100 protein-coding genes and 1 other RNA gene (2 of these 101 only partly in view) are annotated in these 115343 nt (G+C 65.6%); 28 read left to right on the top strand and 73 right to left on the bottom strand.

Annotation, left to right across the window (positions count from 1 at the left end; genetic code table 11):
• On the bottom strand, window positions 1–347 hold the start of the coding sequence (locus KP010_RS13205; protein WP_216280944.1) for a SpoIIE family protein phosphatase. It extends 601 nt beyond the left edge of the window; only the first 347 of its 948 coding nucleotides appear in the window; it begins with the start codon at window positions 345–347; its stop codon lies beyond the left edge, outside the window.
• Window positions 348–788: 441 nt separating this feature from the next.
• On the opposite strand from KP010_RS13205, the gene KP010_RS13200 reads away from it, so the two are divergent.
• A complete protein-coding gene (locus tag KP010_RS13200) occupies window positions 789–3566 on the top strand; it encodes an SIR2 family protein (RefSeq protein WP_216280943.1) in 2778 nt (925 codons plus the stop codon).
• A gap of 619 nt (window positions 3567–4185) precedes the next feature.
• On the opposite strand, the gene KP010_RS13195 is transcribed toward KP010_RS13200, so the two are convergent.
• From KP010_RS13195 to KP010_RS13175, 5 genes are read right to left on the bottom strand one after another with little or no spacing between them, the layout of a single operon-like run.
• Window positions 4186–4986: a phosphate ABC transporter ATP-binding protein gene (locus KP010_RS13195; protein WP_216280942.1), complete on the bottom strand. Its 801-nt coding sequence runs from the start codon at window positions 4984–4986 to the stop codon at window positions 4186–4188.
• 26 nt (window positions 4987–5012) lie between these two features.
• Window positions 5013–5900, bottom strand: coding sequence for a phosphate ABC transporter permease PstA (gene pstA / locus KP010_RS13190; RefSeq protein WP_216280941.1), 888 nt, complete (start codon window positions 5898–5900; stop codon window positions 5013–5015).
• A complete protein-coding gene (pstC, locus tag KP010_RS13185; protein WP_216280940.1) occupies window positions 5890–6786 on the bottom strand; it encodes a phosphate ABC transporter permease subunit PstC in 897 nt (298 codons plus the stop codon). The genes pstA and pstC overlap by 11 nt, the downstream gene beginning before the upstream one ends.
• Window positions 6787–6791: 5 nt before the next feature.
• A complete protein-coding gene (locus KP010_RS13180) occupies window positions 6792–7703 on the bottom strand; it encodes a phosphate ABC transporter substrate-binding protein (RefSeq protein ID WP_216280939.1) in 912 nt (303 codons plus the stop codon).
• A 39-nt stretch (window positions 7704–7742) separates the two neighbouring features.
• Entirely contained in the window at window positions 7743–8930 is a 1188-nt protein-coding gene (locus KP010_RS13175) for an alkaline phosphatase family protein (RefSeq protein WP_216280938.1), read from the bottom strand.
• An 86-nt stretch (window positions 8931–9016) separates the two neighbouring features.
• Here KP010_RS13175 and phnF point away from each other — a divergent pair, with 86 nt between their 5' ends.
• Window positions 9017–9763 (top strand): phosphonate metabolism transcriptional regulator PhnF, encoded by a 747-nt coding sequence (phnF, locus tag KP010_RS13170; RefSeq protein WP_216280937.1) that lies wholly within the window; start codon window positions 9017–9019, stop codon window positions 9761–9763.
• A 202-nt stretch (window positions 9764–9965) separates the two neighbouring features.
• On the opposite strand, the gene KP010_RS23320 is transcribed toward phnF, so the two are convergent.
• Complete coding sequence (locus KP010_RS23320; RefSeq protein ID WP_216280936.1) at window positions 9966–10328, bottom strand: transposase; 363 nt, start codon at window positions 10326–10328, stop codon at window positions 9966–9968.
• A gap of 147 nt (window positions 10329–10475) precedes the next feature.
• Complete coding sequence (locus tag KP010_RS13160; protein ID WP_142861458.1) at window positions 10476–11819, bottom strand: hypothetical protein; 1344 nt, start codon at window positions 11817–11819, stop codon at window positions 10476–10478.
• Window positions 11820–12566: 747 nt separating this feature from the next.
• Between KP010_RS13160 and KP010_RS13155 the strand changes: the two genes are divergently transcribed.
• From KP010_RS13155 to KP010_RS23310, 5 genes are all read left to right on the top strand, one after another.
• The gene (locus KP010_RS13155; RefSeq protein ID WP_142861459.1) at window positions 12567–14072 is read left to right on the top strand and encodes a UbiA family prenyltransferase; all 1506 of its coding nucleotides are present in this window, start codon (window positions 12567–12569) and stop codon (window positions 14070–14072) included.
• The gene (locus tag KP010_RS13150; protein WP_246659669.1) at window positions 14069–15400 is read left to right on the top strand and encodes an FAD-binding oxidoreductase; all 1332 of its coding nucleotides are present in this window, start codon (window positions 14069–14071) and stop codon (window positions 15398–15400) included. The genes KP010_RS13155 and KP010_RS13150 overlap by 4 nt, the downstream gene beginning before the upstream one ends.
• Window positions 15397–16146: an SDR family NAD(P)-dependent oxidoreductase gene (locus KP010_RS13145; RefSeq protein ID WP_142861460.1), complete on the top strand. Its 750-nt coding sequence runs from the start codon at window positions 15397–15399 to the stop codon at window positions 16144–16146. Before KP010_RS13150 ends, KP010_RS13145 begins: the two co-directional genes overlap by 4 nt.
• 11 nt (window positions 16147–16157) lie before the next feature.
• A complete protein-coding gene (locus tag KP010_RS23315; protein WP_142861461.1) occupies window positions 16158–16595 on the top strand; it encodes a GtrA family protein in 438 nt (145 codons plus the stop codon).
• Between the two features lie 280 nt (window positions 16596–16875).
• Entirely contained in the window at window positions 16876–18006 is a 1131-nt protein-coding gene (locus tag KP010_RS23310; RefSeq protein WP_343219780.1) for a TonB-dependent receptor plug domain-containing protein, read from the top strand.
• Window positions 18007–18323: 317 nt separating this feature from the next.
• On the opposite strand, the gene dctA is transcribed toward KP010_RS23310, so the two are convergent.
• The 4 genes from dctA to mtnC form a co-directional block, all read right to left on the bottom strand.
• Window positions 18324–19640: a C4-dicarboxylate transporter DctA gene (gene dctA, locus KP010_RS13130; RefSeq protein ID WP_142861462.1), complete on the bottom strand. Its 1317-nt coding sequence runs from the start codon at window positions 19638–19640 to the stop codon at window positions 18324–18326.
• 84 nt (window positions 19641–19724) lie between these two features.
• Complete coding sequence (locus tag KP010_RS13125) at window positions 19725–20672, bottom strand: aldo/keto reductase (RefSeq protein ID WP_142861463.1); 948 nt, start codon at window positions 20670–20672, stop codon at window positions 19725–19727.
• Between the two features lie 26 nt (window positions 20673–20698).
• Complete coding sequence (locus KP010_RS13120) at window positions 20699–21028, bottom strand: ferredoxin (protein WP_142861464.1); 330 nt, start codon at window positions 21026–21028, stop codon at window positions 20699–20701.
• Window positions 21029–21030: 2 nt separating this feature from the next.
• The gene (gene mtnC, locus KP010_RS13115; RefSeq protein WP_142861465.1) at window positions 21031–21717 is read right to left on the bottom strand and encodes an acireductone synthase; all 687 of its coding nucleotides are present in this window, start codon (window positions 21715–21717) and stop codon (window positions 21031–21033) included.
• 341 nt (window positions 21718–22058) lie between these two features.
• On the opposite strand from mtnC, the gene uvrA reads away from it, so the two are divergent.
• On the top strand, window positions 22059–25094 hold the full coding sequence (gene uvrA / locus KP010_RS13110) for an excinuclease ABC subunit UvrA (RefSeq protein ID WP_142861466.1): 3036 nt from the start codon (window positions 22059–22061) through the stop codon (window positions 25092–25094).
• 4 nt (window positions 25095–25098) lie between these two features.
• On the opposite strand, the gene KP010_RS13105 is transcribed toward uvrA, so the two are convergent.
• From KP010_RS13105 to clpS, 4 genes are all read right to left on the bottom strand, one after another.
• Window positions 25099–25584: a DUF2059 domain-containing protein gene (locus tag KP010_RS13105; protein ID WP_185966377.1), complete on the bottom strand. Its 486-nt coding sequence runs from the start codon at window positions 25582–25584 to the stop codon at window positions 25099–25101.
• A 114-nt stretch (window positions 25585–25698) separates the two neighbouring features.
• Entirely contained in the window at window positions 25699–26802 is a 1104-nt protein-coding gene (locus KP010_RS13100) for a glycosyltransferase (RefSeq protein ID WP_142861468.1), read from the bottom strand.
• A gap of 137 nt (window positions 26803–26939) precedes the next feature.
• Window positions 26940–29441 carry an ATP-dependent Clp protease ATP-binding subunit ClpA gene (gene clpA, locus KP010_RS13095; protein ID WP_142861469.1) on the bottom strand — a complete coding sequence of 834 codons (2502 nt, stop codon included), beginning with the start codon at window positions 29439–29441 and terminating at the stop codon, window positions 26940–26942.
• 13 nt (window positions 29442–29454) lie between these two features.
• Complete coding sequence (gene clpS, locus KP010_RS13090) at window positions 29455–29883, bottom strand: ATP-dependent Clp protease adapter ClpS (protein ID WP_108917527.1); 429 nt, start codon at window positions 29881–29883, stop codon at window positions 29455–29457.
• A gap of 442 nt (window positions 29884–30325) precedes the next feature.
• Here clpS and KP010_RS13085 point away from each other — a divergent pair, with 442 nt between their 5' ends.
• Both KP010_RS13085 and KP010_RS13080 read left to right on the top strand, forming a co-directional pair.
• On the top strand, window positions 30326–30652 hold the full coding sequence (locus tag KP010_RS13085; protein ID WP_142861470.1) for a hypothetical protein: 327 nt from the start codon (window positions 30326–30328) through the stop codon (window positions 30650–30652).
• 251 nt (window positions 30653–30903) lie between these two features.
• Window positions 30904–32451: a DEAD/DEAH box helicase gene (locus KP010_RS13080; protein ID WP_108917526.1), complete on the top strand. Its 1548-nt coding sequence runs from the start codon at window positions 30904–30906 to the stop codon at window positions 32449–32451.
• A gap of 11 nt (window positions 32452–32462) precedes the next feature.
• On the opposite strand, the gene KP010_RS13075 is transcribed toward KP010_RS13080, so the two are convergent.
• The 4 genes from KP010_RS13075 to KP010_RS13060 all read right to left on the bottom strand — a co-directional run bounded on the left by KP010_RS13075 (window position 32463) and on the right by KP010_RS13060 (window position 35300).
• A complete protein-coding gene (locus tag KP010_RS13075; RefSeq protein ID WP_142861471.1) occupies window positions 32463–32741 on the bottom strand; it encodes a (2Fe-2S) ferredoxin domain-containing protein in 279 nt (92 codons plus the stop codon).
• 95 nt (window positions 32742–32836) lie between these two features.
• Entirely contained in the window at window positions 32837–33316 is a 480-nt protein-coding gene (rlmH, locus tag KP010_RS13070; protein WP_142861472.1) for a 23S rRNA (pseudouridine(1915)-N(3))-methyltransferase RlmH, read from the bottom strand.
• A gap of 69 nt (window positions 33317–33385) precedes the next feature.
• Window positions 33386–33730, bottom strand: coding sequence for a ribosome silencing factor (gene rsfS, locus KP010_RS13065; protein WP_108917559.1), 345 nt, complete (start codon window positions 33728–33730; stop codon window positions 33386–33388).
• A 598-nt stretch (window positions 33731–34328) separates the two neighbouring features.
• Window positions 34329–35300, bottom strand: a complete 972-nt coding sequence (locus KP010_RS13060; RefSeq protein ID WP_142861473.1) for a quinone oxidoreductase — start codon at window positions 35298–35300, stop codon at window positions 34329–34331.
• Window positions 35301–35472: 172 nt separating this feature from the next.
• Here KP010_RS13060 and KP010_RS13055 point away from each other — a divergent pair, with 172 nt between their 5' ends.
• Window positions 35473–36819 carry an FAD-dependent monooxygenase gene (locus tag KP010_RS13055; RefSeq protein ID WP_108917521.1) on the top strand — a complete coding sequence of 449 codons (1347 nt, stop codon included), beginning with the start codon at window positions 35473–35475 and terminating at the stop codon, window positions 36817–36819.
• 34 nt (window positions 36820–36853) lie between these two features.
• Here the strand turns inward: KP010_RS13055 and KP010_RS13050 are convergent, their stop codons facing one another.
• The gene (locus tag KP010_RS13050; RefSeq protein ID WP_142861474.1) at window positions 36854–37969 is read right to left on the bottom strand and encodes an ATP-binding protein; all 1116 of its coding nucleotides are present in this window, start codon (window positions 37967–37969) and stop codon (window positions 36854–36856) included.
• 102 nt (window positions 37970–38071) lie between these two features.
• Here KP010_RS13050 and KP010_RS13045 point away from each other — a divergent pair, with 102 nt between their 5' ends.
• On the top strand, window positions 38072–39040 hold the full coding sequence (locus KP010_RS13045; protein ID WP_246659670.1) for a patatin-like phospholipase family protein: 969 nt from the start codon (window positions 38072–38074) through the stop codon (window positions 39038–39040).
• Between the two features lie 40 nt (window positions 39041–39080).
• On the opposite strand, the gene KP010_RS13040 is transcribed toward KP010_RS13045, so the two are convergent.
• From KP010_RS13040 to rnpB, 27 genes are all read right to left on the bottom strand, one after another.
• On the bottom strand, window positions 39081–40004 hold the full coding sequence (locus KP010_RS13040; protein ID WP_142861476.1) for a prephenate/arogenate dehydrogenase family protein: 924 nt from the start codon (window positions 40002–40004) through the stop codon (window positions 39081–39083).
• Window positions 39997–41118: a histidinol-phosphate transaminase gene (hisC, locus tag KP010_RS13035; RefSeq protein ID WP_142861477.1), complete on the bottom strand. Its 1122-nt coding sequence runs from the start codon at window positions 41116–41118 to the stop codon at window positions 39997–39999. The genes KP010_RS13040 and hisC overlap by 8 nt, the downstream gene beginning before the upstream one ends.
• Window positions 41119–41122: 4 nt before the next feature.
• The gene (locus tag KP010_RS13030; protein ID WP_142861478.1) at window positions 41123–41998 is read right to left on the bottom strand and encodes a chorismate mutase; all 876 of its coding nucleotides are present in this window, start codon (window positions 41996–41998) and stop codon (window positions 41123–41125) included.
• A 213-nt stretch (window positions 41999–42211) separates the two neighbouring features.
• On the bottom strand, window positions 42212–42901 hold the full coding sequence (locus tag KP010_RS13025; protein ID WP_166141280.1) for a lytic transglycosylase domain-containing protein: 690 nt from the start codon (window positions 42899–42901) through the stop codon (window positions 42212–42214).
• Window positions 42902–43002: 101 nt separating this feature from the next.
• A complete protein-coding gene (gene recN / locus KP010_RS13020; RefSeq protein ID WP_142863835.1) occupies window positions 43003–44679 on the bottom strand; it encodes a DNA repair protein RecN in 1677 nt (558 codons plus the stop codon).
• Window positions 44680–44726: 47 nt separating this feature from the next.
• Window positions 44727–45620 (bottom strand): outer membrane protein assembly factor BamD, encoded by an 894-nt coding sequence (locus KP010_RS13015; protein WP_108917512.1) that lies wholly within the window; start codon window positions 45618–45620, stop codon window positions 44727–44729.
• Between the two features lie 196 nt (window positions 45621–45816).
• Complete coding sequence (locus KP010_RS13010) at window positions 45817–46623, bottom strand: sterol desaturase family protein (RefSeq protein ID WP_108917511.1); 807 nt, start codon at window positions 46621–46623, stop codon at window positions 45817–45819.
• A gap of 182 nt (window positions 46624–46805) precedes the next feature.
• On the bottom strand, window positions 46806–47720 hold the full coding sequence (gene lpxC / locus KP010_RS13005) for a UDP-3-O-acyl-N-acetylglucosamine deacetylase (RefSeq protein WP_246659941.1): 915 nt from the start codon (window positions 47718–47720) through the stop codon (window positions 46806–46808).
• Between the two features lie 220 nt (window positions 47721–47940).
• Window positions 47941–49644 (bottom strand): cell division protein FtsZ, encoded by a 1704-nt coding sequence (gene ftsZ / locus KP010_RS13000; protein WP_142863836.1) that lies wholly within the window; start codon window positions 49642–49644, stop codon window positions 47941–47943.
• Window positions 49645–49741: 97 nt separating this feature from the next.
• Entirely contained in the window at window positions 49742–51055 is a 1314-nt protein-coding gene (gene ftsA / locus KP010_RS12995) for a cell division protein FtsA (protein ID WP_142863837.1), read from the bottom strand.
• On the bottom strand, window positions 51052–52047 hold the full coding sequence (locus KP010_RS12990; protein ID WP_142863838.1) for a cell division protein FtsQ/DivIB: 996 nt from the start codon (window positions 52045–52047) through the stop codon (window positions 51052–51054). Before KP010_RS12990 ends, ftsA begins: the two co-directional genes overlap by 4 nt.
• Window positions 52044–52967, bottom strand: a complete 924-nt coding sequence (locus KP010_RS12985) for a D-alanine--D-alanine ligase (RefSeq protein ID WP_216280935.1) — start codon at window positions 52965–52967, stop codon at window positions 52044–52046. The genes KP010_RS12990 and KP010_RS12985 overlap by 4 nt, the downstream gene beginning before the upstream one ends.
• Window positions 52964–53326 (bottom strand): type II toxin-antitoxin system PemK/MazF family toxin, encoded by a 363-nt coding sequence (locus KP010_RS12980; protein ID WP_142861941.1) that lies wholly within the window; start codon window positions 53324–53326, stop codon window positions 52964–52966. Before KP010_RS12980 ends, KP010_RS12985 begins: the two co-directional genes overlap by 4 nt.
• A 99-nt stretch (window positions 53327–53425) precedes the next feature.
• Window positions 53426–53662 carry an AbrB/MazE/SpoVT family DNA-binding domain-containing protein gene (locus KP010_RS12975; RefSeq protein WP_108917504.1) on the bottom strand — a complete coding sequence of 79 codons (237 nt, stop codon included), beginning with the start codon at window positions 53660–53662 and terminating at the stop codon, window positions 53426–53428.
• 62 nt (window positions 53663–53724) lie between these two features.
• A complete protein-coding gene (locus tag KP010_RS12970) occupies window positions 53725–55239 on the bottom strand; it encodes a hypothetical protein (RefSeq protein WP_142861942.1) in 1515 nt (504 codons plus the stop codon).
• A gap of 181 nt (window positions 55240–55420) precedes the next feature.
• Window positions 55421–56341: a UDP-N-acetylmuramate dehydrogenase gene (murB, locus tag KP010_RS12965; RefSeq protein ID WP_142861943.1), complete on the bottom strand. Its 921-nt coding sequence runs from the start codon at window positions 56339–56341 to the stop codon at window positions 55421–55423.
• A gap of 223 nt (window positions 56342–56564) precedes the next feature.
• Window positions 56565–57968, bottom strand: a complete 1404-nt coding sequence (gene murC, locus KP010_RS12960) for a UDP-N-acetylmuramate--L-alanine ligase (RefSeq protein ID WP_142861944.1) — start codon at window positions 57966–57968, stop codon at window positions 56565–56567.
• Window positions 57965–59092, bottom strand: a complete 1128-nt coding sequence (gene murG, locus KP010_RS12955; protein ID WP_142861945.1) for an undecaprenyldiphospho-muramoylpentapeptide beta-N-acetylglucosaminyltransferase — start codon at window positions 59090–59092, stop codon at window positions 57965–57967. Before murG ends, murC begins: the two co-directional genes overlap by 4 nt.
• Entirely contained in the window at window positions 59089–60237 is a 1149-nt protein-coding gene (locus KP010_RS12950; protein WP_108917774.1) for an FtsW/RodA/SpoVE family cell cycle protein, read from the bottom strand. The genes murG and KP010_RS12950 overlap by 4 nt, the downstream gene beginning before the upstream one ends.
• Entirely contained in the window at window positions 60234–61658 is a 1425-nt protein-coding gene (gene murD, locus KP010_RS12945; protein WP_142861946.1) for a UDP-N-acetylmuramoyl-L-alanine--D-glutamate ligase, read from the bottom strand. Before murD ends, KP010_RS12950 begins: the two co-directional genes overlap by 4 nt.
• 4 nt (window positions 61659–61662) lie before the next feature.
• On the bottom strand, window positions 61663–62745 hold the full coding sequence (mraY, locus tag KP010_RS12940; RefSeq protein WP_142861947.1) for a phospho-N-acetylmuramoyl-pentapeptide-transferase: 1083 nt from the start codon (window positions 62743–62745) through the stop codon (window positions 61663–61665).
• A 12-nt stretch (window positions 62746–62757) separates the two neighbouring features.
• On the bottom strand, window positions 62758–64176 hold the full coding sequence (locus tag KP010_RS12935) for a UDP-N-acetylmuramoylalanyl-D-glutamyl-2,6-diaminopimelate--D-alanyl-D-alanine ligase (RefSeq protein ID WP_216280934.1): 1419 nt from the start codon (window positions 64174–64176) through the stop codon (window positions 62758–62760).
• On the bottom strand, window positions 64177–65625 hold the full coding sequence (locus KP010_RS12930) for a UDP-N-acetylmuramoyl-L-alanyl-D-glutamate--2,6-diaminopimelate ligase (RefSeq protein ID WP_142861949.1): 1449 nt from the start codon (window positions 65623–65625) through the stop codon (window positions 64177–64179).
• On the bottom strand, window positions 65625–67394 hold the full coding sequence (locus KP010_RS12925) for a penicillin-binding protein 2 (protein ID WP_142861950.1): 1770 nt from the start codon (window positions 67392–67394) through the stop codon (window positions 65625–65627). The genes KP010_RS12930 and KP010_RS12925 overlap by 1 nt, the downstream gene beginning before the upstream one ends.
• Complete coding sequence (locus KP010_RS12920) at window positions 67391–67777, bottom strand: hypothetical protein (RefSeq protein WP_216280933.1); 387 nt, start codon at window positions 67775–67777, stop codon at window positions 67391–67393. The genes KP010_RS12925 and KP010_RS12920 overlap by 4 nt, the downstream gene beginning before the upstream one ends.
• Complete coding sequence (rsmH, locus tag KP010_RS12915) at window positions 67777–68787, bottom strand: 16S rRNA (cytosine(1402)-N(4))-methyltransferase RsmH (RefSeq protein ID WP_108917767.1); 1011 nt, start codon at window positions 68785–68787, stop codon at window positions 67777–67779. The genes KP010_RS12920 and rsmH overlap by 1 nt, the downstream gene beginning before the upstream one ends.
• A gap of 399 nt (window positions 68788–69186) precedes the next feature.
• Window positions 69187–69579: RNase P RNA component class A (rnpB, locus tag KP010_RS12910), an RNA gene on the bottom strand.
• Window positions 69580–69917: 338 nt separating this feature from the next.
• Between rnpB and KP010_RS12905 the strand changes: the two genes are divergently transcribed.
• On the top strand, window positions 69918–71147 hold the full coding sequence (locus KP010_RS12905) for a beta-ketoacyl synthase (protein ID WP_142861952.1): 1230 nt from the start codon (window positions 69918–69920) through the stop codon (window positions 71145–71147).
• A 4-nt stretch (window positions 71148–71151) separates the two neighbouring features.
• On the opposite strand, the gene KP010_RS12900 is transcribed toward KP010_RS12905, so the two are convergent.
• Window positions 71152–72075, bottom strand: a complete 924-nt coding sequence (locus tag KP010_RS12900) for an alpha/beta fold hydrolase (protein WP_253203621.1) — start codon at window positions 72073–72075, stop codon at window positions 71152–71154.
• Between the two features lie 101 nt (window positions 72076–72176).
• Here KP010_RS12900 and KP010_RS12895 point away from each other — a divergent pair, with 101 nt between their 5' ends.
• Window positions 72177–73076: a LysR family transcriptional regulator gene (locus KP010_RS12895; protein ID WP_142861953.1), complete on the top strand. Its 900-nt coding sequence runs from the start codon at window positions 72177–72179 to the stop codon at window positions 73074–73076.
• Here the strand turns inward: KP010_RS12895 and KP010_RS12890 are convergent.
• Window positions 72986–73411, bottom strand: a complete 426-nt coding sequence (locus KP010_RS12890) for a TfoX/Sxy family protein (protein WP_185966420.1) — start codon at window positions 73409–73411, stop codon at window positions 72986–72988. The genes KP010_RS12895 and KP010_RS12890 overlap by 91 nt on opposite strands.
• An 84-nt stretch (window positions 73412–73495) precedes the next feature.
• Window positions 73496–73987 carry a hypothetical protein gene (locus tag KP010_RS12885; protein WP_246659737.1) on the bottom strand — a complete coding sequence of 164 codons (492 nt, stop codon included), beginning with the start codon at window positions 73985–73987 and terminating at the stop codon, window positions 73496–73498.
• An 84-nt stretch (window positions 73988–74071) separates the two neighbouring features.
• Here KP010_RS12885 and KP010_RS12880 point away from each other — a divergent pair, with 84 nt between their 5' ends.
• Both KP010_RS12880 and KP010_RS12875 read left to right on the top strand, forming a co-directional pair.
• A complete protein-coding gene (locus KP010_RS12880; protein ID WP_142861955.1) occupies window positions 74072–74470 on the top strand; it encodes a carboxymuconolactone decarboxylase family protein in 399 nt (132 codons plus the stop codon).
• A 36-nt stretch (window positions 74471–74506) separates the two neighbouring features.
• Window positions 74507–75043 (top strand): AAA family ATPase, encoded by a 537-nt coding sequence (locus KP010_RS12875; RefSeq protein WP_142861956.1) that lies wholly within the window; start codon window positions 74507–74509, stop codon window positions 75041–75043.
• 279 nt (window positions 75044–75322) lie between these two features.
• Here KP010_RS12875 and KP010_RS12870 read toward each other — a convergent pair whose 3' ends face one another.
• From KP010_RS12870 to KP010_RS12805, 14 genes are all read right to left on the bottom strand, one after another.
• A complete protein-coding gene (locus KP010_RS12870) occupies window positions 75323–75631 on the bottom strand; it encodes a hypothetical protein (protein WP_142861957.1) in 309 nt (102 codons plus the stop codon).
• A 135-nt stretch (window positions 75632–75766) separates the two neighbouring features.
• The gene (locus KP010_RS12865; RefSeq protein WP_185966421.1) at window positions 75767–76030 is read right to left on the bottom strand and encodes a hypothetical protein; all 264 of its coding nucleotides are present in this window, start codon (window positions 76028–76030) and stop codon (window positions 75767–75769) included.
• Window positions 76027–78273: a primosomal protein N' gene (locus tag KP010_RS12860; RefSeq protein WP_142861959.1), complete on the bottom strand. Its 2247-nt coding sequence runs from the start codon at window positions 78271–78273 to the stop codon at window positions 76027–76029. The genes KP010_RS12865 and KP010_RS12860 overlap by 4 nt, the downstream gene beginning before the upstream one ends.
• Before the next feature lie 74 nt (window positions 78274–78347).
• The gene (locus tag KP010_RS12855) at window positions 78348–79040 is read right to left on the bottom strand and encodes a hypothetical protein (RefSeq protein ID WP_142861960.1); all 693 of its coding nucleotides are present in this window, start codon (window positions 79038–79040) and stop codon (window positions 78348–78350) included.
• A 117-nt stretch (window positions 79041–79157) separates the two neighbouring features.
• Entirely contained in the window at window positions 79158–79499 is a 342-nt protein-coding gene (locus tag KP010_RS12850) for a hypothetical protein (RefSeq protein WP_108917756.1), read from the bottom strand.
• Window positions 79500–79743: 244 nt separating this feature from the next.
• On the bottom strand, window positions 79744–80718 hold the full coding sequence (locus KP010_RS12845) for a 2-oxo acid dehydrogenase subunit E2 (RefSeq protein ID WP_185966422.1): 975 nt from the start codon (window positions 80716–80718) through the stop codon (window positions 79744–79746).
• A 2-nt stretch (window positions 80719–80720) separates the two neighbouring features.
• Window positions 80721–81419, bottom strand: coding sequence for a hypothetical protein (locus tag KP010_RS12840; RefSeq protein WP_142861961.1), 699 nt, complete (start codon window positions 81417–81419; stop codon window positions 80721–80723).
• A 20-nt stretch (window positions 81420–81439) separates the two neighbouring features.
• Complete coding sequence (locus KP010_RS12835; RefSeq protein ID WP_142861962.1) at window positions 81440–82879, bottom strand: pyruvate dehydrogenase complex E1 component subunit beta; 1440 nt, start codon at window positions 82877–82879, stop codon at window positions 81440–81442.
• 228 nt (window positions 82880–83107) lie between these two features.
• Complete coding sequence (gene pdhA / locus KP010_RS12830; protein ID WP_142861963.1) at window positions 83108–84145, bottom strand: pyruvate dehydrogenase (acetyl-transferring) E1 component subunit alpha; 1038 nt, start codon at window positions 84143–84145, stop codon at window positions 83108–83110.
• Window positions 84146–84295: 150 nt separating this feature from the next.
• A complete protein-coding gene (locus tag KP010_RS12825) occupies window positions 84296–84649 on the bottom strand; it encodes a septum formation initiator family protein (RefSeq protein ID WP_108917752.1) in 354 nt (117 codons plus the stop codon).
• A 44-nt stretch (window positions 84650–84693) separates the two neighbouring features.
• Window positions 84694–85446, bottom strand: coding sequence for a PopZ family protein (locus tag KP010_RS12820; RefSeq protein WP_142861964.1), 753 nt, complete (start codon window positions 85444–85446; stop codon window positions 84694–84696).
• A 188-nt stretch (window positions 85447–85634) separates the two neighbouring features.
• Window positions 85635–87059 (bottom strand): TolC family outer membrane protein, encoded by a 1425-nt coding sequence (locus KP010_RS12815; RefSeq protein WP_142861965.1) that lies wholly within the window; start codon window positions 87057–87059, stop codon window positions 85635–85637.
• Window positions 87060–87202: 143 nt separating this feature from the next.
• Window positions 87203–87925 (bottom strand): protein-L-isoaspartate O-methyltransferase, encoded by a 723-nt coding sequence (locus tag KP010_RS12810; protein ID WP_142861966.1) that lies wholly within the window; start codon window positions 87923–87925, stop codon window positions 87203–87205.
• Window positions 87926–88169: 244 nt separating this feature from the next.
• Window positions 88170–88631, bottom strand: coding sequence for an Rrf2 family transcriptional regulator (locus KP010_RS12805; protein ID WP_108917748.1), 462 nt, complete (start codon window positions 88629–88631; stop codon window positions 88170–88172).
• A gap of 350 nt (window positions 88632–88981) precedes the next feature.
• On the opposite strand from KP010_RS12805, the gene KP010_RS12800 reads away from it, so the two are divergent.
• Both KP010_RS12800 and cysK read left to right on the top strand, forming a co-directional pair.
• Window positions 88982–89494, top strand: coding sequence for an Lrp/AsnC family transcriptional regulator (locus tag KP010_RS12800; protein WP_108917747.1), 513 nt, complete (start codon window positions 88982–88984; stop codon window positions 89492–89494).
• 47 nt (window positions 89495–89541) lie between these two features.
• Window positions 89542–90531: a cysteine synthase A gene (gene cysK / locus KP010_RS12795; RefSeq protein WP_142861967.1), complete on the top strand. Its 990-nt coding sequence runs from the start codon at window positions 89542–89544 to the stop codon at window positions 90529–90531.
• Window positions 90532–90627: 96 nt separating this feature from the next.
• On the opposite strand, the gene KP010_RS12790 is transcribed toward cysK, so the two are convergent.
• A complete protein-coding gene (locus KP010_RS12790) occupies window positions 90628–91482 on the bottom strand; it encodes a ChbG/HpnK family deacetylase (protein ID WP_142861968.1) in 855 nt (284 codons plus the stop codon).
• Between the two features lie 104 nt (window positions 91483–91586).
• On the opposite strand from KP010_RS12790, the gene KP010_RS12785 reads away from it, so the two are divergent.
• Both KP010_RS12785 and murJ read left to right on the top strand, forming a co-directional pair.
• Window positions 91587–92546, top strand: a complete 960-nt coding sequence (locus KP010_RS12785; RefSeq protein WP_142861969.1) for a glycosyltransferase family 2 protein — start codon at window positions 91587–91589, stop codon at window positions 92544–92546.
• A gap of 313 nt (window positions 92547–92859) precedes the next feature.
• Complete coding sequence (gene murJ, locus KP010_RS12780; RefSeq protein ID WP_216280932.1) at window positions 92860–94398, top strand: murein biosynthesis integral membrane protein MurJ; 1539 nt, start codon at window positions 92860–92862, stop codon at window positions 94396–94398.
• 8 nt (window positions 94399–94406) lie between these two features.
• Here the strand turns inward: murJ and ubiG are convergent, their stop codons facing one another.
• Window positions 94407–95180 (bottom strand): bifunctional 2-polyprenyl-6-hydroxyphenol methylase/3-demethylubiquinol 3-O-methyltransferase UbiG, encoded by a 774-nt coding sequence (gene ubiG / locus KP010_RS12775; protein WP_142861971.1) that lies wholly within the window; start codon window positions 95178–95180, stop codon window positions 94407–94409.
• Between the two features lie 292 nt (window positions 95181–95472).
• Between ubiG and KP010_RS12770 the strand changes: the two genes are divergently transcribed.
• From KP010_RS12770 to KP010_RS12760, 3 genes are all read left to right on the top strand, one after another.
• Complete coding sequence (locus tag KP010_RS12770) at window positions 95473–96705, top strand: aspartate kinase (RefSeq protein WP_142861972.1); 1233 nt, start codon at window positions 95473–95475, stop codon at window positions 96703–96705.
• A 72-nt stretch (window positions 96706–96777) separates the two neighbouring features.
• Window positions 96778–97188 carry a DUF2267 domain-containing protein gene (locus tag KP010_RS12765; RefSeq protein WP_142861973.1) on the top strand — a complete coding sequence of 137 codons (411 nt, stop codon included), beginning with the start codon at window positions 96778–96780 and terminating at the stop codon, window positions 97186–97188.
• A gap of 134 nt (window positions 97189–97322) precedes the next feature.
• On the top strand, window positions 97323–98819 hold the full coding sequence (locus KP010_RS12760) for a methyltransferase domain-containing protein (protein WP_142861974.1): 1497 nt from the start codon (window positions 97323–97325) through the stop codon (window positions 98817–98819).
• A 2-nt stretch (window positions 98820–98821) separates the two neighbouring features.
• Here the strand turns inward: KP010_RS12760 and KP010_RS12755 are convergent, their stop codons facing one another.
• Complete coding sequence (locus KP010_RS12755; RefSeq protein ID WP_142861975.1) at window positions 98822–99241, bottom strand: hypothetical protein; 420 nt, start codon at window positions 99239–99241, stop codon at window positions 98822–98824.
• 125 nt (window positions 99242–99366) lie between these two features.
• On the opposite strand from KP010_RS12755, the gene KP010_RS12750 reads away from it, so the two are divergent.
• Window positions 99367–100221 (top strand): invasion associated locus B family protein, encoded by an 855-nt coding sequence (locus tag KP010_RS12750; protein WP_142861976.1) that lies wholly within the window; start codon window positions 99367–99369, stop codon window positions 100219–100221.
• Between the two features lie 31 nt (window positions 100222–100252).
• Here KP010_RS12750 and KP010_RS12745 read toward each other — a convergent pair whose 3' ends face one another.
• The 3 genes from KP010_RS12745 to KP010_RS12735 all read right to left on the bottom strand — a co-directional run bounded on the left by KP010_RS12745 (window position 100253) and on the right by KP010_RS12735 (window position 106652).
• Complete coding sequence (locus KP010_RS12745) at window positions 100253–101260, bottom strand: methyltransferase (RefSeq protein WP_216280931.1); 1008 nt, start codon at window positions 101258–101260, stop codon at window positions 100253–100255.
• A gap of 138 nt (window positions 101261–101398) precedes the next feature.
• Entirely contained in the window at window positions 101399–103537 is a 2139-nt protein-coding gene (gene ligA, locus KP010_RS12740; RefSeq protein ID WP_142861978.1) for an NAD-dependent DNA ligase LigA, read from the bottom strand.
• A gap of 244 nt (window positions 103538–103781) precedes the next feature.
• Window positions 103782–106652: an EAL domain-containing protein gene (locus tag KP010_RS12735; RefSeq protein ID WP_142861979.1), complete on the bottom strand. Its 2871-nt coding sequence runs from the start codon at window positions 106650–106652 to the stop codon at window positions 103782–103784.
• Window positions 106653–106951: 299 nt separating this feature from the next.
• On the opposite strand from KP010_RS12735, the gene ptsP reads away from it, so the two are divergent.
• The 4 genes from ptsP to KP010_RS12715 all read left to right on the top strand — a co-directional run bounded on the left by ptsP (window position 106952) and on the right by KP010_RS12715 (window position 112689).
• Window positions 106952–109219 (top strand): phosphoenolpyruvate--protein phosphotransferase, encoded by a 2268-nt coding sequence (gene ptsP, locus KP010_RS12730; RefSeq protein ID WP_216280930.1) that lies wholly within the window; start codon window positions 106952–106954, stop codon window positions 109217–109219.
• A 194-nt stretch (window positions 109220–109413) separates the two neighbouring features.
• Window positions 109414–110484 (top strand): peptide chain release factor 1, encoded by a 1071-nt coding sequence (gene prfA / locus KP010_RS12725; protein WP_108917733.1) that lies wholly within the window; start codon window positions 109414–109416, stop codon window positions 110482–110484.
• Between the two features lie 137 nt (window positions 110485–110621).
• Window positions 110622–112274 (top strand): outer membrane protein, encoded by a 1653-nt coding sequence (locus KP010_RS12720; protein WP_142861981.1) that lies wholly within the window; start codon window positions 110622–110624, stop codon window positions 112272–112274.
• Window positions 112275–112419: 145 nt separating this feature from the next.
• Entirely contained in the window at window positions 112420–112689 is a 270-nt protein-coding gene (locus KP010_RS12715) for a hypothetical protein (RefSeq protein WP_216280929.1), read from the top strand.
• 59 nt (window positions 112690–112748) lie between these two features.
• Here KP010_RS12715 and KP010_RS12710 read toward each other — a convergent pair whose 3' ends face one another.
• Complete coding sequence (locus tag KP010_RS12710) at window positions 112749–113870, bottom strand: sigma-54-dependent Fis family transcriptional regulator (RefSeq protein WP_142861983.1); 1122 nt, start codon at window positions 113868–113870, stop codon at window positions 112749–112751.
• A gap of 142 nt (window positions 113871–114012) precedes the next feature.
• Window positions 114013–115343, bottom strand: the 3' portion of a protein-coding gene (locus KP010_RS12705; RefSeq protein WP_253203618.1) for a porin. The gene runs 193 nt beyond the window's last position; the window shows 1331 of its 1524 coding nt (coding positions 194–1524); the start codon falls outside the window, past its right edge; its stop codon occupies window positions 114013–114015.

Here is a 115343-nt window from a genome sequence, read left to right as displayed (position 1 = left end):
GGCGCTTTTGCCAAGCTGTCGAAAATTCTTTGCACAGCCGCGGCGATAAAGACTTTCAAGCCTCCCGCATAGGCGTGGTGCCCGGTCGCATCCCCGACGATGATATAGACATAAGGATCGACCTGCTTGATCAGAAAAAAATCGCCGTCGATTCTCAAATCCGAATGTCGTTCGGCCGAACATTCGTCGCTGGCCGGATCGGTTCTATCGAAGGCGTGAGAAATCCATTCGCTCGTGGCGACGCGACCGTCGAACAGCCGTTCGAACATCGCTCTGTTCAACCAGGAAAGCTGCTCCAGCTCGTCCTTTAGCGCCCGACACGGATTGGGCTGATAGTCTTCACACATCGCAACGAGCGTCCTTCCAATATTAAATCTAACTGAAATCGTCGCTTGCCAATAGCATTCGTTGATGCCAATTTTGTTCGAAATGATGCGTATTTTGCCGGTTTGTGTCAATAGCACGTCTTGCGAGAGTTCATTGCGATGGATGTCGACGGTTACATCGAAACGATCGCGAAGGCGCTGTCCGAACGCGACGGGAGAGGCGGAGGCGGCCGCGCCACGGCCATCATCGGAGCGGGCTTCAGCCTGAACGCCGAGCCTTTGACGAAGACGAGCCGTCGCTTTCCGTTATGGCGCGATATCGTTCGTCCCCTGATCGACGAGCTGGTGCCGCCGTGCGAATGGTGCGGGGCCGCGGATCCCTGCCCAGCGGACCGTCCCCGGCGCTGTCCATTGTGGGAGCGGCGGAGAAGCCTGCATGCGAGCGCCGCCGGCGCGTCCGGCATGATGACGCTCGGAGACAAGTTCGAGGCGCAGAAAGGCGCCGCGCGTTTGCGGGCGGCGCTGGAGCAGGCGGTTCCCGATGAGGATTATCAGCCGGGGCTGGCTCATCAATTGCTCGTACGCCTGCCCTGGGCGGACATTTTCACCACCAATTGGGATTCATTGCTCGAGCGAGCGGTCGACACCTACGATCGCTCATACGACACGGTCGTAACTGTCGATCAAATCGCCTCGACCAGCTCTCCGCGCATCGTCAAGCTGCATGGCTGCGCTCGCTCGGGCACCCGGCTGATTTTCACCGAGGAGGACTTCCGCTCCTATCCGGTCAAATATGCGCCCTTCGTCTCGCTCGTTCAGCAGAGCCTGATGGAGAATGTCGTAGTGCTGTTCGGCTTCTCCGGCGCTGACCCCAATTTTCGCGCTTGGCACGGCTGGGTCAGAGATCATCTCAGAACCAATTTGCAACCGCTCTATCTGGTGACGGTCCGGCCGATCGACCCGATCGACATACATCTCATGTCTGGCCGGCTCATCAACACGATCGATTTGTCGCAGCACGACAAATGGAAGAACAAGAGCGACAGTCAGAAGATCGAGGCGTTTCTCGAGGGCGTCCATCAGCGGCTGCGACACTTCCGTCCCGACATGGATTGGCCATCGTCGAAGCGATTTGGACGCGCCGAGGATGGCGGACGCAAGCCCGCCGGGACGATCGACGATTGGCGCGACCGGCTCGCGTCCTATCCGCGCTGGCTGGTTGCGCCTGCGCGCAATCGAGAGGAGCTGATCGTCAGCTTGAGTGAGGCCGTCGCTCCGGCCTTCGACGCCGACCGCTTCGAGGCGTCGGGGCTGAAAGAGCTGGGAGAGACGCGGCCGCGCGATCCGGCGAAAGCCCGCGACAGGCGTTCGCGCGAGCTCGAGAGCAGAAGCCGGGACTGCGCGATCCTCGTCGCCCAGGCCTTGCTGATCGGCCTCGCGCGACCGAGCGAGGCCTTGTACCGACGGCTCGAGACTCTGCTCGCCGGCCTGCTCGGCGAGCTCTTCTCGGGCGACGCCAGCGCTGCGCGCGATCTCGACGATCTCGCCGCGCATATTTCCGCCGTCTGGACCGACGCCCATCAATCCGCAGCAGGACCGGAAAACGAGTCCGAACGCGCGCGCGCCCTGCTCGCGGCCTCCGATCGCGACCGCTACCTCGGCCGCGATCCGGCGCATACGCGCGCAAAGGTGCGGGACGCGCTCCCTCTCATCGAGCTCGTGGAGAGGGAAGCCCGCCTGCGCAGCGAGAAGGACAAGGCGCGAACATTGCGGGACATTCTCTGGCTCGCCGGCGGCGAAGGCGAAGGCAGGGAGCTCGTCCTGCGCGCCGCGATATGGCGCGCGCTCGGGGATGTCGACACCGTCGCGGTCGACGCATTGCTCCAAAAATGGCCTACCCAGTCGAGCGACGCCAGCGGCAATTTGCGGCGCGCCGCGGTGCACCGCGAGGTCGGACGTCTCAGAGTGGCGGATCACGAGATCTCGGAAGCGGTCGGGCTCCTGCGGACGCTCGGCAGCGCGAGGCAGCGCGAGATGTGGGTGAAATCGCGAGAAGCCTGGGGCTACTTCCTCTATGCGGATCTTATCGATGGCAATTGGGACGAGTTCGCACGCGGATCGGTGGGATCGACCCGCACCAATCTGACGCTGGACGAAAAATTCGACGAGCTTCAGGAACGGCTAGACGAGCTCGAGGCCAAACGATGCGATCCACGCCGGGAGCTTCGCGAGCTCGCCGGCCGCCTCGCCAACGCCATCACGCAAAGCCGCGCGACAGGCGGCGCTCCGCTCGCCGACGACTCCGCGGCGATCGAAGGGGAGCGTGGCGCACAGCGGTTCGTTTTCGCCGATCCGGCGAGCACATTCGTCATCCTGTGCGAAACCACGGGACTGCCCATCGCGTATCGCCAGGGCGCCTTTCGCCTCGCGATCGCCGCGGCCGAGCTCGTCGCTCCGACCAACCGGCGACTGGCGCTCGGACTTTTGCTGCGCAGCAGCGCGCCCGAGGACATTCCGCTCGCAGGCTCGCCGATCTTCGACAGAATTTTCGATCCCGCGCGAGCCTTGGAAGACTTCGACACGCTCGCGACGATTCTCGCGCGCCTCGTCGCATCGCCGGCGATTCATTCCGAGGTCGTCGACGGTCGTTTTCTGGACCGCAAGGTCGTGCTGCTCCAACATCTCGTCGCCGGCTTGATCCTGCGCGCGACAAACGAATCGGCAGGCCGGCTCGCAGAGCAAGGCTTCGCCCTGGCGTGTCGCGTCGCGAAGTCGCCGATTTTTCTCGCCACCGGCTGCGGATGGGATCGGCAATTATTTCTCTTCGAAGCAGCTATTGTTCGCCTTGTCGAAACGACCCACTCCACGCTCGAGGCTCTGATCACTCTCTTCGATCTCCCGGTCCCTAACGAATTCGAATCGTCCCGCGCCTCCGCATGGCCCGATCCCTTCAAGCTGCTGACAGCCGTGTGGATGTCGAAAGAAAACAACGTGAGCTCGCCCGCCACGGAAGTGAAAGCGCGGGAGCTGCTTACCGACATCTTGCCTCTCGGAAAGGAGTTGATAGAAAGCGCCCGACGAGCAATCGTAGAAGATCCGGCGAAACGTGGGAACCTGGAGCAGCTCCGCGACAAGTGGCGAGCGATCGATCGGTCCACGACAGGCCCACTGCTTCGGCCGATCATCAGGCGTCGGCTGGCCGTTCTAGAAAACTTGATAAATATCAGCGATTTGCAATGAACCTGCGCTAGGCCAAGCCTATTTGAGTGCCAGGGGCAGACTTATTTGTCAGCCCTGTCGTTCTTTCCTGTGACCAGGTAGCATTAGCCGACGCGCCGTTCTTCTGTGCCGGGTCATACCATCGCAGTTCCGATCACGAATCGGATGGTTTCACGCTGCATTGATCTCGCAATTTTGTTCAATTCATTTCCCGCAGGATCGGTCCTCAAAATCCACATTGCTTCAGAGCCGCGACATGATCGCTTCACTCGAGAAGATAGCGAAGATGCCCGCGCGTCCTGCGTAAGGACGCGATCCGATGGCCTCATCGACGAGAAGAGAGGTCGATCACTGGCGCATGGCGGCAAAGGCCACAATGGTCGCTTGCAAGCACAGCACAATCTGCACAACATCGCCTACGACGATGGCAATCAAGTATCTGATTTATAAAGCCTTATATGCCCGCACTTCGCCTCTGCCCGGCCCACCGATGAAATCAATCACTTATAAAAGTCGCTCATTTCGCCCCCGCACCGCGAAACCAAAGCCGCCGCTCGACTCGCCCTGTCAGCTGAAGTCCGGCGTAGCTCCCGCTGCCGCCGTGGCGGTCGAGCAGTGGCGTCGCGCCAGTCTCGCCCGGTCAGCCGCAATGTCCAGAAATGAAGGCGCCGGCGAGCCGGCTGCGCGGCGTCTCGAATATCTGGCGGCTCAGTCCTGCTTCGACGAGGCGCCCGTCCACTAGAAACAAGACATGGTCGCTGATGCGGCGCGCCTGGCCGATGTCATGAGTGACGATGACAATCGGATAGGAATCGCGAAGCGCGAGAATCTGCTCCTCTATATGGCGGGTGGAAAACGGGTCGAGCGCCGAACAGGGCTCGTCCATCAGAATCGCGCGCGGCCCATTGGCGAGCGCGCGCGCGAGGCAGAGCCGTTGCAGCTGTCCTCCCGAAAGTCGCGACGCGCGCTCGTGCAGACGATCCTTCACCTCTTCCCAAAGATTGACCTGTTCCAGAAACACGCGCGCGTAGGACTCGCGATCGGCTTTCTTGCAGAGGCCGTGGAAGAGCGCCCCGAACAGGACATTCTCGAGGATCGACATGGGGAAGGCCACCGGCTGCTGATGGATGAGGCCGAGGCTGCGCCGCGCCGCGCGCGGATCGACGCCGGGCGCATAGAGGTCGAGGCCGCCGAATCTCACCGAGCCGGAGAGGCGCGCGCCCGGCGTGAGCTCCAGCGTGCGATTGAGCGCCCGGACCAAGGTCGACTTGCCGCAGCCGGACGGCCCTATGATCGCAGTGACCCGCCGATCCGGAATCGCGCACGAGATGTCGCATAGCGCCGGCCTGCCGCGATAGGCCGTCGTCAGGCGATCGACCTCGAAGGCGGCCGGCGCATTCGGCGCCTGCTCGAGATCGGACGCGAGCTCCAATGCGATCATCGGTGTCTCCTCGATAGGCCGCGCGCTCAGCGCGCGAGCCGCCGTTTCAACGCTCCCGCGCAGAGATTCGCGATCAGCAGCCCGCACACCAGCGCCAGCGCGGTCGCATAGGCCTGCTCGAGATCGCCCCCTTCGCTCACGAGAAAATAGAGATGCGTCGGCAGCGTCATTGCCGGCGCGTCGAGCGTCGGAACGCCGCGGGCGAAAGCCACGGCCGCCGTCAATATGACCGGCGCCGCCGAGCCCGCCGCATGTCCGCCGGCCAGCGCCGCGACCGCCAGAATTCCGGGCCAGGCGCGCGGCAGGACGATGCGCCGCGTCACATGCCAGCGGCTGACGCCCATCGACAAGGCCGCCTCGCGCAGCGACGGCTCGACGGAGCGCAACGCCTCCTCGGCGCCGATGAGGATGATGGGCAGCATCATCAGGCCCAAGGTGAGCGCGCCGGAGAGAAGCGATATGCGAAAGCCGAAGAGAACCACCAGAACTGCATAGCCGAATAGGCCGAAGACGATGGCCGGAGTCGCGGCGAGGCATTCGGCGCCAAAGCGCAGCGCGCGCGCCGCACGCGAATTTGGCGGAGTATATTCCACGAGGCCGATGGCCGCCGCGAGGCCGAGCGGCAGCGCGAAGCATATTGCGAGCGCGACCATCGCCGCCGTGCCGAGGATCGCCGGCGCGATCCCGCCCTCCGCCCCCGGCGCGGAGCCGGCCGGCGCGCGCGTCAGAAAGACCCAGGAGACGCGCGCCGCGCCTTCCCATGCGAGATAGGCCAGAATGCCGAAGGGAAGAAGAAGACCGGCGACGCCAGCGCCCCAAGCCGCAGCGGTGAAGAAGAGATCGCATCCACGCGCGACGCGCGGCAGGGGCGCGAGAGCCGCGATGAATGCGGCGCGCGACGGCTCAGCGGTCATGGCTCAGAGCCCGCGCCTTGAGGCGCCAGATGAGCATATTGGTCGCCACGGCGACGAGAAGCAGCGCAAGGCCCGCAGCATAGAGCGCGTGATACTTCCCAGAGCCCACTCCGGCCTCCGGCAATTCGGTGGCGATCAGCGCTGTCAGCGGCTGGCCGCGATCGAGATAGGACGTCGGCGTCGAGGTCGAATTGCCGGCGAGCAGCAGCACGGCGAGCGTCTCGCCGATCGCGCGGGCGAGCCCCAGCGCCACGGCCGCGAACAGCCCAGGAAGCGCCGCCGGCGCGAGGATGCGGCGCGCGACATGGAAGCGCGTGACCCCCGCGGCATAGGCCGCCTCCACCAGCGCGCGGGGCACGGCCGCGAAGGCCTCGGCGGAAGCGCCCGCCAGGAAGGGGAGCGTCATGACGGCGAGAACGAGCGCCGCGACGAGCAGCGACTCGCCGGTCGCCATGCCGCCATGGCGCTCGAGCCACTGGACGAGCGTGACATAGCCGAGAAAGCCGTAGACGACGGAAGGCACGCCCGCCAAAAGCTCGAGACCAGGCCGCAACAGGCCGCGCATCCATAGTGGCGCGATCTCCGCGGCGAATAGCCCGATTCCGAATCCGATCGGAACGGCCAGCAGCAAGGCGAGCGCGGTCGCCATCAGCGTGGAGATCATCGCATGAGCGAAACCGAAACGCGGAGGATCGGCCGCCGGTGCCCAATCGCCGAAGAGCGCGCGCGGGTCGGAGAGCGCCGGCAGCGCCTCGGACAATATGAGCAGCAGCAGCGCGGCGAGAAAGACGATGACGAGCGCGAGAGCGGCGTAGCAGAAGAGCTGCGCCGCGCGGTCGCCGAAACGGCCGCGGATCGGCTCCAACCGGAACAAATCCGCGGTCATGTCGCTCACCTCGGCAGAGGTGCGGACGCGGCGGCTTGCCGCACCGGCACATAGCCCTGCGCGGCGATCGTCTCCTGCCCCTGCTCCAGAACATAATCGACGAAGCGCTTCGCCGTCAGCGCAGGCGTCGCGCCCTTGACGATCATCAGCAGAGGACGCGCGAGCTTATAGGCGCCGCCGACGACATTGTCGTGGCTCGGCTCGACCCCGTCGAGAGAAAAGGCCGCCAGCTGCTTGCTCTCGCCCGCGAGGCCCGCAGAAATATAGGCGATTGCGTTGCGGTTGGATTCGAGCTTCTTGAGCAGCGCGCCTTGGCTCGGCATCTGCAAGGCGCCGGGCGAGACCTGCGTCTTGCCCATGATCTTGTCTTGCAGAATTTCGGCGGAGCCGGCGCCGGCGTCGCGGACGAGCAGCACGATCTCCTGCGCCGGAAGGCGCGAGTCGATATCGCGATAGGTCTTGTATTCGCCGCTGAAGATGTTGCGCGCCTGCTCGCTCGTGAGATTGCGCCGCGATTTGGCCAAAGGATTATCGGCGCGCGCCGCAATGGCGACTGCGTCCTTGCCGACGACATATTCCTGATGCTCGCCGAGCGCATCCTTCTCGCCGCTCTTCAGATCGCGAGACGCGAGCCCGATATCGACGACTCCGGCGATGACCGATTTGATCCCGAAGCCGGAGCCGCCGCCGGTGACATAGACGATCGGCTGGGCTTTGGGGAGCGAGGGACCCGCCTCCTCCCAGCTCTTGAACCGATCCATGAAAGCGATCGCCGCATTGGTGACGGCGGGCGCCAGAGTCGTCGAGCCTCCGACGCGCAGCACGCCATCTTCCGCATGAGCGGCGAGAGAGGAGAGAAGCGAGCCGGCAATGATGGCGCCGGCCGCGAGACATGAATGAAGACGTATACGGGACATGACTACCTCGTTACGGCGTTTCGATTGTCAGAGTCGCGGTTAAGATCGCTCGTCCGACGAAAGCTCTTCGGTCGCGGCGATCGGAAACAGCCAGCGCGCCAAATCCAGATTGTGTCGGAAATAGCGCGCCTCGGGCGCGCCGCGCGCATTGTGGACGATGAGCGGCACATCGCTCTCATGCAGCGAGCCATGCGTGCGAAACTCAGGCGGCATCCGCTCCATCTCCACGTCGAGATGACCGAACACAGTGTCCTTGTCGCCGAGCGCGACGAGATCGCCGATGCGTTCCGCCATCAGGCCGAAGATTTGCGCCGCCTCCGCCCGCGTCATCACGCGCTCGACGCCTTCGAGGCCGCGCAACGCCGCCGCGACGCGCTCCGCATCCGCCGGCGCCGACAGATGCACAAAGGCCGAGCCGCCCATGCCACGATGATGGCGCAGATATTTGTCGCGTTCCGCCGAAATGGCCGCCACGACCGGCGCGCCGCGCGCGGCGAGCGCCTTCTCGAGGTCCCAGCACCGCGTCTTATAGTTCATGCCGTGATCGGCGCTGACGAGAAAAGCCGCATCGGGGGCCGCGGCCTCGGCTTCCGCCAAAAACCCGTCGAGCGCCAAGAGATGCGCTTTGGATTCGGGCGCCTCCGGCGGCCACATGTGCATCGGATAATCGGTGGTGTGGACATAGAGCACGCCGATCTCGGGCCGGCTCTTCAACACGTCGATCGCCGCGCGCATCAGCCAGTAATTGATCTCGCAGGAATAGATGTTCGGCGCCGCGCCGAGACGCTGGACCCATTCCGCGGACGGCTCCTCGGCGGCGAGCAGCAGATCCGCGCCGCGGCCGAGCAGGCTCGTCGTCTTCTTCTTGCTGGTGAGCAGAGCGGAGCGCACGCCGTAGCGGGCCGCGCGCTCGAAAAGAGTCGGCGCCAGAAGCAGCGCGTCGGTCTCCATATATTCTTCAGCGCCGGTCGAAAGATCGAGGAATGAATTGCCGATGACGCCGTGAACCGACGGCCATGCGCCGCAGCAGATCGACGCATTATTGGCGTTCGTCACCGTGGGCATCACCGCGCGGACCGGCGCGCCGATCCCGCCCTCGACCCAGCGCTTCAGCGTCGGCGTCGGACAGGCCGCGAAATAATCGGAGCCGAGCCCATCGCACATGAGAATGACGATGCGCTGATGAAGCCGATCGATCCCCGAGCCGCCATTCGCATCCGCCTTCATTCCCCCTGCCTTCTCTTGTCGATTGCCATCTCATACAGACGTCTGTATCTCTGAGCGGCAATCGACACGACGCAGGTGACGCCTTGATGACGAACGCCTCCTTCGCTCTTTCGGACGACCCCGAAGCCCCGCTCTGGCGGCGAGCGGAACGCGCCATTTCGGCGGCGATCGAAGCCGGGCGGTTCGGAGCCGGCGATCGATTGCCGCCGGAACATCGATTGGCCGCAGAGCTCGGCGCGCATCGGCACACGGTGCGGCGCGCCGTCGAAAGCCTCGTCGGGCGCGGCCTGCTGGAGATCAGGCGCGGCCGCGGCACCTATGTCGCGAGCGGGCCCATCCCCTATCGCATCGGCCCGCGCTCGCGTTTCACGGAGAATATGGAAAAGGTCGGCCTACGACCGGATGTGAGGGTTCTGCGCTCCGCCACGACGCCTGCGGATCGAGAAGCGGCGCAGCGACTGCGCCTCGAGGTCGGCGCGCCGATCGTCGGTCTCGACCTGCTGCGCAGCGGCGACGACGTTCCGATCGTTCTTGCCCGGCACAGCTTTCCGGCCGATCGCTTCGCCGACTTCGCGGAACGCTTCGCGAAGACGCGTTCCATCACACAGACCTTCGCCAGCTATGGCGTGGTCGGCTACACGCGCAAGGCGACGCGCATCTCCGCCCGGCTGCCGACGTCGCAAGAGGCGCAGGATCTGGCGGCGTCCCCCACCGCTCCGATCCTCGCCTGGACCAGCGTCAACGTCGACACGGATGGGCGTCCGATCGATCTCGACGCCAGCGCCTTCGCGGCGTCGCGCGTCGACATCATTTTCGACGACGAAAGTTCCTGATCGACATCGGCGCTTGCGGGCGCCGCACAAACTGCATAACATCGCCAGCGGAGACGGCAATCAAACATTTGATTTTTAACGATTTATACGCCTGCGCTTCGCCTCCTGCCCGGCCCACCAATGAAATCAAATATATCCAATCAAGCGCAGCGCTCCTTGCGTTTCTTGTCCCCAGTTTTGTCCCCAAATTGGCGGGCGCCGATCATCGCGACCTCGGCGCGCAAATGGTCGGCGCGAGATGGCCATAGTGCCGCTCGACCATCGCTTCGCCCGCCCCGCCGAGTTCTATCTCCACGCGCCGCGTCTTTGCCGCACGCGGCTCCGCCGGCGACTGGCGCTCGATCTTTTCCGCGCGGAGAGAGGCAGCGCGTCGCCATCCAAAAAGTTGCGACGGCGTGATATCCAGCGAACGGGCCAGCGCCGAGATATTCGTGCCGGGCTCCAGCGACGCGGTGATCGCTCGATCCTTGAAGTCCTCCGACCAACGTCGGCGTTCTCCGACCGGCGCTCCTTCGAGACGTTCGGCGCGGACCTCGATGAACTGGTTCGTGTCAGTTCTGCGCATAGGCGTAGACATAGATGTTGCTAAGAATGGCGCCGGGTGAACGCTTACGATGAAAGCGCGATCGACGCCTTCGGGGCGCCGCCCGGCGGTTGGCCGAATGCGCCAATTGGCGGAACGCATTGCCCTTTCGGCTTCGTCCGAGGACGATCAGACATAGCCCGAGGCGATCACTTGGCGCGACGGCGCAACGCCTCGACTGTACCTCAATCGGACGAGATGAGAAAATAAAAACAGGGCGCAGATCGAAGCCAGCATGACGAAAAGCGAGAAATGCCGCTCGTAGCCGAAGCCCAAAACGTAAGGAGCAGCATAGCCCACCGTCAGAAAAAGGCTGGCGATCGCCACGCGTCGCGCCGGCGCGTCGCCGCAGATCAGCAAATACAGGCTGGCGCCCGATCCGAAGAGCTCGAGCGCGCGACCGACCGCGAGCCAACCGCCGCCGATCCATTCCTCGAGCGCGCCTCGCTTCTTCTCCTCGAGCCCCGAGGTCATTGTATGAGGTATGAGGCGTGGCGAAAGCAGCACACTGTATAATTTGACGCCGAAGGCCTGTAGCGCCGCAGCCGGATGCTCGATTATCCAATCCATCGCCCGCTTCTTGTAATCGTCGTTCCATGCCCATTCCGAATCGAAGCCGCTACGCCCCTTTTCGTTCGGCAGGTCGATCGCGCGGCCTTCGCAAACGCGGATCGGCTCGAACAGCATGTCGAGGCTACATCTTGGATAAATGTCCAGAGTATGGGTATTCCAGCCGCGGAACATATTCTCGCCATCATAGCTCGACATCGGCGACAGTCTGTGTCCCGTCGCGTAATTATGCCCAAGCCAAGACGCCGGCGCCGCCAACGCCATAACGATCAGCGCCGACCCCAGCCGCTTCCGTCCAGCTGCGAAAGCGACATAGACGACGATCGCCGTCGTCGCGGCCCAGACGACAATCATCGACGACTTGAATAGATAGGCGGCCGAGACAGCGGCGATCGGCGCAGCATAGCGGTTCCATCCGGCCCTCTCGAGATCGCCGCTCAGTAAGGTCAACGCGCCAACGGCCGCAATGGCGAGTATCTCGAGCAAATAGCCCTCTTCGTAATGCGCCACCGCCGCATGCTTGATCAGATTGGGAGCGAGCAGAATAAAACCCGCGACGGCCACATAGAAGGCGACGTGTAGCCTCGTCGGCGCGACGAGGCTCTTCTCTACCCCACGACATGCGAAAATAACCAGCAGGGTGAGCAGGATCGCCTTGATTACGGCGGCGCTGCGAAGGCTCGACGTAACCGCGGATGTGGCCCAGAGAAAATACGGAAGCCCCGGCATTCTCGAGGAATGGTCGCACGCGCCATAGTCGCACGAAACAAATCCTCTACCTTCGACGAGCGACTGAACATAGGGATCGAATTGGAAGCCCGGCTCGAGGATCGACCACCCGCCGGGCACATAGACGAATATGGCGACGAGTTTCAACAGGCCCATGAACGCGATCAGCGCCATCGGCGCCGGAATTCTCCGCGCGACCTCCACGAAGGTGGACGAATTCCGAGCGGAAGAGACTTTGAGCAAATCGTCGGATCGAATGTTCATAGGGATGTCACGCCGCGCGAGGCGCGCTCCTTGTCGGCGCCGACGCGAAACGGCGGCAGTTGCGAAAAGAAAAGCGGGTCACAGATCGCCACCAGCGTGATGTAGATCGAAAAATGGCATTCGACGCCAAAACTCGTAAGATAGGCGCGGCGAAGGCAAAGGCGATCGACCGGCCTGCCACCGCGACCTGGCGAACCGACGCGCCGCGGGAGAGCAGACACAGGCTCGCGCACCGGCCGGACGATTCGAAAAAATGCCGACGCCGCGGACCACCGCCTCGACGCCACTGTGATCGATGTTCCGTCGGCCAGAAGCCGACGAAAAATCGATCGATAATGTACATCTAACCAATCTTTCATGATCGAGCGCGGACCATGATCCGAATCACGTCAGGCAGCGACACCGCTAGCTGACTACAACCTGTGTCTTAACAGGAAGTGGACTTACGTCTTCTCGGCGCAGCACTGCGTCGACCGTGTTTTCGGCATGGAGGCGCCGTCAACGATAAATTCCAGACCCAGGTAAATTCTTTAAATTTCGACGTCCAAACGTACGTAGAGGAAATCTTATCGTTTCGTTCGATAGAGTCCCGTTCGGCGTGGGCGACATTCGTTTGGCCGAGCGGCTCCACCGCTTCATGGGGTTCGGGAGTTTTCGATGAAAATCGCGTCCTTGCCGAAGTTCGAAGAGGAGACGTCCAACATACAGACGCGCGAAGAGAGCCATCTTCCCCATGACCTCTCTCTCCCACTGGTGATCGATCTCGACCGAACGCTCATCACAACGGACGCGCTCCACGAATCTCTGTTCTTTTTCCTCAAGCGGCGAGCCGCCGCCGCCTGGCGGATCCCGTTCTGGATCTTGTCGGGGCGAGCGATCGTGAAAAGTCGTCTCGCCGTGGCCGTCACCGACGCGGACGTCGACACCTTTCCCGTCAACCCAGATCTGGTCGCTCTCGCGGAGCGCGAAGCGAGACTCGGACGGCGCGTCATCCTGGCGACAGGCGCAGACATTTCTATCGCGCTGAAGATCCAGCGACGCTTTCCTTTCTTCGACGAAATTATCGCTTCGGCCGACGGTCGCAATATGAAAGGCGCAGAGAAAGCCGAAGAAGTGGCGCATCGCCTGCCAGGTGGGTTCATCTACGCCGGCGATTCCTCAGCCGACCTTCATGTCTGGCGCAAGGCGTCCGCTGCGATTTTCGTCGGGCGCTCCAAGTCCATGGAGAAGAAGATCGAAACGTTGACGGACCTCGTCGCGGTCCTTCCGAGCAATGCTTTGAGCTTTCCAACGCTGCGACGCGGATTGCGGCTGCATCAATGGGCCAAAAATGCGCTCGTCTTCGTTCCGCTCATCCTCGGTGGAAAGGCGCACGACGCCTCCGCCTGGCTGCACGCATTCGCCGGCTTCGTCGCACTGAGCCTGCTCGCCTCGGCGACCTATGTTCTCAACGATCTGTGGGATTTGACCGAGGATCGGAGGCATTGGTCGAAAAAGAAACGGCCATTCGCGAGCGGCGATCTGCCAATCGCCACCGGCGTGGCCCTGATCGCCGGCGGAGGAACGATCTCCCTCCTGCTCGCCGTTTGGGCGGGACCGAGCTGCGTTGTGACGCTCGCGCTCTATCTCGCCGTCAGCCTCGCCTATTCGTTCCAGTTGAAGCGGGAGCCTATCGTCGACCTCTTCGTTCTCGCCTCGCTGTTCTCTATGCGGCTGGCGCTTGGCGTCGTCGTCACGGATGTGGTGTTTTCGCCCTGGCTATTCGTCTTCTCGATGTTCATCTTCTTGTCCCTGTCGGCGGCCAAGCGCCAAACCGAGATCACGCGCATGGTCGCGCATGGTCTCGAACATACGCCGGGACGAGGCTATCATGCGAGCGACGCGCCGCTCGTTCTGGCGCTCGGCGTCGGCTCGATGATAGCGACTGTTCTCATACTGGTAATCTATCTCTTCGAGGACGCATTTCCGGCTGGCTATTACAAGCACCCACAACTGCTCTGGAGCTTCCCGCTCGTCATCTTCCTGTGGCTCGGACGCGTGTGGCTGAAGTGTCATCGCGATGAGCTGAACGACGATCCTGTCGCCTTCGCGCTCAAAGACAAGGTCAGCCTGTTCTATGGAGCGACGATGGCGACTTTTTTCTGCGCGGCGGCGTTGCTGTGACGATACCGACGCCTTTCAACGAGCGGCAAGACATTCTTTCCTGGGGCCGCACGACGCGCTCACTCCAGCGAATCGCGCAGCCCGCCTTTCGCGACGAGTTGCGACCTCTTCTCGAAGACACGCTAGCCTCGAGCCGTCTGGCGATCGGGCTACGGCGCTCGTATGGCGACTCCTGCCTCAATAGCGCGGGCGCGCTCGTCGATATGAGCAGGCTCGACCGCTTTCTCTCACTCGATGTCGAAAACGGAGTGCTACGCGCCGAAGCCGGCGTAAGCCTCTCCGACATTCTGCGTCTCGCCGTGCCCAAAGGCTGGTTTTTGCCGACCACTCCAGGGACACGCTTCGTCACGCTCGGCGGCGCCATCGCCAACGACGTGCATGGCAAGAATCATCACCGCACTGGTTCGTTCGGGCGTCATGTACGCGCTATCGGCTTACTACGCAGCGATCTCGGCAGACTGACAGTGACGCCGGAAAGTGATCCGAATCTATTCAACTCGACGATCGGCGGCCTGGGCCTCACCGGCGTCATCGAATGGGTAGAGCTGCGACTTTCGAAAATCGGCGGCAGCTATCTGGATGTCGAAATCATCCCTTATGACGATCTCGACGCCTTTTGGGCTTTGGCGGAAGAAAGCGCAGATCGATTCGAGCATACAGTCGCCTGGATCGACAGCACGGCGCGCGGTCCGCGCTTGGGGCGAGGCATCTTCTCGCGCGCCAATTGGATCGGCGACGGCGCCTATGACTCGCACGATGACGAGAGCTGGAAGCGAGTTCCGATCGAAGCGCCCGAGTTCGTTCTCAATCGATGGACGGTCGGCGCATTCAACGAGCTTTATTATCGCGTCAACCTCGCCGCGCGCGGCGCGAGCCCGCGTCATTACACGAAGTTCTTTTATCCGCTCGATGCGGTGAAGGATTGGAACAAGCTCTATGGCAGACGCGGATTGATGCAATATCAATGCGTCGTGCCGCGCGAGACCCAGCGCGAGGCGATTCCTGCCCTTCTCGACGTCGTGACCCGCTCCGGTCGAGCATCTTTTCTCGCAGTGCTGAAAACTTTCGGGGATCTTGTATCGCCAGGATTGCTGTCATTCCCCCGTCCGGGGGCGACGCTTGCGCTCGACTTTCCTTTTCGCGGGAACGAGACGCTCGCAACGATGGCGCAGCTCGACTCGATCCTGATGGCGGCCGGGGGCGCGCTCTATCCGGCCAAGGACGGTCGCATATCACGCGAGCTGTTCCAGCGGTCTTTCCCGCGGTGGGAGCAGCTCGCGAAGGACCCCGCGATCAATTCGGATTTCTGGAGACGAGTCGCCGAATGAACGACCAAGGGAAACGCATCGTCATTCTCGGAGCGACTTCCGCGATCGCTGAAGCGACCGCACGGATTTGGGCCGCGCGTGGCGTACATCTCGCGTTGGTCGGCCGCAACACGGACCGTCTGCAGGCCATCGCCGCAGATCTCGCCACGCGCGGCGCAGCGCGAGCATTTCCTGTAGAGCTCGATTGCGCGACGGCCGATGCGGCGGCGGAGCTCGCCAAAATGGAAGAGGCGCTCGGCGGCCTCGACATTGTGCTTCTCGCCTATGGCGTTCTCGGCGACCAAGCGCGGTTGGAGAGCGATCCACTAGCCGTCGAGGCGCTGATCGCCGTCAATTTCACCAGCGCTACGGCCTGGTGCTTGGCCGCCTCGGCCATTTTCGAGAAACGGCGCGCCGGCGCTCTGCTGGTCATCGGATCAGTGGCTGGAGATCGCGGTCGGCGCTCGAATTTCGTGTATGGCGCGACGAAAGGCGGTCTCGCTCGCCTCGTCGAAGGAATTGCCCATAAGCTCGCGCCACTCGGCGCTCGCGCTGTGGTGATCAAGCCTGGTTTCGTGGATACGCCAATGACGGCCGGCATCGAAAAAAAGGGCTTTCTGTGGGCCACGCCCGACAAAGTGGCGACAACTATTGCAGATGCGGGCGAGCGCAGGGGACCGGTGGTCTACGCGCCACCGCTATGGGCGCTGATAATGGCGGTCATTCGGCATCTACCGAGCTTCGCTTTTAATAAGCTCAATATTTGAAGGAGCCTCGCATGACCATTGAAGCCGGAACGTACGGCTCCGAAGCCGGTAAGGAAGGAGGTCGTTTCCTCCTCTTCGTGACGCTCGGGGGATGCGCCGCGGCCGTCAATTGGCTATCGCGCTTTCCGTTGGAACATTTCATGCCGTTTTCGGCGGCCGTCGTCGTCGCCTATCTAGCAGGAATGGCAATCGCGTTCACTCTGTTCAGCCGCTACGTTTTTCCACACTCGCCGCGACCGCTCGTCGAACAGGCGAAATTTTTCGCGCTCGTCAATCTCGCCGGCATAACTCAGGTCTGGCTGATCTCGATGGGACTCGCGCATCATCTTTTTCCAGCGCTCGGCTTCAGTGGCCCATTCGCCGAGCCAGTCGCGCATGGCCTAGCCATTGGCGCACCGACCGTCTCGAGCTATTTTGGACATAAATTCTTGACGTTCAAAGGCGCCTGAGCGATCGGAGTCGTGCACGCCTCATCTACACATGACATTTATCAAAATGGCTCGACGCGATCGTGGTCGAGTAGCTCGGCCATTCGGCTTCGCCTGTCGGAGGCGAGGACATTGCATCCGAGCGCCAACATCGGAGCGCTCTATGCTCTCGGCGAAGAACTTCGCCACCACGCCTCTCCGGATTCGATTGCCGAATTCTCGCGACCGATCTGAATTTCGCGTCCGATGAAACAATCGCGCTCGCGCCCTTCGAGCGGATCATCGCGTTTCGGACTATGTAGTGACGCGCCAGACGATGGACGATCGGCAGGCGATCTCCGTCGGCGAGGCGCTGCTCTCCAATGTCAGCGGCGTGACGCAGGGCATCAGCGGCATCGAGCTGTTCACGGTGCGCGGCTTCTATAGCACCGTCGGCAATATCTACAAGAACGGGCTGATGGAATATAGGCTGCGCAATCTCGACACGACCAACCTTCAATCAATCGAAGTGCTGAAAGGTCCGGCGGCCATGCTGTTCGGCAGAGGCGAGCCCGGCGGCATCATCAATCTGGTCGTCAAGCGTCCGCTCGAGACGCCCTATTTTTCATTGCACCAACAGGTGAAATCCTTCGGCGAAACGCGAACGACGCTCGACGCCACCGGGCCGCTGAACGACGAAAAGAGCGTTCTCTACCGTTTCAACGGCGAATTCTACAGCACCGATTCCTATCGCAATTTCGTGACCGATCGGAATCTCTTCATCGCGCCGACGATCACGATTCGTCCGATCGAACAATTCAAGATGAACATCGACTTCGAATATCAGAACAAGACCTCGCACTTTCATCGGCTCTCTGCGCGTGGAGTTCTAGAGTTTACAGCCGAAGCGGACGCCGGTTCGGCGTTGGAAACACGTCAAAACAAATGCCTGGAGTCTTTCCGCATTTCAATGAAACACGGAAAGACTCTAGCCGAGCGCATGTGCCGCCAGCGCATAGGCGATCCAGACAAACCCCACGGACGACACGAGGAAGCTCAGAGCCGTGTAGACCTTCCACAAAGGCTTGCTCCAGAAGCTCGGATCGAAGGCCGCGATGGTGAAGACCGTCGGATTGGAAAATCCGCCGATGGCGACGCACCAGCAAGCGATAAGGGGAAGCTCGACTCCGGAGCCGTAGAATCCGACGCCGAACAGCGCCATCAACGCATAGTCGACATGCGCTCTGATCATCGTCTTATAATCGATGACGAAGCTGTCGACGGCCTTTATCGGGAACCATTTCGCGAATGTCATCAGCCACGCTGTCGTAATGAGAGCGATGATACAGGCCGCGGAGCTGACAAGCAGGATTTTCATCGGCGTTTCCTTGTAATTTTTCAGTGGCCCAGCCTGTTCTCATCCGGCGTGGTCGCTCACGGCTCTAGAAAATAGCCCGAGTATCTTTGGGCAATTGTCCCGACAGCGGAGAAGTTCCCGGCGGCCGGGGGCTGCAGGAAGCGAGGGCGCCATGACGGCGGCGGCAGGGAACCTCGAACGCGCCCGAGCATCGGGACCGCGCCTCGTCTTCGGCAGATCGACGCGGGAGACGCCGAAGCGACGAGACGCGGCGCTGAAGATCGATCTTTGGCGTGGACCCACGAGCGCGAATGGCGCGAAGATGGCGGACGCGCCTCGCTGAGCGAGAGCGCTTCGACCGAAGGCTCTCTCTTTCCTCGCCCGGCGCTTTCCGACCGACCGGCGCGCGGTCTCTATTCCGTCGCGACGGCGGTCTCGACGTCGCTCGGGTCGATGCGCCGCGCGAGGCCGGCGGCGAGCTTGTCGTGATCGAGCTCGCCCTCCCACCAGGCGACGACGATCGCCGCGACGCCATTGCCGCAGATATTGGTGAGCGCGCGGCACTCGCTCATGAATTTATCGACGCCGATGACGATCGCCATGCCCGGCGCAAGGCGCGGATCGATGGAGGAGAGCGTCGCGCCGAGCGTGATGAAGCCAGCGCCGGTCACACCGGATGCGCCTTTCGAGGTCAGCATGGCCACAGTGAGAATGACGAATTGCTGCCCCGCCGTCAGATGCACCCCGAGCGCCTGCGCAATGAACAGGCTCGTCAGCGTCATATAAATATTGGTGCCGTCGAGATTGAAGGAATAGCCTGTCGGCACCACGAGGCCGACGACGGATTTCGAGCAGCCCAAACGCTCGAGCTTCTCCATCAGCTGCGGCAGCGCGCTCTCAGAGGAGGAGGTGCCGAGCACGATCAGCAATTCGTCGCGAATATAGGCGAGGAATCGCAATATATCGAAGCCGACGATGCGCGCGACGAGGCCGAGCGCGACGACGACGAATAATATGGAGGTGAGATAGAAAGAGCCGACGAGCCATGCGAGGCTCATCAACGATTGCGAGCCATATTTGCCGACCGTGTAGCCCATGGCCCCGAAAGCGCCGATCGGCGCAGCCTTCATCACAATGGCGATGACGCCGAACATGGCGTGGCCGGCCTCGTCGATGAAGCCGCGCAGCGCCCTACCTCGCTCGCCCAGCGCCATCAGCGCGAAGCCGAACAGAATGGAGAACAGCAGCACCTGCAGAATATCGCCTTTGGCGAAGGCGCCGATGACGCTGTCGGGAATAACGCCGAGCACGAATTCCACCGGCGTGCGCTGCGCGCCGGGCTCGAGATATTTGGCGACGGCGGCGGGGTCCGCCTTGCCGGAAAAGCCTTCGCCCGGCCGCAGCACATTGCCGACGAGGAGCCCGAGCGCCAGAGCGACGGTCGAGACCACCTCGAAATAAACCAGCGCCTTGATTCCGACGCGGCCGACCTTGGCGGCGCTCTCGAGATGGGCGATGCCGGAGACGATGGTGCAGAAGATGATCGGCGCGATGACCATTTTGATGAGATTGACGAAGCCCTTGCCCATCGCCTCCATCCAGGGGCTCTTGGCGATGTCGGGGAAATAGACGCCGAGCAGCGCGCCGAGCACGATCGCCGCGAGCACCTGGAGGTAGAGGCTATGCGCGTTTTTGCGCTTCGGCGCCTCGGCAATGGCGGCTGCGGTCAATTTTGGCCCCTCTCTCCAGCTATTCGGTCGACTGTTCCTAGACCTGGAGAAGAGAGCCGACAATGGCAAGCCGAGACCGGCCGCTCACGCGCTCACCATGTCGAGCCGCATCAGCGTTCGCGCATCGAGCGTCAGCGTCAGCGCGCCGAAAATCTCCTCGAGCTGGGCGACGCTCGTCACGCTGACGATGGGCGCGGTGACGCCGGACTGCGCCAATAGCCAAGCGATGGCGATCTGCGCCGGCGTGGCGCGAAATTGCGCGGCGGCGCGGTCCAGCTCGCGCAATATATCGAGGCTGCGCTCGTCGAGAATGCCTGCGACGACGGCGCCGCGCGCCGCGCCGACCGTATCCCCCATGGATCGATATTTGCCGGTGAGGAAGCCCGCCTCCAGCGCCCGGAAGGGGATGACGCCCAGCTCTTCCTCGAGGCACAGCCGGCGCAGATCGCCCTCGTAATAGGCGCGGGTGACGAGATTATAATGCGGCTGCAGGCAGGAGAAGAGCGGCAGCCCGTGCGCTCGCGCGGCCGCCAGCGCCTCGGCGAGGCGCGGCGCCGAATAATTGGAGGCGCCGATGGCGCGCGCCTTGCCGCTCTGTATGAGCGTCGCGAAGGCTTCCAGCGTCTCCTCGAAGGAGGTCGCCGTATCGTCGAAATGCGCCTGATAGAGATCGATGCGATCGGTTCTCAGACGGCGCAGCGAGTCCTCGGCCGAGCGGATGATATGCGCGCGCGAGAGCCCCTTGCCCACATCGGGCATATTGCCGCCGACCTTGGTGGCGATCAGCACGCGATCGCGCTTTCCCGTCGCCTGAAGCCAATCGCCGATGATCGTCTCGGATTCGCCGCCGCTATGGCCGGGAACCCAGGTCGAATAGGTGTCCGCCGTGTCGAGCAGCGAGAAGCCGCGATCGACGAAAGCGTCCAGAATGGCGCAGGAGGCCGCCGCATCGGCCGTCCAGCCGAAGACGTGGCAGCCGAGCACGAGCGGCGCGCAGGCGAGGCCCGAGCGACCGAGCCGACGATGTTCCATCGAAACGCTCCGCTTCCGGCTCGCAGCTAGCAGTTGCTGTAATCTTCCGGGGCGATGCGGACGTGCATGCCGTCGAGGCTCGAGTCGAATTTCATCTGGCAGGCGAGGCGCGAATTGATCTCGCGATTGGTGGCCTTGGCCAGCATGATGGCCTCGGCGGGCTCCATGGGGGGCATAGCGACGCCTTCGGGCAGATCGACATAGATTTGGCAGGTGGCGCAGGTGCAGCTGCCGCCGCATTCCGCGACCAGCTCCTCGACGCCGGATTTGCGGATCAGCTTCATCATCGTCGCGCGATCCTTGCCGGCGATCTCCGACAACGTCCCGTCGCGCGTTTCGAGCGTGAATTTCGTCATCGTCACTGTCCGATGTTCAAGGAGAGCAAATCCGCGCTCACGGTATGGCGGCTCGCCACATTTCCATCGCGCGCCATGCGGACCGTCGCGAGGCCCGCCGTCTGGGCGGCGTCCAGCTCCTCCTCATTCTCCGACAGCACGAGGACGGAGCCGGCTGCCAGGCCCAGATTCTCGCAGAGGTCGCGATAGGAGCCGGGCTCGATCTTCTGGCCGAGGGTCGTGTCGAAAAAGCCTTCGAACAGGGCCGTCACCTGCTCGGAGGAGGAATGGCTCAGCAGCAGCTTCTGCGCCAATTCGGAATTGGACGAGTAGACGAAGAGACGAAGCCCGGCCGCGGCCCAGGCCGAGAGACAGCCGGCGACATCCGGATAGAGCTCCGCCGCGAGCGCGCCCGATGCATAGGCCTCCTGCCAGATGAGGCCCTGAATGACTTTCAGCGGCGTCGCTTTGCGACCCTGCTTCATCCAGCGCAGCAGCAGAGATTCCGCCTGAGTGGGATCGAGCTCATAACCGCCCATGAGGCGGCCGGTCTCCTCCAGCGCCTCCTCCACCTCTTCGTCCTCGGCATGCTCGACAATATAGCCGCCGAGCCGCGTGGCGGCGAGCGGCAGCAGCGTGTCATTCATGAAGGTCATGGGCAGGACCACGCCTTCGAGATCGATCAGGACGACGCGAATGGGCTCGCTCATCGCGCCGCCTCCCCCGCGCAGAATTGTCCGAATAACGCCATCGAAGCGCGCGCCTTTCCCGGTTGTTTGAGGAAAGACAGCATGATTTGTGCCGCGCCCTGCTCGAGGCTGTGGATTACCGCGCCGCAGCATGGCAAGAAGGGCGAGAGGGCGTAAGATCGCGCCGGCCCGGGGAAAAGGGCGCATTCCCCCCCTATAGGGGGAGGGCCGGACGGCGGAGCCGTCCGGGATGGGGTGCGCCGCGAGACTCGGGGAGACCACCCCACACCGCGCCTTCGGCGCGACCCTCCCCCTCACAGGGGAGGGTGGAACCGCCCGCCGCTCCAGTTCTGGTCGTGCCCATGCGAAGCTCGAAAAAATCCGCCGCCCAAGCCTCTCTCGACGAGCTGTTCGACGGCAAGGTGATCTCCATTCGCGGCGCGCGCGAGCATAATCTCAAGAATGTCGATCTCGTCATTCCGCGCGACAAATTCGTCGTCTTCACCGGCCTCTCGGGCTCGGGCAAATCCTCGCTCGCCTTCGACACGATTTATGCCGAGGGCCAGCGCCGCTATGTCGAATCGCTCTCCGCCTATGCGCGGCAATTCCTCGAGATGATGCAGAAGCCGGACGTCGACCAGATCGACGGCCTCTCGCCCGCCATCTCCATCGAGCAGAAGACGACCTCGAAAAACCCGCGCTCCACCGTCGGCACGGTGACGGAGATTCACGATTACATGCGCCTGCTTTGGGCGCGCGCCGGCATTCCCTATTCGCCGGCGACGGGCCTGCCGATCGAGAGCCAGACCGTCTCGCAAATGGTCGATCGCGTGCTGGCGCTGCCGCAAGGCGCGCGGCTCTATCTGCTGGCGCCCGTCGTGCGCGGCCGCAAGGGCGAGTATAAAAAAGAGATCGCCGACTACACCAAGCGCGGCTTTCAGCGTCTGAAGATCGACGGCGTCTATTACGAGATCGCCGACACGCCGCCGCTCGACAAGAAATTGAAGCACGATATCGACATTGTCGTCGATCGCATCGTCGTGCGCTCCGACATTGCCGCACGCCTCGCCGATAGTTTCGAGACGGCGCTGGAGTTGGCCAATGGCCTCGCCGTGGTGGAATTCGCCGACAGCAAGCGCGCAGAAGGCGGCGACGCCCCGACGGCGGCGACGCCCGCCGCCTACGCCTCCACGCATTATGCGGCGGATCACATCGTCTTCTCGTCGAAATTCGCCTGCCCCGTCTCCGGCTTCACCATTCCGGAGATCGAGCCGCGACTCTTCTCCTTCAACAATCCTTTCGGCGCCTGCCCGGTCTGCAGCGGCCTCGGCCAGGAGCAGGTGATCGATCCAGATCTCGTCGTTCCCGATCCCAAGCTCTCGCTGCGCAAAGGCGCCATCGCGCCTTGGGCGAAATCATCCTCGCCCTATTATGGGCAAGCGCTGGAGTCGCTCGGCCGTCACTATAAATTCCGCATGGACACGCCGTTCGAGAAGCTCGAGCAATCGGTGCGCGACGTGCTGCTGCATGGCTCCGGCAAAGAGGAGATCCGCTTCTCCTATGACGACGGCGCGCGCGCCTATGATGTGAAGAAGCCGTTCGAAGGCGTGGTCGCCAATCTGCAGCGCCGCTTCCTCGAGACGGACAGCGAATGGGCGCGTGAAGAAATCGGCCGCTATATGTCGGCCGAGCCTTGCAAGGCGTGCCTGGGCTATCGCCTGAAGCCGGAAGCGCTCGCCGTGAAGATCGACGGCTTTCATATTGGCGAAGTGTCCGACCTCTCGGTGCGCGCGGCGCTCGATTGGTTTCGCGCTCTGCCGAAGAAGCTCGACGCCAAGCGCAATGAGATCGCGCATCGCATATTGAAGGAAATACGTGATCGCTTGACCTTCCTCGTCGATGTCGGCCTCGATTATCTGACGCTCTCGCGCGCCTCCGGCACTTTGTCCGGCGGCGAGAGCCAGCGCATTCGCCTCGCCTCGCAGATCGGCTCCGGCCTCACCGGCGTGCTCTATGTGCTGGATGAGCCGTCGATCGGCCTGCATCAGCGCGACAATGATCGTCTGCTCGACACTTTGCGCCGGCTGCGCGATCTCGGCAATAGCGTCATCGTCGTCGAGCATGACGAGGACGCCATTCTCTCCGCCGATTATGTGGTGGATGTCGGCCCCGGCGCCGGCGTGCATGGCGGTCACATCGTCTCTAAAGGCGCGCCGCAGGAGATTATGGACGATCCCAATTCGCTCACCGGCCAATATTTGACGGGCGCGAAACAAGTGACCTTGCGCCATGCGCTGCGCAAGCCCGACCCCGGCCGCTGGCTGAAGATCAGCGGCGCGCGCGGAAACAATCTCAAAAATGTCGAGGCGAAGATTCCCTTGGGCCTCTTCACCGCCGTCACCGGCGTCTCCGGCGGCGGCAAATCCACGCTCGTCATCGAGACGCTGTATAAAGCCGTGGCGCGGCGCCTCAATGGCGCGCATGAGCATCCGGCGCCCTTCGACAAGATCGACGGGCTCGAGCATATCGACAAGATCATCGACATCGACCAATCGCCGATCGGCCGCACGCCGCGCTCCAATCCCGCGACCTACACCGGCGCCTTCACGCCGATCCGCGAATGGTTCGCCGGCCTGCCGGAGGCCAAGGCGCGCGGCTATGCGCCGGGGCGCTTCTCCTTCAATGTGAAGGGCGGCCGCTGCGAAGCCTGCCAGGGCGACGGCGTCATCAAGATCGAAATGCACTTCCTGCCCGACGTCTATGTCACTTGCGACGTCTGCAAGGGCAAGCGCTACGATCGCGAGACGCTGGAAGTGAAATATCGCGAGAAGTCCATCGCCGACGTTCTCGACATGACGGTGGAGGAGGCGGCCGTATTGTTCAAAGCCGTGCCGGCAATCCGCGACAAGATGGAGACATTGAAGCGCGTCGGCCTCGATTATATTCGCGTCGGCCAGCAGGCGACGACCTTATCGGGCGGCGAGGCCCAGCGCATCAAGCTCGCCAAGGAGCTCGCACGCCGCTCCACAGGCCGCACGCTCTACATTCTCGACGAGCCGACGACGGGCCTGCATTTCCACGATGTCGCAAAATTGCTCGAAGTGCTGCACGAACTCGTCGATCAGGGCAATAGCGTCGTCGTCATCGAGCATAATCTCGAGGTCATCAAGACGGCCGATTGGATCATCGATCTCGGACCCGAGGGCGGCAATGGCGGCGGCGAGATCGTCGCCGCTGGCCCGCCCGCCGATATCGTCGCGGCGAAGCGCAGCCACACCGGCCGCTATCTCGACGAGGTGCTGAAGCGCCGTCCGCCGCGCGCGGAGAAGGCGAAAGCGGCAAAAGCGGAGAAGGAGGCGCCAGCGCCACGCCGCAAGCGCGCCGCGCAGGAGCAGTGAGACGTCAGATCGAATAGCCGCGCTTGCGCAGCTCGGATTTGAGATCGGTCTGCAACGACTCGCCGACCCTGACGCCCCAGGCTTTGCCGATCTCCATTCCGCTCTTGGCGAGCTGACCCATTTTCACGGCGAGCTTCGAGCCTGTCGGCGATTTATAGAAGCTCAGCACATCGCGAAGTTCCGCGACGCTGAAATTATCGGCATAGATGGCGGCCATCTGGTCTGTCAGCTCGTCCAGACTGGCGATGAATTTCGTCTGCATCCGCCGCGATATTTCTGCGAGATCCTTTTCGAGCTTCGGATTTTGCGTCCCGAGCAGCGATTTGATCTGCTCCATCAGCGCCGGCAGCATTTGCTTGGCCGTATCCGTCATATGCATGGCGACGAGCAGCTCCTTGGCGACGGCGATGCGCTCGCCCCTGTCGTCGGCGCGCGCCGGCGCGCCGCAGAGCGTGAGCAGCACGGCGAATGACGCGAAAAAAAGTCTCATGCAATCCTCCCGATGAAACGCGCGCATATCAAACGCCAGGACGCGCGCATATCATACGCCAGGACGCGCGCGCCCGAAAGCGCCACGGTCGAGGCTCGCGGGAGGAGAGATTGCTCAGCGCTTCGCGTCGCGGGCCGCGAAATAAGAGTCGATCTTCTCGCGCATCTCGCGCAGAAACCGCTCCTCGCCGAAGCCGAGCGCATGAGCGCGAATGCGCTCGGACGAAAATTCCATGCGCTCGAAGCGCGCGACCGCCTCAGTCAACGCGTCCACCGTCTGTGTCTCGAAGAAGACGCCTGTCTCATTCTCGACAACAGTCTCGGTCGCGCCGCCGCGGCGGAAGGCGATCACCGGACGTCCGCTCGCCATCGCCTCGAGCGGCACGATGCCGAAATCTTCCTCGCCCGGAAAGATCAGCGCGCGGCAGCGCGAATAATGCCGCATCAGAACGTCGAAAGGCTGCGGGCCGAGCACGGACACGGTCGCGCCAGCGCGACGGCGGATCGCCTCCAGATTGGCGCCGCCGCCGATCACGACGAGCTTCTTGCCGCTCGCATTGAAGGCGTCGATGGCGAGATCTGGCCGCTTATAGCCGACGAGCTCGCCGACCATCAGATAATAATCGCCGATCTCGTCAGCCGGCGCGATGGAGAAAGCGTCGGCGGCGACGGGCGGATGCACGACATCGGCAGAGCGGCGATAATAGCGCTCGACGCGATGCGCGACCGTCGTCGAATTGGCGATGAAATGATCGACGCGCGTTGCCGACAGCGCATCCCAATTGCGCAGATAATGCGCGAGCGGCGGCATCAGCAGCCGCGTGAGCCGGCCGGATTCCTCGCGATATTCATGGTACATGTTCCACAAATAGCGCATCGGCGAATGGCAATAGCAGACATGCAGCGCCTCCGGCGGCGGAATGATCCCTTTCGCGGGCCCGGACTCGCTCGAGATGACGAGATCATAGCCGCGCAGATCGAGCTGCTCGCAGGCGAGCGGCATGAAGGGCAGATATTGCCGATAATATTTCGCCGCGCGGGGAAGCGATTGGATGAAGCTGGTCGTGATCGGACGCGAGCGGATCGTCGGCGAGACGGCGGCCGGATCGATGACGTGGGTGAAGAGATCGGCCTGCGGAAACAAGCGAATCAGGGCTTCGACGACCTTCTCGCCGCCGCGCATGCCGACGAACCAATAGTGAACGATCGCCACACGCATCTATGTTCCTACCTCGACGCTCACCCACTTCGACTCTCGGACAAACGCGCAGGAGCGCGCAAACGACGAAGCCGGGCATGAGCCCGGCTTCGAGAATACAGTCGAAGTCATTAACATCCCGTGAGGATTTCGCGCGCTCAATTCTTGAGCGGCGTCTCCGGAACGCTGCGCGGACGCGCGCTGGCGCTGCGCGGCGCCTGCTCCCCCTTGCCCGCATCCTTGCCGCCGTCGCCGTCCTTCGCCTTGCGGCTCTTGCGCGGCTCGGCTCCGCTCTCCGCCGCCGACGCCCGCTTCTTGCCGGCCTCGACAATGTCGCGCTCGGGACGTGGCAGCACCGGACCCTCGGGGAAGACGAAGCCCAGCGTCTTGTCGCCGCTGTCATCCGTCACCACCACCACGCGCACGGCGCCGCCATTCTTCAGCCGGCCGAACAGCACCTCGTCGGCCAGAGGCGTCTTGATGTGCTGATGGATCACGCGGCCCATTGGACGCGCGCCCATGGCCTGGTCATAGCCATGCTCGACGAGCCAGGACCGCGCCTCGTCGGAGAGCTCGATCGTGACATTGCGGTCGGCGAGCTGCGCCTCGAGCTGCAGGATGAATTTGTCGACGACGCGGGCAATCACCTCCTCCGGCAGATGGCCGAAATGGACGATCGAGTCGAGACGATTGCGGAACTCCGGGGCGAAGAGGTGATTGATCGCCTCATTGTCCTCGGCGCTATGCGTCTTGCCGCGCGTGAAGCCGATGGGCTTCTTGGCGAGATCGGCGGCGCCAGCGTTGGTCGTCATGATGAGGATCACATTGCGGAAGTCGATCTGCTTGCCGTTGTGATCGGTCAGCTTGCCGTGGTCCATCACCTGCAGAAGGATGTTGAAGAGATCGGGATGCGCCTTCTCGATCTCGTCCAGCAGCAGCACGCAATGCGGATGCTGGTCGATGCCGTCGGTCAGCAGGCCGCCCTGATCGAAGCCGACATAGCCGGGAGGCGCGCCGATGAGCCGGCTCACCGTATGGCGCTCCATATATTCCGACATGTCGAAGCGGATCAGCTCTATGCCCAGCGAGGTGGCGAGCTGGCGCGCCGCCTCCGTCTTGCCGACGCCGGTCGGGCCGGAGAAGAGATAGCAGCCGATCGGCTTCTCGGGATCGCGCAGGCCGGCGCGGGCCAGCTTGATCGCCGAGGTAAGAGCCGTGACCGCCTTGTCCTGGCCATAGACGACGCGCTTCAAGGTCTCGTCGAGATGGGCGAGAACCTCCGCGTCGTCCTTGGAGACGGTCTTGGCGGGGATACGCGCCATGGTCGAGATCGTGGTCTCGATCTCCTTGAGGCCGATCGTCTTCTTGCGCTTGGACTCCGGCACCAGCATTTGCGCGGCGCCGGTCTCGTCGATCACGTCGATCGCCTTGTCCGGCAGCTTGCGGTCATGGATGTAGCGGGCCGAGAGCTCCACCGCGGCCTTCAGCGCCTCGGTGGTGTAGCGGATCTTGTGGAACTCCTCGAAATAGGGCTTGAGGCCCTTGACGATCTCCACCGCATCCGGGATCGACGGCTCATTGACGTCGATCTTCTGGAAGCGCCGCACCAGAGCGCGGTCCTTCTCGAAATATTGGCGATATTCGCGATAGGTGGTCGAGCCGATGCAGCGCAGCGTGCCCTGGGCCAGCGCGGGCTTCAGCAGATTGGAGGCGTCCATCGCGCCGCCGGAGGTCGCGCCGGCGCCGATCACCGTATGGATCTCGTCGATGAAGAGGATCGCATTCTTATGCGCCTCTATCTCCTTGATGACCTGCTTCAACCGCTCCTCGAAATCGCCGCGATAGCGCGTGCCGGCGAGCAGCGTGCCCATGTCGAGCGCGAAAACCGTCGCGCCGGAGAGCACTTCGGGAACCTCGTTCTGAATGATCTTGCGGGCGAGGCCTTCGGCGATGGCCGTCTTGCCGACGCCCGGATCGCCGACCAGCAGCGGATTGTTCTTCTGCCGGCGGCAGAGCACCTGCACGGTGCGCAGCACCTCGGACTCGCGGCCGATCAGCGGATCGATGCGGCCGTCGCGCGCCTTGCGGTTGAGGTTGACGCAATAAGCCTCGAGCGCGCCTTCCTTCTTGCGCTGCTCGCCCTCGCGGCCCTCGCGCCCCTCGCCCCGCTCCGCCTCGTCCTCGACGCCGCGCGGCGCGCGCGAGCCGTCCGAGAGGCCGGGCCGCTTGGCGATGCCGTGGCTGATGTAGTTCACCGCGTCATAGCGCGTCATATCCTGCTCCTGCAGGAAATAGACGGCGTGGCTCTCGCGCTCGGCGAAGAGCGCGACCAGCACGTTGGCGCCGCTCACATCCTCGCGACCGGAGGATTGCACGCTGATGATGGCGCGCTGCACGACGCGCTGGAAGCCGGCGGTCGGCTTGCAGTCGCCTGCCGATTCATTGACCAGATTGTCCAGCTCGTGATCGATATATTCGCGCAAATTTTTGGCGAGCAGATCGAGATCGACCGAGCAGGCGCGCAGCACGGCGGCGGCGTCCTGGTCGTCTATGAGGCTGAGGAGCAGATGCTCCAAAGTCGCATATTCATGATGCCGCTCCCTCGCCGAGGCGAGCGCGCGGTCGAGTGACTGCTTCAGGTTGCGCGAGAATGTCGGCATCGATCGTCCGCCCTCACTTCTTTTCCATGATGCACTGAAGCGGATGCTGGTGCTTGCGCGCATAGTCCATCACTTGCGTGACTTTCGTCTCCGCCACCTCATAGGTGTAGACGCCGCATTCGCCGACGCCGTGATTATGCACGTGCAGCATTATCCGAGTGGCTTCTTCCAGGCTCTTGTTGAAATATTTACGCAGAACGATGACCACGAACTCCTGGGTCGTGTAGTCGTCGTTGAGCAGCAGGACGCGATACATGTTGGGCCGCCGCGTCTGCGTCCGCGTGCGGGTGATCAGCGCCGTTCCCGACCCACCGTCGCCGCCGCCGCCGCTCTTTCGAGGCTCTTTCCCGGCCGCATGGGGAGACGCGCGGCGTTCCGTAGCGAAGGGAACCCGGCTGTCGAGTGTAAGATCGTCGATCACTGTCACCTCGGCTTTCCTCATTCCCCTTTCCGAAGTTTCGCCCGCGACAGGCCCGTCCGGCGTATGCGTAGCATTCTCCGTGCCGCGGGCCCCTCGCCGACTTTCGCGGCGCGGGCGAAGCGGAGAGACGCCGAGTGTTCTTTCTCGCGGGAGCATTGGCAAGACCCGAAAAGCTGAAACCGCCGAAAAAACTCCGAGGCGCGCCCCGGATGCGACGCCTCCAGCGCGCCGCCGTCCACAATACGCCTAGGACATAATGTGCCGCAGCGGCGGAACAAGTGAATGCGGCGCGAGGCGCGACCCGGCGCCGCGAATGGGTTTCCAAAGGGCGCCGCCAATAACTCGATTCCGCCCCCGCGACGGCGCACCTGTCGAAAACCACGAGCGTAAACGCGTCCTTTACCACCGCCCCCTAAAATCGCGGCCGGTCAGAAAGCGTGGCGCGCAATCAAAAGAGGCGCGAATGACGATGCTGGATCGGTTTCGGCGGGACACGGCGGGCAAGCTCGTCGAAAAAGTTGCCTTGGGTTCGGCTGTGCTGGCGCTCGCCTGCGTGCTCGGCGCCAACGTCCTGTCGGCAAAGTTACAAAACGGCGAGCTCCCGCGTCTCGCTTTTGTTCACAAAGAGGAGCGCGGCCGCGTGCAGGCGGCGGCGACGCAGCCCGCGGCGACGGCTCAGTCTCTGCATCGCATCGGCTTCGTCGGCGTGGATCACGCCGCCACCGGCTCGATCGCGCCAGGCCAAAAGGCCGTCGCGCCGGCCACGCCCTGCGGGCCCGGCACGAAATAGGGCGAAATCGAAGCGCGCGCGGCCGCTGCCCCCGCGCGCCGCTCATGATGCGCCGCGTCAATTCCATTGACATCCGACGCGTTCGGCTTCAAGCATGGCGCGCGTCTTGCTCCCCAGACGACGAGCAGAACGCCAGCGGAACACAAACGTCATTTGCGACGGTCCCGCCTCTCGAGGACGACGCGCGCCCCCGCGGCACACGCGCGCCCTTCCCTTGCCAAATGTCATGAAAGCCGCGACCAGGACAATTGATGACCTTCGACGAACTCGGCCTTTCCCAAAAGGTCCTCGCGGCCGTTGAGGCGTCCGGCTACACCAAGCCGACGCCCATTCAGGAACAGGCCATTCCTCCGGCGCTGCAGGGGCGCGACATTCTGGGCATCGCCCAGACGGGCACAGGCAAGACGGCGGCGTTCACGCTGCCCATGCTGTGCCGGCTCGAGCAGGGCCGCGCCCGCGCACGAATGCCGCGCACGCTGATTCTCGAGCCGACGCGCGAGCTCGCCGCGCAGGTCGAGGCGAGCTTCGCCAAATATGGCGCGAATCACAAGCTCAATGTCGCGCTGCTGATCGGCGGCGTCTCCTTCGGCGATCAGGAAGCCAAGATCATGCGCGGCGCCGATGTGCTGATCGCGACGCCCGGCCGCCTGCTCGACTTCTTCGATCGCGGCAAGCTGCTGCTCACCAATATCGAGATCCTCGTCATCGACGAGGCCGATCGTATGCTCGACATGGGCTTCATCCCGGACATAGAGCGCGTCTGCAAGCTGGTGCCCTTCACGCGGCAGACTTTGTTCTTCTCCGCGACGATGCCGCCGGAGATCACGCGCCTCACCGAGGCCTTTTTGCACAATCCTGTACGAGTCGAGGTGGCGCGCGCCTCGACGACGGCGGCGACCATCCGCCAGGCGCTGGTCGCCACCCATGGCCACGCCGAGAAGCGCGAGACGCTGCGCCGGATCATCCGCGGCGCGGACAGCTTCAAAAACGCGATCATCTTCTGCAATCGAAAGCGCGATGTCGCCATATTGCATCGCTCGCTCGACAAGCACGGCTTTTCCGCCGGCGCGCTGCATGGCGATATGGACCAGCTCGCGCGCATGGCCTCGCTCGACGCCTTCAAGAATGGCGACGTCAATCTCCTCGTCTGCTCCGACGTCGCGGCGCGCGGCCTCGATATTCCCGACGTCAGCCATGTCTTCAATTTCGACGTGCCGACGCATAGCGAGGATTATGTCCATCGCATCGGCCGCACCGGCCGCGCCGGCCGCTCGGGCACGGCCTTCACCCTCGTCACCGACGACGACCGCAAATATCTCGATCAGATCGAGACGCTGATCGGCAAGAAGATCGATTGGGAGGGCCCCGGCCTCGACGAGTTGCCGCCGCCCTCCGAAGCGCCTGCCCGTGAATCGCGCGGACGCGGGCGCTCGCGCAGCAGCGGCGAGCGGAGCGGCCGACGCGCCGCGCCAGAACGCGAGGCCAGAACAGAGCGTGAAGCAAGGTCCGAGCGTGAGCCGCGTCGCGAGGCCCGGCAGGAGCGTGAGCCGCCTCGAGAGCGCGCTCCCCGTCAGGAGCGCGCCGCCCAAGATCGCGAGGCGAGACCAGAGCGGGAGGCGAGGCCGCCGGCCAGGCCGGCCCGTCCCGAGCGGCCGCCGACCTATGGCGATCGGCGCGACCGCCGGCCGACGCGCCAACCGGAGGACGACGGGCCGCCGGTCATCGGCCTCGGCGACCATATTCCATCCTTCCTGCTGCGCCCTGTGGTGCTCAAGCCGGCCAAGGTCGGGGACGAATAAGGCGTTTTCACTCAGCCGGCGAGCGCCTCGACGACGAGATCGAGCATCTGCTCTATGTCCGGATCGGCGTGAACGTCGCCGGACGGCTCGATCCGCACCATGGGGATTCCTCGCGAGCAATGGCGCAGGCAGCTGCGCCGCACGCAGGCGATTTCGCCGGCGGCGATCCCTTTGCCGAAATCGAAGTCGAGCGCCTCGCTCAAGCGCTCGTGCAGCGCGCTCCCGCGTCCCTCGCGGTCGCAAACGTCTCCGACGCAGACGACGAAGCGTATCAGCGGCGGCTCGGTCATTTCGGTCCTCTGGCTCTGATCGCGGCCGACCCTCGAGATGCAATCATCGTGTCCCTTCGCTCCGTGTCCCCTCGGCGGGGACGCATGAAGGCGCCTCAGGCGCGATGATACGGATGTCCGGCGAGAATGGTCGTCGCCCGATAGATCTGCTCGGCGACGAGAATGCGCACGATCTGATGCGGCAGCGTCATGCGCCCGAAGGAAAAGACCGCGCCCGCCTTCTCCCGCACCGCAGGCGCCAGCCCCTCCGAGCCGCCGATGGCGAACCACAGCGATTTCGCGCCTTTGTCACGTTGGCTCGCGACCATGGCGGCGAAATCGGCGCTGCTGGCGGCGGTCCCACGCTCGTCGAAGACGACGAGCTTTGCGCCGGCCGGCAGAGCGGCGAGCAGTCCTTCGCCCTCCTGCGCCATGCGCTCGGCCGGATTGCGCGCCCTGCTCTCGTCGATTTCCTGAAGATCGAGCCCCGCGAGCCCGAGATTTCGCATCGCCGCGATGCGGGCGGCGTAACGCGCGTAGAGATCGCGCTCCGGGCCGGCCTTGAGCCGCCCGACACAAAGAATTCCGAGACGCATGTCCCCTTACGGACATTCGCGTCGAGGCGAACGCCGCCCTGTCTCGTTTCGCCCCCAGCGGCGCCGCTTTTAGACCGCGCGCAGCTCGCTCGGCCGCGCGCCGCCCCACATTTTCTCGAGGTTGTAGAACTGGCGCACCTCGGGCCGGAAAATGTGGACGATGACGTCGCCCGCGTCGATCAGCACCCAATCGCACTGCGGCAAACCCTCGACGCGCGGAGCGACGAGACCGGCCTCCTTGCAGGCTTTGAGCAGCTTGTCGGCGATGGCGCCGACATGCGTGGTCGAGCGGCCGGTCGCGATGACCATGTCATCGGCGATCGACGTCTTGCCGCGCAGATCGATGGAGATGACGTCCTCGGCCTTGGAGTCGTCGAGGCTGGTGAGGACTTTTTGGACGATGGAGCCGGCGATCTGGCCGATCGGCCCGGAAGCCGGCTGAGACGGCGCGCGCGCCGCCCCGGGAAGACTTGTCGTCAGCTTGTGACCCTCATGCTTCGCGGCGCTGGCGCCGCGTTTCTCAAGATGTGCCGTTTTGAGCCCGAATGCAACCGCGCAGAAGCGCGCGCGGGAGCGAAAGCGCGCGGCAAAGACGGCGCTCGCCGTCCCTCGCAGGCCCGACACATCGACATAAGCTTCTATTAATCATAGAAAAAGGCGGAAAGACGCGCGGCCCGAGCGAGGGCCGCGGGCGGAAAAAAACCCGGCGAGAACGCCGGGTTTTGGAAGTGGGCCCCGGCCCATCGTGAGGTGGGAGGAACCTCGAAGCCGGAACAATTGCGGAGCCTATCCGATTCCGCGAGGCTGCGCCCGGCATAAAAGGTCACATTTGTCCAGGCTTGGCCGCGAAAAGCGCTCACACGGCCGCGCTCGAGCGCCGCCCGAGCGGGCGGGGCCGAACATAGCGATTCGGCAGCGCCCGCAAATTCAATCCGCTAAATTCTGCGACCTGCGCCGCAACGCCCGCGCTGTGACCAAAATGTCACATCTGCGAAGATTTTGCGGCGACGGCTCAGGGAACGAGCACGAGCGCGCCTGTCGTGCGCCGCGCCTCGAGATCCGCATGGACGAGAGCGGCGTCCTCGAGCCGATAGAGCGCCGGCCGCTCGAGCCGCAATAGGCCCTTTTTGATCGCGCGGACCACGTCGTTCGTCATCTTCTCATAATCCTTGCGCCGCGCGATGTGAGCGAAGAGCGAGGGGCGCGTGGCGAAGAGCGAGCCTTTTTGCGACAGGAGATTTATGTCGAAAGCCTCGATCTTGCCGGAGGCCGAGCCATAGCTGACGAAAAGTCCGAAAGGCTTCAGGCAATCGAGCGAAGCGGGAAAAGTCGCCTGGCCGACGCCGTCATAGACCACGTCGCAGAGCTTGCCGCCGGTGATGTCCCGCACGGCGGCGGCGAAATCCTCGCTGCGATAGAGAATCGTATGCTCCGCGCCCGCCTCTTTGGCGATTTTCGCCTTCTCCGCGTCGCCGACGGTGGCGATCACATGCGCGCCGAGCGCGCTTGCCCATTGGCAGAGCAATTGGCCGACGCCGCCCGCCCCCGCATGGACGAGAATGCGGTCGCCTTCCTTCACTTTATAGGTGCGGCGCAGCAGATATTGCGCGGTGAGCCCTTTGAGCATCATCGAGGCGCCGGTCTCGAAAGAAAACGATTTCCGCAGCTTCACCAGCGCGGCCGCAGGCAGATTACGCGCCTCCGCATAGCCGCCGAGCGGGCCGACATAGGCGACGCGATCGCCGATTTCGAATTCATCGACGCCCTCCCCGAGCGCGACCACCTCGCCGGCGCCCTCGAAGCCGGGGACGAAGGGGAGCGTCGAAGGATAGGAGCCGCTCCGCAAATAGACATCGATGTAATTGACGCCGATCGCCTTCTGGACGATCTGCGCCTCGCCCGGGCCGGGCGGAGGAAGCTCGACATCCTCATAGCGCAGAACCTGCGGCCCGCCCGTCTCGTAAATGCGTATCGCCTTCACCATGATCGTCTCCGAATGACTTCGCAGCGCAAAAAATCCGCGTCGATTGCGACCATGGATTGACGCAGGCGACAAAGCCAACAGATTTTCGAGTAGCGACGGAAAGCCGCCGGCGGACGGCTTCGCCTTCCCCTCCCCTTGGTGTAGAAGGATTCCCGAAACGGAGACGAAGCATATGGCCGAGACTATAGCGGGCGAAAGCCCTGCGATCGACACGCAGATTCTCGTGGCCGGCGCCGGCTCCACCGGCATAGCCGCCGCCCTCGCTTTCGCGAAGGCCGGCTGGCGCGTGACGCTCGCCGGGCGCTTTCCTCCGCCTCTGCCCGGCCGCACCATCGCGCTGTTCGAAGCCTCGGTGCGCTTTCTCGATTCGATCGGCGTGCTGGAGAAGGTGCGCGCCGCCGCCTGTCCGATCGAGACGATCCAGATGATCGACGACACGGACCAGCTTCTCCCCGTGCCCGATCTCGTGATGCGCTCGGAGGAGATCGATCTTCCCGCCTTCGGCCTCAACGTCTCCAATGACGAGCTGACCGCCATATTGCTCGAGCACGCGCGCGCCGAGCAGAGCTTCGAGATCGTCGAGAGCGACATCGCCGACTATGAATTCGAGGACGACGGCGCCGCCGCGATCCTCGCCGACGGGCGCCGCATCGCCGCCGATTTCATCGTGGCCGCCGACGGCCGCGCCAGCCGCGCACGCGCCGCCGCCGGCATAGACACGAAGGAATGGACTTATCCGCAGGTCGCTCTCACCGCCCTGCTGCGCCACGAGCTGCCGCACGACAATGTCTCGACCGAATTTCACACGCGCTCGGGCCCCTTCACTCTGGTGCCGCTGCCGCCGCGCGAGGGCGCGGAGCATCGCTCCAGCCTCGTCTGGCTGATGAGCCCGCGCGACGCCAAGCGCCGCCTCGCCAAGCCGCGCGACGAGCTGCAATATGAGATGGAGGACTACTCTCGGGAAAAACTCGGCTCCATCACGATCGAGAGCGGCATTGGCGAGTTCCGCATGGGCGGGCTGCAAGTGTCGCGGCTCACCGCGCCGCGGCTCGCGCTGGTCGGCGAGACCTGCCACGTGTTTCCGCCGATCGGCGCGCAGGGGCTCAATCTCAGCCTGCGCGACGTCGCCGATCTCGAGGATTGCCTCGCCAGCGTCGATCTGCGCAATCCCAAGGAGCTTTCGCGCGCCCTGATGCGTTACGAAATGCACCGCCGCGCCGATATCGGCTTCCGCACCCATGGGGTCGATCTGCTCAATCGCTCGCTGATCATCCCTTATCTGCCGATCGATCTCATTCGCGGCGCCGGCTTCATCGCCATGACGGCGCTCGGCCCACTACGCCGCGCGGTGATGCGCGAGGGCGTGGCGCCGCATCTCGCGCAGCCGCGGCTGATGCGCGACGAGGCGCCGAAGGAACCGCGAATGCGCGGCAAGCGCCCGCGCGGGCCGGAGGCGATCGTCGACGCGGCGAAAGGCGCCTTCGCCCATTTGCGCGAGACCGCCTCGCGCCTCGGCTGACGCGCGCTCCTTCTCCCGCATGCGGGAGAAGGACTTACAGAGACGGCGCGAACAGCGTCGGAATCGCGAAGCGAAACGCCGTCCCGTCGCCCGGCTGCGATTCGACCTCTATCTCCCAGCCGTGGCGATCCGCGATGGATTTGCAGATCGCCAGCTCTATGCCCGTGCCGGCATATTCCACATCGCTCTGCAGCCGGCTGAACGGCTCGAAAATCTTCTGCGCGAATTGCTGCTCGAAGCCGACGCCCTTGTCGATGATCGACAGATGGATCGCGCCCTCCTCCAGCGTCGCCGCGATCGTCACCTCGGCCGGCCGGCCGGGCTTGCGATATTTGATGGCGTTGGCGACGATATTCTGCATCAGGCAAGCGAATTGCGCGCGGTCGCCGACGAAAGCGGCGGCAGGAAGATCGACCTCGAGCCTGGTCTCTCCCGCGGCGATCGATTGCGCCAGCGCGGCGAGCGAGAATTGCACTTCCTCGCGCAGCTCCAGCGCCTCCAATTGCTGATCGCCATAGATGGTTCGCGCATAAATGAGCAGATCCTCGACGAGCTTGCGCGCGCGCACCGCGGCGCAGCGCATTTGCGCGCTCGCCTGCATGATTTCATCACGGCCTCCCGCATTCATCGCCGCCTCGAGGCGCGATGATTGCGACGCGATCTCCGCCAGCGGCTGCTGCAGATCGAGCGAGGCGACATAAGCGAATTGGCCGAGCCGCTCATTGACGCGCTCCAGCTCGGCGACGCTCCCGGCGAGCGCCCGCTCCGCCGCGCGACGCTCGCTCATATCGATGATCGTCGCCGTGACGAGAAGCTCGCGCTCCGTCGTGAGCGGCGCGAGGCCGATCTCGACTGGAAACTCGCAGCCGTCGCGCCGCCGCGCCCTTATCTCATGGCCGACGCCCATCATGCGGCGGCCGGGATCGACGTAATAGAGCCGTCGAAACGCCGCATGTCGGCGGCGCGTCACGGCCGGCGTCAGCAGATCGACCGAGCGCCCGATCAATTCGTCGCGCGCATAGCCGAAGAGAATCTCCGTCTCGCGATTGGCGTAGCGCACCAGCCCGTCAGCGCCCACGATGAGGATCGCCGCCGGCGAGGCTTCGACCATCACCCGAAAGCGATCATATTCGATCGTCTCGCCGCTCATTTCGGCCTTCCCCTTGCGACATGAGCTGCGCCGCCCCGTCCCACGAATGTAGCGAATATGATATGTGAGCGACGGGGACGGAAGAAAAGAGCCTGAGCGGCAATGGCGATGGAAGCGACGGAAACGCACGAGACTGCGGAGCATCCGCTCGGCCGGCGCAGAATCGGCCTCGCGCTCAGCTCCGGCATGGCGCGCGGCTGGGCGCATATCGGCGCCTTGCGCGCCTTGACGAAAATGGGCGTCTCCTTCGATGTCGTCGCCGGAACCTCGGCTGGCGCGCTCGTCGGCGGCTGCTTTCTCGCCGGCAAGCTCGACGAGCTGGAGGCCTGGGCCGCCTCGCTCGACAAGCGCAAGATCGTCTCCTATCTCGATCTCCAGCTCGGCTATGGCGGACTCATCAAGGGCGACCGCCTGCTGATGGAGCTGCGCCGCGCGCTCGGCCCCATGCGCGTCGAGACCTTGCCGACGCCTTTCGTCGCCGTCGCCACCGATCTCGTCACCGGCCATGAGATCTGGCTGCAAAAGGGCGATCTCGCCGAAGCGCTGCGCGCCTCCTTCTCGCTGCCGGGCCTGTTCCCGCCCATGGAGGTGGACGGGCGCTGGCTCGCAGACGGCGCGCTGGTCGATCCTCTGCCCGTCGCCGCCTGCCGCGCGCTCGGCGCGGAACTCGTCATCGCCGTCAATCTCAACACCGACATCATCGGCAAGTCGCGCGACGCCGCGCGCATTCCCTCGACCATGGGCTTCGATCCGGCGACTCTGCTCGAGCAAAAGCAGAAGCCCTTCGTCGCCTCGCTCACCGAGGCGCTCACGCGCGGCGTCTTCCGCCGCGATCCCGACCGGCCGAGCATTTTCGGCGTGATGACGACCTCGCTCAGCATCATGCAGGACCGCCTGACGCGCTCGCGCCTCGCCGGCGATCCGCCCGACGTGCACATTACGCCGCGCGTCGGCCATATCGGTCTGCTCGAATTCGACCGCACCGAGGAAGCCGTGCGCGAAGGCGAGGCGGCGGTGGAGAAACGGCGCGAGGAGATCGCCGACGCGCTGCAGGTGATGGGGCTGATTTGAAGCGAATAGCGAGTGAGCTCGTCGCTATTCGCTCCCTTCCCTATTCTCTTCTTCCGAAATCCGGCGCCGCCGTATCCTGCCCCTGCTCTATGATGCTGCGGCGGATGGCGCGCGTGCGCGTGAACAGCGCAAACAGCCCATCGCCGTCGCCGGTGCGGATCATGCGGCGCAGCGCCGTCAAATCCTCGTCGAAACGGCCGAGCATCTCCAGCACGGCGTCCTTGTTGTTCAAGAAAATATCGCGCCACATGGTCGGATCGGAGGCGGCGATGCGCGTGAAATCACGAAAGCCGGAGGCCGAAAATTTGATGACCTCCGACTGCGTGACCTCCTCGAGATCGGCGGCCGTGCCGACGATGTTATAGGCGATGAGATGCGGCAGATGGCTCGTCACCGCCAGCACCAGATCATGATGAGTCGCGCTCATCGTCTCGACATTGGCGCCGAGCCGCGTCCAAAAGGCCGAGAGCTTCGTCACCGCCTCGCCGTCGAAACCGTCCTGCGGCGTGAGAATGCACCAGCGATTCTGAAACAGCGTCGCAAAGCCGGCGTCGGGCCCGGAATATTCCGTGCCGGCGATCGGATGCGCGGGAATGAAATGCGCGCTGGCCGGCACATGCGGCGCGACCTGCGCGACAATCGCGCCCTTCACCGAGCCGACGTCGGAGAGAATTGCGCCCGGCGAAAGATGCGGCGCGATCACGCGTGCGACCTCGCCGCAAGCGCCGACCGGCACGCAGAGAATGACGAGATCGGCGCCCGTCACGGCCTGCGCGAGATCGGCGGTCGTTTCATCGGCTATGCCGAGCTCACGCACGCGCGCGCACACTTGTTCCGAGGCGTCGCTCGCGGCGATCCGCGTCGCGGCGCCATAGGCGCGCGCGCCGCGCGCGATCGACGAGCCGATGAGGCCGAGGCCGATCAGCGCGACCTTCTCGAAGATCGGCGCGCGCGCGTCAGCCATGCGCGGCCCGCGGCGCCGCGCGCCATGAGGCGGTGAATTCGCCGAGCGCCGCGACGACGAGACGATCGGCCTCCTCCGAGCCGATGGTCAGCCGCAGAAATTGCGGCATACCGTAAGCGCCGATCGCGCGCAGCACCAGCCCGCGCGAGGTGAGGAAGCGATCGGCGTCCGCCGCCGTGCGCCCCGCCTCCTCCGGAAAGCGAATGGCGATGAAATTGGCGACGCTCGGCAGCACCTCGAGCCCCAGCGCCTCGATCTCGCGCGTGAGGAAAGGCAGCCAGCGCGCATTATGGGCGATCGCCGCCTCGACATGCGCCTTGTCCTGCACCGCCTCTATGCCCGCCTCGATCGCCGCGGCGCTGACATTGAAAGGGCCGCGCAGCCGGTTCAGCGCATCCATGATCGGCGCCGCACCATAGCCCCAGCCGAGCCGCAGCCCGGCGAGGCCGTAGATTTTCGAGAAGGTGCGCGTCGTCACCACATTGTCGCGCGTCGAGGCGAGCTCGAGCGCCGCCGAATAATCCTCCGCGCGCACATATTCCGCATAGGCGGCGTCGATGACGAGCACGACATGCTTCGGCAGCGCATCGGCGAGCCGCAGTATTTCCGACTTCGGCAGATAGGTCCCGGTCGGATTATTGGGATTGGCGAGGAAGACGATTTTCGTGCGCTCCGTCACTCTCTCCAAGATCGCGTCGACGCTCGCCTTGTAATTCGTCTCCGGCGCGATGACGGGAACGCCGCCCGCCGCGAGAATGACGATGCGATACTCCAGGAAACCATATTGCGTGTAGATTCCCTCGTCGCCCGGCTCGATGAAAGCGTGCGCGAGCAGCGCCAGAATATCGTCCGAGCCCGCGCCGCAGACGATGCGCTCCGGGTCGAGCCCATGCGCCACGCCGATCGCCTGCCGCAGCCGCGTCGCCGAGCCGTCGGGATAGGCGGCGATCTTCGGCGCCAGCGCGCGCAGCGCGTCCACGGCTTTGGGCGAGGGCCCGAGCGGCGTCTCATTGGCCGAGAGCTTGAAGACGCGCGCGGCGCCGGGGGCGGCGCTCTTGCCGGGCACGTAAGCGTCGATCGCCAGCACGCTTCGACGCACGACAGGTTTGGTCATCTCGTCAACTCCTCGGGGCAAAAACGCCGCTGCGGGCAATGTCCAATTCGAAACGCGCCGCATGACTGCCGACCGGCTCGGCGCGGACGCGGCCGACGCCGGCGCGCGCCAGCTCTTCCACAAATTGCGCGGCTTTCACATGGCCGGGCGCGGCGACGAGCAGAGACAGCTCCCCGCCATGCGGCGCGGTGGCGAGAATCTCGCCGGCCAGCGCGTCGATCGCCGCAGGGGCGGCCGGATGCCATTTCGGCAGTGTGAGCGCATAGAGGGCGATATCCTGCGAGGCGGCCTCGGCCAGGGGTTTCGCGACGATCAGCACCGGCAGGCCGGCCGGATGATTGGGCCGCTCGACGAAGGGCAGGCGCGCGATGATCTTGGGCGCGTTTTCGCCGACGAGCCTCGCCCACCAGGCGCCCTCCTCCTGCGCGCCGGCGGAGCGCAGCATTCCTAGATCGCCCTTGGAGCCCGCCACCGCCGCGACCACGGCGCCCGCGCCATGATGCGCGGCATAAGGCACGGTGAAGCCGAAGTGGAAGCGCGCGCTGTCGCGCATGGCGGCGTCGCCGCCGGAATCATCGGCGTGGAGGGAGTATTCCGCCTGCATATAGGTAAAGGTGGAGACGATGATGCGCCAAATGCCCTCGACCGTATCGACCGGCAACAGGCCCCGATGCCGCGAGACCAGCGCGCGCATCATCTTTGCCTCACGGTCCGGCCGAAAGGCGGAGGCGCCGTTCGGCCCCTTGACCGCGATCAGCCGATCGATGATCTCGCCGCGCTGCATGAGCAGGCCATGCATCTCGCGATCGATGCGGTCGATCTCGTCGCGCAGATCCGCGAGCGTTTCGGTCTCGATCTTGGGCAAAGAATCGTCTCGCATCGGCGCGTGCTGGCTTCAGAAAGGGCGGAGGGCTGTCTTAGGCCAGCGCGGCGCGGGAGGCAATGCGAGCAGCCGGGCTCGGGCCGAAGCTCCGAGCCCGGCTCGACGATTCCTATGCAGCCGCGTCATGCCCCGCGACGAGCGCGGCCGTGACGCAGGAAACATGAACAGAACGAAATCCCCGCCCCGTAGAACGACTGAGAACCGGCGGCTCTACTGCTGCTGCGCCGTCTGCGCCTCGAGCGCGATCGGAGCCTGCGCCTCCGTATACATCATGACCGGCTCCGGCTGGGCTTGCGGTTCCGCCGCCCTGACATGCTTGCCGGCGGGAATATCGATCGCAGCCAGCACGAACGGCTGCGGCTCGGCTTTCGCCACGGCGGACGCGATCGGCTCGCTCTGCTCATCCGTGACCGAGCGCCCGCTGGCCATCTGGCCGAGCAGCCCCTTGCGCTTGGCCTCGTAATAGAAACCCTTGGCGTAGAGCTGAATGGCCCTTTGCGCGTCGCCGCCGGCGACGCGGAAGGCGTTAGCGAGATAGGCGCCGGCATAAGAGAGATTGGTCTCGGCGTCGAGCAGGCCCTTGGCCGGGCCGCTGTAGCCGACGCTACGCGCCGTATCGTAGCGAATCTGCATCAGGCCCCAATAGGGCCCGTTCTTGGCGGCGGGATTGTAATTGCTTTCGCGGCGCACCGCGGTATGGATCAGCGATTCGGGAATGTCGTAAGTGCGAGCGCAGCGGGAAATGCTGTCTTCCAGCTTCTCGCGCTGCGAGAGCTTCGCCTTCGGCGGCGGCGGCTCGTCCACCGCCTTGGCGACGAATTGATTCTCGGGAGCGTAAGAATTGCAGCCCGCGAGCGCAAAGCCCATGGCGGCCGTCGCCGCGCAAATCGCCAGTCTCATTCGTCCTCCCGAGCCGATTTGGTTAGCGCTTCTTAACCCGAGATCGAGCTTTCGCCAAATCGGCGCGAATCCGTACGGGGCTCGAGAGCGGCGGAGGCGTCCTACCCCGCCCCTTCCAGCAGCCGGCGGGCCGCCGCGCGGGCCTCGTCGGTGATCGCCGCGCCCGAGAGCATACGGGCGATCTCCTCGCGCCGCTCCGCCTCCTCCAGCTCGGCGACGCGCGTCGCCACATGATCTTTCGCCTTGCCTTTCACAGCGCCCTTGGCGATGCGCAAATGCCGGCCGGCGCGCGCCGCCACTTGCGGCGCATGGGTGACGGTGAGCACTTGCGCACGTTTCGCGAGCCGCGCCAGACGCTGGCCGATTGCGTCCGCCACCGCGCCGCCGACCCCCGTGTCGATCTCGTCGAAAACCAGCGTGGGCGCCGAGCCGCGATCGGCGAGCACGACTTTCAACGCCAGCATGAAGCGCGCGAGCTCGCCGCCGGAGGCGACTTTTACGAGCGGGCCGGGCCGCGAGCCCGGATTGGTCTGCACCCAGAACTCCACGCGGTCATAGCCCTCCGCCCCGCCGGTCGCAGGATCGCTAACGATCTCGGTGCGAAAGCACGCGCCTTCCAGCTTCAAGGGCTTCAGCTCGCCCTCGACCAGAGCGTCGAGCGTCTTGGCTGCCGCGCGCCGCGCCGCCGAAAGGCTTTCCGCCGCCTTGGCGTAGGCGGCCTGCGCTTTGGCGACCGCCTCGCTCAGCGTCACGATGCGCGCCTCGCCGGCGTCCAGCGCGGCGAGATCGGCGGCGAAACGCTCGGCGAGCGCGGGCAGCGCGTCGACGCTGGTCTGATGCTTGCGCGCAGCCCCGCGCAGGGCGAACAGCCGCTCCTCTATGCGCTCTAATTCACGCGGGTCGAAATCGGCGTCGCGGAGCGCCTGCTCCAGCGCCTGCTCGGCGAGAGAGAGCGCATCGAGCGCCTGAGCGAGCGCCTTGGCCGGCGGCTCGATCAGCTGCGGCGCCTGGGTCGCGCGCCGTTCCAGACGACGGGCGGCGGAAGCGATCTCGCCGGCGGGCGAATGATCGCCGGAAAAAGCCGCGAGCGCGTCGCGCAGATCGCCGGCCACTTTCTCGGAGCGCTGCATGGTCTGGCGCCGCTCGGCCAGCGCGGCCTCCTCGCCGGGCTGCGGCGCCAGCGCGTCCAATTCCTCATTGGCGTGGCGCAGATAATCGGCCTCGGCGCGCGCCTTGGCGACGCGCGCCTCCTCCTCGGCCAGCTCGCGGCGCGCGCGCTGCAATGCGCCATGCAGCTCGCGCACCTGCGCGGCTCTGTCGCCGAGCGCGCCATGGGCGTCGACGAGCGCCCGATGCGCGCTCGGATCGACGAGCGCGCGATCATCGTGCTGGCAATGGATCTCGACCAGCGAGGCGCCGATGGCGCGCAGCGCCTGGGCGCTGGCCGGCTGATCATTGACGAAGGCGCGTGTGCGGCCGTCGCTGGTCTGCACGCGGCGCAAGACCAGCTCATCCTCGGCGTCGAGGCCGAATTCGCGCGCCGCGGCGAGGGCCGGATGGTCGCGCGGCAGATCGAAAGCCGCTGTCACCTGCCCCTGCTCTTCGCCGGCGCGCACCAGCGAAGCGTCGCCGCGCGCGCCCAGCGCCAGCAGGAAAGCGTCGAGAAGGATGGATTTGCCGGCGCCGGTCTCGCCGGTCAGCGTCGTCAGGCCGGACGCGAATTCGAGATCGAGCCTGTCGATGAGAACGATATCACGGATAGACAAACGGACGAGCATGAGCGCGCTCTACTCTTCCGGCCCCCTCGGCTCGCCCTCGCGAACGCTCAGCTGGAGCCGAGCGTCTTGCCGATCTTGGAGAGCCAGGAGCCATGATGTTCCTCGGGCGCGACGCCGCCCGTCGCGAGCAGCGAATGCGCGTCCTTGTACCAGGACGAATCGGGGAAATTATGCCCCAGAATAGCAGCCGCCGTCTGTGCCTCATTGACGACGCCCATGGCGAAATAGGCTTCCGTCAACCGATACAGCGCCTCCTCGGCGTGGCGGGTCGTCTGATATTTGGCGAGCACGTCGTGGAAGCGATTGACCGCGGCCGGATAATTCTTGCGCGTCAGATAGAAGCGGCCGACCATCATATCCTTGGCGGCGAGCTGGTCGCGCGCCACCTGGATCTTGTATTTGACGTCGGTCACATATTCCGACTTGGGGAATTTCTCGACGAGCTGGGTGAAAATGGCCAGCGCCTTCTCCGCGCTCTCCTGGTCCTGCATCACCGCCGGGACCTGATTATAATAAGACATTCCCGCGAGATAGTACATATAGGGCGTGTCGGGAGAGGTCGGATAGAGGCCGATGTAGCGCTGCGCCGAGGCGACCGCATCGTCATAGGCCGGCTTCTGATATTGGGCGAAGGTCTGCATCAAGAGGCCTTTGCGCGCCCATTGCGAGAAGGGATATTGCTTCTCGAGCTCGCCGAACTTCTTGGCGGCGTTCTCGTAATCATGCTTCTCCATGCGGGCGAGGCCCTGATTATAGATATCCTCGGCCGGGATCTCGGGGAGAATCTCGGTCTTGTATTTCTCGCCGGAGAACAGGCCGAAGCCGCTCGTTATGCTGTCGAGAATATCGGCGCGTCCCTTGGCCGCCGGGAGAGCCGCGACGAGGACCGCCGCCAGCGCTGCGCGCGCGAGATCTGTGGGGCGAAACGGGCTTGCGATCATGGATTCGGCCTCGCGGGGACGTTATTTAAGCTTCTCTAAACCAATTCGCCGAAGGGCGCCACTCGGGAAGGCGCTCGTACGAACGCCCTCCCCTGTTTCGAAGAGACGTGCCGGATCGGGCGAGATTATGGCGCGCGCCGCCCTTTGCGGTCGAGACTTTCGCGCGAAGGCGAAATGCTGCCGGAAGACCGAAACGTCAGGCGGAGGCCGCCGCCCGCTCTCTTCGCCGCACGCGCTCCGGCACGAGGTCCCAGCGCGTCTTGAACAGCGTATCGCAAATGCCGGGCGTGCCGAAGCCGTCGGAGAAGCTCACATTGCCGCGCGTGTGGTGATAGCCGTGCGCCATGCTGGTGGTGAGATGGTCGAGCGCGGCGTTGAGCCGCTTGCGCCAGCCGGTCGCGGCGGGATCGCGGAAGGCGAGGCCGAAATCATAGCCCGAATGCTCATAGAGCCCTCCGAGCGCGCCGAGGCTGGTCGTCCACAAGTGAAAGGCGACGCTGGCGCCGCCGCCGCCGACGAGAACCAATGGCAGCAGATAGGGCAGCACGATCTCGAAGAAGAAATCCGCGCTCGACTGATAGCAGGCGCTGATCGCCTTGCTGGCGCCGGTCTGGTGGTGCAGCGCATGGCCGAGCCGATTCATCAGCGCCGGATGATGCAGCAGATGGCGATGGGCGACATATTGCACCACATCATGACCGATCAGCATTCCGATCATGGTGAGGACGAGCGCGGTCCAGGTCAGATGCGGCGCGCCGACGAAGGCGAGGCCGAGATATTCGACCGCCAGCATGGAGGGCAGCAGAATCGCCGTCTGGTTGAACAATACGCGCGGCAGCAGCGCGCGATAGCTCATGCGATCGAGATCGCGAACCTTGAAGCGTCGCAGCCGGCCGGTCGAATCGCACCATTCGAATGCGTAGCCGATCCCATGGAACGCGATCATCTGCGCGGCCCAGGCGAACAACGACAAAGGAATATATCCGAATGGTTCGAGCGACATGGGAGGGCGGACTCCGAGCATGGAGATCCGTTCGTCGCGCCGGCCGCAATCCGCGCGGCGAACGGAGGATATTTTTTCGTCCTATAGCCGAGTTCAGGGCGTATTTCTAGTGAGGCGGGGCGAGGCGCGACGACGCATCCCGCTCATATCCCATGATTTGTGCGCGCGGCGGGGGCGCGGCCTCAGCGCGACGCGCAAAGAAGCGCGGGACCGCGAGGCCGCGGCCGCTCGTCGGCGCCGACGAAGGCGAAGGCCGCGGGCGTCGCCAGAAGCGTCTCGACGAGCGCGAGATTGAGACTGTGGCCGCCGCGATAAGAGCGGAAGGCGCCGATGATCGGCGCGCCGGCGAGCGCGAGATCGCCGAGCACGTCGAGCATTTTATGGCGGACGAATTCATCGGCGAATCGCAGGCCCTGCGGATTGAGCGCGCGCCCTTCCGCTATGACGATCGTATTGTCGAGCGAGGCGCCGAGCGCCCTGCCCTCGCGCCACAGACGCTCGGCGTCCGACAAAAAGCCGAAGGTGCGCGCCCGCGCGATCTCGGTGCGAAAGCGCGCCGGCGTCAGCCGCAGCCGCCGCCGCTGGCGGCCGATGGGCGCGGCGGCGTAGGAAATCTCGACGTCCAGGGAGAAGCCCGAGGGCGCGGGCGAAAGCTCGGCCCAGGCGGCGCCGTCGGCGACGCGCACCGGCGCGCGTATCTCGATCGAGCGGCGCGGCGCGGCGAGCCTCACAATCCCGGCTTCGTCGATCGCCGCGACAAAGGCCGCCGCCGAGCCGTCCATCGCCGGTATCTCCGGCCCGTCGACGTCGATCGCGACATTGTCGACGCAAAGGCCGCGCAGCGCCGCCATCAGATGCTCGATGGTCGAGATCGACGCGGCGCCGGAGCCCAGACGCACGCAGAGCTCGGTGGAGGAGACATTATGCGCCTCGGCGCGCAGCCCATCCACGCCGCCGAACCGCGTGAAGACGATCCCCGAGCCGGCCTCGGCGGGCGCGAGAACCAGCCGCGCGGCGCGGCCGCTATGCGCGCCGACGCCCTCCAGCGTCACGGCGGCGGCGAGCGTCGTCTGCATCGTCGGTCGACGCGAGGTCATGACTTCCGTTTCACTCCCGGGAGAGGCGGGTTCGCGCGCCGCATCGCGCGCAACTGTGCGCCATTGTGGCGGAGTGGCGCCGGCGCAAGATAATCCGCGCCGCAGCGGGGCTCCAGTCACGGTTTTTTACAAAATGTTACAATCGGCGCGAATGAGAAAAGGCCCGCCGAAGCGGGCCTTTCACAGATTTCGCGATCACGCGGCGCAGGATCGGCGCAAATCAGCTGTTGATCTGGCGGCGCAGAAAGGCCGGAATCTCGAGCTGCTCGTCCTCGATCGAGCGGGCCGGCGCGACGCGGCGGCCATGCGGATCGAGCCCGGCGTGTCCCGCCGCCGGCTGCGGCGCGGGGGCGACGGGGCGCTTGGCGTATTCCGCATGGCTCTGCGAGGGCGCGGGAGCCTGCGGGCGCATTTGCGGACGCGGGGCGGCGGCCGCCGGCCCCTGCAGCGCATCCTCCTGGCGGCTCGCGCCGAAGGAGGCGAGACGCTCCAGCAGCGTGCGGCGGCGCGCGGCCTCCGGCGCTTGGCCGGCGGCCTCGCCGCGCGCCTGCCGATATTGCTCCTGCACCGGCCGCGGGAAATCCTCGATCTGCGGCATACGCATACGCGGCAGCTCGGCGGCCGGCGGGATGTAGGGCTCATGCGCCTCCATCATCGGGGCGTGCTGGGGAGCGGGCTCCGGCGCATAGGCGGCCGGGCGCGTCGCCACCTGCTCCAGATAGACGTCGCGCGAAGCGGCGGGCGCCTGCTGCGGCTCGCCGTAATAGGGCGAGGGCTGGCGCTCCGTCGGGACCGGCGCGGGCTCGGGCGCATAGGCATGAGGCGCCGGCTGCGGAGCCGGCTCGGCGATCGTATGAACGATCGAGGGGCGGCTCTGCGCCGCCACCTGCGCGCGCAGACGCTCGGCGGCCTCGAGCACGCGGGCTTCCGCGGCGGCGGCGTCCTCGGCGGCGGTGCTCGGCAGATCGATGCCCGTCGCCACCACCGACACGCGCACCACGCCCTCGAGCGAGGAGTCGAAGGTCGCGCCGAGGATGATGTTGGCGTCCTCGTCCACCTCCTGACGGATGCGGCTCGCCGCCTCGTCCACCTCATAGAGGGTGAGGTCGTTGCCGCCGGTGATCGAGATCAAGAGGCCGCGGGCGCCCTTCATCGACACTTCGTCGAGCAGCGGATTGGCGATGGCCGCCTCCGCCGCGAGGCTGGCGCGGCGCTCGCCGGTGGCCTCGCCCGTGCCCATCATCGCCTTGCCCATGCCGCGCATGATCGAGCGCACGTCGGCGAAGTCGAGATTGATGAGCCCTTCCTTGACCATGAGGTCGGTGACCGAGGCGACGCCCGAGTAGAGCACCTGATCGGCCATGGCGAAAGCGTCGGCGAAGGTGGTCTTCTCCGTGGCGATGCGGAAAAGATTCTGATTCGGGATGATGATCAGAGTGTCGACCGACTTCTGCAGCTCGGCGATCCCGCTCTCGGCGATGCGCAGGCGCCGCGCGCCCTCGAAATGGAAGGGCTTGGTGACGACGCCGACGGTCAGAATGCCCATTTCGCGCGCCGTGGCGGCGATGACGGGCGCAGCGCCGGTGCCGGTGCCGCCACCCATGCCGGCGGTGACGAACACCATATGCGCGCCGGAAAGATGCTCGCGAATCTCGTCCTTGGCCTCTTCCGCGGCGGCGCGGCCGACTTCCGGCTGCGCGCCGGCGCCGAGGCCTTCCGTCACCTGCAGGCCCATCTGGATGACGCGCTCGGCGCGCGCGGAGGCGAGCGCCTGCGCGTCGGTGTTGGCGACCAGAAAGTCCACGCCCGAGAGGCCCGACATGATCATGTTGTTGACGGCGTTGCCCCCGCCGCCGCCGATGCCGCACACCAATATGCGGGGCTTCAATTCCCGGAGCTCGGGCGCCTTGAGATTGATCGTCATCGCCAGACCTTTCGACTGATTTTCATGCGACTGCGCGTCGGTTGCCGTCCCCGGAGCGTTTCGCCGACGCGCGCCTCGCTCTCCTTGCTCGAAAACTTCAAAAACTGTCCCTCAACCATTGTCCGACCCGAGAGAAGTAGCCATTGGTCCCGGTCCCGCGAATCTCCGCCTCCCGGCGCGGCTCGAAATATTCGCGCCCCGAAAATTGCGGATAGACGAGCAGGCCGACGGCCGCGGCGAAAGCCGGGCTGCGGGCCGATTCGGGCAGGCCGTCTATGCCGGCCGGCCGGCCGACGCGCACCTGTCCGCCCAATATGCGGCGCGCCGCCTCCGGCAGGCCGGTGAGCAGGCAGGCGCCGCCGGTGAGCACCACGCGGCGGCCGGCATGGGCCGAAAAGCCCGACGCCGCCAGCCGATCGCGCAGGAATTCCAAAGTCTCCTCGACGCGCGGACGAATGATGCGCACGAGATGCGCTTTCGGCGCATGGGCCGGATATTCGCCGCTCTCGCCGACATGATCGAAGGCGATCGTCTCGCGATCGTCGGAGGGCGAGGAGATCGCTGCGCCATAGAGCGTCTTCAGACGCTCGGCGTCGCTGAGGCGGCAATCGAGGCCGCGGGCGATGTCCATGGTGATGTGATTGCCGCCGAGCGTCACCGCGTCGACATGCGCCAGCGCGCCGCCGGAGAAGACGGCGAGCGAGGTGACGCCGGCGCCCATGTCGATGACGATGGCGCCGAGCTCCGCCTCATCGGCCTCCAGCACGGCGAGGCCGGCGACATAGGGCGCCGCGGCGGCGGCCTCAATGCCGAGATGGCAGCGCTCCACCGCGACGAGAAGATTGCGCATCGCCGCCTGATCGCAGCTGGCGACATGGAGATCGACGCCGAGCTCGCCGCCGACCATGCCGGCGGGCTCGCGAATGCCGGCGGTGCCGTCGAGCGAGAAGCCGGTAGGCAGCGAATGGACCACGATGCGGCCGCGCTCCGTCACATGGGCGGCGGAGGCCTCGAGCACGCGATGCACGTCGGAGGGCGCGACGGCGCCGGAGACGACGCGCGTCTTGGCGGCGAAATGCTGCGAGGCGAGCCGGCCGCCCGAAGCGGTGACGACGATGGCGTCGACCTGCGAGCGCGCCATGCGCTCGGCCGCATCCACCGTGCGGCGGACGGCGCTCTCGACCTCCTCCATATCGACGATCTGGCCGGCCTTGACGCCGCGCGAGCGCTGATGGCCGATTCCGAGCACGCGCGCGCGATGCGTGCGCCCGCGCGGCGAGCCCTCGCCCACCGGCGTCAGCCGGGCGATGATGCAGGCGATCTTCGACGTGCCGACGTCGAGCACCGCCATGGTGGCGCTGCGGCGGGCGCCGAGCTGCTTCATTCGCGGCGGGAAGATATGTGGCTTCATGTCTGGCCGCCCTTGCGTGAATTGCGCGACGTCGCGGCCGCGCGCGCCGCGACCGCCTCTTCGGAAAGGCGAACCGCGACGCGTCCGGACGCACGCAAATCGATCGAGATCACATCCTTGTCGAGTATCCTGGCCTCACGCTGGAGTCGCTGCAGCAGCGCCAGCGCCGCCTCCGGCTCGCGCTCGGGGAGCTTCACCTCGACGCCATTGGTCATGTCGAGCGACCAGCGCCGCCCGGAGACGAGAACGCCGGCGCGCACGCGCGATTTGAGATCGCCGACGGCCTCCAGCAGGCGCATATATTCGTCGAGCCGCTTCTCCGCGCCCTCGCCGACGACGAAGGGCAGGCCGATGAAACGCTCGTTGCGCATCTCGTCGATGACGACGCCGTCGGCGGCGACGACGGAGAGCTTGCCGTCGCGCTGCCAGAGCGCGAAGGGACGCCGCCCCTCGAGCGCGATGATCAGCCGATCGGGATAGAGCTTCAGCACGCGCGCGCTCTCGACCAGCGGCAGCGCTGTCAGCCGCTCGCGAATCGTCTCGGCGTCGAGGAAGAGCAGCGAGTTGGTGGGCTTGACGCCCGAGGCGGCGAGCACGTCGCTTTCGGAGAGCTCTCCGAGCCCGCTGATGGTGACGACCTCGATGGAGAAGCCGAGCGCGCGCGCCACTATGTCGCGCGGCGCGCCGTTGCGCGCGACGAATTCCGCATAGCCGCCATTGTGCGCGACGCCGGCCGAGCCCACAGCGCCGAACAGCAGAGCGAGCGCCGCCGTGCCGATCCCCGGCAGAGCCGCGATGCGCGAGAGACGCCCGCGCTCCGCCTGCGCGGCGGAAGCCGTCGGGCGGCCGCGCCGCTCGACGGGCTCGGAGCCGACGGGATTTACGTAAGGGGCGGAATAGGCGCCGGCGTGAAGAGAACCAGCGTGAAGAGAACCAGCCTGGACGGGATGCGGATGCGCGACATCGAAGAGAGCCTCGACAGGCTCTCTCAACGATCGCAGGACGCGTCTTCCACCATCCATCTCACGAGCTCGCCAAACGAATAGCCGGCATGGGCCGCCATTTCGGGAACCAGCGAGGTCTCGGTCATGCCCGGCTGCGTGTTGACCTCCAGCACGACGAGCTCGCCCGTGCCTTCCGGGCGATCGTCGTATCGAAAGTCCGCGCGGCTGACGCCGCGACAGCCGAGAGCCCGATGAGCCTCGAGCGCCAACTGTTGGACCTCTTGGTAAATATTTTGTTTAAGATTTGCCGGAAGCACGTGTTTCGAACCGCCTTTCGCGTATTTCGCGTCGAAACCGTAGAACTCCTCCGACACCGGGAGGATTTCGATGACGTCGAGCGGACGGTCGCCCATCACCGCGCAAGTGAGCTCGCGGCCGTCGACGAAATTCTCCGCCAGCATTAAGTCGCCATGCCGCCAATCGGCGCTCGCCAGCTCCTGCGGCGGATGCGAGCGCCCTTCTTTCACGATGAACACGCCGAAGGACGATCCCTCGCTCACCGGCTTCAGCACGTAAGGGGGCTCGAGGGCGTGGGCCTTGGCCGCCTCGAGACGATGAACCACCCGCCCCCGCGGCACAGGCACGCCAGCCGCCGCCATCACGCTCTTGGCCACATCCTTCTTCATCGCCAGAGACGAGGCGAGCACGCCCGAATGCGTATAGGGAATGCGCAGAATTTCCAGCACGCCCTGAATGGCGCCATCCTCGCCGAAACGTCCGTGCAGCGCATTGAACGCCACATCCGGCGCGAGCTTGGCGAGAACCTCGGCGACGTCGCGGCCGACGTCGACGCGGGTAACGCGATAGCCGACGCTCTCCAGCGCCTTGGCGCTCGCCTCGCCCGACCGCAGCGAGACCTCGCGCTCGCAGGAGAATCCGCCCATGAGCACGGCGACGTGAGCTGTCATGACGCACCTTTGCGTGGTTTGGGGCGATCTCGCCCGATAAAGGAACGCACCGCTGCGAAGACCGCTTCGGCCTGCTCGGCCCCCAGTCGTCCGGCGCGCCGCACGATCCGAGACGGTTCGACATTGGCGATCTTGACCGGCCGCACGATCGACGGGCGCGAAAGCCCGGCGGCCGACAAATCCTCGATTATGATGTCCTGCTCCATGCCGGAATTCTGCGCTGTCGTTATCATGACGAGCCAGAGAAAGCCGGCGGACATCACCTCGTCGTTCGAGACGACCAGAGCCGGCCGTCGTTTTTCCGCAAATCGATCCGAATAGGGCACGACGACCACGTCGCCCGGCGCATAGCGCGTCATTGCGCGCGCCTCCGCGAGCGAGCCTCGCGGCGCGCGGTCCAAAACCGCCCCACGGACCGCGAGCCTTCAGGCTCGCTCTCGCCGATCGCGAATATCGCGTCAAAGATCGGCATAGGCCTCGTCGTCGGCGTCGCTCGCCCATTCGGTGAAAGTGGCGAAGGGATCTTCCTCCTCATTCGCCGCGCCGCGCTCGATCCGCACGCCCGAGTCGTCGATCACATAGCGCAGCCGATCGCCCGGCTTGATGCGAAGACGCTCGCGGACCTCGGCGGGCAGAACCGTTTGGCTCTTCACCGAAACCTTCGAATAGACCGTCTGGCGCCTAACGGACGGCATGGCTCGCGCTCCTTACGTCTTACCGTCTTACTATAGGCCGAACGGCCGGCATGTCCAGACGCTCACTCCGCCCGCCGCCAAATCTCTACATCCCCCGCCCGTTTTGCGAGCCTGTAGCCGTCCAGCGCGGCGGCCGTTTCCGGGCGTTTCAGCACCCATTCCCGAGTCGCCCGATCCTCGGCGACGACGACATCCGGGCGCCCCGCCCGAATATCCTGCGCCAATGCGGCGAGATCGGCGCTGCGCCGCGCCTCCAGCGCTTCGCGCCGCGGCGGCCTCGCCGTCTCCAGCAGCCGCCCGACCAAGGCCGTCGTCCACAGCGCATTCTGCCGTCCGACCCATTCGCCGTCGAGCCGCCGCGTCAGCGGATGGCCGAAATCGAGCTGGCTGGCGATAGTCGCGATGCGCGGATGCGGCGGCGCGACCTCGGCGACGGCGGCCAGCAGCCCCTCATGCTCCTCGCGGTCGGTCAGCTGCTCGACGATTCCGAAATAGGCCGGCGCGGCGAGCAGAGCGGGCAGGAACAGGAATTTCACCAGCGCCGACTTCGCGCCGGTCGCCGGCGCCGCCTCGGGCAGCGCGAAAAATATCCAGGCGAAGAGCAGCAGGATCATCGCCGGATAGGCGTGATTCATCCAGCCTTTCCCTTGCAGCAGAAAGGCGACGAAAAAGCCGAGCGAGGCGGCGAGCGCGACGAGAGGCGCCCGGCCGAGCGCGCCGCGCGCCGCGACGAGAAATCCGGCCAGCAGCGCGAGATAGGCCAGAGCGAGCGAATGGGCCAGAAAGTGGCCGAGATCGTCGCGCGCCGGCCCGTAGACCTCGAGCGCCAGCGGCAGAGCCTGCGAGAGATAGGTCGGAAAGGCGAGCAACGTCGCGCCCGTCAGCGCGATGGAGGCGAGCGCGGCGGAAACGAGCTCCACGCGCCACAGAGCGCGAAGCGAGCGCGCGCGCCATGCGATCGCCAGCGCCGGCAGAATGACGGCGAGCGCGAAATGCGGCTTCAGCGTCACCGCGACGCCGCCGCAAACTCCCGCGGCGATCCGCGCGAAACGCGGCGACGGGCGCGCGCCCTCCTCCGCCGCCAGCGTCGCGAGCAGCGGCAGAAGCGCGAGCAGCGCGATATGCTCGCGTTCCGCGAAGACGATCTCCGGCGCGACCAGCAGCAGAAAGATCGCCGCATTGCCGAGTGGCATCCATTCGCGGAGGCTGCGCGCCGCGCTCAGCCGCAGCAGATGAAACGACAAGCCGATCGACGCCACGGCGGCGAAGAAGACGAGCGCCACGACGACCGCCTCCGCCCGAAGATGCAGCGCGCGGGCGAGCAGCACGGCAGGCATGAGCGAAAGAAAGGCCGCCGGCGGATTAGGATCGCTTACCTCGACATAGGCTGTGCGCCCATCGAGGACTTTCTCCGCAAAGGTCAAAAACCAGGAGACATCACAATCGATATGGCCGATGAGCTGCTGCGCGATGGCGACGAGCGCGAGCGCTCCGCCGAGCAGCGGGCTCGACGCTGCGCGAAGGAGTCCGTCGTCCTGCGCGGGCGCGGCGACGGCGCTCTTCTCGATCACGCTCATCTCGAGCATTCCCTGCGAGCCGAGACGGCTTCGCCTCCCCCTCGAGGGGGGAGGTCGAGCGCCGAAGGCGCTCGGGAGGGGGTGTCCCCACGAGTCTGGGGAATGTCACCCCACCCCGGATCGCTTCGCGATCCGACCCTCCCCGTGAAGGGGAGGGTCGAGAACGCCCGCCGCCGAGGACTCATGGGACGCCGATCCGCTTGATCTCCCAGCGCAGGAGAATGCCGCTCTTTTCTTGCACGCGCCGCCGCACTTCCTCGCCCAGCGCCTCGACGTCGGCCGCTGTCGCGCCGCCGCGATTGACGAGGAAGTTGCAATGCATCTCGCTCACCTGCGCATCGCCGACGACGAGCCCGCGGCAACCGGCCTCGTCGATCAAAGCCCAAGCCTTATGCCCCGGCGGATTGGCGAAAGTGGAGCCGCCGGTCTTCTCGCGAATGGGCTGCGAGGCTTCGCGCGCCTGCGTGATGCGCTCCATCTCGGCGAGGATCGTCGCGGGATCGCCCTTGCGGCCCTGATACAGCGCCTGCGTGAAAATCACATCTTCCGGCGCGTCGCTATGGCGATAGGAGAGGCCGAGCTCGGCGTTCGTGTAGACGCGCACATTGCCGGAGCGATCGACGCCGCGCGCCTCGATCAGCGCATCTTTCGTCTCGCCGCCATGCGCGCCGGCGTTCATGCGCAGCGCGCCGCCGACGCCGCCGGGAATGCCGCGATAAAAGGCGAGACCGTCTATGCCGGCGTCCGCCGCCGCGCGCGCGAGCTTCACATCGGGAACCGCCGCGCCGACGCGAATGCGCTCGCCCTCTTCCACAATGATGGCGCCGAAGCCCTTGGCCGTCAGCCGCACCACGACGCCGTCGACGCCGCCGTCGCGCACGATGAGATTGGAGCCGAGGCCGATGACCATGACCGGAATCTCACACGGCAGACGCGCGAGAAAATAAGTGAGATCCTCCTCGTCCGTCGGCGAGAAGAGAAGCTGCGCCGGCCCGCCGACGCGAAACCACGTGAGCGGCGCGAGCGGCTCATTGGCGGCGAGACGCCCGCGCAAATCGGGCATGAGCGCCACGATCTCGGCCGAGATATCTCGAAAACTCATCCCCGATCTCCGTGCGCGTCGCCTTCTCCCGTGCGCGGGAGAAGGTGGCCCGGCGTAGCCGGGTCGGATGAGGGTCCATCGACATTACGCGCAGCACTTGAACGCAGCAAAACGAAGAGCCCCGCACTTCTACGCGGACCCTCATCCGACCCTCGCTGACGCGAGGGCCACCTTCTCCCACAAGTGGGAGAAGGGACGCGCGTTCTGCATGTCTGCGCGAATATCACGGCGCGAGCTCCGCGAGCTGTCCCGGCAGCGCATAGGCCCATTTGGTAATGTCGCCGGCGCCGAGAAACACCACATAATCCCCGGGCGCGGCGATCTCGCGGATCAATCCGGGCAGCTCCTGCGGCGAAGCGAAAGCGCTCACGCGCTGCCCCTGCGCCGCGGCGGCGCGCGCCAGCGCGGGGCCGTCGACGCCCTCTATCTTGCTCTCGCCGGCCGGATAGACATCGGCGATCAGCGCGACATCTGCATCCGTGAAACAGCTCGCGAATTGATCGAACAGAGATTGCAGCCGCGTGTAGCGATGCGGCTGCATGATGGCGATCACCTTGCCCTTGGTGGAGGCGCGCGCGGCGCGCAGCACGGCGGCGATCTCGACCGGATGATGGCCGTAATCGTCGAAGATCGAAACGCCCTTCCACTCGCCCGTCTTGGTGAAGCGCCGCTTCACGCCGGCGAAGCGCGCGAGCCCGTCGCGAATCTTGTCCGCGGGAACGCCGAGCCGATGCGCCACCGCAATAGCGGCCGTGGCGTTGAGCGCATTGTGCCGTCCCGCCGCCGGCAGCAGCAGATCATCGAGCCGCGTCTCTGCGCCCGTGTCGCGATCGCGCAGCAGAACGGAAAAGCGTCCGACGCCGCCGGAAAGATCGAGATCGAACAGCCGCGCCTCGGCCTCCAGGCTCTCGCCATAGGAAATGACTCGGCGATCCTCGATCTGCGCAATGATCTCGCGCGCGGTCGGATGATCGAGACAGACGGCGGCGAAACCATAGAAGGGGAGATTTTCGATAAAGGCGCGAAAGCCCTTCTTCACGCCGTCGAAATCGCCGAAATGATCCAAATGCTCGGGATCGACATTGGTGACGATGGCGACTTCGGCGGGAAGCTTCAAGAATGTGCCGTCGCTCTCGTCCGCTTCCACCACCATCCATTCGCCGGCGCCCGGACGCGCATTCGTGCCGTATGCGTTGATGACGCCGCCATTCACCACCGTCGGATCGAGACCGCCGGAGTCGAGCAGAGTGGCGACCAGCGAAGTGGTCGTCGTCTTGCCATGCGTGCCGGCGACGGCGACGCAACGCTTGTCGCGCATCAACTCGGCGAGCATTTCCGCGCGCTTCACCACAGGCAGGCGCCGCGCGCGCGCCGCGACGAGCTCGGGATTGTCGCGCTTGATCGCGCTCGACACGACGACGACTGCGGCCTCGCCCAACCATTGCGCGTCATGGCCGACATGCACGCGCGCGCCCTTGCCGGCGAGGCGTTGCAGATTGGCGCCGTCGGCGGCGTCCGTGCCCTGCACATCATAGCCCTGCGCGAGCAGAATCTCGGCGACGCCGGACATTCCGATCCCGCCTATGCCGACGAAATGAATGGGGCCGAGACGGCGCGGCATTCTCATATAACGCTCCCCCGCGCCGGCGCGGCGCTGTGCTGCTCGCCCGCGACGGCGAGCACGAGATCGGCGAGCCGCTCGGCCGCGTCCGTGACCCCGACGCTTTTGGCCGCCTGCGCGCGTCTTTGCAATTCCGCGCTGTCCGCAGCGAGCGCCGCGATGCGCGCCGCGAGCCATTGCGGCGTGAAATCGGCTTGGCGCGCCACTTCCGCCGCGCCGGATTTCGCCAGCACTTCGGCGTTGGCCGCCTGATCCTGATCCAGCGCATGGGGCAGCGGCACCAGAATGCTCGGCCGCCCGATCGCCGCCAGTTCGGTGACGGTGGAGGCGCCGGCACGCGCGATCACGAGATGCGCATTGGCGATGCGCTCCGGCAGATCGCCGAAGAAGGGCGCGATCTGCGCGACGATTCCAGCGCGCGCATAGGCCATTGTGACGCGCGCGAGATCCTCCTCGCGCGCCTGCTGCGTCAGCTCGATGCGCTCGCGCAATTCCTTCGGCAGCGATTCGAGCGCAGCCGGAACGATGTCCGACATCACCCGCGCGCCCTGCGAACCGCCGGTGACGAGCAGCCGCAATCCGCCGTCCTCGAAGCCCGGATAGGGAAGCGCCGCGGCGGCGAGCGCGGCGGGGCGCAGCGGATTGCCGGTGACGGTGATTTTTTCCGCGAGCGCATTCGAGACGCCGGAGAGCGGAAATCCCGACGCCACTTTATCGACGCGGCCGGCGAGGAACGAATTGGCGCGGCCCATCACCGCATTGGCTTCATGCAGCACAGTCGGGATGCGCAGCAGCGAAGCCGCGAACAGCGGCGGCACGCTCGGATAGCCGCCGAAGCCGACGACGGCGAGCGGCCGTACGCGCAGCAGAAGACGCAGCGCCTGCAAGGCGCCGACGCCGAGCGTCGCAATGGCTTTCGCCTTGTCGACGACGGAGCCGCCGCGCGGCGTCGCGGAAGCGATGGCGTGCATCGCGCGCGCGGGAAATTCGCCGCCATAGCGCAGCGCGCGCTCGTCGGTGACGAGCTCCACCGCAAAGCCGCGCGCGCGCAGCGCATGAGCCAGCGCTTCCGCCGGAAAGAGATGGCCGCCGGTGCCGCCGGCGGCGAGCAGAATGGGACGCTCGCTCATGCCCGCGCCTCCATGACGCTCGCCTCGACGATGGGCTCTATATGCGGGCGCCGGCGCGTCACCGCGAGCAGAAAGCCGAAGCCGAGCGCCAGCGAGATGAGCGAGGAGCCGCCGTAGGAAATGAACGGAAGCGTCATGCCCTTCGACGGCATCAGCTGGAGATTGACCGCCATATTGATGGCGGCCTGCAGACCGAACAGCATCACGAGACCTGCGGTCGCGAAGGCGCAGAAGGCGTCCTCGTTGCGCGAGGCGGAGTAGAGCCCGCGCAGCACGATGAGGCCATAGATCGCCGCGACGCCCATGCAGACGAAGAGGCCGAACTCCTCGCCGATGACGGCGAAGATCGTGTCCGTATGCGCGTCGGGCAGAATGCGCTTCAACGTGCCCTCCCCCGGACCTTTGCCGAACCAGGAGCCGCTGATGAAGCTGTAGAGCGCTGTGTCCGCCTGGAATGTGTCGGCGACGCCTTGCCCCGCCGCTTGCGGATCGAGAAAGCGCGTCACGCGCGCGTGAACATGCGGCAGGAATTTATAGGCCGCGACCGCGCCCACGACGCCCACGCCGCCGACGCCGAAAATCCAGAGCCAATGAATGCCGGCCATGAACAAGAGCCCCGCCCAGACGAGCGAGATCAGCAAGGTCTGGCCGATATCGGGCTGCAGCACCAGCGGCGCGACAGTAACGGGCAGCAGCGCGAGGGCGAGAAGGCTGCCGGGCACGTCCTTGCGCTTGGCGCCTTCCGAAAACGCCCAGGCGGCCATGATCACAAAGGCCGGCTTCAAGAATTCGGAGGGCTGAACGCCGAAGATCCAGCGCTTGGCGCCCTTCACTTCCTGGCCGAAGAACAGCGTGCCGACGACCAGCGCGAGCGACACGATCCACAAGACGACAGCGGCGCGCCGCACATGGCGCGGCGTGAGAAACGAGACGCCGAACATCACGATGATCGCGGGCGCGAGATACAGCACCTGCCGATGCACGAAATAGAAGGTGGAAAGATGCAGCCGCTCGGCCACCGGCGGGCTGCCGGCCATTGCGAAGACGAGGCCGCAGACGATGAGCAGCGCGACGCCGGCGATCAGCCAGCGATCGATCGTCCAGGCCCAATCGGAAAAAGTGGATCGCTCCGCGCGCGAGATCATGACGTTTCTCCGGCAATGGGCGCATGGACATAGAGCTCGCGCGCGATGAGCCGAAAAGCGTTGCCGCGCGCTTCGAAATTGGCGAATTGATCGTAAGAGGCGCAGGCCGGCGAGAGCAGCACGACCGGCTCGCGCGCATCGCTGAGAGCAGCGTCCTCGGCGGCGCGCGCAATGGCGACATCGAGCGTTCCGCAATGCTCATAGAGCGCCGCGCCCTCCAGAGTGCGAGCGAAATCCTGCGCCGCCGCGCCGATGAGATAGGCTTTGCGAATGCGCGAGAAGAGTGGCCGCAGAGGCTCTATGCCGCCCTCTTTCGCCTTGCCGCCGGCGATCCAGAATATCTCGCCATAGGAGAGCAGCGCTTTCTCCGCCGCGTCAGCGTTGGTGGCTTTCGAGTCGTTGACGAAGATGATGCGGCCGCGCCGCCCCACCTCCTCCATGCGATGCGGCAGGCCGGGATAGGTGAGCAGGCCGCGCGCGATTTCTTCGCTGGATAGTCCGCAATGCCAGGCGGCGGCGGCGGCGAAGGCCGCGTTCTGCGCATTATGTGCGCCGCGCAATGCGCGCGCGCCGTCGAGATCGCCGAGCGTCTCGGTCTGTTCGGGCGCATGGCCGGCCTCGCGATAGAGCGCCTTACGCTCGGCGATGAAGAATCCCCAATCGAGCGCGCGCGCCGCCGAGACCGGATAGACGCGCTGGCCCTCGCGGCGCCGCTCCATCAGCCGCGCGCCAATCGCGTGCGAGAAAGAATCGTCGACGCCGATCAGCGCGACATCGGCGCCGGCGACGAGACGCTCCTTCACCGCCGCGTAATTCTCCATCGTTCCGTGACGATCGATGTGATCTTGCGTCAGATTGATGAGAATGCCGATGGACGGCGCGAGCGAAGGCGTCAGATCGATCTGGAAGGACGAGCATTCGATGACGTGAATGCCGGCCTCGGAAGGCGGCGAAAGATCGAGGATCGGCGTGCCGATATTGCCGCCGAGCTGCACATCCTTGCCGGCGCTGCGCAGAATATGCGCGATCAGCGCCGTCGTCGTCGATTTGCCATTGGTGCCGGTGATGGCGATGAAGGTCGCGCCCGGCGCATGACGCGCGCGCTCGCGGCAAAAAATCTCTATGTCGCCGATCACCTCCACGCCCGCTTCGCGCGCGCGCGCGACCGTCCAATGCGGCTGCGGATGCGTCAGCGGCACGCCGGGCGAAAGAATGAGCGCGGAGAATTCGCGCCAATCCGCGCGCGTCAGATCGACCAGCTCCAAGCCCTGCGCCTGCGCCTTGGCGCGGCCGGCCTCGCCATCGTCCCAGGCGGCGACGCTGGCGCCGCCCGCGAGAAGCGCGCGCGCCGTCGAGAGGCCCGAGCCGCCGAGCCCGAAGAGTGCGACCTTGCGCCCTGCGAATGTGGTCGCCGGAGTCATGCGCTCACCTCAGCTTCAGCGAGGACAGCCCGAGAAGGGCGAGCACGAAGGAGATGATCCAGAAGCGAATGACGATCTGCGGCTCGGTCCAGCCCATCTGCTCGAAGTGGTGATGGATCGGCGCCATGCGGAACACGCGCTTGCCGGTGAGCTTGAAACTCGCCACCTGCACGATGACGGAGGCGCCTTCGAGCACGAAGAGGCCGCCGATGATGACGAGCACGAACTCCTGCTTGATGGCGACCGATATGGTTCCGAGCAATCCGCCGAGCGCGAGCGAGCCGGTGTCGCCCATGAAGATCTGCGCCGGCGGCGCGTTGAACCACAGAAAGCCGAGGCCGGAGCCGATCAGCGCCGCGCAGACGATGGTCAGCTCGCCCGTGCCGGCGACGTGATTGATTCCGAGATAATCGGAGAAGATCGAATTGCCGACGAGATAGGCGATGATCGCGAAGGCGCCGGCCGCGATCATCGACGGCACGATGGCGAGGCCGTCGAGACCATCGGTGAGATTGACGCAATTGCCCGCCGCCACGATGACGAAGGCGCCGAAGGGAATGAACAGCCAGCCGAGCGAGAAGGCGTAGCCTTTGAGCAGCGGCAGAGCGAGCTTGGACATATTGTCGCCGCCGACCGTCGTGAACGCATAGCAGGCGAGGCCGGCGACCGCGAACTCGAGCGCGAGCCGCGCCTTGCCGGAAAAGCCTTTGTGCGATTGCTTCGTCACCTTCAGATAATCGTCGTAGAAGCCGATCGCGCCGAAGGAGGCCGTCACCAATATGACGATCCACACATAAGAGTTTTTCAGATTCGCCCAGAGGAGAGTGGCGACGAGCAGACCCGAGAGGATCATCAGCCCGCCCATGGTCGGCGTGCCTTTTTTGGTGAGCAGATGCGAGGCCGGTCCGTCCTCGCGAATGGGCTGGCCCTTGCCCTGCTTGATGCGCAGCGCATCGATGATGGCGGGGCCGAAGAAGAAGACGAAGAACAGCGCCGTCGCCGCCGCGCCGGCGGCGCGGAAGGTGATGTAGCGGAAGAGGTTCAGCGGACCGAAGAGATGCGAGAAGTCCGCGAGCAGCGTCAGCATTCGTCTTTTCCTTTACGAGGCCGCTTCGGTTTCGGCCGGGAATTTCGTTCTGATCGCCTCGACGATGCGCGCCATGCGCGAGCCGTTCGAGCCCTTGATCATGACCACATCGCCCGGCTCCAGCGCGGAGAGAACCGCGTCCTCGAGCTCGGCGGCGTTGGCGCGATGCGCGCCGCGCATATGCTCGGGCGCCGCGTAGAAGAGCCGCGCCATCAGCGGGCCGGCGGTGAAGAGAAGATCGACGCTGGCCGCCTCCAGGTCTTTGGCGAGGCCGGCGTGCAATTCGCCGGCGCTCGGCCCGAGCTCCAGCATATCGCCGAGCACGGCGACGCGTCGCCGCGCGCTTCTCTCCGCGCCGAGGAGATCGAAAGCCGCGCGCATGGAGGTGGGATTGGCGTTGTAGCTCTCGTCGATGAGCGTGAGAACGCCGCCGCCGATCGCGAACGTCTCGCGACGGCCGCGTCCCCTGGGCGGTGCGAAATCGGCCAGCGTCTCCGCCGCCTCGGCGAGATCTATGCCGAAGACATGGGCGATGGTCAGCACGGCGAGCGAGTTGACCGCGAAATGCTTGCCCGGCGCGCCGATGCGATAACGCAGGCGGCGGCCGAAAATCTCCGCCTCCGCGACTTGGCTCTCGCCATCGTAGGAGAGCAGCCGCGCCTGCGCGGTCTCGCTCTCGCCGAAGGAGAAGACATGCGCGGCTCTGGAGGCGGCGGCGCCTTCCAGCAGCGTCTCATAAGTCTCGTCATCGCGATTGATGATGGCGACGCCGCCTTCGACGAGGTCGGAAAACACCTCGGACTTCGCCGCCGCTATGGCCTCGAGCGAGTCGAAATGCTCGAGATGCACGGGCGCGACGCGCGTCACCACGGCGACATGCGGCTCGACAAAGCGCACGAGCGACGCGATCTCGCCCGCGTGATTCATGCCGATCTCGAAAAGGCCGTAGCGCGCCGACGCCGGCATTCGCGCGAGCGACAGCGGCACGCCCCATTGGTTGTTGTAGGAGGCGGCCGAGGCGTGCGTCTCGCCGAAGCGCGAGAACAGCGTCTTCGCCATGTCTTTGGTCGATGTCTTGCCGACCGAGCCGGTGATCGCCGCGACATAGGCGGGCGAGCGCTCGCGCGCGCGGGCGCCGAGATATTCCAGCGACTCCTGCACATCGCGCACGACATAGAGCGGCGATAGATCGCGAAATTCGCCGGCGTGCGCGTCGTCGATCACCGCGCCCGCGGCGCCGCGCTCGAACGCCATGCGCACGAAATCATGACCGTCGCGCGCCTCGCCCTTTATGGCGAAGAAGAGATCGCCCGGCGCCAGCGTGCGCGTGTCGATGGAGACGCCATCGACGTCGCGCGGCAGGCCGCCGCTGATGCGCGCGCGCAAGGCGCCGATCAGCCCCAGTCCGGTCCATAGCGCTTGCTGTTTCATTCAAATCCCACCCTGCAAGGCCGCCTCGACCGCCGCCCGGTCGGAGAATGGCAAGACCTGATCGCCGACGATCTGGCCCGTTTCATGGCCCTTTCCGGCGACCACCAGCGCGTCGCCCTCGCGCAGCCAGGAGACCGCCGCGCGGATCGCCGCGGCGCGGTCGCCGATCTCGTGAATCTCCGCGCCCTTCGCGCCGCGCGCCGCCTCCAATATAGCGGCGCGGATCGAGGCCGGCTCCTCGCTGCGCGGATTATCGTCGGTGACGACGACCACATCCGCCGCGCGCGCCGCGATCTCGCCCATCAAGGGACGCTTGCCTCTGTCGCGATCGCCGCCGGCGCCGAAGACGACGACGAGCCGTCCTTTCGCCAGAGGGCGCACCGCCGCCAGCACCTTGTCCAGCGCATCGGGCTTATGCGCGTAATCGACGAAGACGGGCGCGCCGTCGCGCGCGCCGATGAGCTCCAGCCGTCCGGGCGCGCCGCGCAATGTCTCGAGCGCCCCGAAAACCTGCGCCGGCGCCGCGCCGCAGGCGATCGCCATGCCGGCGGCGACCAGCGCATTGGAAATTTGAAACGCGCCGGCGAGCGGCAGAGCGACGGCGAAAGTCTCGTCGCCGCAGCGCAACCGCAAGCGCGAGCCGAGTGACTGCGCATCCGCCTCGAGCAGCGCTATGCCGCGGCCCTTCTCGCCGACATCGAAGATCGTCAGCCCGCGCTTCTCACAAATATCGATCACGCGCGCCGCCACCGAACTGTCCGCGTCGATCACCGCTGTCTGGCCGGGCGCCAGCAGCGTGTCGAAGAGGCGCATCTTCGCCTCGAAATACTCTTCGAGATCGCGATGGTGATCGAGATGGTCGCGCGAGAAATTGGTGAAGGCGCCGACGGTCAGACGCACGCCGTCGAGGCGGCGCTGATCTATGCCGAGCGAGGACGCCTCCATAGCGAGATGCGTGACGCCGCGCGCGGCCAGCTCGTCGAGCGACTGATGCAGCGCCACAGGCCCTGGCGTCGTCAGCGAGCCATAATGCGCGCCGTTTTTGTCGACGATTCCGATCGTGCCGAGCGAGGCGGCGTCGCGTCCGAGCGTGAGCCAGATCTGGCGCAGGAAATCGACGACCGAGCTCTTGCCGCTGGTGCCGGTCACCGCGGCGACGATCCGCGGCTGGCGCGCGAAAAACCGCGCCGCCGCATGGGCGAGCGCCGCGCGCACATCCGCGACCACCAGCAGCGGCAGCCCGACCTCCGCCGCGCGCGGCGCGATGATGACCCGCGCGCCGCGCGCGCGCGCATCGGCGACATAAGCGAGGCCGTCGCCGGCATGGCCCGGCACGGCGAAGAAAGCATAGCCTTCGCGCACGTCGCGGCTGTCGGCGGTGACGCCGGCGATATCGAGATCGCCGAGGTTCGCCGCCGTCGCTTCGTCGAGAAGGTCGGAAAATCGCATCAATGCCCTCCCCCGCCGGGAACGGCGGGACTATTGGCCATGCCATAGCCGAGCTTGGCGAGGAGCGGGAAAGGCTGCGTCGGCAATTCGAAGCGCGGCGGCAGGCCCAGCAGCGGGCCGACGCGCTCGATGATCTGCCCTGTCACCTGGCCCGAGTTATAGGCGGCGGTGGCGTAGCCTCCGGTCTCTGGAAGGCCCTGCGGCTCGTCCATTATGGTGAGGAACAGATACTTCGGTTTGTCCGCCGGCGCCACCGCCATGAAAGTGGTGAAGAGGCGGGTCTTGGAATAATGGCCGCCGATCACCTTTTCCGCCGTTCCGGTCTTCCCGCCGACGAAATAGCCGTTGACGTTGACCTTCCTGGCGGAGCCGATCTCGGCGTTGAGGCGCATGAGATAGCGCATGGATTCGCTGGTCTCCGGCCTGATCACCTGCACGGCGCTCTTCTTGGCCTCCTCCTCGCTGCGCTTGAGGAAAGTGGGCGTCATCAGATAGCCGCCGTTCATCAGCGCGCCGACCGCCATCATCGCCTGCAGCGGCGCGACGGCGAGACCATGGCCGAAGGCGATGGTCATTGTATTCAGCTCGCCCCAATTCTTCGGCACGATCGGCTCGGCGCTCTCCGGCAGCTCGGTGCGCATGCGCGAGAGCTGGCCCATCTTGCGCAGAAACGCCTTGTGCCGCTCGACGCCCTGGCCGAGCGCCATGCGCGCCGTGCCGATGTTGGAAGAATGCGTGAACACTTCCGGCAGGGTGAGCACGCGATTGGTCGCGTGATAATCATGGATGCGGAAGCGGCCGAAATTGAGCGTGCCGCGCGCGTCGAGCCGCGAGCCGAGATTGACCTTGCCGGAGTCGAGCGCCATTGCGATGGTCAACGCCTTGAAGGTGGAGCCCATCTCATAGACGCCGACATTCATTCGATTGATATAGGCCAGATCGCGCATGTCCGGCGGCTTGTTGGGATCGTAATCGGGCAGCGAGGCGAGCGCGATCACCTCGCCCGTGTCGACGTCCATGATCGCCGCGGCGCCGGCCTTGGCCTTGAAATGCGCGACGCCTTTTTCCAGCTCGTCGCGCACCGCATGAGTCGCCTTTATGTCGATCGAGAGCGAGATGGGCTTCAGATCCTCGGGCGTCAGGCTGAAGCCGGCGTCATGCAGATCGGCGAGGCCCTGCCCGTCGATATATTTCTCGATCCCGGCGATGCCGCCATTGTCGATATTGACATAGCCGAGCACATGCGCGCCCGCCGGCCCGTTGGGATAGACGCGCTTGTTCTCCGGCGCGAGGCCGACGCCAGGCAGGCCGAGGTGAAACACCTCGTCGCGCTGCTTGGGCGTCACCGAGCGCTTCACCCACACGAAGCCCTTCTTCGAGGCGAGCTTGTCGCGCAGATCGCGGGCGTCGACATTGGGCAGAACCGCCGTGAGCAATTCCGTCGCCTCGTCCTTGTCGATGAGACGGCGCGGCTCGGCGAAAACGGAGACGGTCTTCACATCCGTCGCGAGAATTTCGCCATTGCGGTCGAGCACGTCGGGACGCGAGGCGGCGATGGTCTCGCCGGAGGCGCGGCGCATCGTCGTCGGATCGGGCTTGAAGCCGATGATGACGAGCCGCGCGCCGATGCCGACATAGAGGCAGACGAATCCGGCCGCGACCATGCGCATACGCGCGCTGGTCTTGCCGAGCGAGGTGGAGAACAGCCCGTCGAGCCGGCGGCGCAGGCCGTTCGTCGCGCCGTTCGTCGCAGTGTCGGGGGCGGTCATCGCGGCTTTCCTTTCGGCGTCGTCGGCGCTCCGCTCGCGGCCGGCGTCGTCGCCGCGCCGCCGAGGCCGAGCGCGTCCAGCTTGCGGCCGATCGAGTCGATGCGCTCGGGCTTTTCCGGCAGCGACTGCGCCATCGCGATCTGCGTCACGGCGAGCGGCTTCAAATCGAGATATTTGTCGGCGAGATCCTGCACGCGCTCGGGTCGCGTCAAAAAGGCCCATTCGGCGCGCAGCACGGCGATGCCGTCGCGCTCGCTCTTGGCCTCGCGCTTCATCTTGCTGATCTGCTCGGCGCGCAGCATGGTCTGATATTTGATCGAATAGGCGTAGAAGCCCGATCCGATCAGCGCGAGAATGGCGACGACATTGAGAAAGCGCAGCATCAGCGTCTCCCTTTGACGCGTTCCGGCAGGCGCGCGAGACGCGCCAGCGCTTCGTCCATGGCGCGCGCCGGCGCCTCCGTGCGCGTCGCATAGCGCAGCTTGGCGGAGCGCGCGCGCGGATTTGCGGCGATTTCGCGGTCCGAAGGCGTCACCGGCTGGCGCCCTTCGCTGACGAAAGTCGGCGGCGGCGGGATCGGCTCGCCCGGCAGCCTCCGCGAGCGCGTCTCGCCGCGGCCCGAGCGCTCGGCCAGGAATTGCTTCACGATGCGGTCTTCCAGCGAATGAAACGTCACCACGGCGAGCCGCCCGCCGGCTTTCAGCGCGCGCTCGGCGGCGCCCAGCGCCGCGACCAATTGGCCGAGCTCGTCATTGACGGCGATGCGCAGCGCCTGAAAGCTCTTCGTCGCCGGATGAATGTCGCCCGGCTTTCCGGGCGCGGCGCGCTCGATGATCTGCGCCAGCGCGCGCGTCGTCTCTATGCGGCCGGCCTCGCGCGCCTTCACGATGGCGCGGGCGATGCGGCGCGAGGCGCGCTCCTCGCCGTAATGATACAGAATATCGGCGAGCGCCTCTTCCTCGGCATCCGCGATAATGTCGGCGGCGCTCGGCCCGCGCCCCTCCATGCGCATGTCGAGCGGCCCGTCGTTGCGGAAGGAGAAGCCGCGCGCCGCCTCGTCGAATTGCATGGAGGAGACGCCAATATCGGCGACGACGCCGTCGAGCGGCGTGAGCTCCATGCGCTCGGCCACCTCGGCCAGCTCGGAAAAGCGCGCCTCGACCAGCGTCAGCCGCCCGCCCGCCGCCTCCACCAGAGCGTAGCCGGCGCGTATGGCGCTCGGATCGCGGTCCAGCGCCAGCACGCGCGTCCCCTCACGCGCCAGCAAGGCGCGCGTGTAGCCGCCGGCGCCGAAAGTGGCGTCGAGATAGACTCCGCCCGCACAGGGCGCGAGGGCGGCGACCGCCTCCTCGAGCAGCACGGGAACATGCCGCTCGGCGCCGCTCGTCGTCATCTCGCCTCCGATTCGAAATTTGCGTCGCATGGCCGCGCAGCGCCCGCTGGACGCGCCCGCCGCAGCCGATATTTGGCGTCGTCGCGGCCGTCCGCCGAGCCCCCGCGCGCGCGAGAAATCGCCGGCGCGCGCGAGGCGCGGGCGCGCCTTGTCCCCGAAAGACGTGTCATCGCTCTGAACAACAACGCATATCATGAAGAACCACGGGCGACGGAGCGGCGCGGGCGGCGCGGCGCTGGCGATTATTAGCCGTCGTCAGGGTTAAGGGAGCGTTGACGCGGGCGCGGGCCGCGCATCGCGCGTTAGGCAAGGCGGAGGCGGAGGTGATGAATAATGCATCCGAGCGGGGGATAGACGACCCGCTCCCTACTCCCCACTGCCCGCCCCTCACGCGATAAAATCGCCAGTCGGCCTATAAGCCGGGTTCTGTATGGCGCGGCTGGGTTTCCCCGCCCACGCGCGATGGCCATTCCTCTGGGACGACGCTTGCGCGCCGCCTCTAGCGACCAACCCGGGCGACGGCCCGGAGACGGGCCGGGAAATATCGCTATTTCCAGTCGCCCCTATTCGGTCTTGCTCCCGGCGGGGCTTGCCATGCCTCGGACGTCGCCGCCCGAGCGGTGCGCTCTTACCGCACCCTTTCACCCTTGCCGCGGGCCCGAGGGTCGCGGCGGTTTGCTTTCTGTGGCGCTTTCCCTGGGGTCGCCCCCGCCGGACATTATCCGGCGCCGTGTCTCCGTGGAGCCCGGACTTTCCTCTATCCCGAAGGACAGCGGCCATCCAGCCGACTGGCTGATGAGGGAATAGGTAGCCGAAGGGGGAAGGTCAAGACGGCCGCCGCCGCACGAGAAGGATACTCGATAGACCACTACGCGGGAGAGTGTGAGCCCCTTCGGGGTCTCGATTTCGAATGACGCAGGCGGGCCGAGGAGCGTAGACATACGTAACGCAGCGAAAAAGTTCCTGCAAATCTATCACTTACGCGCCTGTGCGACGCCGCGCCGCGCGCCTTTGCGGGGAAAATGCCGGCCTCCGGCTTGCGCCCGAGGCGACGGTGACGGCAAAAAGAGCTATCGTCCGAGCTGTCGGATAACAGGCCGGGCGCGGCCGCAGCGGAGCGACTATCCACATTGGCCACAGCGGTGAGACAGGATGTGAGACGCGTCGTCGTCTCGGGCATGGGCGCAGTTTCGGCCGCCGGCGTCGGCGCGCAGCCGCTCTGGGAAGCGGCCCGCGACGGCCAATGCCAGGTCCGTCCTCTGAAGCTCGAGCGCCCCTATGGCGGGCGCATCAAAATCGCCGCGCAAGCAATAGATTTCGACCCGCTCGCCCATCTCGAGCCCGAGATCCTGCCCTATTGCGACCCCTTCACCCAATATGCCATCGTCGCCGCCGACGAGGCCATGGCTCAGGCGGGCTTCGGCCGCAAGGATATCGCCGGGCCGCGCACGGCGGTCGTCATCGGCTCCGGCATCGGCGGCTCCAAGACGATCGATGACGAGGCCCATAAGGAATACAACTCCCGCGAGCGCGCCGATCCGCTGACCGTGCCGCGCCTCATTCCGAGCGCCGCGCCGACCATGCTCGGAATGCGCTATTCCTGCAATGGGCCCACTTTCGCCATCGCCAGCGCCTGCTCCTCGGCGAGCCAGGCGATCGGCGTCGGCCTCGAGATGATCCGCTGCGGCGCGGCCGATCGCGCCATCGTCGGCGGGGCGGAGGCGGCCGTCATCAACGGCTCGCTGCGCTCCTGGGAGGCGCTGCGCGTGCTGACGCCGGATTTCTGCCGCCCCTTCTCGGCCGGCCGCAACGGCATCGTGCTCGGCGAGGGCGCCGGAATTTTCGTGCTGGAGACCGAAGAACTCGCCCAGGCGCGCGGTCACGCGCCTTTGTGCGAGCTCGCCGGCTATGGCACGTCGAGCGACGCTTTCGATCCGCTGCGGCCCAATGTCGAGGGCCCCTCGGCCGCCATGCGGCAGGCGCTGGAGAGCGCCGGCCTCTCGCCCGACGACATCGACTATCTCAACGCCCATGGCACCGGCACCTACGCCAATGACATCACCGAGTCGGAGGCCATTCTGCGCGTCTTCGGCGAGCGCGGCGGGCGTCTGCCGGTCTCCTCGACCAAGCCGATCCACGGCCATGCGCTGGGCTCCTCCGGCGCGCTCGAGCTCGTCATCACGATCAACGCCCTGCGCGCCCAGCTCGCCCCGCCGACGATCCATTTCAAGGGCCCGGACCCCAAATGTCCGATCGACCCGGTGCCGCACGAGGCTCGCCGCGTCGCGATCCGCGCGGCCATGTCCAACTCCTTCGCCTTCGGCGGCATCAACGCCGTGCTGGTTGTGCGCCAGGCCTGACGCGTCACGCGGAGAGAAACCGCTCCGCCTCGCGCCAAAAAACCTCCGGCGCCTCGTCGGCGACGAAATGGCCGCTCTCCTCCACGATGATCGAGGAGAGCGCGCGCGCCTTCGGCCGCAGCGCCTCGGCGAGCCGCTCGCCGACGCCATGACGGCCGGCGATCGCCAGAACCGGCATATCGAGCCGGCGATCGGCCAGCGCGGCGACCGATCGCGCATCCTCCGGCAGCGCGCGATAATATTCGAAGCCCGCGGTCATGCCGCCCGGCGTCGCATAATGACGCGCGAATTCGTCGATCGCCGCCGCGCTCACCGCATCCTCGCGAAACGACCACGCCCGGATCTGCGCGGCGATATAATCGCGCTCGCGCCCTTTGGTCAGCAGTTCGGGAATCTCGCGCGCCATGTGAAATCCGTAATGCCAGGCGCCGCCGCGCCGGGCGTCCATATTCTCGGTCCCTGGAACGAGGCAATCGACCAGGACGAGCCGAGCCACTTTCTCGGGATGCAGCAGCGCCAGCATGAAGGCCGCCTTGCCGCCCATGTCATGGCCGACCACATACGCCCGCCCGCCCGCGGCGCGATCGATGAGCGCGGCGATATCCTCGGCAATTCGACGCTTGTCATAGCCGGAAGGCGGACGGTCCGATAATCCGACGCCGCGCAGATCGGGCGCGATGACGGTGAAGCGGCGCGCCAGCCGCTCCATCGTCGCGGCCCAGGCGAACCATGTTTGCGGCCATCCATGCAGCAGCACGACCGCAGGCCCGGCGCCGAGCGTGACGAAATGCAGCCGCAGCCCATCGACCTCGAGGAAGCGGCTCTCCGCGCCCGCCGGCGGCAGCCCCGCCGCGCGCGCCCGCGCCGAAATCCCCTGCGTCGCGGCCGCCCCGGCGGCGGCCAGAAATGCACGCCTGTCGATCGTCATCCTCACCTCCCGAGCCGAAACCATCGCTCGGGAGAGTTGCCGATCGCCCGCCATGCGTCTATCGACAGGAATGACAAGCTTATCATAACCAATGGTTATAGATGGACCTCGCCGCCGCGCTTCGCGCCTTCCTCCGCATCGTCGAGCGCGGCTCGATGACGGCGGCGGCCGCCGATCTCGGCGTCTCACAACCGGCCGTCAGCAAGCTGCTGCGCAATCTCGAGGCGCATGTCGGCGCGCGCCTCCTGGAACGCGGCCCACGCGCGCTGCGCCCGACGGCGCGCGGCCTCGCGCTCTATGAGGCCGCCGGCGGCCCGCTCGCAGCCATAGACGCGGCGCTCGAGAACCTGCGCGGCGAAGGCGCCGAGATCGCCGGCGAATTGCGCCTGCACGGGCCGAGCTGCATCGGCGAAGTCCATTTGCGCCGCATAGTGACCGCGTTTCAGGACGCGCATCCTCACGTCTGCGTGTCTCTTTCGCTCGAAAATCGCCCGGTCGATCTCATTTTCGAGAATATAGACGTCGCGCTGCGCATGGGCCGGCCGAGCGAGCGCTCGCTCATCCAAAAGCGCATCGGCTTCAGCCGGCGCATTCTCGTCGCTTCGCCCTCTTACCTGTCGCGCAGCGCGCCTCTGCGCGATGTCGCCGATCTTTCCGCGCATGACCTTCTCGTCACCGACGCCTCGCTGCGCAATGGCGCGCTGCGCCTGCGCAAGCGCGAGACGGCCGAAGATATTCCGGCGCGGCCCAAGCTCGTCACCAATAGCGCGCAGGTTCTCGTCTCGGCGCTGCGAGAAGGACGCGGAATCGCCACGGCGCAATTGCTGCTCGTCGCCGAGGAGCTGCGCAGCGGCGCGCTGGTCCGCGTGCTGCCCGATCACGAGATCGAGCCGAGCGAATTCTTCCTCGTCTATCCTTCGGCGCGTTTTCTACGCCCCGTCGTGCGCGCCTTCGTCGATTTCGCCGCGCCGGCCCTTCGCCGCGTCGAGGGGATTTTCTGATCCGCCGCGGCTCGCGGGAGCGTCTCGACGAAAGCGACCGCGAGGCCGACGAATTCGGCCAGCGCGGCATCGCTGCGCAGCGCCGCGGGCGCGGCCGTCGCCCAGGCTTTCATGACGCGCCCGCCGAGAATCGCCGGCGCCACATGCTCCCGCGTCGCCGCCAGCCGGGCGCCCTCCTCGCCGAGACGCAGGATGAGGCTGTCGCCCCGCACGGCGACGCACATATCGCCCTTCAGCAGGAAGCAGAGACCGCCGAACATACGGCGCGGCTCGACATCGTCGCGCGCCGCGAAGAGCGCGTGAAGTCGCGAGACGAGATCGGGATCATAAGCCATGCGCGGTCTCCTTTCGCCGCCTCGCATCGGCGACTGCGCTCCGGCGACGATGGGCCCGGCGCGCATAGACGAAAAGCTCGAAGCTCACTTCTTCCTGCAAGCCTCGACGAATTTCTCGACCTTGCCCGCGACGCCGTTCAGCGGCGCGGATTGCTTCGAGCCGCCGATCGTCACGACCAGCTTGTCGCCGCGCGCCATGGCGGCGAAGATCGGATCGTCGGCGGCGATCCGCCCCTCGAAGCTCGGAACGCCCGCCTCCTCATTCGGCGCGAGCTTTCCGGCGATCTTCGTCTGCGTCTCGCCCACGGCGAAAATCGCCGTCGCGGCCTTGCCGGCCTTCTGCTTGCCGTCGGTTTCCGAAATAAAGACCGTCACCGCGCCGCTATGCGCCTCGCAGTGAAAGCCGCCGAGCGTATCGTCGGTTTCGGGAACGCCATAGCCGAGATAGGCCATCGGCGGCTCGCCTGCGTCGAATCTATAGTCCCACACGCGCCCCTGCGCCGTAGCTGGCGACGCCGCGCCCGAGAGAGCGGCGAAGAGCGCGGCTGTCCTCGCCCGAAGCATTGCGCCGATCATCTCTCTCTCCTTTTCGAGCCATGCGGAAAGCGCGCGCGCGATCTATGATAGGCCGAGCGCAACCAAAAGAGAAAGCGACACGCCATGGCCACTGTGACATTGCTCGCCGACGACGAGCTCTCCGACGAAGCCCGCGCGGTCTTCGACGACATACGCGCGACGCGCAAAAGCGATTTCGTCAATAATTTCTGGCGCGCCCTCGCGCATGATCCGGTCACGCTGAAGCGCACATGGGAGAGCATAAAGGCGGTGATGGGCCCCGGCGCGCTCGATCCCAAAATGAAGGAAATGCTCTATATCGCCGTCTCCATCGCGCATGGCTGCTCTTACTGCATCCACTCCCACACGGCGAGCGCCCGCGCCAAGGGCATGAGCGAGGCGGAGTTCCACGAGCTTCTCGCCATCGTCGGCATGGCCTCGGAGACGAACCGCCTCGTCACCGCGCTCGGCGTCGAGGTGGATGCGGAATACGACGTGAAGTGAAGGCGAGAGCCCAAACAGCGATCGGGAGACGAGGGCATGACGATAAAGCCGGCAGCCTTCCTGCTTCACGGTTTCCTCGGCGCGGGCAAAACCACACTCGCGAAGCGACTGGAGCTGGAGCAAAATGCGCTTCGCTTCACCCATGACGAATGGATGAGCCGGCTCTACGGCGCCGACCCTCCGGAGGCCGAATTCGAGGAGCGCGCCCGCCGCGTCTACGCGGTGATGGAAGACCTTTGGACGCGCAGCATCGATCTCGGGACGAATGTCGTTCTCGATTTCGGTTTCTGGTCGCGAGCCGAGCGAACGCGCGTGCGCGAGCTTGTCGCCTCGCGCGGCGGCAAGCCGGTTCTTTGCCGCCTGAGCTGTCCCGACGATGTCGCCTGGCGGCGGATCGCGCAGCGCAACGAACAGCCGGCGGGAAGTCTCTACATCGCTCCCGCCACGTTCCGGTTGCTGAAAAGCCGGTTCGAATCGCTCGAGCCGGACGAGGATCGCGTGGAGATCGCATCGACGACCGCCGACGGGCGGAGCGCATCGCCGCCGCCGAGGCCGCCGCGCCCCGCTATATGAAGCTCATTCGCGCCCTCGTCGCCGAGGCGGGCCAGCGGCTCGACCGCGTGACCGCCGGCGATCCGACGCACGAATTCGCCGACGCGCCGACGACCGCCTGGTATTTTCTTACCGATCAAGGCCTGCTCCACATAGTCGACGCCGGCGGCAACGCCATCAGTTCCGCGGCCGCTCGACCACCGATCGCGTCTGCGAGATCGACGCGCCGTGAGCGACGGGGCGCGCGTCCGATTGGGGAACGTCGGATCGACTATCGTCGATACTGAGGCCGTGAGGAGCCTATAGCTTGTCGAGGCCGAGACGCTCCAGCTCGATGCGAAATGCGCAGCGCAGCTGCTCAGCCTCGTCCTCGGGAAGCCAATTCGCCATTTGCGGAAAAATCGTGCGATTCATCCGCGTTTCGCGATCGCCCCAAGGCGACTTCGCCTGCGCCGCCCGCACCTTGGCGAGCAGAGCGTGCAGACGCGCGCGCACCTGCGCGGGATCGGGGGTGAAGACGCCGGTATTTGGCCCTGGCTGATCGGCGAAGAGATCGCCCTGCGCGGACGCATGGCCGAAGAGATCGCCGCTCTCCTCACTCGTCGCCATGTTCCGCCGCCTCCGCCAGTCCGAGCGCCGCGTGGTCGAGCGTCGCCCCTGATATGTTCGCGAGCAAACTATCGGCGCGCGCGAAAAGATCAATCAGCTCCGCGATTCTTCCCACAAGATCGCGTAGCTCGCGCATCAGCGCGTGGTCGACCGGAAGCCGCGGCCGCTCCGGTCGGCGCAGAGATAAAGCTCGCTCTCGCTCCAGTCGCTCGCCTCCAACGTCCCCGTCGGCTCGGTCTCGATGCGCGCGACCGCGCGGCCGAGAAAGCTCGGCCCCGGCGGCCGCGCGAAAGTTTCGACCGCCCGAATTTCCCGCCCCAATCGCGCAGCCTCGACAAAGGCGCCAAGGTCGCTCGGAAAGGGAACATGAGGAAACACATCCTCCAAATCCTCTATCACCAAAAGCTCTGCGGATCGACGTCCACCGCCACGCGCACGCCGCCGCGCTCCTTGGGCGCCGCCGCCAGCATGGCGCGTAGATAGGCCTGCAGATCTGCGCTTTTGGGCGCCTTCACCAGCAGACGGAAACGATAGCGCCCGCGAATGAGCGAGATGGGCGCCTCGGCCGGGCCGAGCACCACGATCTCACCCTCCTCCGGCAGGCCGCCGGCCGGGGCGACGCGATAGCGATCGGTCGAGGGCAGCGAATGCCCCGCCCGCGCCAGAGCGCGCGCATGGGTCTCGGCGGCGCCGGCGTCCTTGGCCGAGACGATCAGCGCCGCGAGGCGCCCGAAGGGCGGCAGGCCGGCGCGCTCGCGCAATCGCGTCTCCTGCGCGTAAAAAGCCTCCGCCTCGCCGGAGAGAATGGCGCGAATGACCGGATGGTCGGCCTGCCAGCTCTGAATCAGCGCTCTGCCCGGCTTGTCGCCGCGGCCGGCGCGGCCGGTCACTTGGTTCAGCAGCTGAAAAGTGCGCTCGGCGGCGCGGGGATCGCCGCTGCCGAGCCCGCTATCGGCGTCCACCACGCCGACCAGAGTGAGAAAGGGGAAATTATGCCCCTTCGCCACCAATTGCGTGCCGATGACGATATCGAAAGCGCCCGCCGCGATCTCGGCGAGCTCGCGGCGCAAGCGCTCCTGCCCGCCCGGAAAATCCGAGGAGAGCACCAGAGTGCGGGCCTCGGGAAAGAGGATCGCGGCCTCCTCGGCGAGCCGCTCGACGCCCGGCCCGCAGGCGGTGAGCGAATCCTCCGCCTCGCATTCCGGGCAGATGTGCGGGCGGCGCTCGACATGGCCGCAATGATGGCAGACCAGCGCGCGGCGAAAGCGATGCTCGACCAGCCAGGCGTCGCAATTCTCGCAGCGGAAGCGATGGCCGCAGCTGCGGCACAGGGTCAGCGGCGCATAGCCGCGCCGATTGAGGAAGAACAGAACCTGCTCGCCGCGCGCGATCGTCTCCTGCGCCTCCGCCACCAGCCGCGGCGCGAGCCAGCGTCCGCGCTCCGGCCCATTGGCGCGCATGTCGATCGCCTCTATGCGCGGCATGGGACGGGCGTTGGCGCGGGCGGTGAGGCGCAAATAGCCATAGCGGCCGCTCTGCGCATTGACGCGCGTTTCGATGGAAGGCGTCGCCGAAGCGAGCACGATGGTCGCGCCCTCGAGCCGCGCGCGAACGACCGCCATATCGCGGGCGTGATAGGCGACGCCGTCCTCCTGCTTATAGGCCGCCTCATGCTCCTCATCGACGACGATGAGCCGCAAATTCGAGAAGGGCAGGAACAGCGCCGAGCGCGCGCCGGCGACGACCTTCACCTCGCCCATGGCGACGCCACGCCACAGCCGCGCGCGCTTGCGCTCGGAGACGCCGGAATGCCATTCGGCGGGCTTGTCCCCGAAGCGTGCGGCAAAACGCTCGAGGAATTGCGCGGTGAGCGCGATCTCCGGCATCAAGACCAGCGCCTGCCCGCCGGCGCGCAGAGCCGCCGCGACGGCCTCGAAATAGACCTCCGTCTTGCCGGCGCCGGTGACGCCCTCCAGCAGAAAGGGCCGATAGCCGCCCTGCTCCACCGCGCTCGTCAGCGCCTCGGCGCCGGCGAGCTGCTCGGCCTCCAGCGGCGCGCGCGCGAAATCGGGATCGAGCGCGCCGGCGACGGGCTCCGGCGGCAGAGCGACGGCCTCGAGCGCGCCGGCGTCGACGAGCGCATCGACGACGCCATTGGAGCAGGCCGCCGCGCGGGCGAGCTCGCCCTTGGAAAAAGTGAGGCCGCCCTCCGCCGCCTCTATGACGCGCGCCCGCGCCGCCGTCATGCGCTCGGGCGGCGGGCCGGCGAGCCGATAGCCGACGCGGGGCGTCTCCGGCGCCGCCTCCTCCACCGCGCGTGTGGCGAGGCGCAGCGCCATGCCGCGCGGCGCCAAGGTCCAGCGCGCCACCCAATCGACGAAGCCGCGCAGCGTCTCGCCGAGCGGCGGCCGGTCATATTTGGCGATGACGGATTTGAGATTGCCCGGCCCGGCGCCCCCCGCCTCCGCGACCGACCAGACGACGCCGAAGGATTTGCGCGTCGCCAGCGGGACCTCGACGCAATCTCCCGGCGAAAGCCGCAGCGCCGGCGGCGCGTAATAGGAATAGGCCATATCGACGGCCACCGGCAGCAGAATCTCGACGATCTGCGCCCCTTCCCTCGTGTCCGCCTCGCCGCTCATGGGCGCTGTCTTAAAGTGTTTTCGAGCGAAGTGGGAATTGCTTCGCGTGAAGAAAACACGATTTTCGCGAGCGATCAGCGGGCGGCGATCCGCTCCACCGCGTCGCGGCGGGGCTGGGCGAATTTCGTCCGGCTCCTCTCGCTCACCGGCTTGGCGTTCACAGGCTCGACGGCGGCGGGGGGCGCTCCCACATCCAGCTCACTGGTGAAATAGCGAGTCAATTCGGAGACGATCATCGACTTCACATCGGCGCCGAGCGCGGTGACGACCGCACGATAGCAAGCGCTCGGAGGGCCATAGACCTCATGCGTCTTTTGATCGATCAGATCGTCGCGCCGCGTGATCTCGATCAGCTTTTTCTCTTCCAGCGATTTGTCGATGACGGCGAAGAGGCGCGTTCGCGCATCGGCTTTGCCGTAGTCGCATTTGATCGCATCGGCGCCGAGCTTGTCCATGCCGGCGGCGTCGAGCGGAAGGAGATGGATCAGCCGCTCCACCTCGCGCGGTCCGAGCTTTCGCGCGAGGGCGGCGAAATCGTCCGTGGAATTCTTTTTCGCGCCGAGATCGGGATTGATCTCGAAAGCCTTTTGTCCGAGCGCGAGCTTGAAATCGCCGATCTCGACCGACTGCACTCTGGAGAGAAGCATCAGCGCCGAGTCGGGCCGCTGATAGACGATGACCCCGGCTGCGGCGCTCGGCGCGCCGATCGCCGTCGCCAGGGTCGCAGTCTTGAGAAAATCGAACAGTTTCTTGGCAAAATCGCTCATCGCAATGCTCCGTCCCAAAATTTCCGAGCGTTCGATCGCTCGCTTCCAACGCCGAGGATATTGCGGGACGGGGCGGCGCGTTTCTGTGTGTCGACGCACAAGTCGATGAACAATTCGTCAACAAATCTCCGCGGGCCGGCGGACGGCGGCGGGATCGCGCGAGAGCCGCGCGCGCAGGAGATCGATCTCCTTCGACAGCGGACCGGCGCGATCGAAAGCGAGCTGGCCGAGCGGCGCGATGACGGTCTGATGGGCGCCGCCGACGGCGAATTGCGTGACGCACATCACGGCTTCTCCCGTCTCGAATATGGAGGTGACGATACAGTCCGGCGAAAGATCGCCTCGGTGAACTAGGGATTGAGCCTTGCGTCGCAATGTGGGGCGCATCCGCGCCCGGGCCGGAAGAAAATGCGACAGGTCGCGCCAGGCCCCCTGGACGCCGCGCGAAACATTGTCCATCTCGAAATCTCCTCTGCGCAAAATTTTCGTGATTCGGCAGCCGTCGCCGACCGTATGACGACGATCATAGGCCGAAAAGTCTGCCGCCGTCCTGACGGCAAAACGTCTCGGTCGGGGATTTTTTGGAAATTTCGAACAAAAAAGCATATTACGCCGAGGTTACGTGACCTTCATGAAATATTCGCGTTATGTATTATGTATTTATACAAACGAGGAGGAGAGATCGCGGGGGCGAATCCGCCGCTCATGCGAGCATGGCGGCGGGATGCTCGATCAGCCGCTTGAATTCCGCGAGCAGGGTCGCGCCGAGCGCGCCGTCGACGGCGCGATGATCGACCGAGAGGGTGACGCTCATGATCGTCGCGACGACGGGCGCGCCATTTCTAGCGACGATGCGCTCCTCGCCGGCGCCGACAGCGAGAATCGTCGCGTGCGGCGGATTGATCACGGCGGCGAAATTCTTGACGCCGAACATTCCGAGATTGGAGACGGCGGTCACGCCGCCCTCATATTCATTGGGCTTCAACTTGCGCTCGCGGGCGCGCCGCGCCAAATCCTTCAGCTCGATGGCGATCTCGCGGAAATTCTTGGTCTCGGCGTTGCGCACGATGGGCGTCACCAGCCCGCCAGGGATGGAGACGGCGACGCCGACATCGGAAGATTTGTGCTTCAGCATCGCCGTCTGCGTGAAGGTGACATTGGCGTCCGGGACCGTCTGGAGCGCCAGCGCCATCGCCTTGACGATAATGTCGTTGACCGAGACTTTCCATTCGGGCTCGCCATTCGCGCCCTTGGGCGCGGCGCTGTTGTAATCCTCGCGCAGCCGCAGCAGCGCGTCGATCTCGCAATCGGTCTGCAGAGCGAAATGCGGAATCGTCCGCACCGCCTCGACCATGCGCCGCGCGATCGCCTTGCGCATCGAATCATGCGGAACCTCGGTGAAGGAGCCGGGCGCGAAGAGCTGGCGCACCACGGCGTCGGACATTCCGACCGGCGCCTCGATCGCTGGGGCGGAGGGCGGCGTCGCCACGGGCCGCGCGCCGGAGCCGAGCGCCGATTTCACGTCGCGCTCGACGATGCGGCCATGCGGGCCGGAACCCTTCAGCGCGGCGAGATCGAGCCCATTGTCCTTGGCGAGCCGCCGCGCCAGTGGCGAAGCGAAAATGCGGCCGTCAGCTCCGCCAATACGCCCCCCTATTTCACCTCCAAGCAGCACCATAGCTAAACCTCATCAGAGATATTTTCAGGGGGCGGGAGAAGAATTGGCTCGTCTCCTGGAGGTAGAGAAACCCCTTCTTGCCGCGCTCGTGATCGGCTAACCACTTTTATCATATCTTTCACTTCATCGATTAGTGGCTTTGATTTCTTCGCCATGTCCCCTGCCACGAACGCAACATCACTCATGAACGCAAAGAATCTATCTGTTCGAGTGCCATATTGATCAACCTCCTGGGCAAGCGCGTTTAACCTCTCGAAAAGAGCGTTCTTTTTCCTAACAGGGAGCCCACTTTCATCAATCAGCCGCCTTATTTTTTCTAGATGATCGCGGATCTTTTGCTTTTCTTGCTCATTCAACCTAGCAACACCAAAGGACCCGTCGAAATTTGTAGAAATTTGGTCTATCATTTCGTTAATTTCAGATGAAACGTACCCTTTTACGAATTTTACGCGATTCCCAAGTATATTGTTCGAAATACCTTTTATATTGTGGTCTGTTACGCTATCGAGGTCGTCAATAACGATGTCTAGATTGAATCGAGATGCAAATGTTTTATAGAATAAATAAATACGAACCGCGTCCGGGCTGCCAATCCTGCGTCCTGCCTCAAATATACTAAAAACTCTTTCGGCAAATATGACGAATGCACTGCCGGGGTCGCTTGGCAAGTTCGAAGTTAGTTCTTGAAGTAAGTCAGCCATTTCGCCCCCAGGTAATCAAATTATCTATACAGCACGGCCTTCGCCGCCGCGATCACATCGGCGACGGAAGGCAGAGCCAGCTTCTCGAGATTGGCGGCATAGGGCATAGGCACGTCCCTGCCGGTGACGCGCAGCACCGGCGCGTCGAGATAATCGAACGCCTCCTCCTGCACGCGGGCGGCGATCTCCGCGCCTATGCCGCATTGCGGCCAGCCCTCCTCCACCGCGACGCAACGGCCGGTCTTCTTCACCGATTCGATGATGGCGGGAACATCCATCGGCCGCAGCGTGCGCAGATCGACGACCTCCGCCTCTATCCCCTCCTTGGCCAGCGCCTCGGCGGCCGAAAGACAATGGGTGACGCCGATGGAGAAGGAAACGAGCGTCACATCCGTTCCCGGCCGGGCGATGCGCGCCTTGCCGATAGGGATGAGGAAATCCTCGAGCATGGGCGTGTCCCATTGCTTGCCATAGAGAATCTCATTCTCGAGGAAAACCACCGGGTTAGGATCGCGAATGGCGCTCTTCAAAAGCCCTTTGGCGTCGGAGGCGTTGGAGGGTGCGACCACCTTCAGCCCCGGCACTTGCGAGAACCAGGCCGCATAATCCTGGCTGTGCTGCGCGGCGACGCGCGCGGCGGCGCCATTGGGGCCGCGAAAGACGATGGGGCAATTGATCTGCCCGCCGGACATATAGAGCGTCTTGGCCGCGGAATTGACGATGTGATCGATCGCCTGCATGGCGAAATTGAAGGTCATGAACTCGCAGATCGGCCGCAGCCCGGCGAAGGCGGCGCCGACGGCGAGGCCGGCGAAGCCATATTCGGTTATGGGCGTATCGACGACGCGGCGCGGGCCGAATTCCTGCAACAGCCCCTGCGTGACCTTATAGGCCCCCTGATATTCGGCGACCTCCTCGCCGATGACGAAGACATTTTGGTCACGGCGCATCTCCTCCGCCATGGCGTCGCGCAGAGCTTCGCGCATGGTCATGGGGATCAGCGTCGTATCGGCGGGAATTTCGGGGACGGCGACGGCGGGCGAGGGAGCGGCGGGCTCGGCCGCAGTCGCGGCCGGCGCAGCGGGAACGGCGGCGACGACGGCCGCCTCCTGCGGAGCGGAGGCCGGAATATCCGGCGCCTTGGCGGGCGTAGGCGCGACGGTCTCGGCGGGGGCGGCCGGCGTCGAAGGCGGAGCCTCCGCAAGGCCGATCTCCTCGCCCTCCTCGGCGATGACGGCGATGGGCGTGTTGACGGCGACATTCTCGGCGCCGCCCGGCACGAGGATGCGGGCGAGCACCCCCTCGTCCACGGCCTCCACCTCCATCGTCGCCTTGTCGGTCTCGATCTCGGCGATGACATCGCCGGCCTTGACCTTGTCGCCTTCGTTCTTGAGCCATTTGGCGAGCTTGCCCTGCTCCATCGTGGGCGACAGCGCGGGCATGAGGACATTCACGGTCATGGATTTATCCGCACAATAAAGAGGGCGCGCGCTCCCTTCTCCCACTTGTGGGAGAAGGGAGCGCGGCGAAGCCGGGTCGGATGAGGGCTATCGCCGCAACAACCGCCTCGGGCCGTAAGTTCGAAGGAGCAGAAGAACGACGAGCCCTCATCCGACCCTCGCTGACGCGAGGGCTGCCTTCTCCCGCAAGCGGGAGAAGGAAACGCGCGCGATGAGCCCGCCTTTCCCTCATAGAACCACATCCGTCCACAATTCGCTCGGATCGGGCTCTGGATCATTGGTCGCGAAATCCGCCGCCTCGGAGACGATACGGCGCACGGCGGCGTCGATCTGCTTCAGCTCGTCCTCGCTCGCTCCGCCGGCCAGCAGACGGGCGCGCACCTGCTCGATCGGATCGTGCTCCTCGCGCACCCGCTGCACTTCTTCCTTCGAGCGATATTTGGCCGGATCGGACATGGAATGGCCGCGATAGCGATAGGTCTGCGCCTCGATGAGGAAAGGCCCCTTGCCGGCGCGGCACCAGTCGAGCGCCTCGCGCGCGGCGGCGGCGACGGCGCGCACATCCATGCCGTCGATCTGCCGGCCGGGAATGTTGAAGGCCGTGCCGCGCATCGAAAAATTCGACTGCGCAGAGGAGCGTTCCACCGACGTGCCCATGGCGTAGCGATTATTCTCGACGATGAAGACGATGGGCAGCTTCCAGAGCTCCGCCATGTTGAAGCTCTCATAGACCTGGCCCTGATTGGCGGCGCCGTCGCCGAAGAAGGTCAGCGAGACGGAGCCGTCGCCGCGATAGAGATCGGCGAAAGCGAGGCCGACGCCGAGCGGGGCCGGCGCGCCGACGATGCCATGGCCGCCATAAAAATTCTTCTCGCGCGAGAACATGTGCATCGAGCCGCCCTTCCCCTTGGAATAGCCGCCCCGCCGCCCGGTGAGCTCGGCCATCACGCGCCTCGGCTCCATGCCGCAGGCGAGCATATGGCCGTGGTCGCGATAGCCGGTGATGAATTGATCTGTGGATTTCGCCGACATTCGCGCGCCGACGACGACCGCCTCCTGGCCGATGTAGAGATGGCAGAAGCCGCCTACGAGACCCATGCCATACATCTGGCCGGCCTTCTCCTCGAAGCGGCGGATCAGCAGCATGGCCCGATAGGCGGAAAGGTCCTGCTCGCGCGTGAAGGCCAAGATGCCGCCCTCGGCCTGCGCGCCTTCGGCCGCGCCAGCGACATCGGCGAGTTTCGCATTCTTATCCGCTGCCGGCATGTCCGCCCGTCCTCGTGGTCGTTCGACACTATCTGGGAGCGCGTGAGGCGAAGAGCGAGCCCTCGTCCCTCCCGCATCGCGGCAAGGGCTCCGCCTCCGGCAGAATAGCTCGAGCACGCGCCGAAAACGAGCCGTCTCGCGGCGCTGTCCTCAGCGGCGCGTGGACGGCGCAGGCGGCGTGAGAATGACGATGTCGTTGCGATGCGCGCGGCCGAGCACCAGACGCGCCTCCTCGTCCAGAATATCGGCGTCGACGACGTCGCCGCGCACCAGCGCCAGCTTACGCTCCCATTGCGCGCGCTCGGCCTTCAGCCCGGCGAGCTCGCCGCGCAATTCGGCGATGCGCTGCTCATATTCGACGCCGGCCTTGAGTCCGCGCTGACCGTTGACGCCGTGCCAGACGAAATAGCTCGCCACGAGCCCCGCCGCTCCGTAGAGCAGCAGGGGGATCACAAAAGAGCGCAGAACATGACGAGCGAACATGCCGCCACTTTGCGCGAACATTGTATAAGCGCCGTTAACGGCCTGGGTCTCGCCGAATCGGGCGGTCAGCGCCGCCCGCGCGCGACCCGCTCGATCTCCGCGCGCACGAGGCGCTCGACGAGATGCGGCAGATTGTCGTCGAGCCATTGCTTCAGCATCGGCCGCAGCATGTCCTGCGCATAGCGCTCGATGAGATCGGCCTCGCTGATGACGATGCTCGCCGCCAGCGCCTGGAAATGCGCGCCGATGGACATGGCCGCGTCGGTCGAGACGAGCGGCGTCGGCTCGCTGTCATTGGCCGGCTCGGCCGGGCTCGGCTCGATGCTCGCCGTCATGGGCTCGTCCTCGGCGCCCTCCTCGTCCATATCCTGGACATAGTGCTCCTCGGCCGCCGCGAGAGATTCGTCGAGCGTTTCGTCCACCGCTTCCTCGGCCGTATCTTCCGACCAGCGGCTCTGATCCGCGGATTCGGGCGCGGACGCCTCCGGCTCGGGAGCAGCGCTCGGCCGCAGCCAGAAATCGGCGGGCTTCGCCGGCTCCACCGCCGGGATGGGAGCGGGAGCGGCGGCGACCGGCGAAGGCGCGGCCGGACGCGCGGCCACAGGCGCGCGCGCGGCGGGCGCAGGCGGCGTCTCTTCGCGCTGCTGCGGCTCGGCCGGACGCTTCTCCTTGTCGCGCTCGCGCCTCGCGGCCGGCAAAGCGTCGTCATCGGCGATAATGCGCCGGATCGATGCGAGGATTTCCTCCATCGACGGCTCGTGCGACCTGCGCTCGGCGTCGAGCGCCGGCGCGGTGATCGAAGCGTTCACTGCGCTCATGAGATGTGCTGCTTCCCGTCTCGCGGCGACGGCTTTCGCAATATCGTCGCCGCTCGCTCTCCTCTCCGCTCTTTGCGAGCGTCGATTCGCATCATCGGACGATTCCCCCTTTGGGTGAAACCGCGGGGGTTGTGCGTACGGGAGTTTTCACACGAATTTTTAACGATCGGCGCCGCGCGGCGCGCCGCTCAATGCGCAGCGGACGCGTCGAGGCCGAGCCACATGCCTCTCACTTGCTCGAAATGCGCCGTCGGATCATAGGCGACGACATCGAGCTTCAGATTCGCGGCCGACAATCGGCCGATCGCGCCGAGCGCAGCGTAAGAAGCGACGACGCGGTCGCGTTGCGCGATGATCAGAGCGACGCGCGCATTGAGCAGCGCATATTGCGCATTGAGCACGTCGAGCGTCGTGCGCTGGCCGACCTGCGCCTCCTCGCGCACGCCGCGCAAAGCGATTTCCGCCGCTTTGACAGCGGCTTGGCCGGAGAGAATCGAAGCGCGCGCCGTGTCGAGCTGCGCATAGCTGGAGACGACGCTGGCGCGCACGCTGTCGCGCTGCAGATCGGCGTTGAAGCGCGCCTGGCCCAATTGCTCCTTGGCTTGGCGGATAGAGGCGTATTCGGCGCCGCCCTGATAGATCGGCACGTCGAGCCGTCCGCTCGCGCCGGCGGAGAATTGCCGCGTCGCCGGCGATCCGAGAAAGGAATCATATTGCTGCGAGAGCTGCGCGGCGACGGAGAGCGTCGGCGCCAGCGCGCCTTCCGCCACCTTTACCGCGGAAGCGGCGACATCGACCTGATGCTGCGCGGCGACGACGCCCGGATGCTCGACGATGGCGACCGTGATCGCCTGATCGAGCGACTTCGGCAGCAGCGCCTCGACCGATTGCGCCGGCTGCAGATTTTTCGCCTCGACGCCGATGATCTGGCGATAATTGGCGACGCTGGTCTTCAATTGGCCTTGCGCGCCATAGAGTTCCGTACGCGCCTGGGCGAGCGTCGATTCGGCCTGCGCGACATCGGTGCGCGTCACCTCGCCCACTGCGAATCGGTCGCGCGTGCGCAGGAGCTGCTGCTCCAGCACGGCGACATTGTTCTTGCGCAGATCGAGCACCGCCGTGTCGCGCAGCACATTCATATAAGCGGCGGCACCATTCTGCAGCGTCGCCTGTTCGGTGAGGCGCATCGCCTCGCGCGCGGCGTAGACGCCCGATTCGGCCTGCCGCACGGAATTGCCGGTGCGGCCGCCGTCATAGAGCGTCTGCGAGAGGCTCAATGTCGCGCCGCGCGGATAGCCGACATATTCGTCATACATATAGGTGCGCTGGCCGGTCAGCTGGCTGCGGCCCGCCGGGATCTTGATGTTGGAGTTCTGCGGCCCGGCGCTCGCCGAAATGCTCGCCTTGGGACGCATTCCGGCGGCGGCCTTGGGCGCCTCCTCATCCCTGACGCGCACATTGGCGCGCTGCTGATTCATGTCGGGATTGCCGTGATAGGCGCGCGCCAGCGCCTCTTTCAGAGTCTCCGCCGCGGCCGACGACGAATGAGCGAGGCCCATGACCAAAAGCCACAGCCCGAGCCAGAACGACGGACGCAATTCGACGATACGCATTCCACAAAGACCCGCTCTGCGACACGGCGCGCTCGGCGCTCGACGAGCCCTACGGCCTACTCACGGAACACGACGCTCGAAACAGGGAATCCGAGCCAGAAGATCGAAGACTTGGATATCGTCGACTTGGGAAATCGCCGCCGTCAGAATACGAAGCCGGGCGCCTTCTCGAAGCCTTCGAGAACGGGCGCAGAGGCGTCGAACAAAGCGCGCGCGCCGGCCGGAGCGCCGCCGGAGCGATCGTAACGGGTGACGGCCCAGCCGGCGTCCGGCTCCGCCTTGGCGATGGCGAGAAGACGGCCTTCGGGGGCGAGCTGCTCGAAAAGACGCTCGAGACCGGCCTCCACCGCGCCTTGCACGAGGATGACGTCGAAGGGCGCAGCCGAGGGAACGCCGGCGGCGAGCGGGCCGGTCTCGACGCGGACATTCCCGACGCCGAAGAATTGCAGATAGGCGCGCGCCGTCGCGGCGAGGCGGGCGTCGTCCTCGAGGGCGACGATCTCGCGCGCCAGCGGCGCGAGCAGCGCCGAGGAGTAGAAAGTGCCGCCGGCGATATCGAGCACGCGATCGGTCTCGCGAATCTCGGCGTCCTGGAGCAGACGCGCGAGCACCAGCGGCGGCAACAGCGCGCGCGCGAGGCGGCCGTGCTCGTCCTTGAGGGTCAGCGCGAGATCGGAATAGGCGAGCGGGGCGAGATCGTGCGGCAGGAAAATCTCGCGCGGCACGGCGAGGAAGCGCCGCAGCAGCGGCAGATCCGTCACATCGAATGTGCGCAACTGCCGCTCGACCATCGTCTGGCGCAGGGCGGCGGTCGCCGCGCCTTGTTGCGAATTCGTCTCTGCGTGGAGCTCAGCAGCTTCGGCCATCGACCTTCCGGCGTCGCGCCGGCCTCTCGCGGGGTCTCGACGACGGCCGCCGGTCCGCCGCGGGCGCCCCGCATATTGAATAGACGCCAAAATTCCAAAGAAGGCGTTCGGACGGGCCGGCTCCTCTCGCCGAACGCTTTCGCTCGCGCCGCGCTGCAAGAGCTCGGCCGTGCGCTTTATAGGTTCGCGCCGCGCCCATGTCCATGGCGACCGGACGCCCTCCCCCGATTCCGCGCGAGCGCCGTCAGTTTCGCTCGAGTTCGGACACGAGCGCGCCGGCCGGGCCGTCCTCGCCGAGCGCCCGCATCTGCGCGAGCGTGCAATTGTCGAGCACGCTGGCGATGGCGTCGCGCGCCTCGAGCATCAGGAGCCGCACCGTGCAATGGGCCTCGTCCTCGCAATCGTCGCAGCGGCGATAGACGGTGCGGCTGGCGCATTGGATCGGCGCGAGCGGTCCGTCCAGCACTCTTATGACGGCGCCGACGCGTATCTCCTGCGCAGAACGGGCCAGCGTGTAGCCGCCGCCCTTGCCCTTCTTGGAGTGGACGAAGCCGGCGTTGCGCAGCTCGCCGAGAATGGCGTCGAGAAACTTCTTGGGGATCTGATTCGCCGCGGCGATATCGGTGACGAGCGAGGTCCGCCCCGGCTCGAAACCGGCCAGATAGACCATCGCCTTCAATCCGTATTTCGCTTTCTTCGTCAACATGAAGCGGCGTCTCCTCGGGTCCGCATAGCCGGCGTGTAGGGTGAAATTTTCTCCGGCGAGCAGATTCTACAGCAAATTGGCGCCATTTTGCGCCCCTTGTCCACTGGCGGCCAGGCGGCCCTCGACGCCGCGCCAAGCGGCGAGTTTCTTCTACAGCCTATGTTATTCGTAGACAAATCAGCGATTAAGCTGCGCTCACCCCAGCGCGGCGGGCAATTCGACCGCGGTCGCGCCATTTCCCGCCGTCATAGCCGTCGGGCCGCGAGCCGCCTCGGCCGTCGCTTCTTTCTTGACATGTTATAGTATTTTTGTGGACTATAGGAAAATCTTTCTCGAACGCCGGAAGCGCCATGGACGCCATCGACCGCCACATTCTCTCGATTCTCCAGGAGGACGCCTCTCTCTCCATCGCCGACATAGCGGCGCAGGTCGGGCTGTCGCAGACGCCCTGCTGGAAGCGCATCCAGCGGCTGGAGGCGAGCGGCGTTCTGCAGGGGCGGGTCGCTCTGCTCTCGCCCGAGAAGCTCGGTCTCGGCCTCAGCGTCTATGTCTCCATCGTCGCCGGCGAGCATTCCGACGCCTGGCTCGATCGCTTCACCCGTTCGGTCGCCGCCATGCCGGAGGTGGTGGAGTTCTATCGCATGGCGGGCGACGTCGATTACATGCTGAGGGTGGTCGTCTCCGACATGATCGCCTTCGACGAATTCTATAAGCGCCTCATCGCGGTCGCGCCTCTGCGCAATGTGGTGTCGCGCTTCGCCATGGAGCGAATCAAGGCGACGACGGCTCTGCCGCTCGAAACCGCTCCGCCGATCGCATTTCCCCGCGCGCGCCGGGTGGCCGAAGAGGCCGTCGCAGGATAAGCTCGCGACAAGCGCGTCAGCGACCGACATAATTCGAGGAGCAACCCATGTCAGAGGTAGTAGCAGCGCCGATTTTCAGCCAATCGGAAAAACCCGGCCGCGGCCGTATCTATGATTCGATCACGCAGACGATCGGCGATACGCCGCTCGTGCGTTTCGACCGTCTCGCCAAGGAGAAGGGCGTCAAAGCCAATCTTCTCGGCAAGCTCGAATTCTTCAATCCGCTCGCCAGCGTCAAGGATCGCATCGGCGTCAATCTGATCGACTCGCTGGAAAAGAGCGGCCGCATCGCGCCCGGCCGCAATCTCTTGATCGAGCCGACCTCCGGCAATACGGGCATTGCGCTCGCCTTCGTCGCCGCCGCGCGCGGCTATCGCCTCGTTCTGGTGATGCCGGAATCCATGTCGATCGAACGTCGGCGCATCCTCGCCGTGCTCGGCGCCGAGCTGGTGCTGACGCCGGCCGCGCAGGGCATGAAGGGCGCCGTGGCCAAGGCCACCGAGCTCGCCGCGGAAAATCCCGACGCGGTCATTCCGCAGCAGTTCGAGAATCCGGCCAATCCCGAAATCCATCGCGTCACCACGGCCGAAGAGATTTGGAACGACACCAAGGGCGAAATCGATTATTTCGTCTCCGGCGTCGGCACGGGCGGCACCATCACCGGCGTCGGCCAGGTGCTGAAGCCGCGCCGCCCCAGCCTCAAGGTCGTCGCCGTGGAGCCCGAGGATTCGGCGGTGCTCTCCGGCCGTCCGCCGGGACCGCATAAGATTCAGGGCATCGGCCCCGGCTTCGTGCCGCCGATCCTCGACCGCACGATCATCGACGAGATCGTCACCATCGGCAATCAGACCGCTTTCGAGACCGCGCGTCAGCTCGCCAAATTCGAAGGCATTCCGGTCGGCATCTCGTCGGGCGCAGCCGTCGCCGCAGCGCTCGAAATCGCCGCGCGTCCAGAGGCCGAGGGCAAGAATATCGTGCTGATCATCCCCGATTTCGCCGAGCGCTATCTCTCGACCGCGCTGTTCGAAGGCGTCTGACATAATTGCATCGCGGGACCGGCTTCTGTTCGCATCGGCCGGTCTTTTCGTTCGTGATCAGCTTCGCCGTCGAACATTGCCGCCGACGAAGCTGTTTCACGCTTCCCGCCTCAACCGGCCGAGCGCGGCGCTGCGATTGAGCATCACGTCTTCGAAACGCGGCGAGAGCAAAAAGGCGAGCTCCTGCTCGCGCGTCACGGTCACCGGATCTTGCGCGCGCAAATCCTCGTCGACGCGGCCGGGATGGCACATCACGAGATGCCGCTCGCCGGGCGCGCGCAAATAGGTTTCGAATTGCGCGGCGTAATCGCTCTGCGGATCGAAATCGGAAAAGCCAGCGAAGCCTTCGTTGAGCAGAAAGCCGCGCGCCACCGCCTCGCGCCGATAGCCGCGCCCGATGGCGCGCACCGCCAGAGCCTTGCGCATGTCCGAGCCGCGAATCACGATGCGATGCATTCGATCGCCGGCGTCGCGCAGCCACAGCTTCTCGCCGGTGAGGCCGCGCTTCTCCAGCGCGTCGAACAGCGCCGTGCGCACGCCGGGCAGCGCATGAACATGCTGATGCCCGTCGAGATGGTCCGGCGCGCGGCTCATCACCGCATAGAATCGGTCGATCTGGCGGTCGATCTCGGCGCGGATCTCCTCCATCGGCAGCTTTCCGCGCATGGCGGCGCGAATCACCTCGCGCAAAGGCGGAAACACGCCGCCCGGCGCGAATTTCGGCATATTGGCGAGCGGGCGCCCGAGGGTCAGATTGAAATGCACGCCGATATCGGCGTCATGGCGGCGGCGCGCCAGCTCCCGCCCCATAGCCGGCCAGCGATCGACATTGGTGAGCGCGGAGACCGCCGTCAGCCGCCCGGCGTCCAGCGCCTCGAGAATGCCGAGGCTGACGCCCATGGAGAGACCATAATCGTCCGCGCAGAGCGCGACCGCACGTTGCGCCGCCATCTTCTGTCCTGCCCTTCCCCCACCGCGGCGCGCTTGCGCATTTTCGCGCGCCCGCCTAGGTCTTGCCCGTTTCTCTTGCCCGGTTCGAACCTATAAGGCGAGCGATGGACGATAAAGCCGAAAATCCGCCTCCGGAGATATCCGTAGCCATTCCGGTCTTCAATGAGGCGGCCAATCTCCGCCCGCTCGTCGCAAGGTTGAAGCCCGTGCTGGAGCGCTGCGCCGCCTCTTTCGAGATCGTCTTCGTCGACGACGGCTCCTCCGACGAAACGCTCGCGGGATTGCGCGAATTGCATGAGGAGGACGCCCGCGTCAAAGCAGTGTCCTTCAGCCGCAATTTCGGCAAGGAGATCGCTATCGCCGCCGCTCTCGACCACTCCCGCGGCGCAGCCGTTGTGCTGATGGACGCCGATCTGCAGCATCCGCCGGAGACGATCGCGCAATTCGTCGCCAAATGGCGCGAGGGCTATAAGAACGTCTATGGCGTGCGCCGCGACCGCGCCGGCGAGCCGCTGCTGCGATCGCTCTTCGCCAATCTCTTCTATGGCCTGTTCGATCGTTTCGGCGAGACGCCTCTGCCGCGCGGCGCCGGCGATTTTCGCCTGCTCGACCGCCAGGCGATCGACGCGCTCTCGCGAATGCGCGAGCGGGCGCGCTTCTCCAAGGGTCTTTTCGCCTGGATCGGCTTCAAATCGATCGGCGTGCCCTTCGAGGTGGAGGAGCGCGCCTCCGGCCGCTCCAAATTCAATTACGCCAAGCTCGTCCGCTTCGCGCTCGACGGGCTGATGTCCTTCTCTTCGGTGCCGCTGAAGGTATGGGCGGTGATCGGAATCACCGTCTCGACCTTCGCGCTCGCCATGGCCGCCTATTATTTCTGGCGCACCGTGTTCTATGGCGTGGATGTCCCCGGCTACGCCTCGCTGATCGTCTCCATCGCCTTTCTCGGCGGAATGCAGCTGTTCTCGCTCGGCGTGCTCGGAGAATATATCGCCCTCATTTTCGCCGAGGTGAAAGGACGTCCGCTCTATCTCGTCGCCGAACGGGTCGGAGTGGAAGAACAATGACGATCCGGCGCGCGCGCCCCACTTCCCTCTCGAGGGCCATTGAAAGCACACATCCTCGCCCCCGCGACGTCATGGCCGGGCTTGTCCCGGCCATCCACGCCGAGACGCCGAGGCGTTTCGAGAAATTTGGCGTGACGCCGAAGCTCCGGCGGCCGCCGTGGGAGGAATCCGTCGATAGCGGGCGCTTTCCTTTGGTTGCTCAGCTGCTTGGCGTGGATGGCCGGGACGAGCCCGGCCATGACGGCCTCAGCGTCTCGCAATGTATGAATCGTAGAGTCATCGAGGAGAGTGTGTATCGCGGGCGCAGGCGCCGATGATCCGCAATCTCCTCTCCGTCGGCGGCTTCACGCTGCTCTCGCGCATCACGGGCTTTCTGCGCGATGTGATGCTGTCGGGCATTCTCGGCGCCGGGCTCGCGGCGGACGCTTTCTTCATCGCCTTTCGACTGCCCAATCATTTCCGCGCCATTTTCGGCGAAGGCGCCTTCAACGCCGCTTACGTCCCCTGCTATTCCAAGGCGCTCGAGCAACAGGGAAAAGACTCGGCGAAAGAATTCTCGAGCGAGGTGTTCACGCTTCTGCTCGCCTCGCAGATTCTGCTGCTCATCCTCGCTTACGCCTTCATGCCGCAATTCGTCGCCCTGCTCGCGCCGGGCCTCGACGATCGGCCGGAAAAATTCGCGCTCGCCGTTTCGCTGACGCGCATCACCTTTCCCTATCTGCTCTGCATGACTCTGGTGACGCTGCATCAGGGCGCGCTCAACGCCAATGGCCGCTTCGCCGCGCCGGCCTTCGCGCCCAATCTGCTCAATCTCTCCATGATGGCGGCGCTCGCCGTCGCCTTTCTCTTTCCGAGCGCGGCCTATGCCGCCGCCTGGGGCGTGACCGTCTCGGGCGTCTTGCAGCTCGCTCTGCTGATGGCCAACGCCCGCATGATCGGCGTGATGGAAGGCCTCGCGCGGCCGCATTGGAATCGCGTGCGCGAATTCTTCCTGATGCTGGGGCCGGCGGTGATCGGCTCGGCGAGCGGGCAGATCGCCATTTTCGCCGATACGATCATCGCCTCCATGCTGCCGGACGGCGGCGTCTCCTCGATCACTTACGCCGAGCGCATCTATCAGCTGCCCAATGGCGTCATCGGCCTCGCCGCCGGCACAGTGCTGCTGCCGGAGATGAGCCGCCGCATCGCCGCCGGCGATGAGGACGGCGCCCATGCCGCGCAAAATCGCGTGATGGCGCTGACAGTGGCGCTGGCCGCGCCTTTCTTCATCGCCTTTGTGACGATCCCCGAGCTCATCATGAGCGGCGTCTTCCAGCGCGGCGCCTTCACCCACGCTGACGCCGCCGCGTCGGCGGATGTGCTCGCGGCCTATGGCGGCGGGCTGATGGCGCTGGTGCTGATCGCCTCGGCGCGCGCGAGCTTTCAGGCGCATGGCGACACCAAGACGCCCATGTATGTCGCGCTCGGCGCTGTCGTCGTGAATGTGGGGCTGAAGATCGCGCTCTATGAGCCGATGGGCGCGCCGGGCCTCGCCACCGCGACCTCCGTCGGCCTCTGGCTCAATCTCGCAGCGCTGATCGGCCTCGCGCTGCATCGCGGGGCGATGCGCTTCGACGAGACGTTTTTGCGCGTCTCGATCGCAAGTCTTTGCGCAAGCGCGCCCCTGCTGGCGACGGCCGTCTATGGCTATGGGCCGGCGATGGCGCTGACCGGGGGCCTCGGCCCCTTGCGCGATATCGCCGCTCTGCTGCTGCTGGGCGCGGCGGGAGCGCTCGTCTATGGAAGCGTTCTCGCCTTATGCCTGCGCCTCTTCGGCCTGCGCCTGTCGCAGCTGAGACGGGCAAAACGCTGATCTGCGCGTCAGCCGGACTTTTTCGCCGCCATCATATAATTCACATCGGTGTCGTGGCTCTTGCGCCAGCTGCGCGTCAGCGGCTGGAAGCTCATGCCGGAGCGGTCGATCTCGCGCAGCCCGGCGCGGCGCAGCCAGGCGGACAATTCGTCGGGCCGGACGAATTTGTCGTGGTCGTGCGTGCCGCGCGGCACCCAGCCCAGCACATATTCGGCGCCGAGAATCGCCAGCGCATAGCTCTTCAGCGTGCGGTCTATGGTCGCGAGAAACAGCATTCCGCCGGGCTCGACCAGCGAGGCGAGCGTCGCGACGAAATCGCTCTGTCCTTCGACATGCTCCAGCACCTCCATGGCGACGACGATATCGAAGCGCGCGCCTTCCGCGGCCAGCGCCTCGGCGGTGCTGTTGCGATAGGCGATGTCGAGGCCGGAGCGCTCCGCATGGCGGCGCGCCACCTCTATATTATTGGGCGCAGGATCGACGGCCGTGACCTTCGCGCCCAGCTCGGCCAGCGATTCGCTCAATATGCCGCCGCCGCAGCCGATATCGACGAGCCGCAGCCCGTCGAGCGGCTGCGCGTCATGGCGGTCGCGCGGCGCTCCGTCCATGCGGAAATGGCGGCATGCGTGGTCGCGGATATATTCGACGCGAACCGGGTTGATGTCGTGCAAAATGCCCATCTTGCCCGTGGCGTCCCACCACAGCTCGCCGAGCCGGTCGAAACGGTCGACGTCGGCGGGATCGACGCTGGCGGAATGGGGGCGGTCATGATGATGCGGCACGCTTGTCCTCTTTTGTTCGGCCTCGGCGGCCGCTCTCGCGATCTGGAGCTCGCCCTCATGCGTCGAGACGGCTCCTTCGGAGCCTCCTCGGCATGAGGGAGAGATTGCTCCCGTCACCAGTGGCGCTCCTCATGCCGAGGAGCCCGCGTGGCGGGCGTCTCGAAGCACGCGGAACCCCGCCGCGGCGTTGACACCGGCGGCGGGGGCGTCACATATACGCCCGCTTTTGGTCGGATGCGAGCGGCCATCCGGCTCGCCCGAGCCGGGCCCGTGTTTCCAATCTAGGTCGGTCATGGCTCGTCTGGTGATGAAATTCGGCGGCACCTCGGTCGCCAATGTGGAGCGCATCCGCAATGTCGCGCTCCATGTGAAGCGCGAGGTCGAGGCCGGATACAAGGTCGCCGTCGTGGTCTCGGCCATGTCCGGCAAGACCAATGAGCTGGTCGCCTGGTGCAAGGACGCCGCCGCTCTGCACGATCAGCGCGAATATGACGCCGTCGTCGCCTCCGGCGAGCAGGTGACGGCCGGCCTTCTGGCCATTGCCCTGCAGAATATCGGCCTGTCCGCGCGCTCCTGGCAGGGGTGGCAAATCCCGATCCTGACCAGCGACGCCCATGGCTCTGCGCGCATCCAATCGATCGACGGGTCCGCTCTGCGCGCCGGCTTCGATCGCGGCGAGGTCGCCGTCATCGCCGGCTTCCAGGGAATTCACCAGCCGAGCGGCCGCATCACCACACTCGGCCGCGGCGGCTCGGACACCAGCGCCGTCGCCGTCGCCGCTGCGATCGAGGCGGACCGCTGCGACATTTATACGGATGTCGACGGCGTCTACACCACCGATCCGCGCGTCGTGCCCAAGGCGCGACGCATGGAGCGCATCGCCTTCGAGGAGATGCTGGAGATGGCCTCGCTCGGCGCCAAAGTGCTGCAGGTGCGCTCGGTGGAGGTGGCCATGGTGCATGGGGTCCGCACCTTCGTCCGCTCGTCTTTCGACGATCCGGCCCGTCCCAACAGCGGCACGCTGATCTGCAAAGAGGAGGATATTGTGGAAGCCCAGGTCGTGACCGGCATCGCCTTCTCGCGCGACGAGGCGCAGATCACCCTTCGCGGCGTCGCCGACAAGCCGGGCGTGGCGGCCGCCGTCTTCGTGCCGCTGGCCGAGGCCGGCGTCAATGTCGACATGATCGTGCAGGTCGCCTCCGACGCGACCATGACCGACATGACCTTCACCGTGCCCGCCGCCGAATATGAGCGCTGCCTCTCCATTCTCGAGAAGGCCAAGCCCTCGATCGGCTATGCAGGGCTCACCGGCGCCAAGGATGTGGCGAAGGTCTCGGCCATCGGCATAGGAATGCGCAGCCACGCCGGCGTCGCCGCCCGCGCCTTCAAGGCGCTGGCCGACAAGGGCGTGAACATTCGCGCCATCACCACTTCGGAGATCAAATTCTCCGTGCTGATCGACGCCGCCTATACGGAGCTCGCAGTGCGCACGCTGCATTCGCTCTATGGCCTCGACGCCGAGTGAGGCCGCTGCGAATTCGTCGCAATCGCCGCGTAACTGTCGAGACCGAGCTTATTTTAAAAGTAGGAGCCGAGCATGGATGAATTGATCGCCCGCATTTCCGCAGCGCTCGGCGTCGAGCCCGAGACGGCGCGCCTCGCCGCCGGCCATGTGCTCGGCTTTTTCCGCAAGGAATTCCCGGACGGTCCGGCGGCCGATCTCATCGCCAAGCTGCCCGGCGCCGAGGAGGCGATCGCCGCGGCCGAGGCGGCTCCGGCGGCGGATGGCGGGCTGCTCGGCGGTCTGTTGGGCGGGCTCGGCGGCCTCGTCGGCGGCTCCAAGGGCGATCTGATGGCGCTCGCCGGACGACTCTCCAGCGTCGGCCTCTCCATGGATCAGAGCCAGGCGCTGGCCAAGGAGTTCTTCGCCCATGCCGAGGGGCTGGTCGGCAAGGACAAGCTGAAGCAAATCACCGATTCCGTGCCGGGGCTGTCGCAGTTTTTATGAGGTCGTTTTCGTTCGGCGGACAGACGCGAACCTTCAGGCTCGCTCTTCGGCTCCGATGAAGGAGACCGCCAGGCAAGCCTGACGACAGCTCGGCGCGGCAGAATATGTCCCGTTTGTTTCGGGAGCATAGCCGCATGAGTCTGCATATTTCCCCTCCGTCGCCGCCGGACCTCGTCGACACGCTCGCTGTCTGGCGCGCGCGCTTTCCTCGTTTCGCTGAAATGATCGACGCCGGCGAATCGCCGGTCAAAGCTTTGCGCTATCTCGGCCTCGGCCTCTGGCAGGAGGGCGATGTGACCGGCGCCGTCGCCGCTCTGACGACGGCGGCCTCGCTCACGCCCGAGGACGCCCATCTCCTCGCCGATCTCGGCGCTGTGCTCTGGCTCGACGGCCGCAAGGCCGACGCGCTGCAATGTTTCATCGCCTCGCTGGAGCGCGATCCGAGCCGCGCTCAGGTCTGGCTCACCGTCGCCAGCCTCTGCAACGAGATCGGCGAGACCGCCACCGCCGAGCATTCCTATCTCGCGGCGCTCGATCTCGACCCCGCCTGCGCAGAGGCGGCGACCGGGCTCGGCCTCATCTGCCTCGAGAGCCGCCGCTATGACGAAGCCGTCACGCTGCTGCGCGGCGCGCTGGAGCGCGGCGTCGCCACCCCAGGCCTCTACGCCTGCTATGGTCAGGCGCTCTATCTGATCGGCGAATTCGCGGCCGCGCGCGCGGCATTGCAGCGCGCCGCCGAGGCGCTGCCCGAAGAAGCGCCGATCGTGCGCAAATATGCGCTCGCGGCTTTTGTGGAAACGGCGATCGCAGCGTCGCCGGAAGAGGCCTTCGCCGCCTATCGGCGCGCCGCCGGCCTCCATGCGGAGGAGGACGAGCGCGTCGCTCGCTCGGGCTTCCAGTCGCTCTGCGGCTTCGGCCGAAAGGAAGCGGCGATCCGCCTCGGCGAAGCGCTGCTGCGCGGGGCGCCGGACGATCCGATCATCCCCCATCATCTCGCCGCATTGCGCGGATTGCGGAGCGAGCGCGCGTCGCGCGCCTATATCGCCGCCTGCTTCGACAAATATGCGCCGGACTTCGATCGGCATCTCGTCGAGACGCTGGGCTATCGCCTGCCCACGACATTACAGCCGCTGCTGGCCGAGACCGCGCGCGCCTTCCCGCGCATTCTCGATCTTGGATGCGGCACCGGCCTCGCCGCCGAAATGCTCGCCGGCTTCGGCGAGGAGATCGTCGGCGTCGACCTCTCCCCGCGCATGTTGGAGAAGGCGCGCGAACGCCGGATCTATGCGCGGCTGGCGGAGCAGGACGTCGAGGATTTCCTGGTAGCCGATGGCGAGCGCTTCGATCTCGTCGTCGCGCTCGACCTGCTGATCTATTTCGGCGACCTCTCCGCTCTGTTCGCGAGCGTCGCGGCGCGCCTCGCCCCGGGCGGCGTTTTCGCATTCAGCATCGAGACCGGGGTCGAAGCCGATTATGCGCTCACGCCGACAGGTCGGTTCAGGCATGACCCGGCCTATGTCGAAAAATCGTGGGAGAAAGATTTCGTCCCGCTGGTCTCGCGGGAGACGACGATCCGCATAGAGGCCAACCGGCCGGTCGACGGCCGGCTGGTCCTGCTGCGGCGGCGTTGAACCTATAGCTCGTCCTGCGCCGCCTTCGCCTGCTTCAGCAGCGCGTCGGCGGCGATGATCTTATCCTTGTCGGGATCATGCGCCACGGCGCCGAAATCCTTCGCCAGCGCGGCGCTGAACGCCAGGGCCGCGATCGTCTCGCGGGGGTCGCTCGACCATTTGATCGCGACTTGCACATCGCGGCCGCCGATCGCCTCGGCGATTTCCGCCGGCAGGGCCACGGCGGGGTCGCGCTCTGCGAAGCGAATGTCGAAGCCGGCGTCCTCGCCGTCGAATGTGCAGGGCAGATAGCCCTCGACGGCGAAAGGGGCGTAATCGTGATCCAGCGAGACGGCGATCTTGGTCGCGTCGATCGCCTTTTGATGAGCGGCGCGGTCCGGCAGCTTGCCGCGCTCGATATAGAGAATGTGCCGTCTGGCCATGGAAACATCCTGTCTCGCGCGCCTCATTCGCGCGCTTGCGCCAAGCAGGAAACATTCCACTATGACAATGTCGCAGCCTTCGCCGCCACTGGTTCGCCACAGGCTCGGGCGATAGAATCCGCCGTATGATTCGTCCCTCTTTCCTTCTCCTCCTTCTCGCCGCCGGCCTCGGCCTCACTGTCGCGGCGCCGGCGCTCGCCAAAGAAAAGCCGGCGGCCGAGGATGCGGCCTCCGACGCCAAGGCCGACAAGAAGAAGCCGGCCAAGCCAGACGCCAGGAAAGCGGAGCCCGCCAAGAAGACGGAACCCAGCGACGCGAAGAAGCCGGCCGACGCCAAGAGCCACGCCGACAAGAAGCCGGCCGACGCCAAGAAAGGCGCCGAGGCGAAGAAAGGCGCCGAAGCGAAGAAAACCGCCGAAGCGAAAAAGCCCGCGGCGGCGGAGGAAGAGCCGGACGCCAAAAGCGGCAAGGACAAGAACGGCAAGACCGCCAAGGCCGGCAAGGAAAAGCCGGCCGAGAAGGAGAAGGCCGGCGCCAAGACGCCGACCGCCGTCGGCTCCTATGGCGATTGGAACGCCATGACCGCGCATGGGCAAGGCAAGGACAAGACCTGCTATGCGCTCGCCGAGCCGAAAGACCGCCAGCCGGGTAAATTGCAGCGCGACAAGGCCTATGTCTTCATCTCGACGCGGCCGGCCGAAGGCGTGCGCAATGAGGTGGCGATCATTCTGGGCTTTGCGGCCAAAGACGGCGGCGCCGCCAGCGCCGACATAGACGGCGGCAGTTTCGAGCTCGTGACCAAAGGCTCCAACGCCTGGGTGAAGAATCCGGCGAAGGAGAAGGAATTCGTCGAGGCGCTGAAGAGCGGGACCAAGCTCACCGTCAAGGCGCCCTCCGCCAAGGGCAATGTCACGACCGACGTCTATTCGCTGAAAGGCCTCTCCGACGCGCTCGGCCGCGTGCAGAAGGAATGCCCCTGAGCCGCGTAAGCCGCGCCATATCGAAAACGCCTCACCTCACGCCGATGACCATCGAATCCGGCCCCAATAGATGCTCGACGCGCGTCTGCGCGAAGCCGGCGTCGCGTATCCAGTCCAGGCAATCCGCGCCTGTGTAATCGAAGCCGCCGGGCGTCTCGATCAGCATGTTGAGGCTCATCAGCAGACCGAAGGCGTTGGTCTTGCGCTCGTCGTCGATCAGCGCTTCATAGACGATGAGCGCCCCGCCCTTCGGCAACGCCTCATAGGCTTTCGCCAGCAGCAGGCGCTTCTCCTCGAGATTCCAATCGTGGAGAATATGCCCCATGACGATGACGTCGACCTTGGGCAGCGCATCCTCGAAGAAATCGCCCGGATAGAAGCGCAGCCGATCGGAGAGCCCGTTCTGCGCGATGAAATCGTCGAACACCGGCTGCACTTGCGGGAGATCGAAGCCACCGCCGGTCAGATGCGGATGCGCGCGCGCGACCGTGACGGGAACCATGCCCTGCGCGCAGCCGACATCGACGAAAGTCTTGTAGTCCCGCCACGGGAATTTCGCGGCGATGGCCTGCGCCGGACCGGCGCTTATGCCGCTCATCGCGGTGAGGAAGCCGCGCAGCTTTTCCGGATCGGCGTAGAGCGCGCCGAAGAAATCCCCTTCGGCGGCGTTCTCGCTCTGCGCCGCGCCGGTGCGCAACGCCTCGGTGAGGCGGTTCCAGCTCGAGAACAAGCGCAGATTGGACATTTCCAATATCTGCCCGACATAGCTCGGCTTGGCGCGATCGAGGAAGAGGTCCGTCTCCGCCGTATTGCGATAGAGGCCGTTCTCGCGCTCGAGCATTCCGAGCGCCACCAGCGCATCGAAGAAATCGCGCGCCGAACGCTCATGCAGGCCGAGGCGGACGCGCAGCGTTTCGGCGTCGGCCGGGCCTTCGGCGAGAACGGTGAAGAGGCCGAGCTCGACCGCCGAGAGCAGAGCCTTGGAGTTCCAGAAGCCGAGACCGAGACCGAGGATTTTTTCCGGTGAGAGCTGGCTCATCTTTGTCCTCAATTTGGAAGATCGATTTGGAATCTCGACGCGCGTCTCCTTCTCCCACAAGTGGGAGAAGGGAGTTCCCTTGCATCTGAAATAGCGGCTCGTCTTATCATTTCGCGACGCGCCGGTCGATTTCGTCCCCTACTGTCCCGTTCGCGCAAACCATTCCTCTTCGCTGATGACCTCGACGCCCAGCTCCTCGGCCTTGGCGAGCTTGGAGCCGGCGCCCGGCCCCGCCACGACGAGATCGGTCTTCTTCGACACGGAGCCGGAAATCTTCGCGCCGAAACGTTCGGCCTGCGCCTTGGCCTCATCGCGTGTGAGCCGCTCCAGCGCGCCGGTGAAGACCACCGTCTTGCCGGCGACCGGCGAGGCGCTCTCGATCTGCGGCATGGGCTCTAGCGTCAGATGCGTGAGAAGCGCATCGATCTCGTCCTCATTGTGCTTCTCGGCGAAGAAATCATAGAGCGCCTCGGCGACGACGCCGCCAATGCCTTCGATCGACTCGATGCGCTCGCGCGCCTCGCTTCCCGGCGCGGCGTCGCGCGCCGTGTCGCGAAGGCTGGCGAAATCGGCGAAATGCCGCGCGAGGCGCTTGGCGTTGGTCTCGCCGACATGGCGAATGCCGAGCGCGAAGAGGAAACGATTGATCGGCACGCTGCGCCGCGCGTCGATCGCGGCGAAGAGATTGCGCACCGAGGTCTCGCCATAGCCCTCTCTGTTCTCGAGCTTGGTGAGGCTCGCTCGGTTTCGTTCGGCCAAAGTGAAAATTTCGGAGGCTGTGCGAATGAGGCCTTCCTCGAAGAAAGCCTCGATCTGCTTGTCGCCGAGCCCCTCTATGTCCATGGCGTTGCGCGAGGCAAAATGCTTCAAGCGCTCGATGCCCTGCGCTGGACAGACCAGCGAGCCGGTGCAGCGGCGCACCACATCCTCGACGCCCTTCTCGTCGATCTCGCGCACCGCCGCCGAGCCGCAGGCCGGGCAGACATGCGGGAATTCATAAGGCTTCGTTCCCTCCGGCCGCTTTTCCAGCACCACCTCGACGATCTGCGGAATGACGTCGCCGGCGCGCTGCACGACGACCGTATCGCCGACGCGAATATCCTTGCGCGCGATCTCGTCCTCGTTGTGCAGCGTGGCGTTGGAGACGACGACGCCGCCGACCGTCACCGGCTCCAGCCGCGCGATCGGCGTCAGCGCGCCGGTGCGGCCGACATTTATGTCTATGCCGCGCACGATGGTCTTGGCCTGCTCGGCGGGGAATTTATGCGCCACCGCCCAGCGCGGCGCGCGCGAGACGAACCCTAAGCGAATTTGCAGGCCGATATCGTCCACCTTGTAGACGACGCCGTCTATGTCATAGCCGAGCGTGGCGCGGCGCGCTTCTATATCGCGGAAATGCGCGAGCATCTTCTCGGCGCCGACGCAAATTTTGGTGAGCGGATTGGTCGGCAGGCCGAAGCTCGCCAGCGCCTGCACCATGCCGTATTGCGTGTCGGACGGCATGACGCTCACCTCGCCCCAGCTATAGGCGAAGAAACGCAAAGGCCGGCTCGCCGTCACCTTGGGATCGAGCTGGCGCAACGACCCCGCGGCGGAATTGCGCGGATTGGCGAAGAGCGGCTTGCCCGCGGCCGCTTGTCTTTCATTGAGCGCGAAGAAATCCTCGCGCCGCATATAGACCTCGCCGCGCGCCTCCAGCACATCCGGCCAGCTATCGCCATGCAGGCGCTGCGGAATTTCTCCGAGCGTGCGAATATTGGCGGTGATGTCCTCGCCCTCATAGCCGTCGCCGCGCGTCGCGGCATAGACGAGCGCGCCTTTCTCATAGCGCAGCGAGCAGGAGAGGCCGTCGATTTTCGGCTCGGCGGTGAAGAAGAGCGGCGCCTCGTCCGAGAAGCCCAGAAAGCGCCGCACGCGCGCGACGAATTCATGAACCTCTTCGTCTGCGAAGACGTTGCCGAGCGAGAGCATCGGCACGACATGTTTTATCTTGGCGAATTTCTCCGCCGGTGCGGCCCCGACCTTCTTGGTCAGCGAGGCGTCGGAGGAAAGCTCGGGAAAGGCTTTTTCCAAAGCCTCATAGCGCTGGCGCAGCGCGTCATAGTCGGCGTCGCTGACCGCGGGAGAGTCTTCCTGATAATAGCGGCGGTCATATTCGGCGAGCTCATCCGCCAGCCGCGAATATTCGAGCTTCGCCCGCCGCGGCGAGAGATCTTCGATCGGCGTGGGCTTTCTCTCGGCGCGTTTGCCCGAGGGGCGACCATCATCAGCGCTCATGATGACTTCCGAACTTGAAAACCAGCGCGCGCCCCTTCTCCCACTTGTGGGAGAAGGTGGCCCTCGCGTCAGCGAGGGTCGGATGAGGGCTCGCGCCGCTTCAGCCGTTTACGATCATTTGCGCGATGACGCAAAGCGGTCGAGGTTTCGATATTCGAGGGACCCTCATCCGACCTCGCTTTCGCGAGGTCGCTTCTCCCCGAGTGGGAGAAGGAGAAAGCGCCCTTCCTTACGAGCCCCTGCCCTACGCCGCCTCGGGCGCTGCGCCCACCAGCCTTCGCGCCTCCATCGGGCTGATCGGGCGGCCGAAGGCGTAGCCCTGCGCATAGGCGCAGCCGAGCTGATAGAGCTCGATAGCGTCCGATTCCGTCTCCGCGCCCTCGGCGACGACATCCATTCCGAGATCATGCGCCAGCGAGATCAGCGAGCGCAGGATCACCGCGCGCGAGCCCTTGCCGGTCTGGCGCGTGAAGGAGCGGCCGATCTTGATCGTGTCGAAGGGAAAGCTCTGCAGATAGGCGAGCGAGGAATAGCCGGAGCCGAAATCGCTCATCGCGAGGCCCGCGCCGAGCTCCTTGATTCGCCCCAGCATTTGCGCGGCGTATTCGGGATTTTCCATCACCAGCCCCTCGCCGAGCGCGAGCTTGAGGCTGCCTTTGACGATGTCGTTGCGCATCAGCACGCTTTTGACGTCGCGCAGCAGATCGTGCCGCAGCAATTGCCGCGAGCCGATATTGACGCAGGCGAAGATCGGCGGATCGACGGCGAGCGCGCGCTGCCAGGCGGCCAGCTCGCGCGCCGTGCGCTCCAGCGCCAATAGGCCGAAATCGACGATGAGGCCGGTCTGCTCGGCGACCTGTCCGAACTCGCTCGGATCGAGCTGGCCGAGGCGCGGATGATCCCAGCGCAGCAGCGCCTCGAAGCCGGCGATGGTGCGATCCTCGAGCCGCACCACCGGCTGGAAGAACACCTTGATCTCGCCGCGCTCCAGCGCGCGTCTGAGATCGGCCTCCAGCGTCAGCCGGTCGGAGCGCTGCGCGCGCATCGCCGGGCGGAACACTTCTATGCGATTGCCGCCGAGCTTCTTGGCGTGACGCAGCGAGATTTCGGCGTCCTCGAGCATGTCGTGGCGGTCGGGATGCAACTCCTTGTCGAACAGCGCCACGCCGATCGACACCGACAGCGAAATCTCGCGATCGGTGAAGCGCACCGGCGTCGCCAGCGTCCGCCGCACCGAATCGGCGAGCGCGATCACATGATCGACGTCGGTCTCGGAGACGAGAATGATGGCGAAGCGATCGCCGTCGAGCCGCGCCAGAGTGTCCTGCGGCTGCAACAGCCGCGTCAGGCGATGGGCGATGGTGAGCAGGATCGAATCGCCCGTCGCGACGCCCACCTGCTCGTTGATCTGGCGGAAACGGTCGATGTCGACGGCGAGCACGGTCGGCCGCACGCCGGCCTCGAGCCCGGCGAAGACCAGCGCCGCCTCCAGCCGATCGAAGAACAATTCGCGATTGGGCAGGCCGGTCAGATTGTCGTGGACGGCGTCATGCAGCAGCCGCTCCCTCGCATTGCGCTCGTCGGTGACGTCGGTGAGCGTGCCGACGACGCGAATGACTTCGCCATCCTGCCCGATCACCGGCCGCGCCCGCAGCCGGTAGCAGAAATAATGGCCGTCGGAGGCGCGCAGCCGGAACTCCTGATTGATGCGTCCGCGTCGCTGCTCGAGCAGCGAATCGAGGCAGGCGCGATAGCGGTCGTGCTCGAAAGGATGCAACAGCGCGAGCCAGGAGGACGCCGCGCCCTCGAGCCCGCCGCGATCGAGCCCGAGTTGTTCCTCGACCTCCGGGCTCACATAGATGTAATCGGCCGGCACGTCCCAATCGAAGACGATCTCATTGGCCCCGGTCAGCGCCAGCGCCTTGCGCTCCGTGTCGGAGATCGCGCCATGGGCGAGGCCGCCGCTGGCGAAGGCGTTTTGCATAACGGTGAAGCCGATCAGCATCACGATCAGCACCAGGCCGCCGACCAGCGCCGGCGAGACCAGATCATTGGTCAGCCAGCCGGAGACGGTGAAGCCCGCCGCGCAGACCCAGAGCAGCAGCAAGAACCAAGTTGGAATCAACATGATGGCGCGGTCGAAGCCATGCGTCGCCAGATACAGGACGAGCACGAATCCGACTGCAGAGACCGTGGCGAGCGAGATGCGCGCGACGCCCGCCGCCACTGGCGCGTCGAAAATGGCGAGGCCGACGAGATCGGCGAGAATCAGCAGCCAGAGCGCCGCCACGTGCCAGGCGCGCACATGCCAGCGGTTGAGGTTGAGATAGGCGAAGAGGAAGACCACCAAAGTCGCCGACAGCACCGTTTCGGCTCCGGCGCGCCAAATGCGGTCGGCATTGGGATCGACGCCGAAAATCTTGGCCCAGAAGCCGAAATCGATGCAGACATAGGCGAGCACAGACCAGGCCAGCGCCGCCGCCGCCGGGAAGATCACCGCGCCTTTGACGACGAAGACGATGGTGAGGAACAGCGCCAGCAGGCCGGCGATGCCGATGACGATGCCCTTATAGAGGGTGAGGCTCGTCACCTTGTCCTTGTAGGATTCGGGCTCCCACAGATAGAGCTGCGGCAGATTGGGCGTGCGCAGCTCGGCCACATAGGTGATCGTGGTGCCGGGATCGAGGGTCAGGCGAAAAACATCGGCGTCCCCGCTATCCTCATGTTCCGGCGGAAATCCCTGGCTCGCGGTGATCGCCGAAATGCGCGTAGCGCCGAGGTCCGGCCAGATCACTCCCGACCCTTGAAGGCGGAAATGCGGGGCGACGATCAGCCGCTCCAATTGCTCGTCCGTATCATTTGTGAGCGCGAAAACGATCCAGCTCGGGCGCGTGCCCGCTTCTTTGGCGCCCACTTCTATGCGTCGGATGATGCCGTCGGAGCCGGGGGCGGTCGAGACCTGGAGACGGTCGCCCTCGGAGGAATATTTCTCCACCGCATGGGTGAGGTCGATGGCGGCCGCGTCCTGCGGCACGCGCACGGAATCGATGGCGAGGGCCCGCGACCCGCAAAGGACGAGAAAAAAGAGAGCGATCAGATATCTGGATAGCGGCACGAATCTCGTCTCTGGCGCGCAGGCCCAAAAAGTCCGATTGTCGCGAGGGCGGCCGGTCGGCTTTCGGATTTCTTCTTGTCTGAATTTTGACTGGTACCGGCTAAGTCGCCGGTCTGCAAGCCGGTATGGTCTTTGCGTGTCGCGGGCGGCCGAGCGGCCGCGCTTGCGGAGGCCGGACGGGCCCAATATACGCTGAAACGGGAACAGGGCAGAATTTTAGAAGTTCTCTAGATTTGGGCGATGCGGCCTCGCAGAGCTCTCGTCTGGCGGATATGGCCTGTCGAAACTAAGGAAACTGGATGCGTAGCGCTCTCGGCGGACCCCGCTTGCTGCTCCGCCGGCTTCGCGAGGTCATGGCGGAGCCGGTGAGCGCGCAGGCGCGGCTCGACAAGATCGTCGTGCTGATCGCGTCCAATATGGTGGCGGAAGTCTGCTCGGTCTATGTGCTGCGCGCCGACCAGGGGCTCGAGCTCTACGCCACCGAGGGCCTCAATCGCGAGGCGGTGCATCTCACCACCATGCACGCCGGCGAAGGCCTCGTCGGCCTCATCGCCAAAAACGCCGAGCCGCTGAACCTCTCCGAGGCGCAGGAACACCCGTCCTTCTCCTACAAGCCGGAGACGGGCGAGGAGATCTATCACTCCTTCCTCGGCGTGCCGATCTTGCGCGGCGGCAACACGCTCGGCGTGCTCGTCGTGCAGAACAGGGTGCGGCGCATCTATTCCGAGGAGGAGATAGAGGCGCTGCAGACGACGGCGATGCTGGTCGCCGAGATGATCGCCTCGGGCGAATTGCGCTCCATCGCCAAGACGCCGGAGAGCTTCGCGCTCGACCGCCCCGTCGTGGTCAAGGGCGCGCCCATGTGCGAGGGCGTCGGGCTCGGCTATGCGGTGCTGCACGAGCCGCGCGTCGTCGTCAAGCAGCTGATCGCCGAGGATATCGCCGCGGAGGTCCAGCGCCTCAACGCGGCGATCGAGGCGATGCGCGTCTCCATCGACGAATTGGTCGCCCATGGCGACCGCATGGGCGCCGGCGAGCATCGCGAGGTGCTGGAGGCGGTGCGCATTTTCGCCAATGACCGCGGCTGGGTGCGCCGGCTGCACGAGGCGGTGCTGAGCGGCCTCACGGCAGAGGCGGCGGTGGAGCGCGTGCAGAACGACGCGCGCGCCAAGCTGCAACGCCAGACCGACCCTTATCTGCGCGATCGTCTCCACGATCTCGACGATCTCGCCAATCGGTTGCTGCATCAGCTCACCGGGCAGAGCTATGTCGCCGGTCGTGAATCGATCCCCGAGAACGCCATTCTCATCGCCCGCAACATGGGCCCCGCCGCGCTGCTGGACTATGACCGCTCGCGGCTGCGCGGCCTAGTGCTGGAGGAAGGCGGGCCGGCGAGCCATGTCGGCATCGTCGCCCGCGCGCTCGGCGTCGCCACCGTCGGGCTCGCCGCCAATGTGACCGATCTCGTCGAGGCGGGCGACGCCGTCATCGTCGACGGCGTCACCGGCGACGTGCATATACGCCCGCCGCCGGACGTGCAGACCGCCTATGGCGAGAAGGCGCGGCTGCGCGCCCGCCGCATGGAGCAATACGCCAAGCTGCGCGATGTGGCCGCCGTGACCAAGGACGGCGTCGAGATCGCGCTGCATATGAACGCCGGCCTCATCGTCGACGTGCCGCATCTGCACGAGACCGGCGCGCGCTCGATCGGCCTGTTCCGCACCGAGCTGCAATTCATGCTGGCGCCGCGCTTTCCGCGCATGAACGAGCAGTTCCTGCTCTACAAGGCGGTGTTCGACGCGGTGCAGGACCGCCCCGTCACCTTCCGCACGCTCGACATCGGCAGCGACAAGATCCTGCCCTATATGGCGACGATCGACGAGGAGAATCCCGCGCTCGGCTGGCGCGCCATCCGCATCGGCCTCGATCGTCCTGGTCTGCTGCGTATGCAGATCCGCGCCATGCTGAAGGCCGCGGGCGGCCGAGACGTGCGCATCATGTTCCCGATGATCGCCAATGTCGCGGAATTCGAAGCGGCGAAGACGATCGCGCATCGCGAGCTCGCGCATCTCCAGCGCCATGGCCATCGGCCGCCGACCAATATGCAGCTCGGCGCCATGGTCGAGGTGCCCTCGCTGCTGTGGGAGCTCGACGCCATCGCCGCGCGCGCCGATTTCCTGTCGGTCGGCTCCAATGATCTCGTGCAATACATGTATGCGGCCGATCGCGACAATACGCGCGTCTCCAAGCGTTACGACACGCTCTCCACGCCGGTGATGCGGGCGCTGGAGCGCATCGCCGCGGCGGGCAAGCGCGCCGGCAAGACGGTGACGCTCTGCGGCGAGATGGGCGGCCGCCCGCTGGAGGCGCTAGCGCTGCTCGCTCTCGGCTATCGCTCGCTGTCCATGTCGCCCTCTTCGATCGGGCCGGTGAAGGCGATGATCCTCGCCGTCAATCTCGAGGAGGCGGAAGTGTTTCTCGCCTCGCTGCTCGCAAAAGAGGACGGCGCGCCGAGCCTGCGCGAGAATTTGCGCGAATTCGCCGCGGCGCGCGATATTCCGGTTTGACCATGCGTCAATTCGAGAAATCTCGCCGGGAAAGGCGTTTCCGCCGAGTCTTCCTCGTGGACCGCGGTCCGACCCTCACCCTGATGGGGAGGGTGAGCGCGTCGATTTCGGCATTCGCCACGAAAGACCGGGGCCGCTAGCGACGCTCGCGCTTCGCTCCACGCCATCCCCTACCCTCTCGCTCGGCTCGCCCCATGTTCGCCCAAGACAAGCTCGACCTCATTTTGCGTCGTCACGAGGAGATCGCCGACCGGCTCAGCGCCGGGCCGGACGCAGCGAGCTTCGTCGCGCTCTCGCGCGAGCTCGCCTCGCTCGACGACGTCGTCGCCAAGATCAAAACCTATCGCGCGACGCTCGCCGAGATCGACGGCCTCGGCGAAATGCTCGCCGATCCGGCGATCGATCCCGACATGCGTGAATTCGTCGATGGCGAGCTGAAAGTCGCGCAGGATGCGCTGACCCGCGCCGAGCATGAGCTGAAGCTCGCTCTGCTGCCGAAAGACTCCGCCGACGAAAAAGGCGTCATTCTAGAGGTGCGCGCCGGCACCGGCGGCGACGAGGCCGCGCTCTTCGCCGGCGATCTCTTCCGCGCCTATCAGCGCTACGCCGCCGTCAAAGGCTGGAGCGTCGAGATTCTCTCCGCCAGCGAAGGCGCGCTCGGCGGCTATAAGGAGATCGTCGCCGAGATCGCCGGCCGCGGCGTCTATGCGAAACTGAAATTCGAATCGGGCGTGCATCGCGTGCAGCGCGTGCCGGCGACGGAGACGCAGGGGCGCATTCACACTTCGGCGGCGACGGTCGCCGTGCTGCCGCAGGCGGAGGATGTCGACGTCGCGATAGACGACAAGGACTTGAGCATCGAGACGATGCGCTCGGGCGGCGCCGGCGGCCAGCATGTCAACAAGACCGAATCGGCGATCCGCATCACCCATATTCCATCCGGCATCGTCGTAATGATGCAGGAGGAGCGCTCGCAGCATCGCAACAAGGCCAAGGCGATGGAGGTGCTGCGCTCGCGCCTCTATGACGCCGAGCGCCAGCGCCTCGACAGCGCGCGCGCCGCCGATCGCAAGGCGCAGGTCGGCTCCGGCGATCGATCAGAGCGCATTCGCACCTATAATTTTCCGCAAGGCCGCGTCACCGACCATCGCATCAATCTGACGCTCTATAAGCTCGATCGCGTGATGGAAGGCGAGATGGACGAGATTTTCGACGCTCTGACGACGGATCATCAGGCGAAATTGCTGGCGCAGAGCGAGAGCTGACGCTTCGACGCGATCGAGCCCCGATTCAGTTCCGAGTTGAATGCGACAGCGGATGCGCCTAGGGTGCGCCCGCACTGAAATTAGTCATTCGCTTTTTCGACAATCGACTCGAAATATATCTTCGAGGAGCGCGCATCATGCGTAAGATATTCGCTTTCGCGCTCCTGGCTTCTACGTTCTCGCCGCCGGCCTGCGCGGTCGAGACGACCACCCTTCGCGATCTGCCGCCGTTCGCGGCGCCTCGAAGTCCATTCGACTGGACAGGGGTCCATTTCGGGACGACCGGGGGATATGGCGGCGGATACGGCCCGGCCAATCGCGAGCGGCTCCAATATTCGAACGCCCACGCCGTGGCGAGCGCGAGCGCGTCGAGCGAGAATGCGACCGTCGGATTCGGCTATTTGTTCGCCGGCGCCGCGCTCGGATACGACTATCGACCGGCCGGAGAGCTGATCGTCGGGCTCGAAGCCGACTGGTCGCGGATCGTCGCGGATGTCACGCCGGGGGTCGCCGTCGCGGCGGCGCGCGGCCTATCCGCGAGCGATCCAGGATGGTTCGCGACATTGCGGGCGCGCATGGGCTATGGGCTGTTCGACCGTTTCCTGCCCTATCTCACCGGCGGCGTCGCCTATTCGAGAATCGGCGCCGATATGGTCGCGAGATTTCCCGAGACGAGCCTCGCCGCCTCGACGGCGATCGGGACGGGGTCGGGCGCGAAGCTCGGCTGGACCATGGGCGCGGGCATGGAGTATGCGATCACGGACCAGATCAGCGTCAAGACCGAGTATCTCTATTCGGAATTCGGCGGCTCCGCGCTCCCCATCATCACCGCTTTCGCGTCCGCCGAGCCGGCCGTAGGCGTCCTTTCGACACGGAAAGTCGGCGTCCATACGGTGCGCGGCGGCGTGAGCTGGAGGCCGCGTCGGCAGGACGCCGATTCTGCGCTCCCGCCTCCCGATCTCGGCGCCGGAGCGCCGCGCCCCGCCTTCCCGAGGAGCGGCCTCTATTTCGGCCTGGGCGGAGGCTTCGCCGGCGGCGGCGGCGTCGCCGATCTGAACAGATCCCAGCCGCAGGGCGCGGGGTTTTCGGGCGCTTCCGTCAAAACGAGGATCGGATACGGCGATCGTCTCATCGGCGCTCTCGCGGGATATGATCATATCGTCGGCGACCGGATCATCCTCGGCCTCGCGGCCGATTTTTACGGCGGCGTCCTCGGAACGCATGTCGTCGACGACGGCGCCCAATCGGAAACGACGAGCGCGGACGGCCTCTATCTGCTTCAGACGGGCAATCTGTCCCAAAGCGATGCGCGCATCGAGCGTCGCTGGTTCGCGACGACGAGGGCGCGCCTCGGCTATGCGCTGCTCGAACGGCTCGCGCCCTATGTCACGGCGGGCGTCGCCTTTTCGAAGATCGAGGCGAAATTCGCCTCGTCGACCCTATCGAGCCTTTTCGTGAAATCGCTCGATCCCGTCGGCGTCTACGCCAGCGACGGATGGAGCGCCTCGCGCGGCGCCGCGAGCGAGGTCGAGGTCGGCTGGACGGCGGGCGCGGGAGCCGAATATGCGCTTACCGAGCGGATCGCGCTATGGACCGAATATCTCTATTCGAAATTCGGCGGCGCGACCATTCCGATCGCCACGCTCTCGTCGAATGGCGCGCTGTCCGTCAGCTCGTTGTCGACGGCGCCGGTCGGCGTCCACTTGGTCCGCGGCGGCGTCAGCTGGAAATTCTTCGAGCCCGAACTGAGCGCGCTCCTCGGCGGCTGGAGCCTTTTCGCATTTCGTTGAAGCCGACGCGCCTCCGACGCCGGATCGGCGTCTTTTCCCGCGAAGAGACCAGCGCTGTGCGCCGTCGCACGAACATCCGGCGTGGCGCGTCGTAGCGTGCGAAGGCTCGCCGATGAGAGCGAGCGCAACGCAAACGGAGTTGGTCATGAGCAAAAACGCCCTCGCCGCCGGACTTCTGGCCCTGACATTGACCGGTTCGACCATTCTCGCCTCCACCACCGAGGCGAGCCCCTATCGGCGCCATCACCACGGCCATTATTGGGGCGGCGTCGCCGCCGCGGGCGCGCTGACGGCTCTGACGCTCGGCGCCGTCGCCGCGTCGCAAGCGCCGAGCGATTGCTATATGACCCGCCAGCCCGTGACCGACGACTGGGGCAATGTCCTCTATTTCCGCCGCGTGCGCGTCTGCGAGTGAGCCAGCGCGGATGGATGAGCCCGAAAATGCGCGGCCCTTCGACCTCGAAGCGGCCGCGCCTAGCGAGGCCTCTCCCCCGCCCGCTCGTTCAGACGTCGATAGAGCGTGCTGCGATGCACGCCGAGCACGCGAGCGGCCTTGCTGAAATTGCCGTCGCAGGCGTCGAGCGCCGCGCGCATCGCCGAAAGCTCGGCGTCGCGCAGCCTGTGCTCGGCGAGCCGCGCCGAGAGCGGCTCGAAACAGATGTCGTGCAGCTCCAAAGGACAATCCGTCGGCCGCGCGCGGCAGGACGAGGGCGTGTTGGCGAGACCATAATAGCGCCGGCCGTCGCTCCCGATGATCTCCGCCATTTGCGGCGCGGCTCTCAGCGGCTCGAACAATTCGTCGAAACTCACGCAATCGAGCGCGCTCCAATCGCGCTGCACGAAGGAGAGGCCGCGGCGATTGGCGGCGATGAGCCGCTTGTCGTCGTCGAAGGCGAGGAGCCCCTCGCGCGGCGCGCCGACGACGGCGGGATCGGTGTGGAAGCGCAAGACTGTCGCCGCTGAAAAAGCATTGCCGCCAAAGAAGCGATGCTCGATCTGCTCGACCGCGAAGCGAACGAGCCCCAGAGCATGGACGCGGTGCACGCCGGCGTTGGCCGAGAGGGCCAGCGCGCCGACGACGACGCCGCGCGGATCGACGATGGGCGCCGCCGCGCCGCTCAAAATGGCGTGGCTCTCGAAGAAATGCTCGCCGCCATGCACGGCTACCGCCCGCCGCTCGGCCAGAGCCGCGCCGATCGCATTGGTGCCGGCGGCCGCCTCGCTCCAATGCGCGCCCGGCCTGAGCGAGATTTCCGTCGCCTGAGCGGCAAACCCAATGTCGCCGACAGCGTCGACGATCACTCCCTGCGCATCGGCGAGGATGACGACCGCGCCGGTCTCATGCGCCTCGGCGTTGAGCGCGTCGAGCTCCGGCCGGCAGAGGCGCCGCAGCCGCTCGTGGCGCGCGAGAAAAGTCTGCAGCTCGGTCCGCTCGAGCGCGGCGGCGCGGGGCGGTTTGGCGACGTCGAGGCCGAGCTCCGCGCAGCGCAGCCAGGACCGCAGAATCGGCTGTTTGAGCTCGACGGTCGGCAGCTCTCCGCGGCCGAAGAATTTTTCACGCGCCGCCTCCGTCAGGCTGGCGGAATAGAGGGGCATTTGAGACGCCTTTTCGCGGCCGTCCGATACGCAACGGCTGGCGGCCGGCTCGTCGCCGAGCCGGCCGCAGCTCGTTAATATGAGAATACGCCCGGTTTGTGCACTGCACCAATTGTCGCATCCCCTCCCCTATCCCATGGGATCAGAAGGAGAAAATCGTTCCTGCGACGAGCGCGTTGGTCCGCACGCCCTGCCCCAGCAGATTATGCGAGACCGAGCGCACGAATTCGCTCTGAAACGTGACCCAATCGGTGAAGCGATATTTCACGAAGCCGATGGTCGAGGCGTTGGAGGCGACGAGCGCGCCATCGCCGAGACGGCCGGGATAATCGGCGAGATTGGCGTCGAGATAGCTGACGCCATAGCTGCCGCCGAAAGTCAGGCGCTCGAAGAGCGTATAGCCGGCCTGGGCGTAATAGCCCGAGGATTTGCGCCGCTCGCCGTCATAGCCGACGCCGTCGAAATAGAGCCCCGTCGTGCCGAGGCCGACGCCCTTATAGCCATAGCCGACCAAAGTCACCGGGCCGACGTCGAGACGGCCGCCGGCGTCGATCGCCATGGAGCGCACGCCTGCTCCGCGCGGCAGCAGCACGGCGTCGCCGGATTCGACGCGATGGCGCTGGGTGAGGCCCGATGTCCACAGGGTCAGCTTCGTCCCCGGCGCGAGCTCGCCCACATATTTGAGGCGCGCCTGAAAGCCCGGCTGATCATGCCCGGTGATCACGCCCGAATAGGGAAGGACGCCGGAGGCCGACACATAGGACCCGGCATTGTCGAATTGCTGATACGGCGAGAAGACGCCGACCGAGACGGTCACGCCATGGAAATCCGGCGTCGTATAAGTGAGCTGCGGAATCCAATCCGCATAGACATAGCCGAAGCCGATGCGGCCGAGGCTGGTGTTGGACGGGCTGGCGTTGGCGGCGATGGTGCCGGCGCCGAACAAAGTGAAATCATTGAGAATGGCGTCGGCGGCGAAGAGGCCGAGATCGCGGCCGACCTTCAGCGCGCCATAATCGGCGGAGCTGATTTCGCCGAATACCTGGCGCAGATCGACGCCCGGCGTGCCGAGAGCCACAGAGGCGCCGGAACTATTGCCATTGAGCAGGCCGACGCGAATATTATTGCCGCCCGCGTAGAGGCCGAGCGAGAAGGACACCTTATAGCCCTCCTGCTCGGTCGAGAGACTGAGCGCCAGCGCGCTCGGCAGCAGACCGGAGCGAATGGCCGAGGAGTTGTTATAGACGCTGCCGCCGCCGAGCCCGCCGGCGACGATCGCCGTTCCGGCCTGCTTGAATTGCTCGGTCGCGAAAAAGGCGAGTTGGCCCGAGAGGCGCACATCGACCGCGCCGACGCGCGCGCCGATCCCTTTGTCGAGGCGCGTGATGAAGCGATCCGAAGGCGTCGCGAGCGGCTGCGCGGCGGCATGGCTCGCCACAGCGGCGCGGGCCGGCGCGGCGGTCTCGGCAGCAT

It is taken from the genome of Methylosinus sp. KRF6 (genome assembly GCF_018887255.1).
GTDB lineage: Bacteria > Pseudomonadota > Alphaproteobacteria > Rhizobiales > Beijerinckiaceae > Methylosinus > Methylosinus sporium.
This window is presented reverse-complemented; position numbering and strand designations above follow the sequence as displayed.

Bases quoted from the DNA above. Each gene is read 5' to 3' on its own strand.
- KP010_RS13200 (WP_216280943.1), top strand. From the start codon at position 789: ATGATGACGCTCGGAGACAAGTTCGAGGCGCAGAAAGGCGCCGCGCGT.
- KP010_RS13195 (WP_216280942.1), bottom strand. From the start codon at position 4,986: ATGATCGCATTGGAGCTCGCGTCCGATCTCGAGCAGGCGCCGAATGCG.
- pstA (WP_216280941.1), bottom strand. From the start codon at position 5,900: ATGACCGCTGAGCCGTCGCGCGCCGCATTCATCGCGGCTCTCGCGCCC.
- pstC (WP_216280940.1), bottom strand. From the start codon at position 6,786: ATGACCGCGGATTTGTTCCGGTTGGAGCCGATCCGCGGCCGTTTCGGC.
- KP010_RS13180 (WP_216280939.1), bottom strand. From the start codon at position 7,703: ATGTCCCGTATACGTCTTCATTCATGTCTCGCGGCCGGCGCCATCATT.
- KP010_RS13175 (WP_216280938.1), bottom strand. From the start codon at position 8,930: ATGAAGGCGGATGCGAATGGCGGCTCGGGGATCGATCGGCTTCATCAG.
- phnF (WP_216280937.1), top strand. From the start codon at position 9,017: ATGACGAACGCCTCCTTCGCTCTTTCGGACGACCCCGAAGCCCCGCTC.
- KP010_RS23320 (WP_216280936.1), bottom strand. From the start codon at position 10,328: ATGCGCAGAACTGACACGAACCAGTTCATCGAGGTCCGCGCCGAACGT.
- KP010_RS13160 (WP_142861458.1), bottom strand. From the start codon at position 11,819: ATGGCGCTGATCGCGTTCATGGGCCTGTTGAAACTCGTCGCCATATTC.
- KP010_RS13155 (WP_142861459.1), top strand. From the start codon at position 12,567: ATGAAAATCGCGTCCTTGCCGAAGTTCGAAGAGGAGACGTCCAACATA.
- KP010_RS13145 (WP_142861460.1), top strand. From the start codon at position 15,397: ATGAACGACCAAGGGAAACGCATCGTCATTCTCGGAGCGACTTCCGCG.
- KP010_RS23315 (WP_142861461.1), top strand. From the start codon at position 16,158: ATGACCATTGAAGCCGGAACGTACGGCTCCGAAGCCGGTAAGGAAGGA.
- KP010_RS13125 (WP_142861463.1), bottom strand. From the start codon at position 20,672: ATGGAACATCGTCGGCTCGGTCGCTCGGGCCTCGCCTGCGCGCCGCTC.
- KP010_RS13120 (WP_142861464.1), bottom strand. From the start codon at position 21,028: ATGACGAAATTCACGCTCGAAACGCGCGACGGGACGTTGTCGGAGATC.
- mtnC (WP_142861465.1), bottom strand. From the start codon at position 21,717: ATGAGCGAGCCCATTCGCGTCGTCCTGATCGATCTCGAAGGCGTGGTC.
- uvrA (WP_142861466.1), top strand. From the start codon at position 22,059: ATGCGAAGCTCGAAAAAATCCGCCGCCCAAGCCTCTCTCGACGAGCTG.
- KP010_RS13105 (WP_185966377.1), bottom strand. From the start codon at position 25,584: ATGAGACTTTTTTTCGCGTCATTCGCCGTGCTGCTCACGCTCTGCGGC.
- KP010_RS13100 (WP_142861468.1), bottom strand. From the start codon at position 26,802: ATGCGTGTGGCGATCGTTCACTATTGGTTCGTCGGCATGCGCGGCGGC.
- clpA (WP_142861469.1), bottom strand. From the start codon at position 29,441: ATGCCGACATTCTCGCGCAACCTGAAGCAGTCACTCGACCGCGCGCTC.
- clpS (WP_108917527.1), bottom strand. From the start codon at position 29,883: ATGAGGAAAGCCGAGGTGACAGTGATCGACGATCTTACACTCGACAGC.
- KP010_RS13085 (WP_142861470.1), top strand. From the start codon at position 30,326: ATGACGATGCTGGATCGGTTTCGGCGGGACACGGCGGGCAAGCTCGTC.
- KP010_RS13080 (WP_108917526.1), top strand. From the start codon at position 30,904: ATGACCTTCGACGAACTCGGCCTTTCCCAAAAGGTCCTCGCGGCCGTT.
- KP010_RS13075 (WP_142861471.1), bottom strand. From the start codon at position 32,741: ATGACCGAGCCGCCGCTGATACGCTTCGTCGTCTGCGTCGGAGACGTT.
- rlmH (WP_142861472.1), bottom strand. From the start codon at position 33,316: ATGCGTCTCGGAATTCTTTGTGTCGGGCGGCTCAAGGCCGGCCCGGAG.
- KP010_RS13060 (WP_142861473.1), bottom strand. From the start codon at position 35,300: ATGGTGAAGGCGATACGCATTTACGAGACGGGCGGGCCGCAGGTTCTG.
- KP010_RS13055 (WP_108917521.1), top strand. From the start codon at position 35,473: ATGGCCGAGACTATAGCGGGCGAAAGCCCTGCGATCGACACGCAGATT.
- KP010_RS13050 (WP_142861474.1), bottom strand. From the start codon at position 37,969: ATGAGCGGCGAGACGATCGAATATGATCGCTTTCGGGTGATGGTCGAA.
- KP010_RS13045 (WP_246659670.1), top strand. From the start codon at position 38,072: ATGGCGATGGAAGCGACGGAAACGCACGAGACTGCGGAGCATCCGCTC.
- KP010_RS13040 (WP_142861476.1), bottom strand. From the start codon at position 40,004: ATGGCTGACGCGCGCGCGCCGATCTTCGAGAAGGTCGCGCTGATCGGC.
- hisC (WP_142861477.1), bottom strand. From the start codon at position 41,118: ATGACCAAACCTGTCGTGCGTCGAAGCGTGCTGGCGATCGACGCTTAC.
- KP010_RS13030 (WP_142861478.1), bottom strand. From the start codon at position 41,998: ATGCGAGACGATTCTTTGCCCAAGATCGAGACCGAAACGCTCGCGGAT.
- KP010_RS13025 (WP_166141280.1), bottom strand. From the start codon at position 42,901: ATGAGACTGGCGATTTGCGCGGCGACGGCCGCCATGGGCTTTGCGCTC.
- recN (WP_142863835.1), bottom strand. From the start codon at position 44,679: ATGCTCGTCCGTTTGTCTATCCGTGATATCGTTCTCATCGACAGGCTC.
- KP010_RS13015 (WP_108917512.1), bottom strand. From the start codon at position 45,620: ATGATCGCAAGCCCGTTTCGCCCCACAGATCTCGCGCGCGCAGCGCTG.
- KP010_RS13010 (WP_108917511.1), bottom strand. From the start codon at position 46,623: ATGTCGCTCGAACCATTCGGATATATTCCTTTGTCGTTGTTCGCCTGG.
- lpxC (WP_246659941.1), bottom strand. From the start codon at position 47,720: ATGACCTCGCGTCGACCGACGATGCAGACGACGCTCGCCGCCGCCGTG.
- ftsZ (WP_142863836.1), bottom strand. From the start codon at position 49,644: ATGACGATCAATCTCAAGGCGCCCGAGCTCCGGGAATTGAAGCCCCGC.
- ftsA (WP_142863837.1), bottom strand. From the start codon at position 51,055: ATGAAGCCACATATCTTCCCGCCGCGAATGAAGCAGCTCGGCGCCCGC.
- KP010_RS12985 (WP_216280935.1), bottom strand. From the start codon at position 52,967: ATGACAGCTCACGTCGCCGTGCTCATGGGCGGATTCTCCTGCGAGCGC.
- KP010_RS12980 (WP_142861941.1), bottom strand. From the start codon at position 53,326: ATGACGCGCTATGCGCCGGGCGACGTGGTCGTCGTGCCCTATTCGGAT.
- KP010_RS12975 (WP_108917504.1), bottom strand. From the start codon at position 53,662: ATGCCGTCCGTTAGGCGCCAGACGGTCTATTCGAAGGTTTCGGTGAAG.
- KP010_RS12970 (WP_142861942.1), bottom strand. From the start codon at position 55,239: ATGAGCGTGATCGAGAAGAGCGCCGTCGCCGCGCCCGCGCAGGACGAC.
- murB (WP_142861943.1), bottom strand. From the start codon at position 56,341: ATGAGTTTTCGAGATATCTCGGCCGAGATCGTGGCGCTCATGCCCGAT.
- murC (WP_142861944.1), bottom strand. From the start codon at position 57,968: ATGAGAATGCCGCGCCGTCTCGGCCCCATTCATTTCGTCGGCATAGGC.
- murG (WP_142861945.1), bottom strand. From the start codon at position 59,092: ATGAGCGAGCGTCCCATTCTGCTCGCCGCCGGCGGCACCGGCGGCCAT.
- KP010_RS12950 (WP_108917774.1), bottom strand. From the start codon at position 60,237: ATGATCTCGCGCGCGGAGCGATCCACTTTTTCCGATTGGGCCTGGACG.
- murD (WP_142861946.1), bottom strand. From the start codon at position 61,658: ATGACTCCGGCGACCACATTCGCAGGGCGCAAGGTCGCACTCTTCGGG.
- mraY (WP_142861947.1), bottom strand. From the start codon at position 62,745: ATGCTGACGCTGCTCGCGGACTTCTCGCATCTCTTCGGTCCGCTGAAC.
- KP010_RS12935 (WP_216280934.1), bottom strand. From the start codon at position 64,176: ATGAAACAGCAAGCGCTATGGACCGGACTGGGGCTGATCGGCGCCTTG.
- KP010_RS12930 (WP_142861949.1), bottom strand. From the start codon at position 65,625: ATGCGATTTTCCGACCTTCTCGACGAAGCGACGGCGGCGAACCTCGGC.
- KP010_RS12925 (WP_142861950.1), bottom strand. From the start codon at position 67,394: ATGACCGCCCCCGACACTGCGACGAACGGCGCGACGAACGGCCTGCGC.
- KP010_RS12920 (WP_216280933.1), bottom strand. From the start codon at position 67,777: ATGCTGCGCTTTCTCAATGTCGTCGCCATTCTCGCGCTGATCGGATCG.
- rsmH (WP_108917767.1), bottom strand. From the start codon at position 68,787: ATGACGACGAGCGGCGCCGAGCGGCATGTTCCCGTGCTGCTCGAGGAG.
- KP010_RS12900 (WP_253203621.1), bottom strand. From the start codon at position 72,075: ATGACGATCGACAGGCGTGCATTTCTGGCCGCCGCCGGGGCGGCCGCG.
- KP010_RS12895 (WP_142861953.1), top strand. From the start codon at position 72,177: ATGGACCTCGCCGCCGCGCTTCGCGCCTTCCTCCGCATCGTCGAGCGC.
- KP010_RS12890 (WP_185966420.1), bottom strand. From the start codon at position 73,411: ATGGCTTATGATCCCGATCTCGTCTCGCGACTTCACGCGCTCTTCGCG.
- KP010_RS12885 (WP_246659737.1), bottom strand. From the start codon at position 73,987: ATGATCGGCGCAATGCTTCGGGCGAGGACAGCCGCGCTCTTCGCCGCT.
- KP010_RS12880 (WP_142861955.1), top strand. From the start codon at position 74,072: ATGGCCACTGTGACATTGCTCGCCGACGACGAGCTCTCCGACGAAGCC.
- KP010_RS12875 (WP_142861956.1), top strand. From the start codon at position 74,507: ATGACGATAAAGCCGGCAGCCTTCCTGCTTCACGGTTTCCTCGGCGCG.
- KP010_RS12870 (WP_142861957.1), bottom strand. From the start codon at position 75,631: ATGGCGACGAGTGAGGAGAGCGGCGATCTCTTCGGCCATGCGTCCGCG.
- KP010_RS12860 (WP_142861959.1), bottom strand. From the start codon at position 78,273: ATGAGCGGCGAGGCGGACACGAGGGAAGGGGCGCAGATCGTCGAGATT.
- KP010_RS12855 (WP_142861960.1), bottom strand. From the start codon at position 79,040: ATGAGCGATTTTGCCAAGAAACTGTTCGATTTTCTCAAGACTGCGACC.
- KP010_RS12850 (WP_108917756.1), bottom strand. From the start codon at position 79,499: ATGGACAATGTTTCGCGCGGCGTCCAGGGGGCCTGGCGCGACCTGTCG.
- KP010_RS12845 (WP_185966422.1), bottom strand. From the start codon at position 80,718: ATGGTGCTGCTTGGAGGTGAAATAGGGGGGCGTATTGGCGGAGCTGAC.
- KP010_RS12840 (WP_142861961.1), bottom strand. From the start codon at position 81,419: ATGGCTGACTTACTTCAAGAACTAACTTCGAACTTGCCAAGCGACCCC.
- KP010_RS12835 (WP_142861962.1), bottom strand. From the start codon at position 82,879: ATGACCGTGAATGTCCTCATGCCCGCGCTGTCGCCCACGATGGAGCAG.
- pdhA (WP_142861963.1), bottom strand. From the start codon at position 84,145: ATGCCGGCAGCGGATAAGAATGCGAAACTCGCCGATGTCGCTGGCGCG.
- KP010_RS12825 (WP_108917752.1), bottom strand. From the start codon at position 84,649: ATGTTCGCGCAAAGTGGCGGCATGTTCGCTCGTCATGTTCTGCGCTCT.
- KP010_RS12820 (WP_142861964.1), bottom strand. From the start codon at position 85,446: ATGAGCGCAGTGAACGCTTCGATCACCGCGCCGGCGCTCGACGCCGAG.
- KP010_RS12815 (WP_142861965.1), bottom strand. From the start codon at position 87,059: ATGCGTATCGTCGAATTGCGTCCGTCGTTCTGGCTCGGGCTGTGGCTT.
- KP010_RS12810 (WP_142861966.1), bottom strand. From the start codon at position 87,925: ATGGCCGAAGCTGCTGAGCTCCACGCAGAGACGAATTCGCAACAAGGC.
- KP010_RS12805 (WP_108917748.1), bottom strand. From the start codon at position 88,631: ATGTTGACGAAGAAAGCGAAATACGGATTGAAGGCGATGGTCTATCTG.
- KP010_RS12800 (WP_108917747.1), top strand. From the start codon at position 88,982: ATGGACGCCATCGACCGCCACATTCTCTCGATTCTCCAGGAGGACGCC.
- cysK (WP_142861967.1), top strand. From the start codon at position 89,542: ATGTCAGAGGTAGTAGCAGCGCCGATTTTCAGCCAATCGGAAAAACCC.
- KP010_RS12790 (WP_142861968.1), bottom strand. From the start codon at position 91,482: ATGGCGGCGCAACGTGCGGTCGCGCTCTGCGCGGACGATTATGGTCTC.
- KP010_RS12785 (WP_142861969.1), top strand. From the start codon at position 91,587: ATGGACGATAAAGCCGAAAATCCGCCTCCGGAGATATCCGTAGCCATT.
- murJ (WP_216280932.1), top strand. From the start codon at position 92,860: ATGATCCGCAATCTCCTCTCCGTCGGCGGCTTCACGCTGCTCTCGCGC.
- KP010_RS12770 (WP_142861972.1), top strand. From the start codon at position 95,473: ATGGCTCGTCTGGTGATGAAATTCGGCGGCACCTCGGTCGCCAATGTG.
- KP010_RS12765 (WP_142861973.1), top strand. From the start codon at position 96,778: ATGGATGAATTGATCGCCCGCATTTCCGCAGCGCTCGGCGTCGAGCCC.
- KP010_RS12760 (WP_142861974.1), top strand. From the start codon at position 97,323: ATGAGTCTGCATATTTCCCCTCCGTCGCCGCCGGACCTCGTCGACACG.
- KP010_RS12755 (WP_142861975.1), bottom strand. From the start codon at position 99,241: ATGGCCAGACGGCACATTCTCTATATCGAGCGCGGCAAGCTGCCGGAC.
- KP010_RS12750 (WP_142861976.1), top strand. From the start codon at position 99,367: ATGATTCGTCCCTCTTTCCTTCTCCTCCTTCTCGCCGCCGGCCTCGGC.
- KP010_RS12745 (WP_216280931.1), bottom strand. From the start codon at position 101,260: ATGAGCCAGCTCTCACCGGAAAAAATCCTCGGTCTCGGTCTCGGCTTC.
- ligA (WP_142861978.1), bottom strand. From the start codon at position 103,537: ATGAGCGCTGATGATGGTCGCCCCTCGGGCAAACGCGCCGAGAGAAAG.
- ptsP (WP_216280930.1), top strand. From the start codon at position 106,952: ATGCGTAGCGCTCTCGGCGGACCCCGCTTGCTGCTCCGCCGGCTTCGC.
- prfA (WP_108917733.1), top strand. From the start codon at position 109,414: ATGTTCGCCCAAGACAAGCTCGACCTCATTTTGCGTCGTCACGAGGAG.
- KP010_RS12720 (WP_142861981.1), top strand. From the start codon at position 110,622: ATGCGTAAGATATTCGCTTTCGCGCTCCTGGCTTCTACGTTCTCGCCG.
- KP010_RS12715 (WP_216280929.1), top strand. From the start codon at position 112,420: ATGAGCAAAAACGCCCTCGCCGCCGGACTTCTGGCCCTGACATTGACC.
- KP010_RS12710 (WP_142861983.1), bottom strand. From the start codon at position 113,870: ATGCCCCTCTATTCCGCCAGCCTGACGGAGGCGGCGCGTGAAAAATTC.